The following is a 115,343-nucleotide window of genomic DNA, read 5'->3' on the forward strand; positions in this document are numbered from 1 at the left end:
TCCGGCGGACTGGCTGTCGGCGAGCGCCATCTCGGCGAAGGGCGATCGAGGGCTGGTGGTGTGCGGCAGCCACTTCATCCACTCCATGTCGCGCGTCCAGCCCGGATCGACGATGGCCGCCGTGACGACCTCGTTCGGGGCGTGGAGTCCGAACAGCTGCACCCCCAGCCCGCGGACCACGTCGGCCGCCAGCTCGCGCGGGCCCGCGATGCCGATGGCGCCCGCCGAGGGCAGCAGCTCGATGACGGGCACCCCTTCGACGTCCGCGAAGCGGTCCCGCACGCGGGCGACCTCTTTGGCGTACTGGGCGATCCCACGCTGATCGGTCGGCTCCTGGACGGTGTTGCGACTGCGGCCGACTCCCACACCCAGCCGCAGACCGAGGAAGTTCCAGTGCTCGGGCCGCCGCGTCCACAGCAGCGAGCCCAGTGATGTGGCGTTCTGGTAGACGGTGGCCGTCGCCGGGGCCTCGGCGCGCCGGCGATCCCGTTCGACCGTCTCTTCGTGGGCGAGGGTGTCCTCGAGCTCTTCGAGCTGCGTCTCGAACGTCTCGATCTCGAGCTGCAGCTTCTTGCCCTGCTGGGTGCGCTGGCCGATGAAGTTGCCGAGCATCATCAGCGGCGCCATGGCCACGATCAGCAGCGACGTGGGTCGCTGGGTGAGGGCGAACATGCCGAGCCCGAGCAGGACCGGCGCCATGATCATCGGCCACGGGAAGATGCGGGGGTCGGCTTCGGTGGGGATGATCGGATGCCGGAACTCGCGGCCCGTGTAGCGGTCCTCCACGCGGGGAGACCGGTTGAACATCAGAGCGCCGCCGCGCTCGAGCACGCGGCCGTCGGCGCCGCCCACGCGCGGCACGAGCTCGAACGACACGTCGGTGGCCCCGAGTGTGATCGTCTTGCCGGGGATGACGCGCACGCGCTGGACGAGTCCGCCGTCCACCACGAGGCCGTTCGCGGAGTTGAGGTCGATGAGCTCGATGCCCTCGTCCACTTCGACGCGGGCGTGGCGCTTGGACACCAGCGGGTCGTCGAGGATCACCTGGGCGGGCGCGACACGCCCGATGACGCTGGCGCCCGCCGGAAGCGGGACGGTGCGGCCGGCGTCCGGACCGCTGTGGATGCGCATGATCGCGGCCGTCGGGCCACCCGCACCGGCGGCGGGGACGGCGGGGACGATGGAGGCGTCGAACCCCGAGCCGATCGGCGCCTCGCCGACCAGCGACGTCGGGTCGAGCTGGACGGGGCGACCCGCGGGCGAGGCGACGAGGAGCGTGGGCACCTCGCTGGCGTTCACGCCACCGCCCGCCGCGAGCGCGTCGCCGTCCGACAGCGCGTGCGCGACGTCCTGCACGGTGGCGGTGGCGTCGGCGGTGATGAGCACGTCGACCGTGGTCCCCACGCCCCGCCGCAGTCCCAGCTTGAGCTTCACGAATCAGCACCTCTCGCAATCACCGCGAACGAGCGTCCGCCCACCTGCACGGTCCACCCCGGGAGGACCCGCACCGCCTCGTCGGACGGCACATCCGCCACCTCGCCCTCCGGAGAGCGCAGCTGTGTGCCGTTGCGCGAGGCCCGGTCGCGGACCCACACGCCGTCGAGGTCTTGCCCGAAGGCCGCGTGCGTCTTCGACATGAGACGCTCGGGATCCTCGAGGCGGATCAGCGCGTCGACGGCTTCACCCTGCGCCGGCTCGGGATCGCGGCCCACCAGCCCGAACGCGGGGACCCGGACGAGGGACCCGTCGTCGAAGCGGACGATCTGCTGCGCCCGACGGGGCACCCCGGCCGGGCCGGCGCCGGCGACGGCGACGACATCGGGCGCGGGGGCCGGTTCGGCGGGCAGGGCGGCGGCGGTGGCAGAGGCCGCAGCGGCGGCGGGGTCGACGGTGGCGACCGGAGCGTGGAATGCGGCGGTCGGAATCGTGGGTGCGGGCTCGGGCAGTGCCGTGGGCTCGGCCCCGGGGACGCCGTCGATGAGCTCCGGCGGCGGCGCCGACAGCGCCAGCTCCCACCGCGCTCCCGTTCCCCCGGGCCCGACGACGCCGGCGCGCGAGCGGTCGTCGGGGATCCGCAGCGCGTCCTCCACGCCGACTTCGACGCCGGTGGCCATGGGGGGCAGATGCTCGTTCAGGCCGTCCGTGCGGGGGCGGAGCGCCCGGCGCGCGTGCCGCAGCGCCTTGGCGTCGAAGGGGTCCAGGCCCGCGCGCGCATCGATGAGCCACAGCCTGCCGACGCGATCCAGGATGCTGCGCCCGCGCCGCTGCGGATCCCACAGGCTCGAGGCGAACAGAACCGCGGGACCGACGACGGGCACGATGCCGCTCAGCCACAGCACGAGGGCCCGCAGCACGACGCGACCGAAACCCGGTCGGCCGTAGTCGGTCGCACGGACCGAGCGCAGACGCAGCGCGGCCTTGCCCACGGTGACCCCACGACGGCCGTGCACGATCAACTGGATCAGTCCGAACAGTGCGGACGCCGCCGCACCGACGATGAGAAGGACGATCGACAGCACGACATCGGCCCGCGGGCCGTTCACCGTGAGCAGCACCGCACCCGCGACGGCCGGCGCCACCAGCATCCCCCACAGAGCCAGGTCGATCGAGAAGGCCAGGGCGCGGACTCCCGGTGTGGCCGGGACGATTCCCAGCGCCGCCGCGACGGCGGGGTCGGCGTCGTCGGCGTGTTCGTCGCCGAAGGTCGCGGATGAAGGCGCGGTGGCGGTATCGGTCATGGTCATTCCTCGAGGGCGCGTCACATCTGCAGCAGGGCGAGCACGGCGAGCGCGGCGAGCAGGACCCCCGCGCCCACGAGCACTCCGACGACCATATGACGTCGCACGCGAACGCGCCGGGCGCGCCGCGCCTCGTCGTGGTCGATCACCGGTCCCCCGGACGGGGCCTGCTGCGGTTCGGGGCGAGCGATGCGCACCGGGTCGGCGTGCCGCGGAGCGTACCGCTTCCGCAGTGCGCCCGCGTCGGGGAGCTCGGCCCGGCGCAGGCCTTCGGTGCGCTCTTCGGCGGCGGCAGGCGGCTTCCGACGCATCGGTGCCGGGACGGTGCTCGCGGACGCGCCGCGGCGGGCCGAGATCACGGTGTCGTCCGCGACGCCCCGGCGCACCGAGACCACCGTGTCGTCGGGCGCCGTGTCATCGGGCAGGGCGGCCGGCACCGCGGCCCGGCGGTGAGAGATCACGGTCTCGTCGTCCGGAGCGGCCCGGCGGCGAGAGACCACGGTCTCGTCGTCCGGAGCGGCCCGGCGGCGAGAGACCACGGTCTCGTCGTCCGGGGTCTCGTCCGCGGATGCGCCGGCACGCGACCGCGCCGAGCGGATCGTGTCGTCGTCGGGTTCGCTCATCGAGCCTGGTCGTCCGGGACCAGGCGCACCTCGGCGTCACCGACGAGGAGTCGCGCGGGCGCGGGGTGCGAAGTGCCGGGAGCGATCTCGGTCTCGGCACCGTCGCTGCTCATGAGCACCGTGCCGTTCGTGGAGTGCAGGTCCACGACGCGCCAGCCTTCACCGTCCTTCTCGAGGCGCAGGTGGGTCTTCGAGACGGTGCCGTCATCGATCTCGACCAACTGCGCCCCGGGGAAGGCCGAGGAGCGCGAGGGCCTGCGTCCCACCAGGACGACCTCCTCGGTGAGCGATACCGGCGTGCCCGTCGGCAGCACCAGCACCCAGGAGACGCGCCGGCGATGGGCGATCACGGTGTGGTCGATGTCTTCGGGGATCTCGGGCCGGCTGTGCTGTGCCGAGACGGCCGACAGCGCGGAGCGCGGGTTCCCCGAGGTGGGCGCCCCGGCCACGGCCGAGACCTCCCCCGACGCTTCGGGGAACCCGTCGGGTTCGGGCATCGGCGACCGGGACGGCGCCCACGGCTCCTCGGCGGGGCGGGGAGGCGCCGGGATACGGGTGACGGCGGGCGGGGCTGCGAAGACATCCTCCGCGGGCGCCGGTCGGGACGCGGACGCGCGGCCGGCGCCGGCTCCTCGTCGTGAGGGCGACCCGGGACGGCGGCGATCGGGCCCGGTGCGCCGCTGATCGCGCCGGTGACCTCGTCGTCGTCTTCGGGCACCCGCGTCGACCGGGGCATGGGGGCGATCGGAGGCGGAGCCAGCCGTTCGACGGGGACGCGGGCGTCCCGGGCGCGACGGGGGCAGGAGCTGCAGGAGACGCGGGCGCGGGCGGCGCGGGCCGGGCTGCCGACGCGGGCGTGGAAAACGAGGCGGTCGCAGGTGCGGGCGGGACGCCGGTGCGGGCCGACCTGCGGTTGCGGGCGACGACTCGTGAGGATCCGGATCGACGGGCGGCGTGCCGAACAGCGGTCCCGGCGTGCGCGGCGGCGCCGCGAGGGGCGGCTCCGCCGCGGTCGAGCGCGCACGCAGCGGACCGGACTCCGCTCCGAGCCAGCGTGCGGGGCCGAACCCGACGATCGTCGCCCAGACCGGCAGCACCAGGGCGGCGAGGACCGTCATGCCGACGCCGAGGCCGAACGCCGAGTTGATGCGATGGCACGCGACCACGAGGGCGATCCACAGCGCGAGTGCGCCGAGGAAGGGGATGAAGACCAGGAGCACCAGCCACCCCGACATGCCGCCGAGCTGCAGCAGCGTGTACACGTTGAGGAACGGCACCCACGCCTTGAACGACTCTTCGCCGCTCTTGCGGAAGACGGCGGCCAGGGCGAGCGCGACCCAGACGTAGACGACGACCGACAGCAGCGTCGAGGTGAGCGCGAGGGTGGTGACCATGGTGGTGTCTGCGGTGGTCATGGCGATGTGCGCGCGAGGCCGATGGCCCGGCGCTTCCCCCTCTCGGCAAGGCGCTTCGCGGTGCCCGAAGGCGCCAGCTGACGGATGAACGATCTCAACGATACGGTCATGGCGATCCGGCGCCAGAACCCCCGGCTGCGGGCGAGGGCGCGCCGCTCCCCTTCGACGACGCGCCAGAAGGCGGCCGCGTCCTCCGCCGCGAGGACGGACCCCGAGAAGACCGCACGGTCGGCCTCGACGGCCAGCAGCCCGCCGTGGGCGGTGCCGAAGGACGCGGCGAGCTCGTGCCGGGTGAGCCTGCGCGGCGCCTCGCGACCGGCATCCACCGCCGCGTCGACGTACTCGTCCCAGCCGCCGGCCACCCGGGCTGCGGGCGTCGGCGCGCGTCGTCGGCTGCGGCGGCGGGAGGCCTTGGCCGCGAGCACCACCGCGAACGGGCCGATCAGGACCAGAAGCGCCAGCGACAGGATGCCCGCGATGCGCAGGACGGGCCACAGCCACGCCAGGTCGGGCCCCGTCGCCGCGGTTTCGTCGTCGCGCCGCACGGTGTCCTCTTGCAGCGGCTCGGGCGGCACGACCTCTTCGACGGCATCCGGGCGCACATCGGTGACGTTCTCGGGATCCCGCTGCTCGGTGACATCGAGCGCGGGAGAGACCTCGTGCTGCGGCGTCACGTCGATCGGCGCCCACGCGCCGTCCGCGGACTGGACCTCGGTCCACGCCGCGACATCCTCGCCACTGCAGACGGCGTCCTCGCACACGGTGAGGCCGGGGTCATCGCTGTGCAGCCGCACCCCGACGACCACGCGCGCGGGGAATCCGAGCTCGCGCGCGATGAGGGCGACCGCGGTGGCGAACTGCTCGTCGTCGCCGACGGCGGCGACGTAGCTCCCGGTCGCCGCCGCACGCGGATCGGTCTCGCGCTCGAGGAGCCGGGTGAACATGGTCTGGATGCGGGCCAGCGAATGGCCGGCCGCGCTCGGCTGGAACGCGTAATCCCCGAGCGACCGCGTCCAGACGGCCGGCTCCTCTCCGGCGGTCAGGGCGTGGCTGAGGTAGCCGCGCTCGCGGAGGAGATCGACGAGGTCGGCGAGCGCGGCGCCGTCCGTGCCCTTCGCGTGCCGGTCCGTCCACGTGCGCAGCGCCTCGGGCGCGGGCACCGCCGAGGCCGGCGCTTCCGGAGCGACCAGCGTCTGCAGTGCAGGGTCGGCGATCACGGACGCCTCGATGCGCACGACGTCGCCGGGCGCGAGGCCGCCGCCCGCGGTCTGCACACCGGCGGCCGCATCGCGGTTGTAGTAGAAGCCGTCGGCGAGGGCGGAGGCCCGCGGACCGTCGAAGCCCACCGAGGTCGCGCCGGCGACGGTCGGCATCCAGATCTCGGACCACTCCGCGATCCGGATCTCGACATCGGCCGCCCCTGCGCCCCGGGCATCCAGCATCGCCGGCACTCTCACGAACCGGGCGTCGGCGGCGGCGCCCTCGGTGCCGCTGCGGAAGACGCTGCCGTCGTATTCGTCGAGGGTCGCCAGCCGCACCCGCTCCGGTGCAGGGCCCTGGAACGAGACGGTGAACAGCTCTGCGCGGGCGCGGTCGTCGGCGAACAGCGAGCGGTAGTCCACGAGAGGGCTGACGGCGCGCGACATCGCCAGCTCGGGACCGGCGGCCTCGCGCAGCACATCGCGCTCGGCCCCGCGAGCCGCGAACGGCACGACCGCGACGGCCGCCGCCAGAGCGGTGATGATCATCCCCGCCCCCAGCGCCGTCCGTCTGCGATCGACGCCGGAGGACCGGCGGTACGGGCGCACCCCGCTTCCGGCGACAGCGCGGGCGAGCGCTCGCTCCCGCTCGTCATGACCGCGCCACGCGAGCCACAGCAGGCAGGTGAGGAGCGTTCCCGCCCCTATGGCGGTCTCGACGGGCGCGTACAGGACGACAGAGCCCACTCTCAGCGGGTCGCTCACGGTGGCGGCGCCGAACAGCAGACCGAACGAGACCATGCCGATCGCGACGGGCACCGCGGCGTAGGCGGCGTGGTCGGCACGCCACGCCAGCCGCAGCAGGACGACGATGCCGACGAGGAAGACGAGGAACGCCGGGACGAGGAGGTTGCGGTACACGCCGACGGGGAGGTCGACGGTCACGAGATCCTTGGGTCCGGTGACGACCCCCGACGCGAGTTCCGCGAGCCCGCGGGCGAAGGATGCCGGATCCCCTGTCCGGGTGGGGACGGCCAGCGGCACTCCGAGGAGAAGGAAGGCGCCGGCGACGACGGCGGCGGTGGGCCAGCCGGTCCAGCCGCGGCGGGCGCTGACGGCCGCGATCAGGATCGCTGCGAGGACCGCGCCACCAGCGGTGACGGCGAGCCAGGGTGTTCGGTACACCGGCCAGGCCGCGGCGAGCGCGAGTGCCGCGACGGCCGCCCCGAACACCAGTCCCGCGGCGACGCGCGCGAAGGCGCCGCCCCGCGCCGGCGTGCGGGGTGCGGCATCCGTTCGCCGGCTCACGACGCGGCCCCGCGCAGAAGCAGCCCGGAGAGGTCGTCGAGGGTGCCGACGGTGAGGACGTTCATGCCCGACACCGCGCGCATGCGGGGGTGGGCGCGCTCATCGCAGACGACGCCGACGACGACCGTGTCGGAGCCGAAAGCCAGCGCCGCCTGCTGCAGTCGGGTGAGACCCACCGTGGAGCCGACCACGACGAAGGCGATCGACAGGTTCCGCGCCGACTCCGCCGCCAGGCGGCACACATCCGCCACGGACATCGTGCTCTCGAGCAGATCGACACCGCTGAAACCGTCGAGGAGCGCGCGGGGGGAAGCCGAGGGGAGGTGGCGGATCGCGCGTACCCGCCCGCGCACCACGCGCGGGATGCGGGAGCCGGTGACGACGGCGACCTCGCGCGCGTCGCGCACGGCCCGCAGCCCGAGCGAGGCCGCGCACGAGACGGCGAGCTCGTACTCCTCGCCGTCGAGGTACTCCGACTGGGCGGCGGCGAGCACCACGGCCATGCGGGAGCGACGGGACTCCTCGTACTGGCGGACCATCAGGCGCCCGGTCTTGGCGGTGGACCTCCAGTGGATCTGACGGCGCGAGTCTCCCGGTGCGTACTCGCGGATGGCGTGGAACGACATGTCGGCGTCGACGAGCCGACGTGTGGGGCTGCCCTCGAGGTCGCGGATCAGCCCGGCGCTGGTGGTGGGGATCTCGACCGTGCGGGGGTGGACGTACAGCTCGTGCACGTCCTCGAACGATCGCTCCCGGCGCAGCAGCCCGACGGGGTCGCCGCGCACCGTCGTGGCGGGCCCGATCCGCACCACCCCTCGGCGCAGCGCGGGGATCTCGAGGGGCTCGACGACCCGATGACCGGGCCGCAGCAGCGGCACCCCGAACTCCACCAGCCCCGCCCCCACCGGGATGTCGATGCGGCCGGGAAGCGCAGCCCGGGGGCCGTGGTTGCGCACGACGATCTCGCCGACGACGTCGTCACCCGCGGTGACGCGCTCGTGCTGCAGGGTCAGGTCGACGTCGTACGCGCGTGCGCCGAAGAGGAAGGGGACCGCGGCGACCAGCAGGAGCAGCGCCGCCGCCCCCGCGGTCATCCATTCCACCCAGCCGAACGAGATCCCCAGCACCAGGCCCACGGTCGCGACGAGCGCGATCAGCGCACCGGCGGGACGGACGGTGCTCAGGGCGGCGCGCGCGGCGGCGTGGAGGGCGATGTCGACGGCCGCCGACGCCCGCGTCCACTGCACGACCGCGCGCAGGGCCGCGCGTGCCACGGGGCCCTCGCGGCGCGCGGCCGCGGTGGCCGTGAGCTCGGTGCCCCCGGCGCTGCCGGTGACCGCGGACGTGCGGGTGAGACGGGATTCGGTGAGGCTCATACGGCCTCTCGGCGGCTGGGCGGGTCGACGTCGAGCAGCACCTGGCCGATGACGGCCTCCTGCGTCACCCCGTCGAACTCGGCCTCGGGGTGGAGAATGAGGCGGTGCGAGAGCACCGCCACGGCGAGCGCCTTGACATCGTCGGGGGTCGCGTAGGTCCGCCCCTGCGCTGCTGCGCGGGTGCGGACGGCGCGGGTCAGCGCCAGGGCGCCGCGGATGCTGACGCCGAGCCGCACCTCGTCGGCCGAGCGCGTCGCGTCGACGAGGCGGGCGATGTAGTCCAGGACGAGGGCATCGACGTAGACCTGCCCGGCGACGTCCGCCATGCCGATGAGTGTCTGCGGAGTGATGATGGCCGGCAGATCGGCGGTTGCGACGGCGGCCCCGTCGAGGATCCGCACCGTGGCGGCGTGGTCGGGGTACCCGAGCGAGGTGCGCATCATGAAGCGGTCCAGCTGCGCCTCGGGCAGCCGGTACGTTCCCGCCTGTTCGACGGGGTTCTGGGTGGCAAGCACCAGGAACGGCACGCCCACCTTGCGGGTGACCCCGTCGATCGTCACCCGCCCCTCCTCCATGACCTCCAGCAGCGCCGCCTGCGTCTTCGGGCTGGCGCGGTTGATCTCGTCCGCGAGCACGATGTTGGCGAAGATCGGGCCGGCGTGGAACTCGAAGACGCCCTCTTTCTGGTCGTACACGCTGACGCCCGTGATGTCACCGGGAAGGAGGTCGGGGGTGAACTGGATGCGGGTGTTGGTCCCCTGCACCGACTGGCCCATCGCGCGGGCCAGTGAGGTCTTGCCCGTGCCGGGCACGTCTTCGAGGAGGACGTGCCCCTCGCTGAGCATCGCCGTGAGGACGAGCTCGACCACGTGGCGCTTGCCGAGCACCGCCCGCTCGACGTTGTCGGCGAGCTGCCCGAAGGTACGGGCGAACCAGGCGGCCTGCTCTGCGGTGACGGTCATGTGTTCCTCGTGTCGTGAGTCGGCCGGATGCCCGGCGGAGATGTCGGTGGGATGTCAGGGCTGGGGGTCGGCCGGCGGACCGGGCTCGTCGAGCGGCAGATTCGGCGTGCAGGAGGCCGAGAACGACGTCGCGACCGGGGCGAGGCCCCAGCCCTGCGCGCTCCAGTTCGCCGTCACGGCGATGCCCTCCACGCTCGCGGCGCCCACGGGCACGGTCCAGGTGTCGGGTGTGTGCGGCAGCAGCGCACCGGAGGCGTCGTAGTACCTCAGCGCGGCGTTGCCGAACGTCACGGACGCTTTCGCCCCCGTGGGGTCGTTCGACGAGTCGGCCCGCGGAAGCAGCTGGCCTCCGCCCACGCAGGACTCCACCCACCACCGGGCCTGCACCTGATAAGGCGCGCTCCCCGCAGCCGGCACGACGGTCGCCCACGGCGTCGCCCGACTCCAGAATCGGTGGACGTAGCGGACCCGGATCCCGGGGTCGGTGCCGAAGACGGTGGTGGGCGGGCCGCCGGAGATCTCGACCTCGTTGTTGTTGGGGATGCGCTCGGTGGTCGTGGGCTGGGCGCGGATGACCCACTCGGCGCGATCGGGCGCCACGTTCGGCACGGAGTCGACCACGAACGTCCATCCCCGCGGGGCACGGCCGGACTGCTGCGCCTGCACGGTGGCGGTCGTGGTGGCGCGGCCGAAGGACGTGCCGTCGGCGTGGGACTCCACGCACATCGCGTAGCGGTACTCCTCGCCGTCGGGCAGACTCGCGAACGTCGCGGTCTCACCGTCCGGCGAGGTGAGGCAGGGCAGCCCGTCGCGGACGATCCCGTACCGCAGCGACGACCCGTCCCCGTTCAGGGTCGCCGTACCGCGCGCGGTCACCGTGGAGGTGCCGTCGCCGTTGGAGACGGAGCTCAGCGTCAGCTGGGGGTTCAGGGGGCGTCCGATGCCGTTGGTCTGGACCTCGGCACCGGCACCGGCCACCGTCCCTGCGAGTCCGGGCGGGACGGTGAAGCGCGAGACCGGCGTCACGGTGACCGTCGTCCGGGAGTTCGTGCCCACGCGGTACGCGGGCACGTCGAGCCGTGAATCTCCGCGGCCGACCGGCACCGACACCGTCTCTCCGGTGGCACTGGTGATCTCGACGCTTCCCGTCTGCGCGGTATCGATCCCCTCGATCCGCAGCGCGACGATCCCGCCGTCTCCCGAGGACGTCACGACGGCCCGCGCGGTGACCGCTGTCGGCGAGGCCGGCGGGTCGTAGGCCCAGCCGGTCGTCCGGACGACGGATCGGGAATCGCCCACCGCGTTCACGGCGACGGCGGTGTACTCCCGTTCCTCGCCGTTCGGGGCGCTCACCGTCGGGCAGGAGCCGTCCGACGCGCACCGCGCGACCACGTCGCCGCGCGATCGCACGACGAAGCCGGTGAGTGCGGGGTAGGCCTCGCGGGCGGGACCCGGGTCCACCCGCAGGGTGAGGGTGCCGTCGCCGTATCCGGTCTGTGCGATGCTCGCCGGAGCCTTGGGGAATCCGAGCAGGTCGAGCGTGACCCGGCCGTCACGCTCGCCGTTGGTGCGGCGCTGCTGCGCGTCGCGGACCGAGAACGCGGCGGTGCACGATGCACCCGGGGCGTCGGCCTCCCACGACGCGGCGACGGCGGTCGGTGAGGCGACCCTGAAGCTCACCCCGACGCACGAGCCCGTCGCGCGCACGTCGGCGAGCTCGAGCGGGGTCCCCGGCAGCGGGTTGACCTCTCCGGCGGCGCCGACCACCTCGATGACGCACGAGGATCCGGCCGCCTGCGAGCACTGCCGCTCCACGGTGCCTCCGCGCGGGAGCACCGAGGGCGCGGCCCCGACCCGCAGGATGAGGCGCGCGGACGCGGCGTCCGGGTGGCTGGTCACCGAGACCGTCGCCAGCTCTTCGGCTCCCGGCAGCGCACGGTCCGCGCCCGTGACGGTGACGGCGGACCCGCGCTGGGTGACCTCGAAGGCCGTGCCCTCGTACGAGACGGCGTAGGACACGGCATCCCAGTCGGAACGCAGCTGCCAGCGCGTCATGTCGCGCAGATCGTAGGTGGCGGTCTCGCCGGGCCCGACCGTCAGCGACGCCGCCCGCAGTTCGGGCTGGGGGTCGAGGGCCCGGATCAGGATCGGCACCGACAGGTAGGTCCAGTCCTCCTGGCCCGCCAGGCGCACCGGGACCCGGCAGGAGTCGGTCCACGGCGCACCCGCGCCCGCGTCGTACCGGACGGTCGTGGCCGTCACCACCGCGCACGTGCCTTCGGCACGGGCACCGGAGGCCACCGGGTCCGGCCCCACCTCGATCGTGCTGCCCCGTGGGGCGGCGACCAGAGCGGCCATGTCGATGTCCACAGACTCCAGCTCGGTCACCTCGGGCATCTCCGCGTCGGAGCGCAGGGCCAACGCGAGGTCCTCGTCGCCGGGGATGCGGAGGAAGGCGTAGGTCGTCACCTCTCCCGAGGACGCCTCGCCGGTCACGGCGAACGGCACGATCCGCGTGGTCTCGGGAAGCGGTCCGCTGAGCTCCACGCCGTCCACGGCGACGTCGTCGGGCTCTCCCCACAGCGAGACGCGCAGATCCGCCGGATCACCGCCCGACCAGGACACATGGCCGTCGAGCACGTCCACCCCCGACGGGAACTGCTCACGGGTCTCCGCGGTGAGAACCGTGTCTGTCACCACCGGATGATCGGGCACGCTCTCGCGCACGACTCTCACCACGATGAGACCGCGACCGGTGTTCCCCGACGACGATTCCACGTCGTACAGGAACGACATCGTGCCCGGCTGCTCGCCGGCCGCGATCACCGCCATCGTGTCGTCGACGCTGCGGATGCGGGCGGCCAATCGGGTGTGCTCGGGATTCGGGGAGCCGTCCTCGAGGGCGGCGGGCAGGTCGGGCCGGACGTCGGTGAGGACCAGCTCGCCCATGGTGGGATCGACGTCGTTGGCCAGCGGGCTGACCCGGATGACGCTCTCGGCGCCCGCCTGCACCTGGACGTAGTCGGTGTAGGTGACCGGACTCGGGTTGGACTGCGCGTCGAGCACGCCGATGCGGACCGTGCCCTCGCCCGTGGCGCCGAGCGCATCGACGACGCGATAGCGGAACGAGACCTGTCCGCTGGCTCCGGGCACCCCCGTGTAGAGGATGGAACCGCCGTCGGCGGAGATCGTGGCCGCTCCCTGATCGGGTTGCGAGACGATGCGGTCGAGCGCCACCACGTCGCCGTCGGGGTCGGCGCCGTAGCCGTCGAACTCGATGAGGGTGGACTGCCCGCTGAGAACCCGTCCCTCGAGGGTGTCGGGCAGGGGGGCGCGATTGGCCTCGTCGTCGAGCACGGTGATCCGCACCGTCGCGGTGTCGACCAGACTCGGGGACCCGACCGTCGAGATGGCGTACTCGACGGTGTAGTCCCCCGGCTCGCTGGGGGCCAGGTAGCGCAGCATGCCGCCGGAGCCGAAGGCGAGGGCGTCCGACGAGGAGGACGCCACCGAGGCGGGGTCCAGGAGCGGGGTGCCCCCGGCGGGCGCGATGTCGTTGTCGAGGACGGGGATGTCGATCTGCGCCCCCGCGCGCACGAGCGCCCGGTCGTCCACCGCGATCGGCGCGAGCTCGGGGGCGGGCGGGAGCAGGTACACGGTCGCCTCGCCCTCGACCCGGGCTCCGGCGTCCTCCGTGCCGTCGCCCACTGCATAGGTGACGGTGCCCAGCCGTCCGGCGGCCCCCGACGCGGTGGATCCGGACACGCGCAGGTGGTTCTGGGCGACCGCGTCGACGGACAGCGTCGCTCCGGCATCCGGATGCGCCACCACGTCGCTCAGGAGCAGGACCCGCCGGGTCGGGTTGGACACCGCGGCGAAGACGTCGAGGGTGGCGTCCTGCTGCGGGTGCACGAAGGCGACGACCGGAGACGTGGCCAGCTGTGCCGGCGCGTCGGCGTCGAGGATCGTGATCCGGACCGTGCCGGAGGCATCCGCCGTGCCGTCCGTCACGGTGAAGCCGACCCGATAGCTGCCGGGCTCGCGGGCCACGACGTCGAAGGCGGTGGAACCGCCGACGACCGTCGCCGTGACCGCGGCGTCGTCGAGCACCCGGACCGACTCCAGCGACAGCGTGCCCGCCGTGCCGGTGACGTGCGCGGCGACATCGACCGTGAGCCCGGAATCGACCGTGTCGACGACGGCGAACGACTGCACCGCCAGGGCCGGTTCGGGCGAGACACGGATCACGAGGGGCTTCACCGCGGTCGCCCCGGCGGTGTCGGCCACCGTCACCGCGAGCTCGACGAGCTGCTCGCCGCCGCCGCCGTCGTCGCTGTGCTGATAGACGACGTCGCCCGCCGGCGAGGCGGCGACGCTGCCGATCCCGGAAGGGTTGTCGACCGCGAGGAGCAGAAGGGGGTCGCCGTCCGGATCGACCCACCCCGGCAGCACCGGCACGGTCACGGTGCCGCCGCGCGCGACCTCGGGCTCGGGCCACTGCACCAGGCATCGCTCCACCCCGCACCACTCGGGAGCCGCGTTCGCTTCGCCGCCCGACACCGCGAGGGTCACCCTCGCCGGTTCCGAGCGCAGACCCTCCGCCGAGGTGCCGTCGGTCACGGCGTACGAGAAGCTCGCCGATCCGCTCGCGCCGGGCAGCACCCGCACCGCCAGCCGCTGGCCGTCGTCGGTGATCGTGACGACACCGAAACCGGGGTCCAGGCCGGTGACGGACTCCGGGTCGATCGCGAGCACGTCCTCGTTGGGATCGTGGTCGTTCATCAGCACCGGGAGCGAGGCGAGAGCGCCCGCGCGCACCCCGAACGCGTCCGGCTCGGCGATCGGCTGCTTGGGGTCGATCACGACGCTCAGCTGCTCGTCGCTCGGCACCGCCTCGGGGTCGGTCCGGTCATCGAGCGACCAGTCCTGGCTCGAGGGGACGAGCGCACCGTCGGGCACCGTCCACACCCAGCCGGTGCGGGTCTCGTTGAGGATGACTGCAGACCCGCTCTCGACGAACACCGGCCGTCGGTCGTCGGGCAGCTCCTCGTCCCCGTAGTCCAGCGCCGACGGCCCGGTGCGCGAGGACCACAGCACGCCGCCCAGGGCTCCCTGCGCGACCCACGCGGCGAACACCTCTCCGTCGTGCACGATCGGGCGGGCGGGGGTGCCGAGCACCGTGGTCCCGGTGCCGGTCACGATCTCGGCACCGGACCCGTCGGTCGCCACGCGCACGAGCGAGGTCTCGTCGGCCAGGTACACCGCGTCGCCCCCGGTGGCCGGTTCGCTGACCACGACCGTGCCGGTCGACGGGACCGCGACCGCGGCATCCGAGCCCGCCGTCCACACGTCGCCGTCGTCGGTGTCGACGAGCACCCACGCCGCGCCCGCGCCGGTGACCGCCGGCGCCGTGAGTCCCGAGGCTGCGACCGCATCGCGCTCGATGAGGGCGCCGCCGGGGATGTCGTAGCGGATCACCGAGCCGTCCGCGCTCGAGTACGCCAGCAGAACGCCGCGCTCGTCCACCGCGATGGCATCGGCGACGTACGCCGGCGCGTCCTCGTCCGACTCGGGGAACGGCTCGACCTGCACCGCGCCGCCGTCGGCGAGGCGTCCGGCGAAGACCGTCCCGGCGTCGGTGCGGTACGCCACGAAGTCTCCGGCGACGACGACGTCGGTCGTCCCAGCGGGTGTGGATGCGGCATCCCGCAGCGCCTCGTCGTCGAGGTCGACGGGAAGGGCCGGGTCGATCTCGACGAGCTTGCTGAAGCTGTCGCTGAAGAGGAACGCGCCGTCGGCGCCGTGGACCACCTGGCTCGGATTGCTGATGCTGCGGACGGTGTCGAGCTCGCCGATCGCGGTGTTCACCCGCGCGTATCGCCGGCCGTCGCCGGTCTGCAGCGCCCACACCGCCGTGTCGACGTCGGGGGTCTCGCGGGCGTCGAGCCCCGGCCACACCACACCGGCGACGATGACCACGGCGAGGGCGGCGGTGCCGGCGACGACGCCGGCGAGCGTGCGCCGCCGCATCACCAGGCGCCCGTCAGGAGGAGCGTTCCGACCACGCCCGCCCCGGCGATGCCCACGACCGCGGCAGCGACCCCCCACGGCAGAAGCCGGCGACGGGGGCGGTCGGGTGCCGAGATCTCGGTGTCCTCATCGCGCGCGTACGACGTGACGTCGACGCCCGGCCGCAGCTTCCGCCGCACGTCGCGCTCGATGCGGCTGCGGGCGGGGCCGCGCAGGTCGCTGTCGTCGAAGTCGACACCGCGGGCCGCCGGGGCCCAGCCGTCGGTCGGCACCTCCACCGGCGTGCGCGCCAGACCGAGCTCGGCCTGCACATCGCGCAGCGCGTCGGCGAACGCCAGCGCCGAGGCGTGCCGACGGGCGGGGTCGCGGCTCATCGCGGTGGCGAGCACGGTCTGCAGCGATGGCGGCACGTCGGACCGAGCGATCTCGGTGTAGGTCGCGCGGGCGATGCGGCGGCGCAGCTGGTCGCGGGAGTTCTGTCCGCGCTCACGCCGTTCGAACGGGCTGTGCCCGGCCAGAAGGGAGTACACCGTGGCCCCCAGGCTCCACACCTCGCTGGCGACCGTGCCCGACGTCTGCTCGGCGATCACCTCGGGCGCGCTCCACGGGATCGACATCGCCAGCACCTCGCCCGATCCCGCGCGGGCCAGCGACGACGAGATGCCGAAATCCGCGAGCACCGGGGCGCCGAACGTGGTGATCAGGATGTTGCTCGGCTTGACGTCGCGGTGGATGAGACCGGCCCGGTGCGCCGACTCCAGGGCGCTCGCCATGCGCACGCCGATCGCGAGCACCTCTTCCACCGGCATCCGCTCGATGCGGTAGCGCTGGGCGAGCGAGCCCGGGCAGAACTCCATCGAGATGTACGGCCGACCGTCGGCCGATATCCCCGCCTGGTACACCGTGACGATCGCGGGGTGCGCCGACAGGTGCGCCAGGACGTCGGCCTCGGCGTTGAACATGCGGCGAAGCTCGGGATCGCCGATGTCGCTCGGGAGCACCTTCACCGCGACGTCGCGACGGGGCATGTCCTGCTCGTAGAGGAAGACGTCGGCGAATCCGCCGGAGCCGAGGGGGCGGATGTAGGCCAGGCCGGGCAGGATCGGCGGAGAAGACGGCAGTCGAGTCGCCACCCATCCTCCCCCCGGGAACGCCGCCGAGAGTCGACGGGCGCGGGCGCGTGCGCGCCCGCGAGCCCGCCCATGCTAACAAAGCGCGGAGCCCCGGCAGGGTCTGTCCACAGCGGTTCGGCCGACCGCCCTCAGATCTCGGGTGGTTCGTTCGGGTCGAAGGGCGCATCGAGGGAGCGCGTCAGCTCGGCGAGCATCGCCTCGATCTGCGGTTCGACGTACGTCGCGACCGCGGCCTGGATGCGCAGGCGATGGTGCAGCAGCACCGCGCACACCTCGCGGCCCACCATGTTGGCGTAGTCGTCGGCGAGGCCGACCTCCTGCCGCAGCGCCGCCTTCGCCTCGTCGCTGAGCGGCGGCAGGTCGGGAAGCCGGCCGTCGACCTCTTCGGCCAGGCCCGAGATGGTGAACAGGAACGGAGCTCCGGGGACCGGGTCGGGATCCAGCGGCAGACCCTCGAACTCCGGCTCGAGGCCCTCCCCCGGAAGATAGCTGCGTGACCGGTTGCGGGCGGCCTGCTGGTCGAGTTCGGCTTGCAGCCTCGGAAGGTTCCGCGCCGTGTAGTCGGCCACCGCATGATCGACGATCGTCTTCACCCTGGTCGACAGTCCGTGCTGCACGCCGTGCGGCACGTCGGCTCCGAGGCCGGCCGCCGAAAGCACGGGCGAGCCGAAGCAGCGGCGACACGGAGCGACGCGACCGCGGTGGGTGGCGGGCTGCCAGCGGGGAAGCCAGCGCAGCCAGGCGTCCACGGCCTGGCTCACCTGCGTCTCGAGCGAGCGCTCCACACCCCCACGGTAGCGCCGATGCTCCTCCGTCGCCGGGATTCGCGGTGATCGTTCTCCCGCGGATGCCGCGACGGACGCCTCACTCGTCGGCGTCGTCCTCCCACGGCCACCGAGGACGCCGCGCCCGCGTGCGCACGAGCGCGATCCCGCCCCATCCGCACACCAGCCCGACCACCGCGACGACGACGCCGAACCACGACGTCGCGACGCCGCCCGCGGCGCCGACGGCGGTCGCGAGTCCCGCACCGCCGAGGAGGGCGCCGAACCACACCCCGGCGAGGTAGCCGAGGAAGCTCGCCACGGCGCACCACCCCGCCGCCCCGCACGAGGGCCGCGTCATCCGCACCCCGGCCCACAGCCCCGCCGCGAATGCGAGGGTCGCCAGAGTCGTGGCGGCGACGCCGGGGGCCAGGCCAAGCCCGCGCGTGGCGATGACGTCCTCGTCCATGCCGAGGCTCAGCATCCCGAGACCGAAGATGAGGAGCGCGACGAACGACACGGTCGCCAATGCCAGAGCGACCCCGGGTCGCACGGACCCGGGGTCGCCGTCGGCGCGTTGCGACGTCACGGACGGACCAGCTGGGGCCCCGCCTCGAGCGTGCGCTCGTACTCCCGCTGCGCGGCGATGTTCAATTCGGTCACGCGCTTGCCGCGCGAGGCGACCCACGCGCCGAACCAGATCGTGAGCTCACGGGCGAAGACGAAGGCCGCGATCGCCAGCGGCGCCAGCAGCTGACCCTCCAGCAGGTCCGAGGCCTCGGACGCGGTCAGCATCCAGAAGGGGGCCTGGAAGAGCTGTCCCAGCAGGTGTCCGCCGTACGCGGCGAGTCCGACGAGGAGGCCGAGGATCACCCACAGACCCCAGCGGCCGCGGTTGATCGCTGCGCCGAGCAGCCAGAAGGCGAGGAAGAAGACCACGACCGGCACCCAGAGCGAGAAGGTGCCGAGCGCCGCGAGCGCCGTGGCGCCGACGTTCGCGGCATCGACGTCGCCTTCGAGCGCGCCGATCCCGAGCCAGGCACCGAGGTAGAGGAGGCCGAACACCAGGGCAGCGAGCAGGCCGATCCCGGCCGCCGCCGCACGGTTGCCGCGCGGACGCGGCGCCTCGGGCGCCTGCACGAAGATGGGCTGGCCGCCGTACGACGCGGTCGCGGCGCCGGCGGTCGCGGCGCCGGCAGCGGTTCCGCCGGCGAGGGCGGCGTCATCGGCCGGTGCCGGCGCGGGGTGCGCGTCGCGCCGGTCGTACGCGTCGTGCTCGTGGTGCTCGCCCGAGGGCTCGCTCGCGGTGACGGCGGGCGCGTCCCATGAGCGATCGGAGCCGGACGCGTCGTGGGCCGAGGCGGCGGGCGCGTCGTAGGCGGAGGTGTGGACCGAGGATGCCGGCTCGTCGGCCTGCGGGGCATACGCGTCTGGGGTGGAGGCGCTGTACGCGTCGTCCGGGTGGGTGGATGCCGCACCGGCGGTGTCGGGCGTGTGGTGGGTCTCGTCGGCGGGTGCGGAATCGACGGCGGCCTGGTCGGTCGCGGCGTCGCGGCGGGCGGCTTCGGCGTCCGCCAGGCCCTGGTTGGCCCGACCGACGACGTCCTCGTCCGCAGGCGTGGGCTCTTCGACCGGCTCGCCGTACGACGACTTCGGGTCACTCATCGGATGCACTCCTCACGCAGGGGCCCTCCCCGCAGTGCGAGGGTAGCCGCCGGAAGGGCTCGGACCGCGCAGGCGTGCCGCAGGATTCCCAGGCGGGGCGCGTGATTCGCCGCGCCGAGGTGACTATCGTGTGCACCATGACGTCGCTGTCGACTCCGATCACGGCGCGCGCCGCGGTGATCGCGGCGGCGGCCGTGCTCGCCGGCATCCTGCTCGCGGGATGTGCCCCCGAGGAGTCCGGCGGGAGCGCGGCGACGGCGTCGCCCCCCGCGCCCGAGCCGACTCCGATCGCCACGGTGGCCGCGGACCCGTCGGCGTCGCCCGAGGCGGCCGTGCGCATCCCCACCGACTGCCGCGCGATCCTGAGCGCCGAGGTGCTGGCGCAGCTGGAGGACGTCCCGCTGAACGACCCGGCGTTCGGCCCCTCGGGCCCCCAGCCGGACGGAAGCCTCGTGTGCGTCTGGGCCGACCCCGCCGCCGACACGACCCATCTCACGACCACGATCAGCCGGATGTCGCGCGGGCCCGCGCTGGACCTGCTCAACGCTCTGGCCGACGACGAGGACTTCACCTGCTACACGCCCGACGGCGGCACGAGGTGCGAGAAGTCCTGGGAGAACGAGACCTATCCCGTCGTCGACGGACGGACGCTGTTCTGGCGCGACGATCTCCTCATCGACACGAGCTACTCCAACCTCGCCCCGGCCGGGTACACCGACGCCGTCGTGGCGAGCCTGTTCGCGTCCTGACCGCCGGGCCGCGGGTTCTCACCCGAAGATGTGCGCGTCCAGTCGCGCACCGTAGTCCTCCGGCATCCACCGTGTCTCGACGCTCGACAGCCACAGCCCGTCGATGAGCGTGTGCTCTTCGCGCACGCGGCCCTGCTCGCGCGTGCAGGTGAGTGCCACGGAGGACGACTCGCACGCGAAACCCTGCGAACCCAGCGCCGCCTCGGCGATCGGCGTCACGGCGGGATCGACCGAGGCCAGGGTCGTCACGATCGAGCCCGGCTGCTCGCGGGTCCACCGGCAGGTCACCCGCACCTGCGGCGCCAGCGCCTCGGCGACCGAGCCGGCCGCGGTCTCGGGCACCCCGCGGTCCTGGCGGAGGATCACCCCCGACGTCCAGGTGAGCTCGGACCAGAGCGCGTCCGGATACAGCCCGCGGCAGTCGACGGCATCCAGGTCGAGGATCTGCGAGGCCGGTGGCTCCGGCGCCTGCGCGGCCCGTTCGCTGGCGCCGCGCAGGCTGTCGCCCACCCACGCCGCCGCCACGGGGAACATCGGCATCGCGAGCCACCCGAGCACGCCCACGACCGCGAAGCACGCCAGGATCGCGGGCACCGCGATCCACGTGCTGCGTCCGCCCGTGCGAGCCATCCCCACCTCCCCTTCCACGGTAAGCGGGACCGCATCGGATGCCGCGACACGGCGCGCAGGACGACGCAGGGCCCCGGTCGTGAAACCGGGGCCCTGCGTCTATGGACTTCTGGGGGGCGGACTCAGTTGTAGTTGCCCGAGAAGTCGTCGGTGGTGAAGCTGTCGAAGTCGACGTAGCTCAGGTCGGCGTCCGAGTAGGCGCCGTCCGAGGCGAAGATGCGGTTGGGGTACCGCTCGCTCTTGGCCTCCTCCGTAGCCTCGACCGTGACGTTGCGGTACTTCGCAAGTCCGGTTCCGGCGGGGATGAGCTTTCCGATGATGACGTTCTCCTTGAGGCCGACCAGCGGGTCGCTCTTGCCCTCCATGGCCGCCTGGGTGAGCACGCGGGTCGTCTCCTGGAACGAGGCGGCCGACAGCCACGACTCGGTCGCCAGCGACGCCTTGGTGATGCCCATCAGCTCCGGACGACCCGACGCGGGGCGCTTGCCCTCGGCCACGGCCGCACGGTTGATCGCCTGGTAGCGCTTGAGATCGACCATCTCACCCGGGAGCAGCGTCGTGTCGGCGTGGTCGACCACGGTGACCTTCCGCAGCATCTGGCGCACGATGACCTCGATGTGCTTGTCGTGGATCGGCACACCCTGCGACCGGTACACGCCCTGCACGCCGCCGACGAGGTACTTCTGAACCTCGCGGGCGCCCATGACACGCATGACCTCCTTGGGGTCGAGCGTGCCGACGAGGATCGGCTGGCCGACCGTGACGTGCTGGCCGTCCTCGACCAGCAGCGTCGCGCGCTTGAGCACGGGGTAGACGTGCGGCTCGTCGCCGTTGTCGGGCGTGAGGATGACCTTCTTGCTCTTGTCGGTCTCGTCGATCGTGATGCGACCGTCCGCCTCGGCGATCGGGGAGGCACCCTTCGGGGTGCGCGCCTCGAACAGCTCCTGCACGCGGGGCAGACCCTGCGTGATGTCGTCGGCCGAAGCCGAACCACCGGTGTGGAAGGTACGCATCGTGAGCTGCGTTCCCGGCTCACCGATCGACTGGGCGGCGATGATGCCGACGGCCTCGCCGATGTCCACCAGCGAACCGGTGGCCAGCGAGCGGCCGTAGCAGAGCGCGCAGACACCGACGGCCGAGTCGCAGGTGAGGACGGACCGCACCTTGATGGTCTCGACGCCCGACTCGATGAGCTGGTTGATCTCCGGGTCGCCGACGTCGGAGCCGGCGGCCAGAAGGACCTCGCCCTTCTCGTCGACGACGTCGACTGCCAGGGTGCGGGCGAACACCGAGTTCTCGGCGTTCGGGTCCCGCACGAGCACGCCGTCCGAGCCGACCGCGGCGATCGGCATCTCGAGACCCTTGGACGTGCCGCAGTCCTCTTCGCGGATGATGACGTCCTGCGAGACGTCCACCAGACGACGGGTCAGGTAACCCGAGTCGGCGGTGCGCAGCGCGGTGTCGGCCAGACCCTTTCGGGCACCGTGCGTGGCGATGAAGTACTCGGCCACCGACAGGCCCTCGCGGTACGAGGAGATGATCGGACGCGGGATGATCTCACCCTTGGGGTTGTTCACCAGGCCTCGCATACCGGCGATGTTCCGGATCTGCAGCCAGTTACCACGGGCGCCGGACGAGACCATGCGGTTGATGGTGTTGTCCTCGGGGAAGTTCTCCCGCATCGCCACCTGGACCTCGTCGGTCGCCTCGGTCCAGATCTTGATGAGCTCCTGACGACGCTCGGCGTCGGTGGTGAGGCCCTTCTCGAACTGCGCCTGGGCCTTCGCCGCGGCCTTCTCGTGCTTGGCGACGATCTCCTTCTTGCTCGGCGGCGTGAGGATGTCGCTCAGCGCCACCGTGACACCCGAGCGCGTGGCCCAGTAGAAGCCGGCGTCCTTGATGCGGTCCAGCGTCGCGGCGACCTCGACCTTGGGGTACTCCTCGGCCAGCTTGTTGACGATCTGCGACAGCTTGCCCTTGTCCGCCTGCTCGCGCACGAACGGGTAGCCCTTGGGGAGCGCGTCGTTGAAGATCGCCTGGCCGAGCGAGGCGTCCACGAGACCGTGTCGCTCGTAGCCGTCGGGAGCGTCGCCCTCGAGGAAGGCCAGACCCGGGATGCGGATGCGGACCTTGGCCTGCAGGTCGAGGGTGCCCTCGTCCTTGGCCAGGATCGCCTCGGACACCGAGCCGAACACACGGCCCTCGCCGGCTGCGCCCTCCTTGACCGTGGTCAGGTGGTGCAGACCGATGATCATGTCCTGCGAAGGCAGGGTCACCGGGCGGCCGTCGGACGGCTTCAGGATGTTGTTCGAGGCGAGCATCAGGATGCGGGCCTCGGCCTGCGCCTCGACCGACAGCGGCAGGTGCACGGCCATCTGGTCACCGTCGAAGTCCGCGTTGAACGCGGCGCACACGAGCGGGTGCAGCTGGATGGCCTTGCCCTCGACGAGCTGCGGCTCGAAGGCCTGGATGCCCAGGCGGTGGAGCGTGGGCGCGCGGTTGAGCAGCACGGGGCGCTCGCGGATGATCTCCTCGAGCACGTCCCAGACCTCGGGACGGTAGCGCTCGACGGCGCGCTTGGCGGCCTTGATGTTCTGCGAGTGGCCGAGGTCGATGAGGCGCTTGATCACGAACGGCTTGAACAGCTCCAGGGCCATCTGCTTGGGCAGACCGCACTGGTGCAGCTTCAGCTGCGGACCCACGACGATGACCGAACGGCCCGAGTAGTCCACGCGCTTTCCGAGCAGGTTCTGGCGGAACCGACCCTGCTTTCCCTTGAGCATGTCGCTCAGGGACTTCAGCGCACGGTTGCCGGTACCCGTGACCGGGCGGCCGCGGCGGCCGTTGTCGAACAGCGCGTCGACGGCCTCCTGCAGCATCCGCTTCTCGTTGTTGACGATGATCTCGGGGGCACCGAGGTCGATCAGGCGACGGAGGCGGTTGTTGCGGTTGATCACGCGGCGGTACAGGTCGTTGAGGTCGGAGGTCGCGAAGCGGCCACCGTCCAGCTGCACCATCGGACGAAGCTCCGGCGGGATGACCGGGACGACGTCGAGCACCATCGCGGCCGGGCTCATGCCGGTCTGCAGGAACGAGTTGACGACCTTGAGCCGCTTGATCGCACGGATCTTGCGCTGCCCCTTGCCCTCGGCGATCTGCAGGTGCAGGTTGTCGGCCTCGGTCGCGAGGTCGAACGCCTCGAGTCGCAGCTTGATGGCCTCGGCGCCCATGTGGGCCTCGAAGTACTGGCCGAAGCGGTCCTGCAGCTCGTGGAAGATCTCGTCCTCGCCCTTGAGCGAGCCGACCTCGAGGGTGCGGAAGTCCTCCCACACCCTCTCGAGCTTGGCGATGGAGTCATCCGCCTGCTTGCGGATCTGCGCCATCTCCTTCTCGGCGGCGTCCTTGACCTTCTTCTTCTGGTCGGCCTTGGCGCCTTCCTCCTCGAGGGTGGCGAGCTCCTCCTCCAGCTTGGCCAGACGCGAGGCGATGCGCGCGTCGCGGCGGTCGCCGAGCGTCTTGAGCTCGAGGCGGATGTTGTTCTCCTGCGTCGCGAGGTCGCGGTGGCGTGCGTCCTCGTCGACCGAGATCACCATGTAGGCGGCGAAGTAGATGACCTTCTCGAGGTCCTTCGGCGCCATGTCGAGCAGGTAGCCCAGACGCGACGGGACGCCCTTGAAGTACCAGATGTGGGTGACGGGCGCGGCGAGCTCGATGTGGCCCATGCGCTCACGGCGGACCGAGGACTTGGTGACCTCGACGCCGCAGCGCTCGCAGACGATGCCCTTGAAGCGGACGCGCTTGTACTTGCCGCAGGCGCACTCCCAGTCGCGGCTGGGTCCGAAGATCTGCTCGCCGAAGAGGCCGTCCTTCTCGGGCTTGAGCGTGCGGTAGTTGATGGTCTCGGGCTTCTTGACCTCGCCGAACGACCAACGACGGATGTCGTCGGCGGTGGCGAGACCGATGCGAAGCTGATCGAAAGTTGTTGACTCGAGCACTGGTTCTCCTGTGTCGGAAATTCTTTAGAAAGATCGGTGAGAGGGCCGCCCGCGGAACGGGCGTGCCGACATCAGATCTCGTCGATCGACGAGGACTCGAAACGGCTGGAGAGGTTGATGCCGAGTTCCTCCGCCGCACGGAAGGCGTCGTCGTCGGTGTCGCGCAGGTTGACCGCCGTGCCGTCGGCCGAGAGGACCTCGACGTTCAGGCAGAGCGACTGCATCTCCTTCATCAGGACCTTGAAGGACTCGGGGATGCCGGGCTCCTGGATGTTCTCGCCCTTGACGATCGCCTCGTAGACCTTCACGCGGCCGAGGATGTCGTCGGACTTGATCGTCAGGAGCTCCTGCAGCGCGTACGCCGCACCGTAGGCCTCGAGTGCCCACACCTCCATCTCACCGAAGCGCTGGCCGCCGAACTGCGCCTTACCACCCAGCGGCTGCTGCGTGATCATCGAGTACGGGCCGGTCGAGCGCGCGTGGATCTTGTCGTCCACGAGGTGGTGGAGCTTCAGGATGTACATGTAGCCCACCGAGATCGGCGCCGGGAACGGCTCGCCGGAGCGACCGTCGAACAGACGCGTCTTTCCGGTGGAGTCGATCAGGCGGTCTCCGTCACGCGTGGGGAGCGTCGAGTCGAGCAGACCCGCGATCTCCTCCTCGAACGCGCCGTCGAACACCGGAGTCGCCACCTTCGTGCCGGGGGCGGCCTCACGTGCCTCCTCGGGCAGGCGCACGGCCCATTCGGGGGTGCCCTCGACCTTCCAGCCCTGCTTCGCGATCCACCCGAGGTGGGTCTCGAGCACCTGGCCGAAGTTCATGCGACCGGGGATTCCGAGCGGGTTGAGGATGACATCCACCGGCGTGCCGTCGGCGAGGAAGGGCATGTCCTCGACGGGGAGGATCTTGGCGATGACGCCCTTGTTGCCGTGACGGCCGGCGAGCTTGTCGCCCTCGGTGATCTTGCGCTTCTGGGCGATGTAGACCACGACGCGGCGGTTGACACCGGAGCCGAGCTCGTCGTCGCCGTCCTCGGCGTTGAATTCCTTGACCGCGATGATCGTGCCCTGCTCACCGTGGGGCACCTTCAGCGACGTGTCGCGGACCTCGCGGCTCTTCTCGTTGAAGATCGCGCGGAGCAGGCGCTCCTCGGCGCTGAGCTCGGTCTCGCCCTTGGGCGTGACCTTGCCGACCAGGATGTCGCCGGGGCGGACCTCGGCGCCGATGCGGATGATGCCGCGCTCGTCGAGGTCCTTCAGCAGGTCCGGGCTGACGTTGGGGAGATCACGGGTGATCTCCTCCTTGCCGAGCTTCGTGTCGCGGGCGTCGACCTCGTACTCCTCGATGTGGATCGAGGAGAGCGTGTCGTCCTTCACGAGGTCCTGGCTGAGGATGATCGCGTCCTCGAAGTTGTGACCCTCCCACGTCATGAACGCCACGAGGAGGTTCTTGCCGAGGGCGAGCTCGCCGTTCTCGGTCGCGGGACCGTCGGCGATGACCTCGCCGGCCTCGATGCGGTCGCCCGCCGAGACGATGACGCGCTGGTTGTAGGACGTGCCCTGGTTCGAGCGGTCGAACTTGCGCAGGAAGTAGTCCTGCGTGCCGCCCTCGTCCAGCTGCACGGTCACGACGTCGGCCGAGACCTCGAGCACCACGCCGGCCTTGTCGGCGGTGAGCACGTCACCGGCGTCGATCGCGGCGTAGCCCTCCATGCCCGTGCCGACCACCGGCGACTCGCTGCGCAGAAGCGGGACGGCCTGACGCTGCATGTTCGCACCCATGAGGGCGCGGTTGGCGTCGTCGTGCTCGAGGAAGGGGATGAGCGAGGTCGCCACCGACACCATCTGGCGCGGCGAGACGTCCATGTAGCCGATCTCCTCGGCGGGGATGAGGTCGACCTCGCCGCCCTTGGAGCGGGCCAGGACGCGGTCCTCGGCGAAGTGCCCGTCCGCCTTCAGCGGCGCGTTGGCCTGGGCGACGATGAAGTCGTCCTCCTGGCTGGCGGTGAGGTACTCGATCTCGTCGGTCACCCGACCGCCGACGACCTTGCGGTACGGGGTCTCGATGAAGCCGAACGAGTTGATGCGCGCGAACGACGCGAGCGAGCCGATGAGGCCGATGTTCGGGCCTTCCGGGGTCTCGATCGGGCACATGCGGCCGTAGTGCGAGGGGTGGACGTCACGGACCTCGACGCCGGCGCGCTCACGCGACAGACCGCCGGGGCCGAGCGCCGACAGACGCCGCTTGTGGGTCAGACCCGCCAGCGGGTTGTTCTGGTCCATGAACTGCGACAGCTGGGAGGTTCCGAAGAACTCCTTGATCGCCGCGACGACCGGACGCACGTTGATGAGCGTCTGGGGCGTGATCGCCTCGATGTCCTGCGTGGTCATGCGCTCGCGGACGACGCGCTCCATGCGCGACAGACCGGTGCGGACCTGGTTCTGGATGAGCTCGCCGACGGCGCGGATGCGACGGTTGCCGAAGTTGTCGATGTCGTCGATGTCCATGCGGATCTCGGCGGTCTTGCCGCCCCGCGTGCCCTCGAACGTGGCGTCGCCGCGGTGCAGGCGCACCAGGTACTTGATCGTGGCGACGATGTCGTCGACCGTCAGCACCGAGTCCGACAGCGGGGCGTCGAGACCGAGCTTCTGGTTGATCTTGTAGCGACCCACCTTGGCCAGGTCGTAGCGCTTCGGGTTGAAGTAGAAGTTGTCCAGCAGCGCGCGGGCGGCCTCGGCGGCGACCTGCTCGCCCGGACGGAGCTTGCGGTAGATGTCGCGGAGCGCGTCCTCCTTGGTGAGGATCGTGTCCTTCGACAGGGTTTCTTCGATCGAGTCGAAGCCGGCGAACTCGTTGAGGATGTCCTCGCTCGTGAGACCGAGGGCCTTCAGGAAGACCGTGACCGACTGCTTGCGCTTGCGGTCGATGCGCACGCCGACCTGGTCGCGCTTGTCGATCTCGAACTCGAGCCACGCACCGCGGCTCGGGATGACGCGCGCCGACACGATGTCCTTATCGGAGGTCTTGTCGGGGGTCTTGTCGAAGTAGACGCCCGGCGAGCGGACGAGCTGCGAGACGACGACACGCTCGGTGCCGTTGATGATGAACGTGCCCTTGTCGGTCTGGAGCGGGAAGTCGCCCATGAAGACCGTCTGCGTCTTGATCTCACCGGTCTGGTGGTTCATGAACTCGGCCTCGACGTACAGCGGGGCGGCGTAGGTCTTGCCGCGCTCCTTGCACTCCTCGATGGAGTACTTCTCGGGCTCGAGGTAGGGGTTCGTGAACGACAGCTGCATCGTCTCGCTGAGGTCCTCGATGGGCGAGATCTCCTCGAAGATCTCCTCGAGTCCGCTCTTGAGGGCGATGTCGGTGCGCCCGGCGGCCTGCGCCTCGGCGAGGCGCTGCTTCCAGGCGTCGTTGCCGACGAGCCAGTCGAAGGATTCCGTCTGCAGCGCCAGAAGGTCGGGGACCTCCAGCGTGTCGGAGATCTTGGCGAACGAGAGACGGGAAGCTCCGCGTCCGTTCTTGAGGGTGGTGGTGGTGGATGCGTTGCGCGCAGCAGCCAAGGGGATTACCTCCGTGGGCCCGGGTGGGGCTCGTTTCCTTGTCGTCAGGTGGAGTGCTCGATCGTCCCCGAAGCCCGCACGTCACGCACCGCTTTTCAACGGGGACATACGGACACAGCCGACCACCATATGAGGGCAGGGGGAATCCAAGAGCGCAACTACCAACTATACGTCTCCGGACGCGCCGTGTCCACTCGATTCTTGAAAAGATCCGGATGCTGCGGTATAACCGCGACGGCCGCCCCCCGCTTCGCGCGGGAGACGGCCGCTCGGTGCGGGTGCGATCTACTCCTCGAAGACGGCGTTGCCGCGGCAGGCCATGCCCGGGTGGAGCCCCATCTCGATGAGGTCGCCGCTCGCGCCGAACTGCACGAAAGCGCCCCAGTTCTGGACGCCGTGATAGCGCTCCTCGCCGCCGGGCGCCTGATTCCCCCGCATGCCGACGGCGTCGTCGTCGAGCCCGGGAGGGTTGCCCTCGCCGGCGTCCGCGACGTCGAGGCCGGAGTAGTGACAGGCCGACCGCGCCTGCCCGTTGTTCTCGTTGTCGGTGCCGTTGCCGCGGGTCTCGCCCGCCATCGCGGCGCCGCCGCTGCCGAGGACCAGCCCCAGCGCCACGACGCACACGATCGATGCACGCTTCATCATCGTTCTCCACCTTTCGCCGAGGGCGGCCCCAGTGTCGCCTCGACCCAGCGGCTCCCGTGCCGCCAGCCCGCACAGTACTCCCGAGCACGGCCCGGCGTAAGGGGGGTCGGCGATCCGGGAGGACTGGTGCTGGAACCGCTTCCGGTCCTCCGCCACAATGATGCTCATGACCGGGGATCATCCGCCTGTGATCCGCACGCCCGACCAGCGGATCCGGGTCTTCGTCAGCTCGACCCTGCGCGAGCTCGAGGAGGACAGGCGCGCGGCGCGCACGGCGATCGAGCGGCTGCGCCTGGCGCCGGTCATGTTCGAGCTCGGCGCGAGGCCGCATCCGCCGCGGGCGCTGTACCGGTCCTACCTCGAGCAGAGCGACGTGTTCGTCGGCATCTACGCGCACAACTACGGGTGGGTCGCGCCGGGCGAGACGATCTCGGGGCTCGAGGACGAGTACGTGCTGGCCCCCGGCCGGATGCCCAAGCTCATCTACGTGAAGGCGATCGACGGCCCGCGCGAAGCGCGCCTCGACGACCTCATCCACCGCATCCAGTCCGACGACACGGCGTCGTACAAGAGCTTCGAGACGACGACCGAGCTCGCGGAGCTGATCGAGGCCGACCTGGCGACGCTGCTCGCCGAGCGCTTCGACGCCTCCCGCGCCCCGGCTGCGGCTCCGGCCGTCGCGGCGCGCATCCCCTCCGCCTACACCCGGCTGATCGGTCGCGAGGACGAGGTCGCCGCGGTGACAGCGCTGCTGGCCGACACGTCCAATCGCCTCGTCACCCTGCTCGGTCCCGGCGGCGTCGGCAAGAGCCGACTGGCCATCGAGATCGCCTCGGCCACGACCGGGACGTTCCCGGACGGCGCGGCGTTCATCGCCCTCGAGAACGTGACCGAGCCGGCGCTCCTGCTGCCGAGCATCGCGTACGGACTCGGCATCCGCGACACCGGGGAGCAGTCCCTCGAGGACCGGCTCGCCGTGGCGCTGGACGGTCGGCGGATGCTGATCGTCCTCGACAACTTCGAACAGCTCGTCGACGCCGCCCCGACACTGGTGGGCCTGTACTCCCTCGCCCCGACGATCACGTTCCTCGTCACGAGCCGCACCATCCTCCGCCTGCGCGGCGAGCGCGTCGTCGAGGTGCCGCCGCTGCTCACCTCCGATCCGGCCGACCCCGATTCCATGACGCGAGCCGCCGGGTCCGCCGCCGTCCGGCTGTTCGTCGAGCGCGCTCGCGCCGTGCGGCCGGACTTCGCGCTCAGCGGGACCAACCTGCCCGCCGTGGTCGGCATCTGCCGCGAGCTCGAGGGCTTGCCGCTCGCGATCGAACTCGCCGCCGCGTGCGTCCGCGTCCTCACCCCGGCGAGCATCCTGCAGCGCCTGGGCGGGTCGCTCATGTCGCTGCTGGAAGCGCCGCGCGACCTGCCCGCCCGGCAGCGCACCCTGCGCTCGACGATCGAGTGGTCGACGCAGCTGCTCGACGCCCCCGTGCGCGACCTCCTGTTCGACCTGGCCGTGTTCTCGGCGGGCTTCACGCTCGAAGCGGTCGAGGCGGTCGGACGCGGTCGATCGTGGGACGGCTTCGCGATCGAGCGCCTGGGCGAGCTGATCGACAGCTCGCTCGTACGCCAGGAGGACGCCGACGGCCGGCCCGTGTTCTCCCTGTTGGCGACGGTGCGCGAATACGGCCTCGAGCAGCTCGCCGAGCACGGGCGGCTCGACCAGGTCCGCGACGCGCACGCGGGCTACTACGCCGACCTGATCCGACGCCTGGCGCCCGAGCTGACGGGGCCCGGTCAGGGCGAAGCGACACGGCGGCTCACCCTCGAGCGCGCCAACCTGCGCGCCTCGATGCGTCACCTCGTGGCGAAGCGGGATGCCGAGGAGGCCACCGAGCTGGCCTTCCCGATGTTCCTCTACTGGTGGCTGCGGGGATACTTCGCCGAACTCAGCCTGTGGATGACGGAGCTGCTGGAGCGCGCGCCGGAGGCGTCGACGCACGCGGTCGCCGTGGCGAGGTTCTACATCGCGTGGGCCGAGATGTGGAACACGGCGGGCGCGGACCCCGTCGCGCGCTTCGAATCCGTCGCGGACCTGTTCGCGCAGACCGGCGATCGACTGGGCGTCGCCATCACGCTGGGTGGTTCCGGGCTCTCGCGTGCGGCTCGCCCGGATGCCGATGTCGCGCGCGCCGTCGAGGAGCTGACCCAGAGCGTCGCGGCCTTCAGGGAGGGAGGCCACCGGTGGGGAGAGGCGCTCTCGCTCGTGGCCCTCGGGCGCCTGTCCCTCGCCATGGGCGACGTGGACGCGGCGACCGCCCGTTTCAGCGAGGCCCTGTCCGCGGCGACGGCAGGAGGCGACAGCCTCACCGAGTCGATCGCGATGCACCACATCGGTCGCATGCAGCTGTTCTCGGGAGACACCGAGGGCGCGGCAGCCACGTTCACCGCGTCGCTGGGGCTTTCGCTCGGCCTCGCCCACGACGAGGGCGTGGCGTATGCGATCGAGGGACTGGGCGCCATCGCGGCCGTGGCAGGCGACCTCGACCGGGCCGGCGTCCTCGCCGGTGCCGCCGAGACGATCCGGCAGCGGGTGACGATGTTCGACCTGCCGGCCTTCGTCTACCACACCGGCTATCTCGAACGGGCGGCGCACGGCGAGGAGGACCGACGCCGACTCGCGGCGGCGCTCGCGCGAGGGCGCGAGTACTCCCTGCACGAGGTCGCGGACTACGCGGTCGGCGCGCGGAAGGCCGCCGGGAGCGCAGCCGGCGCGTCGGGTGGCCTGACGCAGGCGGTAGCGGCGCGCGATGCTTAGGGCCAGGATGTCTTCATGACTGGGGCTCATCCGCCCGTGATCCGCACTCCCGACCAGCGGATCCGGGTGTTCGTCAGCTCGACCCTGCGCGAGCTGCAGGACGAGAGACGCGCAGCGCGCGCGGCGATCGAGCGGCTGCGCCTGGCCCCGGTCATGTTCGAGCTCGGCGCGAGGCCCCATCCGCCCCGCGAGCTGTACCGGTCCTATCTCGCCCAGAGCGACGTGTTCGTCGGCATCTACGCCGCCAGCTACGGCTGGGTCGCGCCCGACGAAGCGGTGTCGGGCCTCGAAGACGAGTACAACCTCGCTCCCCGCGACATGCCCAAGCTCATCTACATCAAGGCCGTCGACGCGCGCGACGAACGGCTCGAGGAGCTCATCGCGCGCATCCGCACCGACGACACCGCCGCCTACCTGCCGTTCCACGACGCCGACCATCTCGAAGAGCAGGTGGCGGGGGATCTCGCCACCCTCCTGGCCGAGCGCTTCGACGAATCCAAGGTGACGCAGGATGCCGCAGCCGACCCCGCCGAGGCTGCGGCGCTGGCGACCCGACTGCCGACGCCGTACACGACCACCATCGGACGCGAGGGCGACATCGCCGCCCTCCGCGACCTGCTCGCCGCCGGAACCCACCGTGTGATCAGCCTCATCGGGCCGGGCGGGATCGGCAAGAGCCGCCTCGCGATCGAGACCGCACTGGCGACGACGGACATCTTCCCCGACGGCACGTCGTTCGTGCCGCTGGAGGGCGTTCTCGAGGCGGGGCTCCTGCTTCCGACCATCGCGTACGGTCTCGGCATCCGCGACAACGGCGAAGCCGCGCTCGAGGAGCGCATATCGCGCGCCCTCGAAGGACGCCGGGTGCTGGTCGTGCTCGACAACTTCGAGCAGATCGTCGACGCCGCCCCGGTGCTGGTGCGCCTGTACGACGCCGCACCGACGGCCACCTTCCTCGTGACCAGCCGCATCGTGCTGCGCATCCGCGGGGAGCAGGTGTACGAGGTGCGCGGTCTCACCACGCCCGTCGACAACCTGCCGGCGAGCGTCGACCCGGCGACGCGGTCGTCGGCGGTGGCCCTTTTCGTCGACCGTGCCCGCGCGGTCAAGCCCGGTTTCGAGGTGACGACCGACAACGCCGGCGACGTGGCCGACATCTGCCGGCGACTGGAAGGGCTGCCCCTGGCGATCGAGCTCGCCGCGGCCAAGATGCGGGTGCTGACACCGCACGGCATCGCCGAGCGTCTGCAGCGGAGCCTTCCGCTGCTGACGGCGGCCGTCCGCGACCTGCCCGAGCGGCACCGGACGATGCGGGCCACGATCGAGTGGAGCGTGGGCCTGCTGCCCGAGGTGCAGCGGTGCATGCTGCAGGACCTCGGGGTCTTCGCCACCCGGTTCACCCTCGAAGCGGTCGAGGCCATCGGCGCCGGCCGGCCGTGGGGCGGCGACGCCGTCGACACCCTCGCCGCCCTGGTGGACGGGTCGCTCGTGGCGCAGACCGACATCGAGGGGCGCGAGATCTACTCGCTGCTGGCGATCGTGCGCGAATACGCGATCGGCGCGCTCGAAGACAGCGGCGAGGCCGACCAGGTGCGCGCCGCGCACGCGGACTACTACGTCGGGCTCGTCGACGCCGTCGCCCCGGGGCTGCAGGGGCTCGGACAGGCCGAGGCGGTCGGCCGGCTCGGCCTGGAGCTGTCCAACCTGCGGGCCGCGGTGCGTCACCTCATCTACACCAACCGGCTGGACGACGCCGGCGCGTTCGCGTGGAGCCTGCTCATCTACTGGTGGATCTCGGGCTTCTTCGCCGAGGTGCGGCTGTGGATGCTGGAGCTGCTCGAGAAGCAGCAGCCGATCTCGCAGCACACCCGCGCCATCGCCTGGTTCTTCGTGCTGTGGGGCGAGATGTGGCAGCGACCGAGCGAGCAGGTGGTGGCCGGCCTCGGCGAGTGCATCCGGCTGTTCACCGAAGCAGGAGACGAGAACGCCGCCGCCATGGCGCTCGCGGCCCGCGCGACCGCGCGCGTGCAGCTGGCGGACATCGACGCCGGCAAGGCCGATGAGGAGCTGCGCGAGGCCGTCGAGAAGCTGCACGCCGCCGGCAACTCGTGGGCCGAGGCCATCACCGTGGTCTCGCTCGGCCGGCTCGCGTGGGTACGAGGCGACACCGCCGCCGCGCTCGAGCACTTCGACCGGGCGACCGCGGTGGCCTCGGCCAGCGGCGACCTGTTCACGACATCGGTGGCCGGGAACATCCGCGCCCGGCTGAACTTCGTCCGCGGCGAGATCGACGCCGCGGAGCGGGAGTTCATCGAAACGCTGCTGCTGTCGATCCGCCTGCACTACGACGAGGGGGTCGCCTACGGGCTCGAAGGGGTGTGCGCGGTCGCTGCCGCCCGCGCGGACGCGTGGCGCGCAGCCGCGCTCGCCGTGGCGGCGGGCATGATCCGGCACCGCATCGGCGTCTTCGACGTCGAGGCGTTCACCGTCCACGTGCCCCACCTCGAGATCCTGCGCGCCCGGGATCCGCAGGCCGTGGCCGACGGCGAGCGGGCCGGAGCGCAGCTCAGCATGGCCGAGGCCGTCGAGCTGGCGCTGCCCGCGGACGCGTGGGCCGAGGTGGCCACTCGCATGCACCGCTGGTAGACGGCCTGGCGCAGCTCACACCGCCGGTCGCGCGTGGCGGAAGCGCACGCGCGTGCCCGGTCGCGCCTGCGCGAGCACGTCGAGCGAGGCCTCGATCGCCACGGCGATGACCGGGTACCCGCCCGTGACCGGTCCGTCGGCCATCAGCACCGTCGGTCGGCCGGTCGGCGGCACCTGCAGCGCACCGGGCACCATGCCTTCGCTGGGCAGCTCTCCCGTGCGCACGCGCGCAAGTTCGGGGCCGTCCAGCCGGATGCCGACACGATCGGCTTTGCTCGACACGGTCCACACCGCCTCGAACAGCTGCTCGAGAGCGGATGCCGCGAACCAGTCGGCGCGCGGGCCGGGTGCCACCTCGAGCTCGACCTCGTCATCGGCGGGAGCGCTCCACGGCGCGATGTCGCCGGGAGGGATCGGACCCGTCGCCGCATCGCCCGAGAGGACGACATCGCCGGGACGCAACGGCGCCGGGCCGAGCCCGGCGAGGAGGTCGGTGGCTCGCGAGCCCAGCGCGGTCGTGCCGCCGAGGCCGCCGCGCACGGCGATGTAGGCGCGGGCGCCGTGCTCGAACCATCCGAGGTCCAGCTCTTCGCCGGCCGGCCACGGGTGCGCGACGTAGGGGTCGATCTCGACTCCGGCGAGCCGCACCGGTCCCCATGCGCCCGTCACGGCGAACCAGATGTCCGGCGCCGCTCCGACGGCCGGAGCGGCGACCGCGCGGAAGCCTCCCATCGTCACCTCCACCGCCGTCGCGTCCTCGGCGTTGCCCACGAGGCGGTTGGCGGTGCGAAGCGCGCGGCGGTCGAGGCCTCCTGATCTGGCGACACCGAGGGACGCCGCGCCCGGGCGGCCGAGATCCTGCAGCGTCGCCAGCAGCCCGGGCTCCACCACCCGGAGCGCCGGAGCGCCGCTCGACGGGTGCGGGCCCGGCGCTGCCGTGACCGCGGTCGACGCGCGGTCGACGGGTCGGAATCGCACGCGCGATCCGGGCTCGAGAAGCGCCGGCGAGGCGGCATCCGCATCGAACAGCCGGGCGGCGGTGGTGCCGATGAGACGCCACCCGCCGGGCGTCTCGCGGGGATAGGCGCCGCTGAAGCCCGCCGCGAGGCCCACCGCTCCCGCGGGAACCCTCGTTCTCGGGGTGTCCAGGCGCGGGACGTCGAAAGGCCAGTCGGCGCTCACGAGGTACCCGAATCCCGGCGCGAAGCCGGTGAAGGCGACGGTCCAGGCGGCGCTCGCGTGGCGGCGCACCAGCTCGTCGGGGCTGACACCGAGGAGCCGGGCGGTGTCGCCGAGGTCGTCGCCGTCGTACGCCACGTCGAGCTCGAAGGCGCGCGGGGCGGACGGGATCGCGCCCGTCTCGCCGGCCGCGCTCGCGCGGATCCACGAACGCGCGGCCGACAACGGCAGCCGGGCAGGGTCGAGGGTGACCAGCACGGTGCGGGCTGCCGGCACGAGGTCCTCGACGCCGTCGGGACGGGTCGCCGACAGAGCGGCGTGCAGGCCGAGCACCTCCTCCAGCGTGTCGACCTCGGCGAGGACCGCGCGCTCCCCCATCGGCAGCAGCCGCGGCTCTACCACGGTGCCCGCACCTCCACCCCGGCCTCGGTGAGTGCGCGACGCACCGCCCGCGCCATCGCGACCGCCGCAGGGGTGTCGCCGTGGACGCACAGCGAGGCCGCGTCCGCGGTGAGGATCGCACCGTTCACCGCGACGACCTCTCGCTCACGGGCCAGCCGCACGGCGCGGGCGGCGACCACGTCCGGGTGGTGGAGGAGGTCCCCCGGCTGGCCGCGCGGGACCAGCGTTCCGTCAGGCAGGTAGCCGCGATCGAGGAACGCCTCGTGGACGAACGGCAGCCCGCGGTCGGCGGCCGCGGCGGCGATCGCACCGCCGAGGCCCAGGACGGGCACGGCGCGTCCGACGGCATCCGCGAGCGCGGCGACGGCATCGGCGACGACGAGCGCCTGCTCGCGGTCGGCGACGATCCGGTTGTACAGCGCGCCGTGGGGCTTGACGTACCGGATGTCGGCTCCCGCCGTCCGCAGCCGCTCGAGCTGCTCATCCAGCGTCGCCCGCAGCGCGTCGGCCGGAAGCGACATCGCGGTGCGGCCGAAGCCTACGGGATCCGGATACGACGGATGCGCGCCGATCGACACTCCGAATCGGGAGGCCCGGCCGATCGCCGCGGCGACGGAGGCGGCATCCCCCGCGTGCCCGCCGCAGGCGATGCTGGCGCTCGAGATGACCGCGAACATGGCCTCGTCGTCGGCGGTGGGCAGCCCGTCGACGGTCTCGCCGAGGTCGGCGTTCAGATCGATGACGGCCACGCCTCCACGGTAGCCCCGCTCGCCGAGGTGTCACGAGGGCCACCGGTCTATCGTGGGTGCGTGGCGCGCACGAGGAGAGACGACGAAGCGCCCTCGGCGCGACTCTCGGACGGCACCATCGCCCGCGTCATCCCGTCCGCGTACGCGGGCGGGTGGGAGCTGGACGTCGACGGCACGCCGCAGTCCCACGTCGACCTCGACGACCCGACCCACCTGCACTTCGAGTACATCGCCCGCATGGGGGCGGTCATCGACCAGCTGCGGATGCCGGGGCAGCCGCTGACCGCGGTGCACCTGGGCGCGGGGGCGCTCACCCTGCCGCGCTACGTCGAGGCGACCCGGCCGGGTTCGCGCCAGCAGGTGGTCGAGATCGAGCCGGCCCTCATCGAGCTCGTCCGCGCGCACCTCCCGCTGCCTCGCGGAGCGTCCATCCGCACGCGGATCGGCGACGCGCGCGAGACGCTCGGCCGCTTTCCTGCCGGTCTCGTCGGCCATGTCGACCTTCTGGTGTCGGACGTCTACTCCGGCGCGCAGACACCCGCACACCTCACGACCGTGGAGTTCTACCGCGCCGCCGCCGCACTCCTCGCGCCGGACGGGGTGCTGCTGGTGAACGTGGCCGACGGCGCGGGCCTGGCCTTCGCCCGACGGCAGGTCGCGACGGTGCGCGCCGTCCTCGAGCACGTGATCGTCCTCGCCGAGGTGCAGACGCTGAAGGGGCGGCGATTCGGCAATCTGGTGATCGTCGGGTCGGCGGCCGCGTTGCCGACCGCGTGGCTCCCCCGCCTCATGGCCGCGGGACCGCATCCGGCCAAGGTGGCCCAGGGAGCTGAGCTGGACGACTTCGTGCGGGGTGCGCGCCTGGTGACCGACGCCGACGCGACGGCGTCGCCGAAGCCGTCGGCGTCGGTCTTCGACCGCTGACGATCCCGACCGGCGAGCCGCGCCGGATCGGGCGCGGGGCCGTTGCACACTGGAACGCGAGGCGGCCGCGCGCGGCGAAGGGAGACATGGTGAGCTACATCCTCGGGTACGACCCCGACACGCTGCGCGAGAAGGTCGATCCGCGACGCTGCCAGGAGCGGCTCGACGAGATCGGACCGCAGCGGAGCCTTCCCGCCCTGCTCGAGCGCGTATGGCTGCTGAAGGTCCTCGACCGTCTCGACGAGTCCCTCGTCCTGTCGGAGCAGTCCGTCCGCGTCGCGCGTATGGCGGGCACCCGCAAGGACCTCCTCCGCGCCCGCATCCTGCACGCATCGGTCATGCACTGGCGCGGCGCGTACGCCGCCGCCGAGCAGGAGCTCGCGACGTGCGCCGCCGAGGCGGAGGGCCAGGGCTGGTCGGCGATCGCCGCGTTCGCGTACCAGCATCGCGGCAAGTGCTTCTACTCCGCCGGCGACTACGACCTCGCCCGCGCGGACTTCAAGCGCGCCCTGTTCCTGCGGCAGGATGCCGGAGCGTCGGACGCCGAGCTGCAGGCGACCCTCATGGCCGTCGACGCCGCGGACCGGCGCCGGGTCGACGCCTCCGTCGCCAGCTGAGTGTCGTAGGTACGTTCTACTCTTCCGGACATGTCGGAACTGCGTGACGTCCGCCGCTGGGCGGAAGCTCTCCTCACCCTCCACCTCGACGCGTCGTGGACCTTCGGGTTCGACAACGCCAAGCGCCGTGCCGGACTGTGCGACTACCAGCGCAAGCGGATAAGCGTCTCGCGCTACCTCGCGGCCCGCTACGACGACGACACGAATCACCAGACGCTCCTGCACGAAGTGGCGCACGCCCTCGCCGGCGCCGCCGCCGGCCATGGTCCGCAGTGGAAGGCCCAGGCCCGCGAGCTCGGGTACGTCGGCGGCACCACCCACAACGGCGAGACCGCGACCGAACTCGCGCCCTGGATCGGGGTGTGCCCGTCCGGACACGTGGCCTACCGCCACCGCAAGGTGTCGCGGGCGACGTCGTGCGCGAAGTGCGCGCCGCGCTTCGACGAGCGGTTCCTGTTCGCATGGACCCGTCGCGAGATCACCCCCGCCACACGTCTGGCGGCGCTGACACCCCGCTGAGTCGCGGGTGCGCGCCGGTTCCGCGTCGCGGCGCCGCCCTCCAGGACTGCGCGACCCGCAGCGCAATCCCGCGGGGCGCTGAGGTGCAGCATCCTCCCCGCGGGGCGCTGAGATGCAGCATCCGGCCCTCGAGGCGCGGAGATGCAGCATCCTCCCCCCGGGGCGCTGACGTGCAGAGGCGCAGAGGCGCAGCATCCTCCCCTCGTCGCGACGACGACAGGCGGATGCCGCGAGCGGAGGTCCCTCGCGCGAGTTCCGGTCCTCCCTGGGCGACATCACCTCCGCCGACCGCGACGAGCGGAGGGCGAGCGGCGGGTGGGCGGCGGGCGGGGGGGGGGGCGCCATCGGACACCACGCTCCCCCGGGCCACCTGCACGCGTGGGGTCAGCGGGCGGTGAAGACACCGTCCTCGAGGACGGGAACGACACCGACGGCGTCGACCTCTGCGGCCGCGAGGACCTCGTCGCGGCGTCCGGCGGCGATGAGCTCCTGGCCGGAACCGCTCGCGGTGACCAGGTGCCGCACCGCCCTGCCGAGCCCGCGGTACGACTCGCACGCGGCCGCGGCCTCGGGTGAGGTGTGGTCGATGCCGAGGTCGGTGAGCGCGGCGACGATCGCGCCGGCGCCCAGCAGATCCTCCACCGCGAAGCGCAGGTCGGCGTCGGGGTCGCGCGAGACCCGTTCGCCCGCGGCGATGACCGCGACGCTGGTGCGCTCGCCCCGCCGTCGCTGTTCGGCGAGCACCTCCGCAGCGACCGCGGCCGCGTTCCGCAGGCACCCGAGCAGCACCCGCGCCCCGGCCGCAGCGGCCGCCTCGGCGACGGCGGCGCCGTTGATCGAAACAGCGTGCGCGGCGGCGTCCAGAGCGACCCGGTCGCCCCGCGCGACGGCGTCGGTGACGGACGTCGAGAAGCGCAGCACGTCGACCACGACGACGAGGTCGCTCGGAGCCAGACGCGCGAGTCCCGACGCGCCCCACTCGAGGCGAACCTGGTAGCGGTGCTGATCGAACGGCGTCAGTTCCGTAGGGGTGGCGGACAGCATCCGTCAAGCCTAGAACCGCGCTTCGCGCTCGGTGCGACACTGTGAGCATGCGCATCATGCTGAAGTTCGTGATCGACTGCGACGCCGACGCGGCGTGGCGTGCCCTGCACTCCCCCCGCGCGGTCGCGGAGCTCTACGGGCCGCTGCTACAGATGGACCCGCTGGCGGCGGAGGGCCTGCCGACGTCACTGGAGTCCGGCGCGGACGTCCCCGTCCAGCTCTCCATCGCCGGGGCCCTGCCGGTCGGCCGCCAGCTCATCCACGTGAGCGAGCGGCGGGTCGAGGAGGCGGACGGCGACGTGCGGATCCTCCGCGACTCCGGCATCCCTCTCACCGGCCCGCTCGCGGCCCTCGACGTGTGGGATCACCAGATGGCCGTCTCGCCGGCCCCCGGCGACCCCACCCGCACGCTCTGGCGCGACCGCCTCGTGATCGGCGGCGCCGCCGCCCCCCCTGTGGCCCGGGCTGTGGGCGACCTGGCAGTGGCGGGGCGCCCGCATCCGCGCCCTGGCGCCGTCCTGGGCGCACGACCCCGCCCCGCCCCCGAACCCGACCCGAATCCGCGAAAGTACATCTGACGGACGAGGCGTAGGGCCGCACCCGCCCTCTCGGCGCGCAGATGTACTCTCGCGGACTCGACCGGGCCCGGAAGGACCGGACCCGGGCGGGGGTCAGTCGATCGCGAGGGCCTCGACGGGTGACACGCGCGTGGCCAGACGGGTGGGGACGACGGCCGCGACGAGGGTGAGCACCGCGGTGGCGACGACGATCGCGACCACCGGTCCCGGCGGCACGGCCGGCCACACGAGCGAGAACGTCGACCCGGTCCCGTCCGGATCCACCTGCACCGAGCCGAGCACCGACTGCGCTCCGGCCCAGCCGTAGACGACGCCCAGCACGAGGCCGGCCAGCGTCGCGGACATGGTGATGTGCAGCGCCTCCAGCAGCACCATGCGTCGCACCTGGGTGTTCGACAGCCCGACCGCCCGCAGCAGGCCGAGCTCGCGCCGCCGCTGCACGACGCCGATCGTCAGCAGGTTCACCAGGCCGACGGCCGCGATGACCGCCGACACGGCGACCAGGCCCATCATGATCGCCGCGAAGGTGTCGATGATGGTGGTCATCTCCTCGGGGAGCTCGCCTCCGGCCGAGACCGCCAGCACCCGCTCGACGGTCTCGAGCGCGACGGCGAACATCGTCACGAGGGTGACGCCCATCACCACCCCGATCGCCATGCGGCTCGATCGCTCCGGCTGGCGCAGCGCATTCTCGGCGGCCAGTCGCGCCGTCGCCCCGGACCCGAAAGCCCGGCCGACCAGGCGCAGCACGGGAGGCATGACCAGAACCGACCCGATCGACAGGCCGGTGAAAGACAGGATGCCGCCGACGAAGGCCACGATGACACCCAACGGCGTGACCAGACCCATGACGACGCCCAGCGCGAGCAGAGCGGCCCCGGCCACCATGAGGGCGACGGCGGCGACGTGGCGGCCGCGACGACCGGACACCTCGGCATAGCCCCGCTCCTGCGAGCCCCCGAGCGCCTGCAGCGGAGTGACATCCAGCACGCGGCGCGAGCCCGCCCAGGCCGCCGCCCAGGTGGTGAGCACCACGATCGCCGCCGGCAGCAGCAGCTCACCGCGCACGAGATCGAAGTCGATGCCCTCCAGGCCGAGCGCGGCCTCGGCGACGCCGACTCCCGCCGCCGCGACGGCTGTGCCGCCCACCAGTCCCATCACGGCGCCGAGCACGCCGACCACCAGACCCTGCCGGGCGAGTTCGGCGCGCTGGGCCCGCGCGGACGACCCGATCAGGCGCAGCAGCGCGATCCGACGGGTGCGGCCGGCGACGACGGTGGCGAAGGTGTTCGCCGTCACGATCGCCGCGACGTACACCGCCACGCCGAGCAGCAGCGCGCCGAGGATCGCCAGCACGACCGAGAGGGTCCCGCTGTCGCCGATGTAGGGGTCGGCACGCAGCAGCGCGGACAGATAGGCGGTGGCCGCGAGGAGGATCACGCCGAACGCCGACGAGATCGCCGCCACCAGCACGCTCGCCCCCATGCCGCGCTCACGGAGCCACGCCAGACGTGCCGGGCCGGGTGTCTCGCGGGCGACCACGCGCGGCGGGTGCGATCCCGCTCGCGCCGCCCCCGGCATCCGGCTCTCGGTGCCGCTCACGGCGGCGCTCACGGTGCCGCTCATGCCGCTGCCCCGGTCTGTGCGGCGCCGAGTTCTGCGGCGAGCATGTACGCCGAGATCTCTTCCGCGCTCTGCCGCGGCTTGTCGGCGACGATGCGACCGTCGCCGAGGAACAGCACGCGATCGGCGTGCGATGCGGCCAGCGGGTCGTGGGTGACCATCGCGATCGACTGTCCGTGCTCGCGACTCGCGGTGGCCAGCAGCGACAGCACCTCCCGGCCGGAGCGCGAGTCCAGGTTGCCCGTGGGCTCGTCGGCGAAGACGAGGTCGGGCCCCGTGGCGAGGGCGCGCGCGATCGCGACCCGCTGCTGCTGACCGCCCGACAGCTCATGGGGCCGGTGCCCGAGGCGCGGTGCGAGTCCGAGCGTGTCGACGAGGCCGTCGATGCGGGCACGCTCCAGCGCCGAGGGGCGACGACCATCGAGGTCGAAGGGCAGCAGGATGTTGCCCAGGGCGGTCAGGGTGGGCACGAGGTTGAACGACTGGAAGACGAACCCGACGCGCCGTCGGCGCAGGATCGTCAACTCGAGGTCGGACAGCCCCGTGATGTCGGTGTCGCCGATCCAGGCGCGTCCGGACGTCGGAGCGTCCAGCCCCGCCATGACGTGCATGAGCGTGGACTTGCCCGAGCCCGACGGCCCCATGATCGCGGTGAACTCGGAGCGTCGGATGCCGACGCTCACCCCCGCGAGAGCGTGAACGGCACTGTCTCCGGAGCCGTAGGTCTTGGTGAGCTGCTGCACCCGGGCAGCCAGGCCCAGGTCTGTGGTGGTGATCTCCATGCCTTCGACGCTATGGATCACCTGCGCCGCCCCGCGTCGGCCGCAGGTCGCATCCGCGTACATCGCGAGGATGATCCCGGGTCGGCCGCTCAGGCTGGGCGTCGGCGGCTCCCGCAGCCGGTGCGCCCGGCTCAGGCCAGTCCGTGGTCGAACGCGTAGACGACGAGCTGCACGCGGTCGCGCAGCGCGAGCTTGGTGAGGATGCGGCTGATGTGGGTCTTGACCGTCGCCTCGGAGAGGAACTCGCGGGCGGCGATCTCGGCGTTGGACAGCCCCCTCGCGGCGAGCGCGAAGATCTCCCGCTCGCGCTCGGTCAGCTCGTCGAACGCCGCCGGCACCGGCGGCCGCGCGACCGGCGCCGAAGCGGCGAACAGCTCGCGCGTGGCGGAGGCGGCGATCACCGCAGAACCGGAGTGGACGGTGCGGATGGCGGCGAGCAGGAACTCCGGGTCTGCGTCCTTCAGCAGGAATCCGCTTGCTCCCTCGCGGATCGCGCGGGCGGCCGCCTCGTCGAGGTCGAAGGTCGTGAGCATCACGATGCGCGGCGGGTCGGGGTCCTTCAGCAGCTCGGCCGTCGCCGCCAGGCCGTCCATCACCGGCATCCGGATGTCCATGAGCACCACGTCCGGTCGCGCGGCGCGCACCGCCTCGACCCCGGCTCGACCGTCCGCGGCCTCGGCCACGACCTCAAGATCGGGCTGGGACTGGACGAGCATGCGGATGCCGGCGCGGAAGAGCGCCTGGTCGTCGACGAGCGCCACGCGGATCACGCCGGGGCTCCGATCGGCAGCGTCGCATCGACGACGAAGACACCCTCGCGCCGCTCCGCGCGAAGGATGCCGCCCACCAGGCTCGCCCGCTCCGCCATGCCGATGAGGCCGTGCCCGCGCGGGCCGGGCGCACCCGCTCCGGCGGCGCCGCTTCCGGCGGCGCCGGATCCCGTCACGCCGTGGGTGCCCGCCGTGGCGGGCAGGGGGTTGCGCACCTCGAGGTCGACGCGGTCCGGGTGCCAGCAGAGCCGGACCGACACCGACTCGCCGTCGCCGTGGCGCAGCGCGTTCGTCAGCGCCTCCTGCAGGATGCGATAGACCGCCAGCTGCACCGCCGCCGACGGCTCGGCGACCGGTGCGGGATCCACCTCGACGCGCACCGCCACCCCTGCCGCGCGCACCTGCGCGTACAGCTGCTCGAGGTCGGCGAGAGCGGGCTGTGGCCCGTGGGTCTGGCTGTGGCGCAGCTGCGTGAGGAGCACCCGGACGTCGGCGAGGGCGGCGCGTGCGGTCGACGAGATCGTCTCGAGCGCCACGGTGGCCGCCGCGGGGTCGGATGCCGCGGCGTACCGCGCGCCGTCGGCCTGCGCGACCACGACCGTCAGCGAGTGGGCGACGACGTCGTGCATGTCGCGAGCGATGCGCACCCGCTCCTGCTCGGCGACGGCCTCGGACTCCGCGCGCTCCTGCGCCAGGCGGGTCGCTCGTGCCCGACGCGCCGTGCGCACCAGCGCGCCGATCGTCCACGACAGCGCAAGTGCGAACGCCGCCGCCGCGAGCATAACCAGTGCCAGGGGCAGCGTCTGCCAGGTCAAGGCGCCGCCCCCGCCGTAGAACTGGTCGAACGTCAGGTAGGCGGTGATGACGACAGCGCCGACGAGAGCAGACACGAGGCCCAGCCGCAGCACCAGGGTCGAGCCGTACGCGGCCGTGGCGTAGAGCACGCCGAAGATGGCGACGTCCGACACCGAGGGGGGTCGCCCCAGTCCCATCTGCACGACTGCGCCGAGCCACGCCGTCGCCAGAGCAGGACCCGGAGCGAGTCGGCGCAGAGCGAGCGCCGCCGTGAAGACCACCGCCACCAGCACCCCGGCCGCGTCCGACGCGGCACCCGTGCTCCCGACGCCGCCCATGATGCTGAGCTCGGCCGGCGCGGCCACGACGAGGAAGAGGCCGGCGACGAGGAGGTCGACCACGACCTGGTGGGTGGTGAGGGGGCGGAGCACCGTCTCACGGTACGGCAGAGCGCACGCGCCGGCATCCGTCTGGCGATGTATCCCGGGGTGCCCCTTGTCGCGCCCGCCCGCAGGCTTTACTGTCCGGACACAGGCCGAAACCGACGGGAAACGTCGAGGCAGAAGGATCGGGTCAGCCGGCAGCACCCGCCGAACCCGAGCGACACGGACGGAGACACGATGACGACGGTACGCGCGGCGATCTCGCAGACGACCTGGACCGGCGACAAGGAGTCCATGCTCGACAAGCACGAGGGCTTCGTGCGCGACGCGGCGGCGCAGGGCGCTCAGGTGATGTGCTTCCAGGAGCTGTTCTACGGGCCGTACTTCGGCATCACGCAGGACAAGAAGTACTACCGCTACGCCGAACCGGTCGACGGCCCGATCGTCACCCGCTTCGCCGCCGTCGCCAAGGAGCTCGGCGTCGTGATGGTGCTGCCGATCTACGAAGAGGCCGAGACCGGCGTCTACTACAACACCGCCGTGCTCGTCGACGCCGACGGCACGGTGCTCGGCACGTACCGCAAGCACCACCTGCCGCACCTCGACCGCTTCTGGGAGAAGTTCTACTTCCGGCCGGGCAACCTCGGCTACCCGGTGTTCGACACCGCGGTCGGCCGCATCGGCATGTACATCTGCTACGACCGCCACTTCCCGGAGGGGTGGCGGGAGCTCGGCTTGGCCGACGCGCACATGGTCTTCAACCCGAATGCGACCAAGCCCGGCCTGTCCAACCGACTGTGGGAGGTCGAGGGTCCTGCGGCTGCCGTCGCCAACGGGTACTTCGTGCTGCAGCCCAACCGCGTCGGTCGGGAAGACAACGAGTACGGCGAGCTGGCGGTGGACTTCTACGGCACGAGCCAGGTCATCGACCCGCGGGGGAACTTCGTCGGCGAGCGCGGCTCCAGCGAGCACGAAGAGCTGCTGGTGCGCGACCTCGACCTCGACATGGTGCGGCAGATGCGCGACGACTGGCAGTTCTACCGGGACCGCCGGCCCGATTCGTACACCCGGATCGCGAAGCCGTGAGGGGGAGACGGATGCCGCAGCCGACGCCGACGCCGAGACAGGGGATTTACGCCGAGCCCGGGGACGAGGCCACGGGTCTCGGCGCAGATCCCCTGGTTCGCGGGTCGAGGAAGACCGAGAACGGAGAAATCGGATCATGACCACCACACTCATCACCGGCGGAACCGTCGTGTCGGCCACGGGCCGCGGCCGAGCGGACGTCCTCATCGACGGCGAGACGATCGCCGCCGTCCTCTCACCGGGCTCGCAGCTGCTCGGAACCGACCTCGCGGCATCCGTCGACACCGTCGTCGACGCGACCGGAAAGTACGTCATCCCCGGCGGCATCGACGCCCACACCCACATGGAGCTGCCCTTCGGCGGCACGAACGCATCGGACACGTTCGAGACCGGGACGCGGGCCGCGGCCTGGGGCGGCACGACGTCGATCATCGACTTCGCGGTGCAGCGGTACGGGGAGCGTGTGCAGGACGGACTCGCCGCCTGGCACGAGAAGGCCGCAGGCAACTGCGCCATCGACTACGGCTTCCACCAGATCGTCGGCGGTGTCGACGAGGACTCCCTCGCCGCGATGCGCGGGCTCGTCGACGAGGGCGTCTCGAGCTTCAAGCTCTTCATGGCCTACCCGGGCGTGTTCTACTCCGACGACGCGCAGATCCTCCGCGCCATGCAGGTGTCGGCCGAGACCGGGATGCTCACGATGATGCACGCCGAGAACGGCCCCGCGATCGATGTGCTCGCCGCCCAGCTCGCCGACGCCGGCAAGAAGGCTCCGTACTATCACGGCATCGCCCGGGCCTGGCAGATGGAGGAGGAGGCCACGCATCGCGCGATGATGCTCGCGAACCTCACCGGCGCACCGCTGTACGTCGTGCACGTGTCGGCCAAGCAGGCGGTGGAGCAGCTCGCGTGGGGTCGGGACCAGGGCTGGAACGTCTTCGGCGAGACCTGCCCGCAGTACCTGTACCTGTCGCTGGAGGAGCAGCTCGGCGCGTTCAGCGACGAATGGGGCCAGTTCGAGGGGGCGAAGTGGGTGTGCTCGACTCCGCTGCGCAGCCGGAGCGAGGGTCACCAGCACCACATGTGGCAGGCGCTGCGCACCAACGACATCCAGATGGTCTCGACCGACCACTGCCCGTTCTGCATGAAGGGGCAGAAGGAGCTCGGCGCCGACGACTTCCGTGCGATCCCGAACGGCATCGGCTCGGTGGAGCACCGCATGGACCTCATGTACCAGGGCGTCGTCACCGGCAAGATCACCCTCGAGCGCTGGGTGGAGCTGACCAGCACGACACCGGCCCGCATGTTCGGCCTGTACGGGCGCAAGGGTGTGATCCAGCCCGGCGCGGACGGCGACGTCGTCGTCTACGACCCGAACGGCCACACCACGATCTCGGCGGCGTCGCACCACATGAACATGGACCACTCGGCATGGGAGGGCTACGAGATCGACGGGCACGTCGACACCGTCATCTCACGCGGCAAGGTCGTCGTCGGCGACGGGCGGTACCTCGGCTCCAAGGGCGACGGACGCTTCCTCAAGCGCGGCCTGTCGCAGTATCTGATCTAAGGGGTCCCAGATGGATTTCGGAGTCGTCCTCCAGACCAACCCGCCCGCGGCGCGCACCGTGCAGCTGGCCAAGCTCGCCGAGGCCCACGGCTTCAGCCACGTGTGGACCTTCGACTCGCACCTGCTGTGGCAGGAGCCGTACGTCATCCACTCGGCGATCCTCGCCGAGACCACGCGCATCACGGTGGGCCCGTTCGTCACCAACCCGGCGACGCGGGACTGGACGGTCACGGCCTCGGTCTTCGCCACCCTCAACGAGATGTACGGGAACCGCACGATCTGCGGGATCGGTCGCGGCGACTCGGCGGTGCGGGTCACGAACGGCAAGCCGACCACGATGGCCGAGCTGCGGGAGTCGATCCATGTCATCCGCGAGCTGGCGAACTCGCGCCCCGCCGAATACCGCGGCGCGACCCTGCAGTTCCCGTGGAGCCGCGGGTCGACGCTCGACGTCTGGGTGGCCGCGTACGGGCCGATGGCGCTCAAGCTCACCGGCGAAGTGGGCGACGGCTTCATCCTGCAGCTGGCCGACCTCGACATCGCGGCGTGGATGATCAAGACGGTGAAGGATGCCGCGGCCGCGGCCGGGCGCGATCCCGACGCGCTGGCCTTCTGCGTCGCCGCCCCGATGTACATCGGCGACGACGTCGCCCACATGCGCGACCAGTGCCGCTGGTTCGGGGGGATGGTGGGCAACCACGTCGCCGACATCGTGGCGAAGTACGGCCACCGGGGCGATGCCGTCCCGCAGGCGCTCACGGATTACATCGCCGGGCGCACCGGATACGACTACAACACCCACGGCAAGGCCGACAACGACCACGTCGACTTCGTGCCCGACGAGATCGTCGACCGGTTCTGCATCCTCGGCACCGCGAAGGAGCACATCGCCAAGCTCGAGGCGCTCCGCGAGATCGGCGTCACGCAGTTCGCCGGCTACCTGCAGCACGACAACAAGGAGGAGACGATGCGGGTGTACGGCGAGACCGTCATCCCCGCGCTCTCGCACCACGTCACGGCCAAGGCATGAGCGCACGAGCCGACGCCGACGCCCGCCGGTGGCGCGCCGTCGGCTGGGGCGCGCTGGGGGTCGTGTCGGTGCTGCTCCTGTGGGAGCTGTACAAGTTCCTGGGCCCCGCCGAGGGAGTCGTCATCGGCGCGACGGCCGGGCAGGCCGGCTCAGGGGTCATGATCCTCCCCCGCACTCACGATCGAGCCATGCCGCACGTGTGGGACATGGTCGCGCGCCTGTTCGCCCCGACCAGCGGCGGGCAGACCCCGCCGCTGTGGGTCTCGGTGGCCTCGGCCGCCGCCGTCACGCTCGGCATCGCCGCGGTGGGCTGGCTCATCGGCGTGGTCGTCGGCGCCGCCCTCGGCCTGGCGATGCAGCGGTGGCGTCTGGTGGAGTGGGGCCTGCTCCCCTGGATCGTCGTGAGTCAGATCGTTCCGCTCATCGCGTTCGCCCCCGTCGTCAACGCGATCGGGAATCAGATCGACCGCGGCGGCACGCCGTGGCCGCAGTGGCTGTCGGTGGCGGTCATCGCCTCCTACCTGGCCTTCTTCCCCGTCGCCGTCGGGGTGCTGCGCGGACTCGCCGCCCCCGATCGCATCCACCTCGACCTCATGCGCAGCTACGCGGCCGGCTACGGCACGACGCTGCTGCGCCTGCGGCTGCCCGCGGCGGTGCCCTATCTGCTGCCGGCGCTGCGCCTGGCCGCGGCGAACGCGGTGCTCGGGGCCGTGGTCGCCGAGGTGTCCATCGGCATGCGCGGCGGCATCGGCCGCATGCTCATCCAGCTGGCCGGGCAGGCCTCGTCCGACCCGGCCGCGCCGTGGGGGCCGACACTCGGATCCATCGTGCTCGGCCTCATCGCCGCCGGCTCGGTCGCCCTGATCGGGCTCGGCCTCAAGAACTACCGCAGAGGAGAAGCGACCGCATGAGCACCGCCACGGCCGTCCGCGCGAGCGCCGTCGACAAGGTCTTCGGCACCGCCAAGGGCGAGGAGGTCACCGCCCTCACCGGTGTCGACCTCGACGTCCGGGCCGGCGAGTTCGTCTCGCTCATCGGGCCCTCGGGGTGCGGCAAGTCGACGCTGCTGCGTCTGATCGCCGATCTCGACACCCCGACATCGGGCACGCTCGAGATCTTCGGCAAGCCCGCGGCGAAGGCCCGTGTGGACCAGGACTACGGCATCGCGTTCCAGCAGGCCGGGCTCCTGCCGTGGCGCACGGTCGCCGCCAACATCGCCCTGCCCCTCGAGGTGCACGGGGTCTCGCGCGGGGAGCGGAGCGCACGCGTGGCCGAGCTCGCCGAGCTGGTCGGGCTCTCGGACTTCATCGACCGCTACCCCGATCAGCTGTCGGGCGGCATGCAGCAGCGCGTCGCGATCGCCCGCGCGCTCGCCGCCCGGCCCCGGCTGCTCCTGATGGACGAGCCGTTCGGCGCGCTCGACGAGATGACGCGCGAGTACCTGCAGACCGAGCTGGCCCGCATCGCCGCCGAGACCGGGGCGGCGGTGGTGTTCGTCACCCACTCGATCCCCGAGGCGGTCTTCCTCTCGGATCGCGTGGTCGTCATGAGCCCCCGCCCCGGCCGCATCACCGACGTCATCGTGACCGATCTCGGCCCCGCACGCGAAGAGGGCCTCCGGGAGTCCCCGGCCTACTTCGACCGCGTCACGGCCGTCCGCGAGGCACTGCACGGAACACGCGTCGAACGGGCGGCCGAGCGATGAGCGCGACCGAGTCCCTCACCCGCGTCCGCCCGACCCGGCGGGGGCCGTCCGAACGACCGCTGCCCGGCTGGCTGCGCTTCATCGCGCCGGTGGTGGTCGGGGCGCTCGGGCTCGCGGTGTGGGTGCTCTACGTCGACGTCCTCGGCGCCGCTCCCCGCATGCTGCCGAGCCCGATCACGATCGGGGCGGAGCTCGTCACCCGGTGGGGCATCATCTCGGAAGACATGGCGATCACGGCCACCAACGCACTGATCGGCCTGACGTTCGGAGCGCTCATCGCGGTCGTGCTCGCCGGGCTCGCCGCCGCCGCGGGGCCGATCGACGGGATGCTGGCTCCCCTGGTCGCCGCGCTGGCGGTCATCCCGATCGTGGCCATCACCCCGATCCTGAACACGATGTTCGGCGCCTCCAGCCAGTTCGGCCGGCAGGCCGTCGCGATGATCGCGGCGTTCATCCCGGTCTTCGTCAACGTCCTGCGCGGACTCCGCCAGACCCGGCCGGTGCACCGCGATGTGCTGCGCGCCGCGGCGGCATCGCCTCTCCAGACCTTTCGCCACCTCACGCTGCCCGCTGCCCTGCCGTATCTGATGACGGGCCTGCGGATCGCCGCCTCGCTCGCGGTCATCGCCGCCCTCGTCGCGGAGTACTTCGGCGGCCCGGCCGACGGGATCGGCACCGCCATCGCGACGTACGCCAAGTCCGGCCGCGCGGCCCTGGCGTGGGCCTACGTGGCCGGCGGCATCGGCATCGGACTCGCGTTCTTCCTCGGCACCTCGCTCCTGGAGCGCCTGGTGACGAGGCGCCCGCCGGCGTGACACCGGCACCTCGCACCACCAACCCGAAAGGAACAGCATGAGACACAGCATCCGACGCGGCCTCCTCGCCGCGTCCACCGTCACGGCGACGGCCCTCGTCCTGGCGGCCTGTTCGTCGTCGGGGTCGTCCACCGACGGCGACGCCGACGCCGACAGCGGCGATTTCGAGCCGCTCACCGAGGTCTCGCTGCAGCTGCAGTGGCTGCCGCAGGCGCAGTTCGCGGGGTACTACGTCGCACTCGACCAGGGGTACTTCGAGGAGGAGGGGTTCGACTCGGTCGACATCCTCCCCTCGGGCGGCGACATCGTCCCCCAAGACGCCCTCGTCGCGGGAGACGTCGACTTCGCCATCGCCTGGGTCCCGAAGGTGCTGGGCACCCTGGAGGCCACCGGTGTGGAGTTGACCGACATCGCCCAGGTGTTCCAGCGCTCGGGCACCATGCAGGTGTCCTGGGCGGAGGACGGCATCGAATCCGTCGCGGACTTCGAAGGCAAGCGCATCGGATCGTGGGGCTTCGGCAACGAGTGGGAGATCTTCGCGGCCATGGCCGCCGAGGGCCTCGACTCCACCACCGTCTCGATCACGACGCAGGACTTCAGCATGAACGCGCTGCTGGACCGCGACGTGGACGCCGCCCAGGCGATGACGTACAACGAGTGGGCGCAGATCCTCGAGGTGGTCGACCCCGAGACCGGCGAGCTCTACCAGCCCGAGGACTTCAACGTCGTCAGCTACGAAGACACCGAAGGGGCCATGCTCCAGGACGCGATCTGGGCCGACACGCAGCGCCTCGCGGACGACCCGGCCTACGCCGACGCGGCTGTGCGGTTCCTCAAGGCGGTCACGAAGGGCTGGATCTTCGCGCGTGACAACCCCGAAGAGGCGGCGGCGATCACCTACGACGCCGCGATCAACGCCGAGGCGGCGTTCCCGGTCGGCCCCACGCACCAGTTGTGGCAGATGAACGAGGTCAACAAGCTCATCTGGGCCGGCGGTGACTTCGGGCTCATCGACTCGACGGCGTGGGACCAGACCGTCGCGGGCGCCCTGTCGGCGGTCAACCAGGACGGCCTCGAGCTCATCACCGCCGAGCCGATGGATTCGGCGTACTCCAACGAGTACATCGAGCAGGCTCTGGCAGAGCTCGAAGAGGAGGGGGTCGAGGTCGGCGGCGAGTACACGCCGATCGACGTCACCCTCACCGAGGGCGGCCAGTAGCGGCATCCGGACACTCCGTCCGCTTTCCGTCGCTCGACGACCGGGATCGTCCCTTGACCCCCGGTCGTCGAGCGACGAACGTTGCCTCAGACGACCCGTCCGACCCCCGCGGAGGCCCCCATGACCGACGACCTCGACGCCCGCGCGCGCGAGCTGGACCGCACGCACGTCTTCCACTCCTGGCTCGCCCAGGCGAACCTCGACCTGCCCGTCGTCGCCGGCGGATCCGGCAGCGTCGTGTGGGATCACGCCGGCCACCGGATGCTGGATTTCTCCAGCCAGCTGGTCAACGTCAACATCGGGCATCAGCACCCGGCCGTCGTCGCCGCCATTCAGGAGCAAGCGGGACGGCTGGCCACCATCGGACCGGCGACCGCGCACCTCGCCCGCGGCGAGGCCGCCGCCCGCATCCTCGGCAAGGCCCCCGAAGGCTTCGCGAAGGTGTTCTTCACCAACGGCGGCGCCGACGCCATCGAGAACGCCATCCGCATGGCGCGCCTGCACACCGCACGCGACACGGTGCTCTCGACCTACCGCTCGTACCACGGCAACACCGGCGCGGCCATCGTCGCCACCGGCGACTGGCGACGGATGCCGAACCAGTACGCCCGCGGACACGTGCACTTCTTCGGCCCCTACCTCTATCGCAGCGAGTTCTGGGCGACCACGCCCGAGGAAGAGGGCGCGCGCGCCCTCCGGCACCTGGAGCGCATGATCCAGTCCGAGGGCCCCGAGACCATCGCCGCCGTCCTGCTGGAGTCGGTTCCCGGCACCGCCGGCATCCTCATCCCTCCGCCCGGCTACCTCGCCGGCGTCCGCGCCCTGTGCGACCGCTACGGGATCGTGCTCATCCTCGACGAGGTCATGGCCGGATTCGGGCGCACCGGCCGCTGGTTCGCCTTCGAGGGCCACGACGTCGTGCCCGACCTCATCACCTTCGCCAAGGGGGTGAACTCCGGCTACGTGCCGGTGGGCGGCGTGATCATCTCGGCGGCGATCGCGGCGACGTTCGACGAACGGGTCTTCCCGGGGGGACTGACCTACTCCGGGCACCCCCTGGCCGCGGCATCCATCGTCGCCGCCATCGACGCGATGGAATCCGAGGGCATCGTCGACCACGCCGCGGCCATCGGCGAGAGCGACATCGGCCCGGGCCTCCGCGCACTCGCCGAGCGACATGACGTCATCGGCGAGGTGCGCGGCGAGGGCGTGTTCTGGGCGCTGGAGTTCGTCACCGACCGGCAGACCCGCGAGCCCGTCCCCGCGGCGTTCATCGGGCGACTCAAGGGCGAGCTCGTCGCGCGGGGCCTGCTGCCGTTCGTCGCCGAGAACCGGGTGCACGTCGTGCCCCCGTGCGTCGTCACCGCCGACGAGGTCGGTCAGGCGATGGAGATCTACGAAGACGCGCTCACGGCGGTCGCGGCCGGATGAGCCCGCCGCCCCGCTTGCGCCCGCCGCGCGCGGGCGCACACTGGTATGAGGCCCTCACGAGGGGCCTCCGATGGAGAGGACGAAGATGACCGACACCACGACTCTGGAGCAGACCCCGCGGTCCGCCACCGCGATCGTCGACCACTGGGTGGGAGGTGCCGCCTGGGCGGGTGAATCCGACCGCACCGGCGAGGTGTTCAACCCGGCGCTCGGCTCGGTGCAGCGGGAAGTGCGCATGGCGACCGCCGGCGACGTCGAGCAGGCCGTCGCCGTCGCGGTGGACGCCGCCGCCGTGTGGGCGGACACGTCGATCGCGAAGCGCCAGCAGGTGATGTTCGCGTTCCGCGAGATCGTCAATCAGCGCAAGGACGAGCTCGCCCGGATCCTCACCAACGAGCACGGCAAAGTGCTCTCGGACGCGCACGGCGAGATCGCACGAGGTCTCGAAGTCGTCGAGTTCGCGTGCGGACTCGGCCACCTCACCAAGGGCGCGTACAGCGAGAACGTCTCGAGCGGCATCGACGTGTACACGCTGCGCCAGCCGCTCGGGGTCGTCGGCATCATCAGCCCGTTCAACTTCCCGGCCATGGTGCCGATGTGGTTCTTCTCCATCGCACTCGCCGCCGGCAACGCCGTGATCCTCAAGCCCAGCGAGAAGGACCCGTCGGCGGCGAACTGGATGGCCGCCGCGCTCACCGAAGCCGGGCTCCCCGACGGCGTCTTCAACGTCGTCCACGGCGACAAGGTGGCGGTGGACGGCCTTCTCGAGCACCCCGACGTCCGGGCGATCTCGTTCGTGGGCTCGACCCCGATCGCCCGCTACGTCTACGAGACCGGCACGCGCGCCGGAAAGCGGGTCCAGGCTCTGGGCGGCGCGAAGAACCACATGCTGGTCCTCCCCGACGCCGACCTCGATCTGGCAGCGGATGCCGCCGTCAACGCGGGCTTCGGATCGGCCGGTGAGCGCTGCATGGCCATCTCGGTCGTGCTCGCCGTCGACACGGTAGCCGACGCGCTGGTGGAGAAGATCGCCGATCGGATGTCGCGGCTGCGGACGGGCGACGGCACGCGGGGCTGCGACATGGGCCCGCTCATCACCGGTGTCCACCGCGACAAGGTGGCCTCGTACGTCGATGTCGCCGCCGGCGACGGCGCCACGGTCGTGGTCGACGGTCGCGGCATCGAGGTCGACGGCGACCCCAACGGGTTCTGGGTCGGCCCCACCCTCATCGACCGGGTGCCGACCTCGTCTGCGGCCTACACGGACGAGATCTTCGGACCGGTGCTGTCGGTCGTGCGCGTCGAGGGGTACCAGGAGGGTCTGGACCTCATCAACTCCGGCGCGTTCGGCAACGGCACGGCCATCTTCACCAACGACGGCGGCGCCGCCCGCCGGTTCCAGCGCGAGGTGCAGGTCGGCATGATCGGCATCAACGTGCCGATCCCGGTGCCGGTGGCCTACCACTCGTTCGGCGGCTGGAAGGCGTCGCTGTTCGGCGACGCCAAGGCGTACGGGCCCCACGGGTTCGACTTCTACACCGCCGAGAAGGCCGTCACCTCGCGATGGCTCGACCCGTCGCACGGCGGCATCAACCTGGGGTTCCCCCAGCACACCTGATCCGGGGGCACCGGGCGCAGCGGCACCGCCTGAAGCGCCCGGTGCCCCAGAAAGCCCGGCGGCACCGGAGAGCGTGGTGCGCCGGGGGCGCTAGATCCAGCCCTGCTCCCACGCCCTGTCGGCGGCCTCGCGCCGTGACGGCGCGTCCAGCTTGATCATCGCCGAGGACAGATAGTTCCGGACCGTTCCCGGTGCCAGGTGCAGCTGCGCCGCGATCTGCTGCACGCTGAGGGTCGAGCGGCTGTGGCGGAGGACATCCAGCTCGCGGTCGGTGAGCGGACTGCGTTCGGCGGTGAGGGCGACCGCGGCGATCTCGGGATCGATGTAGCGTCGCCCGGCGGCGACCGTGCGGATGACGTCGGCAAGATGCTCCGCCGGCGTGGACTTCGGCACGAAACCGGACACTCTGGCCGCCAGGGCCCGCCTCAGCACCCCGGGGCGCGCATGCCTCGTGACGATGATGACCCGCGAGGGCACCGAGGCGAGGATCCGCCCGGCCGCTTCCAGCCCATCGGCCTCGGGCATCTCGAGGTCGAGCAGGCACACGTCGGGGCGATGACGCCTCGCCTCCTCGACGGCTCGCACGCCGTTGTCCGCCGTGGCGACGACCTCGATGTCGGGCTCGAGCTGCAGCAGAGCGACCAGAGCACCGCGGATGAGGTGCTCGTCATCGGCGACGAGCAGACGGATGCCGCCTTCCCCGCTGCCGGCCGGCGTCGGCTTCGCCGTGTTCACGACACGCCTTCCCCGGCGGAGACCGCCGCGCGCGCCTCTGGCGAGGCGGACTCCGGCACGACGGCCTGCAGCACGAATCTCCCACCCTCGATCCCCGCCTCGAGCGTCCCGCCCATCGCCACGATGCGCTCCCCCAGCCCGGCGAGTCCCGTGCCCGCCGTCCTCGCCGACGGCGCGAGCGGCACCGAGGCGGGGTCGGTCACCCCGTCGTTGACGATGCGAAGCAGCCAGCCGCCCGTCTGGCGGTCGCGTCCGGTGGCGATGACGACCTCGGCGGCGTCGCTGTGACGCAGGATGTTCGTCGTCGCCTCGCGGACGGTGAGGGCCAGGACGCTGCGGATGGCCTCGTCGGCGGGAAGGCCGTCGGATCGCAGCACGCACCGCGCTCCCGTCGCACCGAGGACCTCGCGGGCGTTGTGGAGTTCGTCATCGAGCGAGACCCGGCGGTAGCCGGCCACCAGGGAGCGGGTTTCGGCGAGCGCCCGATGCGCGATGGTGCGCACGTCGTGCAGGTTCTCGCGTGCCGCCTCGACGTCGACCGGGAGCAGTCGTTCGGCGAGCTCCGCCTTCAACGAGATCACCTGGAGATGATGCCCCTGTATGTCGTGCAGGTCGGAGGCGAATCGCAGTCGCTCACGCGCGACGGCGAGGGCGGCGGCGGCGCGCCGATGCTCGTCGAGCTCGACCACCACCTCCCAGAACCAGACGCTCGTCAGCAGCATGAAGGGCAGCATCGCGGCGTAGATCGCCGTCGGCCACGCACCGGACGAGGCGATGAAGGCGTGCGGGGGCGTCGTGATCGCTGCGGCGAGCGCGGCGTGTGCGACCAGGGCGACGGCAGCCACGGCCAGCAACGGCCATCTCCACCTGCGGTCGATCAGGCAGGCGACCAGGCACGACGCCGCCCACAGGGAAGCCGCCCCGAGGAAACCGGCGCCCGGCGTCGCGAGGGAGAGGATCCAGACCGCGGCGGCGAGCGCGACGAGCGCCACGGTCCATCCCGGCGCGGGCAGCCCCGCACCCCGGCCGCCGCGCAGATACCAGCAGAAGCGGATCTGCACCGCTCCCGCGGCCAGCTGAAGGACGATGATGGTCGCCATCAGAGCCTCGCTCTCCTGGCGGAACTCCTCGAGCATCATGAGCGCGACGAACACCGTGAAGAAGCCCATGAAGGCGACGATCGATCCGAGCGTGTAGAGCCATGTGGTGCGCACGCTGCGAGTGTCATCGGGGACCATCCCCCCGAGGGTAGACCAGTGACATCTGTCACGGTCCGCGGTGCGATTCCACCCGCTCTCCGGTGACGCGACGACACTGCCGCCGCCGCCGCCATGCGGCGCAGGATGGTCGTCGACCGTACCCGGACCCCGAGAGGAAACCATGATCGCCGCCCTGCAGGACTTCGCCGCCTCCTTCCCCGACTACGTGCAATGGCTCGGGGTGCTGCTGGTGTCGGCCATCCCCTTCGTGGAGTCCTACTTCGGCTCCGTCATCGGGGTGCTCATCGGCCTGCCGACCCCGGTCGCGATCGGCGCGGCCGTCGTGGGCAACGTCGTCTCGATGCTCGCCTTCGTCCTGTCGGCGCACCGGGTGCGCTCGCGGGTGCTCGCCGGGCGCGGCGGCCCCGATGCCGACCCGGCGGAGTCGCCTCGTCGCCAGAAGCTGCGCCTCGCCTTCGACCGATACGGCGTGGCGGGAGTCAGCCTGCTGGGGCAGACGATCCTGCCGAGTCAGATCACGTCGGCCGCGATGGTGTCGTTCGGGGCCAGCAGGAACGCCGTGATCCTCTGGCAGATCGTCTCGATCGCACTGTGGGGCGTCGCGTTCGGCATCCTCGCCACCCTGGGCGTCGAGCTCACCCGTTGACGGGCTCGGGGGCGAAGACGGTCACGGCGTGCGGGATCGCCGTGCAGCGCAGCGCGAAGTCGCCGTTCTGGGGCTCCAGCTCCCCGTCGTGCACATAGAGCGACGGATGGCCGGGACCGGGCCGAACCGTCATCTGGAATGTCGACACCACCAGGCGCTCCACGTCCGACCGCGGCGGCATGAGCCGCAGCACGCGCAGCACCGCGGCGGTCCGGCGCCCGAACGCGAGCGCGGCGATCGCGCGCAACCGTGATCCGCGGGCGTGATGGATGCGCACGTCGAGGGTGGCCTCCTCGAGGCTCTCGCGCTGCATCGACGCGACCCGTCGCGGATCGTTGCGTCCGACACCCACGAAGACCGACCACACCCGGGCCCTCCGGCCGTCGCGCACGATCTCGATCGGCTCGGCGGTGCGCATCGACCGCCACGCGGCCACGATGCCGCCGAGCCACTTGCCGAGATGTGCGCGCCGGCGGTCGCGCTCGTCGATGAGCTCGGGGTAGACGCCCACAGAGACCGCGTTGAGCGCCAGCCGCGGCGCATCGTCGCCCGCGGCGACCTCGACGGCGCTGACGTGTCGTGTCGTTCCGGCCTCGAACGCGTCGAGGGCGGCGCCGACATCCTCCATACCCGCCGTGCGGGCGAAGTGGTTGAAGGTCCCCCCGGGGAGCACGAGGAGAGGCAGCCCGTGCGCGCGTGCGAGGTCCGCCATCCGCGCGACCGAGCCGTCACCGCCGTAGACGCCGAGCACCGTCGGAGCGGGATCGGTCCGCATCGCGGCATCCACCGCGTCGGCCATGTCCTCGGACGGACCGAGCTCGTGGACGCGGGCGCCGGGGAGCCGGTCCCCGAGGTCTTCCCCCCCGAAGCGGATGACGTCGGCCCCGGACCGCGCGTTGCGGACGACGAGCAGCCCGCGCCCGCGCTCGGGATCGGCGGGGCGCGCGCGGTCGTCGGCGGGCGTGGGCATCGACTGAGGCTAGCCCACCGCTGCCGGCAACAGGGGGCGGTTCTCGTAGAAGGTCTGCAGGACGACCGTCGTGCGGGTGCTGACGGCGGCCGACTGGCGGATGTCGCGGATGAGCGTCTCGAGATCGCGCGGCGTCGCCACGCGGACGAAGAGGATGTAGCTGGCGTTGCCGGCGATCGAGTGACAGGCCTCGATCTCGGTGAGGTGCGCCAGCTGCTCGGGGGCGGTGTCCGGTTGCGCGGGGTCGAGCGGGGTGATCTCGATGAAGGCCGCGAGCGGCTTGCCGACCGCTTCGGGGTCCACGACCGCGCGGTAGCCGGTGATGACGCCGCGGGTCTCCAGGCGCTTCAGTCGCGCCTGCACCGCAGACACCGACAGTCCCACCACCGTCGACAGGTCACCCAGCGTGGTGCGGGCGTTCTGCGACATCTCTCGCACGATGACGGCGTCGACGGGATCGTCGACGCGGGACGGGTCGGCAGCAGCGGTCATGACATCCAGGGTAAGCCCGAACCGTAAATTTTCCTGCGCGAGAGCGCCGCACCGGGATGATCTTTAGAATCGCAGGCGACCACCCGTTCCGTGATGGAGAGCACATGACGATCACCACCCCCACGTCGCCCGCGTCGGCCCCGTCGCCGGCGGTCGCCGCCGAGGAGACCCCCTCGTGGCGCGCCCTGAAGTCCGCGACGACGGCGCTGCAGGCCTTCCAGGTGAAGGACGGTTCGATCCCGGATGCCGCGCACCACGCCGCGGCCCGCACCCACGTCGAGGTGATCACGACGGCGATCGACGACCTGCGGCCGCTCTTCCCGCATGACGGGGACTACCTCGCCGCGGCGATCCGCGATCTCGGACGGTGGGCCGGTGCCGGATTCGGTGTCCCCGACTTCCTCGACTCCCTGGTGGCGTTCCAGCCGCAGCAGCATCGCGTCGACGGCCTGCGCCACCTGGTGGTCTTCCCCATGTACACGCAGAACGGCTCCACCGACCGCCGCCTCGAGGCCGTCCTCGTCGAGGTGATCTGGCCGGAGTTCATCGCACGGCTCGAATCCGAGTACACCAACGCGCTGTTCGTGTCGCTGCGCCTGGTGGATTTCACCCCCGGCTACGACACCAACTCCGCCGTGCTCTTCCCCGAGACCGTCGCCATGCGCGAGGTCCCGACCTTCACGTGGGGTGCGATCTTCCAGGACCGCGAGGCGGCCCGGTACCGCCGGGTCGTACGGGCCGCCGCCGAGATCACCAAGCTCGATCTGCCGGCGGACGCGGCACGCATGCTCGATGACCAGGAGCTCACCGAGAAGACGTTCGTGATGTGGGACATCATCCACGACCGCACGCACATGCGCGGCGACCTGCCGTTCGATCCGTTCATGATCAAGCAGCGCATGCCGTTCTTCCTGTACTCGCTCGAGGAGCTCCGCTGCGACCTGACGGCGTTCCGCGAGTGCGTGGCGATCCAGCGCCGGCTGCAGGGCCGCCTCGACGACGGTGCAGACCTCGACGACGCCGAGCGCCAGATGCGGGAGCACGCCGGCCTGGTGCAGTACGCCGTGCTCTTCGACCGCATCTTCCGGTTCGCCATCACCGGCACGCGCGTGCGCAACTACGACGGTGTGGGAGGACAGCTGCTGTTCGCGTGGCTGCACCAGCGCGGGGTGCTGCACTGGACCGACACGGCGCTGACGGTCGACTGGGACGGCGTCCCGGACGCGGTCATGGCCCTCGGCGACGCCATCGACGAGCTGTACTGGCGCTCGATCGACCGACCCAAGACCGCTCACTGGCTCGCCGCCTACGAGCTCGTCCGCGCAGTGCTCACTCCGCACCCCGCTTCCGCGTGGGCGCGAGGACTGCCCGACGACGTGCTCGCCGGGGCGCCGAAGGGCTTCACCGACGCGGTGCTGGACGACGAGTTCCCCCTGTCGATGTTCTACGAGGCGCTCGAGAAGAAGATGCGAGCCGTCATCGACTCCACCGCCGGCATCACGGGCCGCGACCGGTGACGGTCGCCGGACGCACGGTGCTCCTGGCGGGCGCGACCAGCGCGGTCGGGCTCGCCACCGCGCGCGCACTCGCCCGGGCGGACGCGCGGGTCGTCGCCGTCGGCCGTGACCGGGGCAAGCTCGATGTGCTGGCCGAGGCCGTGCCCGACATCGTCACCGTGGCGTGCGATCTCACGGATGAGGCCGATGTCGACCGACTCGCCACCCGTGTGCATGAGGGGCAGGACACCGTCGACGGGCTCGTGCATCTGGTGGGCGGCTGGCGGGGCGGGGGGGCTCGCGGGCCAGACGGAAGCGGACTACCGGTTCCTCGAGAGGTCGCTGACCGCCCTCCGGCATGTCTCCCGCGCCTTCGACGACGACCTGCGCCGGTCGGATGCGGGGCGATCGGCGATCGTCTCGTCGCCGGCGGTGTCGCGTCCCCTCGCGGGAGGCGCCAACTACGCGGCGGTCAAGGCCGCGAGCGAGGCCTGGGCCCGGGCCGTGGCGCAGGGGTTCGCGAAGGATGCGCGAGATCGCGCTGCGACGCCGAGCGCGGCGTCCGTCATCTTCCGTGTGAACTCCCTCGACCCGCTCGTGGAGGAACTCGCCGATGCGGTCGTCGGGCTCTGGAGCACCGACGCCGCCGCGCTCAACGACACCGTGATCGAGCTGACCTGACCCGCGTGCGTCACGCCCGATAACGCAGACCCTGCGGTCGGGATCGCTGCGTCGCCTGCCAGCGGTCCGCATAGGCGTGGTCGGTGCGTGCGAGATACTCCCGCACCCCGTCGAACGCGACCGGATGCCGCCGCTCGAGCATCGACAGAAGGTGCGGTGTGCCGAGGCCGTACGGGTCATCGCGCAGCACCGAGAGCTTCACCGCCGGCAGCCGCGGACGTGCGCCGAGCGCGCGATCGGCCAGGGCCGCCGAGACGTTCCACTCGGGCTGCCGCGCGCGCTGCACCGTGCGCCGTACCCACCCCGCCACTCGCCGCCACCTGCGGTCGCGGACGTGCGCGGCGACCTCGGCGCCGTGGGCCCGCGCGGCGCCGATCAGGCGGTCGCGGAGACCAGGTCGATAGAACGCCCCGATGGACAGGCCGCCGTCACGCATCGCGGTGCCGAGTCCGACCTCGGACGACGCGATGACCCGGTCGCGGTCCGCGTCGACCTCGACCGTGCGCCAGAACGCGGAGAAGGCGGGGGATGCCAGCGCCCGCGGGCCGAACACCAGGAAGTAGGACTGCAGGTGGGGCGCGAAACCGTAGCCCGGGGTGAGTCCCCACACGTCCGCGTCGCGGCGCCCGAGGATCTCGTCGAAGGGGACCAGAGGCAGGACGGCGCTGTCGTTGACGACGATCAGCTCGCCCAGCGTCGAGAGGTCGAGCAGGTCGATCCCGGCGCGGTAGCCGGCGAAGTCATGGCCGGTGTTGGCGCGTTCGAGGACTTCGACGCCCACGGGCAGGCGGCCGCGCGTCTCGGCGTCGATGCCGGACGTCGAGACCACGACCACGCGCGCCGCGACGACGGCCAGGGCATCGATGAGACGCACGACGTGGGGCGCGACGGCGCCGTCGGCGTCGAAGTGCGCGAGCACCGCAGCCCGGCGGTCGCGGCCGACGGGGCGCCGGTGAGCGGCGGTCATCCTCCGACGCGGTCCGGGGTGTCGGGTGCGCCCGCCGCCACCGCCCTCGCCGTCGTGCCGGCTGCGGGCTCGGTGCCCGCAGCCTCGTCAGGGCGCACGGACCCCGTCGTGCCCTGGAAGCTCTCGGACAGCAGGCGGTAGGACCGCGTCGTGAAGGCCAGGAGGGCGAGGGCCACCATGATGAGGCCGGCGAAGAAGAACACCAGCGCGATCCCGCGGGCCTCGCCGTCGCCCAGGAGCCATCCCCACGTCCGCTCCCCCTCATCCGTGCGCATGAACGGGATGATCATGAACTCGGCGATGGGAGCGATCAGGAAGGCCGTGACGGGCGCCGCGGCGGACTCGACCGCAGCGGCGAAACCGAAGACGCGACCCTGGCGCCGGAACGGCACCACCTTCTGGATCACCGTCTGCTCGGCCGACTCGACCACCGGGATGATCACCATGTACAGCCAGATCCCCACGGCGTACAGCCACCACCACTCGCGGATCGTGAAGAACGCACCGAGCAGGCCCATCACGATCACGATCCGCAGCATCGTGCGGATCGGGTTGCGCCCGAGCCCGAACTTGGCCACCAGCAGTCCGCCGATGATGAACCCGGTCGCGGTGACGCCGAGCACGATCCCCCAGATCTGCACCGGGAACAACGTGAGCCCGTAGGGATCCATGAGCGCCATGTAGACGCCGCCGATGAGGTTGTTGAACGTGGAGAAGATGATGAGCGCGAACAATCCCTGCACGGCGCGGACGGCGGCGATGCTGCCCTTGAGGTCGATCGCCGACCTGCTGCCGTCGGCGATCGGCTGCTCCTCGGGGATCCGCAGCAGCAGCAGATGCCCGAGAGCGGCGGCGGTCAGCACGATCGAGATCAGCAGGGTCCAGCCCATCCCGAGGAAGCCGATCGCCAGGCCGGAGAAGACGCTCGTGACGATGAACGCCACACCCTGCACGGTCCCGACGAGTCCGTTCGCGTTGGCATGGCGCTCGACCGGGACGAGGAGGGTCACGGTGGTCGACAAGGCGATGTTGCGCATGTGCTCGACGACCGAGCCGAACAGGATGATGCCCGCGAACGCCCAGAACCACGGCCCGCCCAGGTCGACGAGCGCGGACTCGGGCTGCAGCAGGTACACGACCCCCGCGACGAGGAACGACGCGAGACTGACGACGCTCGAGAGCACCATGACGGCGTGCTTGCGATGCCGGTCGACGATGGTGCCGAAGAGCATCGCGAAGAAGGCGATCAGCAGCATGTAGGCGCCGCCGATGATGCCGGTGGCCAGCACCGAGCGCGTCTCGAGGTACACCCAGAAGGTCAGCGCGAACCACAGGAAGCTCGTGGTGATGTTCGCGGCGGCGGTGTTGACCAGCACGTGCGCGAACGTGCGCATCCCACCCGGCGGCGGCTGCACGGCGCTCTGCGTCTCGGCGGTCGGCGCATCGGCGCCGTCGGGCGCGGCGTTCTGCGGCGGTGGCGGCGACGCGTCGTCCGCAGCCGGAGGAGTTTCGGTCACGATCGCGAGGGTACTCCCGCCCGGCGACATCCGCCTCGGTGCCCTCGGCCCGCGGGGGCCTTAGGCTGGGACGTCGTGACCACGATCCACGACCCGAACGTCCGCGGCTTCGCCTCGGACAACTACTCCGGAATCCACCCCGAGGTGCTCTCCGCCATCGCAGCGGCCAATGACGGCCACCAGGTGGCGTACGGGGAAGACGACTACACCGCGCGGCTCCAGCAGGTGATGACCGGGCACTTCGGCGACGGCGTGACCGCCTTCCCCGTCTTCAACGGCACCGGGGCGAACGTGGTCGGTCTGCAGTCCATGCTGCCGCGATGGGGCGCGGTGATCGCCGCGGCATCCGCCCACATCAACGTGGACGAGGGCGGAGCCCCGGAGCGCGTGGCGGGCATCAAGCTGCTCACGGTGCCGACGACGGACGGCAAGCTCACCCCCGACCTCATCGACCGCGAGGCCTGGGGCTGGGGTGACGAGCACCGCGCGCAGCCTCTCGTGGTGTCCATCACCCAGTCCACCGAGCTCGGCACGCTGTACACCGCCGACGAGATCCGCACGATCGCCGATCACGTCCACGCCCGCGGTATGCGACTGCACATGGACGGCGCCCGCATCTCCAACGCCGCCGCCGCGCTCGACCTGCCGCTGCGCGCCTTCACGCGCGACGCCGGCGTGGACGTGCTGAGCTTTGGCGGCACCAAGAACGGGGCGATGCTCGGCGAGGCGATCGTGGTGCTCGACCCCGCGGCGGCCGACGGCCTGGTGTTCCTGCGCAAGCTCAACATGCAGCTGTCGTCGAAGATGCGCTTCGTGTCGGCGCAGCTGGTGGCGCTGCTGGAGGGCGACCTGTGGCTGCGCAACGCGCGGCACGCCAACGCCATGGCCCAGCGCCTGCGCCAGGGCGTCGAGTCCGGCCTTCAGGACGGGTCGATCCGGGGCGTCTCGTTCAGCCAGCCGACGCAGGCCAACGGCGTGTTCGCCGTCCTGCCCGCCGGCGTCGCCGACCGGCTGCGGGAGTCGTTCCGCTTCTACGATTGGGACGCGGCGCGCAACGAGGTGCGGTGGATGTGCTCGTTCGACACGACCGAGGCCGACATCGACGCGTTCGTCGCGGCGATCGCCCGCGAGACCTCCGCGGCCTGACCGCGGCGGGTCACTCCCCCGCGAGCCAGGCGCGGTACGCCTCGAACGACGTCGGACGGCCGAGGAACGACTCCACGAGGTCGCGGGCGTCGCGGCTGCCGCCGGGCTCGAGGATCTCGGCGCGGTACCGGGCCGCGGTGTCGGGGTTCATGAGGTCTCCCTCGAACGCCGACAGCAGGTCCCGGGCGATGACGAGGCTCCACTGGTACGTGTAGTAGCACGCGCCGTAGCCCGTGAGGTGTCCGAATCCGGCGTAGGAGTGCCGGCCGGCGAGCGGCTGGACCGGACTGGTCTCGGCGTAGATGCGCTCGGTCGCCGCCTGCAGGTCCGCGGGTCGCTGCACGTGCAGGCGGTACGAGACGCTCGCATGGCCGAGCTGCCGCCGCACCTCGAGCGCGCGACCGAAGGCGTCGGCGGTGCGCATGCGGGCGACGAGGTCGGCCGGGATCGGCTCCCCCGCTTCGTTCGAGGTGAAGCGCGCGAGGACGGCCGGATCCCACGCCCACTCCTCGAGCAGCTGGCTGGGCGCCTCGACGAAGTCCCACTCGGTCGCGACGCCGCTGAAGCGGGCCCACCGCTGGTCGCCGCCGAGGATCCCGTGCACGAGGTGGCCGAACTCGTGGAAGAAGGTCACGACCTCGTCGTGCGTCATGAGGCCCCGGGCGAAGTTGCACAGCAGCACCGACTCGGGAAGCTGCCGGCCGCGAACCCCGGGAACCAGCCCGAAGCACGCCGCGTGGCTGAACTTGCCCTCGCGCGGATGCATGTCGAGGTGGATGCGGCCCAATCGCACGCCGTCGCGCAGCACGTCGTACGAGTGGACGTCCTCGTGCCACGCGCCGGCGTCGACCGGCACGTACTCGACGTCCAGCAGCGCCGACGTCGTCTCGAGCACACCCGGGAGCACCCGCTCGAAGCGGAAGTACGATCGCACCTCCTGCGCATCCACGCCGTGGCGCTCGTTCTTCAGCGCACCCAGCACGTACCAGAAGTCAGCGATCGTGACCGCCTGCGCAGTGGGGTCGTCCTGCCGCAGACGCGCGAGCAGCTCGGGATACTCCGCATCGGCCGCGGCGGCGGACGCGGCATCCAGCCGATCCAGGAACCTCGGGATCTCCGCACCGGCGCCGATCATGCGCGGCTCGGTCTCGTAATCGGCCCAGTCGGTGTAGCCGAGGAGGGCGGCGCGCTCGGCCCTCACGTCGAGGAGCTCGGTCAGGACGGGGTCGTTGTCCGGCCACGCGAGGTCGTTGTAGGCGCCGACGAGCGCGGCGCGCGTGGCTCGGTCGCTGGCATATTCCCGCACCGGCATGAGGTCGGGGTAATCCGTGGTGAGGGCGACGAGACCGTCGTCGCCGACCGGGTGGGACTCGACGAAGTCCCGGGGCAGCCCGGCCAGGGCCTCGGGTGAGACGCGGATCTCTCGCCGCCCCTCGCGGATGTTGCGCGAGAACGTGAGGCTCAGCGCGGTATCGCGCTCGGTGAGCTCGCGCACGCGCTCGCGGGAGGCGTCGTCGAGATCGACGCCGCCCCGGCGGAAGTCCCGCCGGATGAAGGCGAGCAGCCGCCGCGCATCCTCAGGCAGGCCGTCATCCGCGGCGTGTGCGAACGCCGCCCACAGCCGTCGGTCCACCAGGCGGCCGTTCGATACGGCTTCGGTCAGCTCCACCTGCGCCTCGGCGGTCGCGCGCACCGACGCGTCGGGGTGCGATTCGCTGATGAGATACGACTCGTGCAGCGCCTCGGCGAGCGCGAGCTCGGCGTCGTTCCACAGCTCGAGGAGGTCGAGCACGCCGCGATCGGCCGGCTCGCGCAGCGTCGCGTCGATCGTCTCGACGAGCGCGCGTCGCTCGGCGGGCCGATCGGCGGCGAAGGCGAGCCAGCCGTCGAGGTCGGCGGGGAAGGTCAGCGGTTCGAGGCCGGTCATCCTCCGAGCCTATGCGGGCCGCGGTGTCAGCGCAGCGCGCCGACGCTGGCCAGCGCGAGCCGCACGAGCGTTCCGCGACCGCCCTCCATCTCGGAGGCAAGCGCGTCCGAGGACGCCTCCTCGGGCGACAGCCAGGTGACCTCGAGCGCGTCCTGTCGCGGTTCGCACGTGCCGGTGACCGGCACGACGAACGCCAGCGAGACCGCGTGCTGCCGGTCGTCGTGGAACGCGCTGACACCGGGGATGGGGAAGTACTCGGCGACGGTGAACGGCACCGGCTGCGGCGGCAGCATCGGGAACGCCATGGGACCGAGGTCGTTCTCGAGGTGGCGGAAGAGGGCGTCGCGCACCGTCTCGCCGTAGCGGATGCGACCCGACACGATGGTCCGGGTGATCTCGCCGACGGGGGTGGCCCGCAGCAGGATCCCGACCTGCGTCACCTGCCCCATGCCGTCGGTTCGCACCGGGATGCCTTCGACGTAGAGCATCGGCATCCGTCGGCGGGCCTCGGCGAGTTCGATGTCGCTCAGCCATGCCGGGTTGGACACGTTGCCCGGCGGCGGGCCGAAGGGCTCGTCGCCGGCGGGCTCGGGATCAGGGGTGCGCACCGACATGCCTCTTGTATACCCCCTCGGGGTCGGGATGCCGCGTCGTACCCCGGTGGCAGGATGGCAGGCATGTCGGAACCGCTCTCCCTCGACACGGCAGCCGTGCTGTGGTCGCACGAACCCGCCGACCGTCCCGGGCGCCACCTCCTGGTGCTCCTCCACGGCTACGGGGCGGACGAACACGACCTGTTCGGCCTCCGTCCCCACCTTCCCGACGATGTCGTCGTCGCCGCCCCGGCGGCCCCGCTCGCTCCGCCGTGGCCGTCTCCCGGACGGTCCTGGTATCCGATCGAGGGGCTCGACGGCCGCGACCCGGCACGCGTCACGGCGGCGGCCCACGCTCTGGTGGACTGGATCGACGCACAGGCGGCGGATGCGGCATCCGTCGGTCTGCTGGGATTCTCGCAGGGCGCCGCGGTGGCCCTGCAGGCTCTGCGACTCGCGCCCGCCCGCTTCGCCTATGCGGTGAACCTCAGCGGGTACGTCGCGCCCGGGCCGTTGCCGGGCGACGCCGAGCTCGCCGAGCGACGGCCGGCGGTGTTCTGGGGTCGGGGATCGCGCGACGACGTCATCCCCGCGGCCATGATCGCCCACTCGGTGGAGTGGCTTCCGGCCCACGCCGACCTGTCAGGACGCGTGTACGAGGGCCTCACGCACAGCGTGTCGGAGCAGGAGCTCGCCGACGTGCGGACCTTCCTCGACAAGCAGCTCGCCGCGGTGAGCGCCTCGACATCCCCGCCCGACCCGCGCTAGAGTGTCTCGTCCTGTCCCCGACGTGAGGAAAGAACGTGACAGAGATCGTCGCGACCGCGCTGTGACCACGCGCTGATCCGTCGATCCTTCGACGTGCCGGCGCCCCGTTCCTGCGCTGACCGTCGATCCGGCCGCTCTTTTCGAGCCCCCTCCACGTCCTCCGGGTTCTCCGGCACGCGTGCATGCGGGAACCTCGTGCAGGCCGCCCCCGACACGTCAGCGCCCGCTGACCCCGGAGGCACTCATGCCCGCACCCCTCGCTTCATCCCCCACGGTCGTCCTCGACCGGCTCTCGTACCGCTGGCCCGACGGCTCCCCCGCTCTCGACGACGTGTCGGGCGCCATCGGATCGGGCCGCACCGGCCTCGTCGGCCGGAACGGCTCGGGAAAGTCCACCCTGCTGCGCCTCATCGCCGGCGACCTCACCCCGACCTCGGGGCACGTCGCACACACCGGCGAGGTCGCCTGGCTGCCGCAGCAGGTGACGCTGGACGTCGATCGCACCGTCGCCGATCTGCTCGGCGTCGGTACGGCCCTGCGCGCGCTCCGGCGCATCGAAGCCGGCGACCCCGACCCGCACAACTTCGACGAGGTCGGCACCGACTGGGACGTCCAGGCACGCGCCGAGGCAGCATTGGCCGACGCCGGCCTCGCCCCCGACATGCTCGACCGCCGCGCGGGAGAGCTCTCGGGCGGCGAGGTCGTCCTCGCCGCGATCACCGGGATCCGCTTGCGCGGGGCGCCCATCACCCTGCTGGACGAACCGACCAACAACCTCGATCGAGACGCGCGGACCCGGCTGTACGACCTCGTCACCCGCTGGCGCGGGGCCCTCGTCGTCGTCAGCCACGACGTCGCGCTGCTCGACCTGATGGACGAGACCGCCGAGCTCTACGGCGGCGGGCTGTCGGTGTTCGGCGGTCCGTACTCGCCGTGGCGCGCCTGGCTCGAAACCGAGCAGGATGCCGCACGGCAGGCCGAGCGCGCGGCGGCGCAGGTGGTGCGTCGCGAGAAGCGCGAACGCATCGAGGCCGAGACCAAGCTCGCCCGCCGGGCCGCGTACGGCCGGAAGGCGCAGCTCGACAAGCGCGTCCCGCCGATCGTCGCCGGCGGTCTCAAGCGCGCGGCCGAGGTGTCGGCGGGCAGGATGCGCACCGAGAAGAGTCAGCGCGAGGCGTCGGCGCGGTCTGTCCTGGATGCCGCGGAGCGCCGTGTCCGTGAGGACGACGCCGTGCGGATCGACCTGCCCGACCCCGGCGTCCCCGCCGCGCGGCGGCTGGCGACGCTGACGGACGGCGAGCGCACACACCTCGTGCAGGGCCCGGAGCGGGTCGCCCTGGTGGGCCCGAACGGGGTCGGCAAGACGACACTGCTCGAGCACCTCGTCGGAGCGGGGCGGGCCGGCGAGACGGCATCCGTTGCGCACCGCGCCACGGCCCACACCGACCGCATCGGCTATCTTCCGCAGCGGATCGACGGGCTGGATGACGAGTCGTCCGTCCTCGAGATCGTGCGAGCCGCCGCACCGGGCGTCGGCGATGTGGCGCTGCGCAACCGCCTCGCCCGCTTCCTCATCCGCGGCGCGGCGGTGGAGCGGCCGGTGGCCACGTTGTCCGGGGGTGAGCGGTTCCGTGTGGCGCTGGCCCGGCTGCTGCTCTCCGACCCTCCGCCGCAGCTGCTGGTGCTCGACGAGCCGACCAACAATCTGGACCTCGACACGGTGGATCAGCTGGTCGCAGCACTGTCGGCCTATCGGGGTGCCGTGGTGGTGGTCAGCCATGACGATGTGTTCCTCTCGCGGATCGGCGTCGACCGGATGCTGCACCTGCAGCCCGACGGAACGCTGACCGCGGCCATCCTGACCACCTGAGGCGCGTCCACCTGAGGCGGGTGGCCTCAGGACGGGGGCGCGCCTCGGGTGCGCGCCCCCGTGATCCGGCCGGCGGCTCCGCTGTCAATCCCGCCCCGCTGTCGGAGGCGGGGACCAAGATGGAGGGATGAGTGCGCCTCAGACGAGCGGCGGCGGGCCGGATGCGACCCACGCCGTGCTCGAGCGCTTCGGACCGGCGACCCGGGACTGGTTCCGCGGCGCGTTCCCGCGTCCCACCGACGCGCAGGTCGGCGCCTGGGAGGCGATCTCGGCGGGCCGGAATGCGCTCGTGGTCGCCCCGACCGGATCGGGCAAGACCCTGTCGGCCTTCCTGTGGGCGATCGACCGCGTCTTCCGCGAGCCGTACGACACCGGCGGGTCTCGCGCCCGCCGCGGCGGCGACAGCGGCACGACCCCTCGCGCGGGCCGCACGCGGGTGCTCTACATCTCGCCGCTCAAGGCGCTGGGCGTCGACGTCGAGCGGAACCTGCGCTCCCCCCTCGTGGGCATCGGCCAGGCCGCGCGGCGGCTGGGGATCGACGTTCCCGACGTCACGGTCGGGGTGCGCTCGGGCGACACCACGTCGAGCGACCGCCGGAAGCTCGTGCAGACGCCGCCCGACATCCTCATCACCACGCCCGAATCGCTCTACCTCATGCTCACCAGCCAGGCGGGTGAGACGCTGCGCGACGTCCATACCGTCATCGTCGACGAAGTCCATGCCGTGGCGGCCACCAAACGGGGCGCGCACCTCGCTGTGAGCCTCGAGCGCCTCGACGCCCTGCGTCGCGCCCATGATCCCGCCGCGCCCGCCGCGCAGCGCATCGGGCTCTCGGCCACGGTGCGCCCGATCGACGAGGTGGCGCGCTTCCTGGGCGGCGCGGCGCCGGTCGAGATCGTGGCCCCGCGCGCGACCAAGGCCTTCGACATGCGGGTGATCGTGCCGATCGAAGACATGCTCAACCCTCCGCCGCCGCCCGGCAGCGCCCCGGCGCCGGGGCCTCGCGACGGTGCCGATCGCGACGGTGCCGATCGGGATGCCGCCGACACGGCGCCGGCCATCGACGAGGACTGGTTCGCCGACCGCGACGGCACCGGCCGCACCGCAGGGCCCGACGGCGCCGGCTACGACGGCGGGGCCGAGGCGACGGGGTCGGTGTGGCCGCACGTGGAGGAGGCGATCGTCGACCGCATCCTCGCTCACCGGTCGACCATCGTCTTCTGCAACTCGCGCCGCCTGGCCGAGCGCCTGACCGGACGCCTCAACGAGATCTACGAAGAGCGACTGGGCATCCCCGCTCCCGCCGACGCCGCGCCGCCCGCGGCGATGATGGCGCAGGCCGGATCCAGCGCGGGCGCGGCTCCGGTGCTGGCCAAGGCCCACCACGGATCGGTGTCGAAGGAGCAGCGCGCGCAGGTCGAGGAGGAGCTGAAGTCCGGCATCCTGCGCTGCGTCGTCGCCACGAGCAGCCTCGAACTGGGCATCGACATGGGAGCGGTCGACCTCGTGATCCAGGTCGAAGCCCCGCCCAGCGCCGCATCGGGCCTGCAGCGCATCGGCCGCGCCGGACACCAGGTCGGAGAAGTCAGCCGCGCGGCGCTGTTCCCCAAGCACCGCAGCGACGTCCTGCACACCGCGATCGTGACGGAGCGGATGCTGGCCGGTCGTATCGAGGCGATCGCGATCCCGCAGAACCCCCTCGACATCCTGGCGCAGCAGACGGTGGCCGCCTGCGCGCTCGGGCCCATCGACGTCGAAGGATGGTACGAGACGCTCAAGCGGAGCGCCCCGTTCCGCTCGCTCCCGCGGTCGGCGTACGAGGCCACACTCGACCTCATCGCCGGACGCTTCCCGTCCGACGAGTTCGCCGAGCTGCGCCCGCGGGTCGTCTGGGACCGCGACGCGGGCACCCTCACCGGTCGCCCGGGATCGCAGCGGATCGCGGTCACCAGCGGCGGGACGATCCCCGACCGCGGGCTGTTCGGCGTCTTCGTCGCGGGCGAGTCGCAGAACGCCCGCGTCGGGGAGCTCGACGAAGAGATGGTGTACGAATCGCGGGTGAACGACGTGTTCACCCTCGGCACGACCAGCTGGCGGATCGTCGAGATCACGCACGACCGCGTCAACGTGGTGCCCGCGTTCGGCCAGCCCGGCAAGCTGCCGTTCTGGCACGGCGACGGCATCGGCCGCCCCGCAGAGCTCGGCGAGGCGCTCGGCCGCTTCTCACGGGAGGTCTCGGCCGCCGACCCGGCGAAGGCCCATGAGCGGCTCGAAGAGGCGGGCCTGGACGAACGCGCCATCGGCAACCTCATGTCCTACCTCGCCGAACAGCGCGAAGCAACCGGAACGCTGCCCACCGACCGCTCCCTCACCGTCGAGCGCAGCCGCGACGAGGTCGGCGACTGGCGCGTCATCCTGCACTCGCCCTTCGGCATGCAGGTCCACGCCCCCTGGGCGCTCGCCGTCAACGCCCGCATCCGCGAGCGGCTGGGCGTCGAGGGCTCCGCCGTCGCCAGCGACGACGGCATCATCGCGCGCATCCCCGACGCGACCGCCGAACCGCCCGGAGCCGAGCTGTTCGTCTTCGACCCCGACGAGCTCGAGCAGATCGTCACCGAAGAGGTCGGCGGTTCGGCGCTGTTCGCGTCGCGGTTCCGGGAGTGCGCGGCCCGCGCCCTGCTGCTGCCGCGACGCAACCCCGGCCGCCGCAGTCCGCTGTGGCAGCAGCGACAGCGCTCGGCCCAGCTGCTCGAAGTCGCCCGGCGCCATCCGACGTTCCCGATCATCCTCGAGACCCTCCGCGAGGTCCTGCAGGACGTGTACGACGTGCCGGCGCTGCTGGGCATCGTGCGCGGCATCGGCGAGCGCCGCATCCGCCTGGTCGAGACCACCACGACGCAGCCCTCGCCGTTCGCCCGCGACCTGCTGTTCGGCTACGTCGGCGCGTTCATGTACGAGGGCGACTCGCCGCTGGCCGAACGCCGGGCGGCCGCGCTGTCGGTGGATCCCGCGCTGCTGAGCGAGCTGCTCGGCAAGATCGAGATGCGCGAGCTCCTCGACCCCGACGTGATCGCGCAGTTCGAGCGCGAGGCGCAGCGACTCGACCCCGACCGGCGAGTGCGGGGCGCCGAGGGAGTGGCGGACCTGCTGCGCCTGCTCGGCCCCCTCGACGCCGCCGAGGTGGCGCTGCGGCTGCGACCCGCCGCCGACGTCGACGACGAAGCCGACGCGCCGATGCCGGCCACCGAGGCCGAGGCGGCCGCACTCCTGGACGCCCTCATCACCGCCCGCCGGGCCATCCCCGTCACCCTCGCCGGGCACGCGCGGGTGGCCGCCATCGAAGACGCCGGCCGCCTGCGCGACGCCCTCGGCGCCGCCCTTCCCGTCGGCATCCCGAACGCCTTCCTCGAACCCCTGGCCGACCCGCTCGGCGATCTGGTCGCCCGGCACGCGCGCACCCACGGTCCGTTCCGGACGGATGCCGTCGCCGAACGCCTCGGCATCGGCATCGCCGTGGCGCGCCTGACCCTGCAGCGCCTCGAGGCCCAGGGGCGGCTGGCCAGCGGCTACTTCCTCCCCGCGGCCGGCGCGGGCGCGGACGACCAGACGGAGTGGTGCGACGCCGAGGTGCTCCGCCGACTGCGGATGCGCTCGCTGGCGGCGATCAGGGGAAGCGTCGAACCGGTCCCGCAGGATGCGTTCGCGCGGTTCTTGCCCACGTGGCAGCACGTGACGCGTCCGCTCGAGGGGGTCGACGGGGTGGCGGCCGTCATCGAGCAGCTCGCGGGGGTGCCGCTTCCGGCCAGCGCCTGGGAGTCGCTGATCCTGCCCTCCCGCGTCGCCGACTACACGGCGGGCATGCTGGACGAGCTCACGTCGACCGGCGAGGTCGTCTGGACCGGGCACGGCGCTCTTCCCGGACGCGACGGCTGGGTGGCCCTGCACCCGGCCGACGGCCTCACCCTCACCCTCCCCGAGCCGGAGGACGACGTCGCCTCCGACTCCCTCGACGCCCGCGTGCTCGCCGCGCTCGACGGTGGCGGGGCCTACTTCGCCGGGCAGCTGAAGAGCCTCGCCGATGCGGAGAACGAGCAGTCCGTGGTCGAGGCGCTGTGGCGGCTGACCTGGGCGGGCCGGGTGACCAACGACACGTTCGCGCCGGTGCGGACCCTGCTCGCGGGTGGCAAGACCGCGCACCGCACCGCTCGCCGAGCTCCTCGCGCCCGCATGTACCGTGGCGCCGCCGTCCGCACGGTCGCAGCCGCGACGCCGGCGCGGCCGTCGGCCGTCGGCGGCCGCTGGTCGCTGCTGCCCGCCCCCGAGGCCGACCCGGTCCTGCGGGCGACGGCCACGGCGAGCCTGCTCCTGGACCGCTACGGCGTGGTCACGCGCGGGTCGGTGCAGGCGGAGGCGGTGCCCGGGGGCTTCGCGCAGACCTACCGCATCCTCGCGGGCTTCGAGGATGCCGGGCACTGCCGTCGCGGGTACGTCATCGAGAAGCTGGGAGCTGCCCAGTTCGCCGCGTCCGCCACGATCGACCGCATCCGCGAGTTCGCCTCGGCGGGCGACCCGCCTCCGAAGCGCGCCGTCACCCTCGCCGCGACCGATCCCGCCAATCCGTACGGCGCCGCGCTGGTATGGCCCGCCCTGGAAGGGGTCGGCCACCGCCCCGGGCGCAAGGCCGGCGGGCTGGTGGTGCTCGTCGACGGCTTCCTGACGCTGTACCTCGAGCGCGGCGGGAAGTCGGCGCTCGTCTTCACCGACGACGACGCCGCCCTGGCGGCTGCCGCGCGCGACCTGGTCGCCACCGCCCGCACCCGACGGCTGGACACCCTCACGATCGAGCAGGTGAACGGCGAGTTCGTCTACGGGACGGGCATCGGCCGAGCGCTGCGGGATGCCGGGTTCGTCGAGTCGCCGCGTGGCCTGACCCTCCGCCGGCTCACCGCCGGCGACGCCGCGCGAGAGGCCGCCCGTGCCTGAGGGCGACACCGTCTACCGCGCCGCTCATCGGCTCGACGCGGCGCTCGCGGGCGGCGTCGTCACGCGCTTCGAGTTGCGGGTGCCGCAGGCGGCGACGGTCGACCTCACCGGCGAGATCGTGCACGGGGTCGTGCCGCGGGGCAAGCACCTGCTCCACCGCATCGGCGACGTCACCCTCCACTCGCACCTGAAGATGGAGGGCCGCTGGGACGTGTACCGCCCGGGCGACCGCTGGCGCCGACCCGCCTACACCGCGCGCGCGGTCGTGACCGCGCGCGTCCCCGACGGCACGGAGTGGGAGACCGTGGGATTCGACCTCGCCGACATCTCGGTCGTCCCCACGCGCGAAGAGGATCGACTCGTCGGGCACCTCGGTCCCGACCCGCTCGCCGACGACTGGGATCCGGGCGAAGCGGCACGCCGCCTGGGGTCCGACCACCGGGCCGTCCACGTCGCCCTCCTCGATCAGCGCAACGTGGCGGGTTTCGGGAACGAGTACGCCAACGAGATCCTCTTCGTGCGCGGCATCCTGCCCGATGTCCCGGCCGACGAGACCGACACGGCGGCGATCATCGATCTCGGCGCGCGCATGATCCGAGCGAACCGCGACCGCAGCGGACGCACCTTCACCGGCGACGCCCGTCCGGGCCGTTCCACGTGGGTCTACGGCCGCGAGAATCGCGCCTGCCGCCGCTGCGGCACACGGATCCGCAGCGGCTCGCTGGGGGCCGACCCCACGCGCGAGCGCAACGTCTTCTGGTGCCCGACGTGCCAGAAGGCGCCCGCGACCTGACGCGGCGGACGATCTGTCGCATGCGCCCTTCCCCGCACGGGATCGTGCCCGGATGCCGGTGAGGAAACGCCACGTTTTCCATACCGTTACACAACTCCGGACGATCTGTCGGGCGGCGACCGGCCCGTCCGCGGATCGTCCGGTTCGCGCGCGCGACCATTGCACCGCCGGGGACCGCGTGTATTGAATGACGACAACATTCCACCGCCGGGCGGCGAGGCCCGACGCGATCAGGAGGGCCTCACGAGGTGACGACGGCGACCGAGACGGACACGGTGACGGGATCCGTCACGACCGAGGGCCGCGGGTCGGTCCACCTCGAGGGGATCACCAAACGCTACGGCGACGCGGTGGCCGTCGACGACCTGTCGCTGTCGATCCAGCCCGGCGAGTTCATCTCCTTCCTCGGCCCCTCCGGCTGCGGCAAGACCACGACGCTGCGCATGATCGCCGGCTTCGAGCACCCCGATGCCGGCGACATCCGCATCTCTGGAGCGTCGGTGCTGAACGTTCCGCCGTACCGCCGCGACGTCAACACCGTCTTCCAGGCGTACGCCCTCTTCCCGCATCTTTCGGTCGCCGAGAACGTCGCCTACGGCCTCCAGCAGCGGCGCACGCTCAAGTCCGAGGTTCGCGATCGCGTGTCCGAAGCGCTGGACCTCGTGCAGATGCGCAGCTTCGGCGATCGCAAGGCGACGCAGCTGTCGGGCGGCCAGCAGCAGCGGGTCGCCCTGGCGCGCGCGCTCGTCAACCGTCCTGCCGTGCTTCTGCTCGACGAGCCGCTGGGCGCACTCGACCGTCAGCTGCGCGAAGAGATGCAGCTCGAGCTGAAGCTCCTGCAGGCGCGACTGGGAATCACCTTCGTCTTCGTCACACACGATCAGGGCGAGGCGCTCTCGATGAGCGACCGCATCGCCATCATGCGCGCCGGTCGCATCGAACAGCTGGCCGACGCCGACACCGTCTACGCCCGGCCCGCGTCCGCGTACGTCGCCGCGTTCGTGGGGCAGCAGAACTTCTTCCGCGGCGACGTCGTCGAATCCGGCGCGGCGGTGGCGTCACCCCACGCTCTCGTGCGCGGGAGGGCGACCACTCTCCGCGGCTCGCGCGGCGAGGCCGCCGTCCGCCCGGAGTTCATCCGCATCGAGAGGGATGCCGCAGCCACCGCCGGCGAGGCCAACGTCGCCCGCGGCGAACTCATCGGCGTCTCGCACCTCGGCGACACCATGCAGTACCTGGTGCAGCTCGGCGGCGATCAGAGTCTGATCGTCCGCCGCCCGACCCCCGACGCACCGAGCCTGCGCGTGGGCGACGCCGTCGCCTGCACGTGGTCGGCGCAGAACGTCCTTCTGTTCCCCCTCGACGACGCCGCCGAAGAGGGCGGCTACATCGCCCCGCCCACCCGCTGACCGCCTCGCCGCCAGGCTCCGACCCGACCCAGGAGACCACGATGACCGACTCCCGTAACCCCCTGCGCATCCTCGCCCCCGAAGGCGCCGCACAGGTGATCGCACGCGAGGTCTCGCGCCGGCGCTTCCTGAGCATCGCGGCCATGACCGGCGGGGCCGCCTTCCTCGCCGCGTGCAGCAGCGGCGGCGGCACCACGCCGCAGCCGCAGGCCACCGGCGGCTCCCTCGAGAACAGCCTCTCGGTGTACACGTGGGGCGACTACGACTCGCCCGAGGTGGTCGAGTCGTTCACCTCGGAGCTGGGTCCGCGCGTGACGCTGGACTCCTACTCGTCGAACGAGGAGCTGATCGCGAAGCTGATCGCCGCCAAGGGCACCTCGGGCTACGACATCGTCGTGCCCACCGGTGTCTTCATCCCGCAGATGATCGAGAACGGCCTGCTCCTCCCGTTCACCAAAGACCTGCTGCCGAACATGTCGAACATGGATCCGGCCTACCTCGGTCGCGCGTGGGACCCCGAGAACGAGTACTCCGTCTGCAAGGCGTGGGGCACGACCGGCTTCGTCTACGACAAGAACGTGATCACCCGCGAGCTGACCACGTGGGCGGACTTCTTCGACGCCGCGCAGAACGAAGCGAGCGGCAAGACGTCGATGTCCGACGACCCCGCCGGCATCCTCGGCGCCTACTTCTGGGCGAACGACATGGACTGGAACACCGAGGACCCCGCCGAGCTCGACGCGTGCGCCGACTTCCTGGTCAACACGATCGCCCCGCACATCTCGGCGTTCGACTCCTACGCCGGCAGCAACGCCATCCCCCAGGGGACCCACGCGCTCATGCAGTCGTGGAACGGCGACGCGCGTCTCGGACTCATGGAGTCCAGCGAGCCGGAACGCTGGCAGTGGGTGCTGCCCGGTCCCATCACGGAGCTGTGGATGGACAACTGGGCCATCGCCGAAGGCGCGCCGCACCCGGAGGCGGCCCACGCGTTCATCGACTGGTCGATGACCCCCGACAACCTGCTGCTCAACCTCGACTACATCGGCTACAACGTCGGCGGCAAGGACATGGAGCAGGCAGCCGAAGACGCGGGTCTGGAGATGCTCGACCTGATGTTCTTCACGCCCGAGCAGCTGTCGTCCATGAAGGAGCAGGTCCTCAACGACTCCCAGTCCCGCCGCGTCGAGATCTGGAACGAGATGAAGGCCGCCGCTGGTGCGTAGACGCCCCACCGGCGCCGCGCTCGCGATCCCGGCGTGGGTGTGGCTCCTGCTCTTCTTCGTCGCGCCCGTGCTGATGGTGGTGTGGTTCAGCTTCGGCTACAAGCCCGGCATCTTCGGCACGCACGCGAACGACATCCTGTCGTTCGACCGCTACGTCGAGGCGATGTCGCCGACCTTCTTCTCGACCTTCCAGAACACCCTGTGGGTCGGGGTGATCGGCACCATCCTCTGCTTCCTCATCGGCGCACCGGTGGCCTACTGGATGGCCTTCAAAGTGAAGCCCGAGCGGCGCGGCATCCTCATCGCCCTCGTCCTCGTGCCGTTCTGGACGAACTTCCTGGTGCGAACGATCGGGTGGCAGGTGATCCTGTCGCCCGAGGGCGCCGTGTCGGAGTTCCTCCAGGCCATCGGCCTGATCGGCGGCCCCCTCGACATCCTCTACTCCCGCACCGCGGTGCTGATCGGCGTGGTGTACAACTACCTGCCGCTCATGATCCTCCCGCTCTTCGTCGCCTTCGACCGCGTGGGCCCGGCCCTGCGCGAGGCTTCGAAGGATCTGGGTGCGGGGACGGTCGCCACCTTCTTCCGGGTGACCCTGCCGCTGTCGCAGCCCGGCATCATCGCCGGCGTGCTGCTGGTGTTCATCCCGCTGATGGGCGACTACATCACCGCGACCGTGTTGGGCGGCGCGAAGGGCAACATGGTGGGCCAACTTGTGGCGAGCCAGTTCCAGACGGCGCAGAACTGGGCCCTCGGCTCGGCGATGGCGGTCGTGCTGATGCTCGTCATCACCCTCACGATCGCCGTCGCGGGCCTCATCGTGTGGCTCGTGTCGCTTCCCTTCCGCAGGCGCAACCGACTCGTCCTCGGCCCCGCCGCCGCGCCCGCAGGCGCCGTCCCCGCCCCTGCCGTGAAGACCCCCGCCGAGGTGAACTCGTGAGCGAGACCAAGACCGAGACCATCCTCCGCCGCGAGGGGGCCACCGGCCCCAACCGCCGCAGTCGACTGGTGCGCAGGCCCTGGACGGACGTCGCCCTGAATGTCTGGGGCGTTATGGTGATGCTCTTCCTGTTCGCGCCGATCATCGTCATCGTCATCTACTCGTTCAACACCGGACGCCTCCTGGTCGCGTGGGACGGCTTCGGCATCGACGCGTTCCTGACCATCCTCGAAAAGCCCGCCATCCAGAGCGCGGTGCGAGTGTCGCTGATCACCGCCTTCATCGCCGCGATCATCGCGACCGCCCTCGGAACCCTCGCGGGCATCGCAATGGCCCGCTACCCGGGGAAGTGGACGTGGTGGTTCCTCGGCCTGCTGCTGTTCGTCTCGGTCACCCCCGAGATCGTCGACGCCGTCGCGCTGCTCCCGTGGATGGTCTTCCTCGGGCAGGACGTCGGGCTGTCGATGTTCAATGACGGCATCGTGCGTCTGTCGGTGGGCTCGTCGCTGTTCGCGACCGCGGTCGTCTCGTACATCGTCCGCGCGCGTCTGGTCGGCCAGGACGCCAATCTCGAAGAGGCCTCGAACGACCTCTACGCCCCTCCCCTGGCCACATTCCGGCGCATCACGCTGCCGCTGGCGATGCCCGCGGTCCTGGCGGGGTTCCTGCTGGCGTTCACCCTCAGCCTCGACAACACGATCATCGCCGCGTTCGTGCAGGTGTCGGGAACGACGCCCTGGCCGGTGTACGTCCTCAGCGCGCTGCGTTCGGGACTCCGGCCCGAGATCGCGGCGGTGTCGACCATCATGCTGCTGCTGACCCTCGTCGCCCTGGCCCTCGTCGCGCTGGTGCTCAAGCGCGCCGGCGACAACGCCACGCAGATCGCCCGGACGATGACCGGGGGCTGAGCGATGTCGTACGCCGATCTCGTGTTCACCGGAGGCCCGGTCTTCACGGCCGACACCGTTCGCTCGCGGGCGACCACGGTCGCGGTGACGGGCGGCCGGATCGTCGCCGTCGGCGGCGACGACGTGCGGGACCTCGTCGGCCCGTCCACCGAGGTGGTGGACCTCGCGGGGCGCATGCTCATCCCCGGCTTCCAGGACGCGCACGTCCACCCGGTGTGGGGCGGACTCGACATGCTGCGCTGCGACCTGGCCGGGTTCCACACGGCGCCCGAGTACATCGACGCGATCGGCCGGTATGCGGCATCCCATGCACAGGACCCGTGGATCCTGGGCGGCGGCTGGCAGATGTCGGCCTTCCCGGGCGGCACACCGACGGCGGCGCTGCTCGACACGGTCCTGGCCGATCGTCCGGCGTTCTTCCCCAACCGCGACGGCCACGGCGCGTGGGTGAACTCCGCGGCGCTCCGCCTGGCGGGGATCGACCGCGACACCCCCGACCCCGCGGACGGGCGCATCGAGCGCGACGCCGACGGCAACCCGTCGGGCACGCTGCATGAGGGGGCGATGGCGCTGGTGAACCGCCTCCTCCCCGAGGAGCCGCTCGAACGCCTGACCGAGGCGCTGCTGGTCGGGCAGCGCCACCTGCACTCCTTCGGGATCACGGCGTGGCAGGACGCCATCGTCGGCAGCTACGGGGATGCCGGCGATCCCGGCCCCGCGTACCTGAAGGCCGCCTCGGAGGGCACCCTGACCGCGCGCGTCGTCGGCGCGATCTGGTGGGATCGCGCCCGCGGCATCGAGCAGATCCCGTCGCTGCGGGAGCGTCGCGAGCGATACCGCGGCGGACGCTTCGCCGCCACCAGCGTGAAGGTGATGCAGGACGGCGTGGCCGAGAACTTCACCGCCGCGATGCTCGAGCCCTATCACGACGGGCACCACCACCCGACCGACAACTCCGGCATCTCGTTCGTCGATCCGGCGGTCCTGAACGAGGCCGTCCCGCTGCTGGACGCCGAGGGCTTCCAGGTCCACTTCCACGCCATCGGCGACCGCGCCGTGCGCGAGTGCCTCGACGCCGTCGAGGCCGCCATCGCCCGCAACGGCCGCCGCGACAACCGGCACCACATCGCGCACATCCAGGTGGTGCACCCCGACGACATCCCGCGGTTCCGCGCGCTGGGCGTGGCGGCGAACATGCAGTCGCTGTGGGCCACGCTCGAGCCGCAGATGGTCGACCTCACCCTGCCGTTCCTGGGGCCCCGCCGCAGCGCCTGGCAGTACCCGTTCGGCGATCTGCTGCGCTCCGGCGCCGTGCTCGCGGCCGGGAGCGACTGGTCGGTGTCGTCACCCGACCCGCTCGCGGCCATCCACGTCGCGGTCAACCGCACGGCGGCGCCGGGCGAAGAGGGCGGCGACGAGCCGTTCCTCCCCGAACAGGCGATCGACCTCGCCACATCGCTCACCGCGTACACGGCCGGGTCGGCATGGGTGAACCACCTGGACGAGGTCACCGGCACGATCCGCGCGGGCGCGTACGCGGACCTCGCCGTCCTCGACCGCGACCCGTTCGCCGCCCCGGCGGACGAGATCGGCGCGACCCGCGTGCTGCAGACCTTCGTCGAAGGCGAGCGGGTGCACGCGGCCGCCGAAGCCTAGCCCCGAGCCGCACCCCCCGACGCCTTCGCCACCCCACGACCGACCACACACACCAGGGAAGTGATAGCCGTGGGCACCACGGTCTTCGAACGCCACCCCGCCTCCTCCGCCGCCGTCGCGCACAGCCTGCAGGACTCTCGTCAAAGCGTCTTCTGGCTGGCCGACCTCGTGCCGACGAGGCCGGCGCTGGTCGGCGAGCACACCGCTGACCTCGTCGTCGTGGGCGCCGGGTACACCGGCCTGTGGACGGCGCTGCATGCTCTGCGACGCGACCCCGCCGCGAACGTCGTGATCGTCGAGGCGCGCACCGTCGGGTGGGCGGCGTCGGGCCGCAACGGCGGCTTCTGCGAGGCGAGCCTCACCCACGGTCACGAGAACGGAGTGCGCCGGTGGCCGGAGGAGATCGCACAGCTCGAGCGCCTCGGCCAGGACAACCTCGACGCCTTCGAGGCGGACCTGGCCGCGTGGGGCGTGGACGCGCAGTTCGAGCGCGTCGGCGCACTGGACGTGGCCACCGAACCGCACCAGCTCGCCTGGCTGCACGAAGAGCGCGACGCCCACCGCGCCGACACGGTGTTCCTCGACGAGGCGGCGGTCCGGGCATCCGTCGCTTCGCCGACGTACCTGGGCGCGGTGTGGCACACCCGCAGCAACGCCCTGGTGCACCCGGCCCGGCTCGCGGCGGGGCTGGCGCGCGCGGCGGAGGAGCGCGGCACCGTGATCTTCGAGGAAGCGCCGGTGCGGGCCCTCGAGAACGCGGGGGCCGGCGTGCGCGTCGTCACCGCCGACGGCGCCGTCACCGCGCCCCGCGCGGTGCTCGCCACGAACGTGTTCCCGTCGCTTCTCCGGCGCAACGTCCTCATGACGGTCCCCGTCTACGACTACGTGCTGATGACCGAGCCGCTGAGCGCGCAGCAGTGGGATGCCGTGGGCTGGCGCGACCGCCAGGGCATCGGAGACATGGCCAACCAGTTCCACTACTACCGCCCGACGAGCGACGGGCGGATCCTCTTCGGCGGCTACGACGCGATCTACCACTACGGCCGCCGCGTGCGCGCCGAGTACGAAGACCGTCCGGAGTCGTTCCGCCGGCTGGCGAGTCACTTCTTCACCACCTTCCCGCAACTGGAGGGCCTGCGCTTCACCCACCGGTGGGCGGGCGCGATCGACACGTCCACGCAGTTCTGCGCCTTCTTCGGCACCGCACGCGCCGGCCGGGTCGCCTACGCCGCGGGCTTCACGGGTCTCGGCGTCGGCGCCGCGCGCTTCGCCGGCGACGTCATGCTCGACCTCCTCGACGGAGCTCCGACCGAGCGCACCGAGCTCGAGATGGTGCGCCGCCGCCCGCTTCCCTTCCCGCCCGAGCCCGCGGCCGCCCTCGGCATCAACGCGACGCGGTGGTCCCTCGATCGTGCCGACCACCACGCGGGCCGGCGGAACCTCCTGCTGAGAGGCCTGGACGCCGTCGGGCTCGGGTTCGATTCGTAGCCGGTCCGGGTCAGCGGCCGGCGCTGCGTCGGACGAGCAGTGCGAGGTGCAGCGCCGTCTGCGTCTCGCCGTCGTCGAGGTCGACGCCGAGAAGCTGCTCGATGAGGGCGATGCGCTGGTAGAACACCGAGCGCGATAGATGAGACGCCGATGCCGCCGCCGTGCGGTTGCCCGGGTGGGCGAGCATGGCTTCGAGGACGTCGAGCAGATCGCCGCCGCGGGCGAGGTCGTGGACGATGAGGGGCGACAGCATCCGCTCGCCGTGGTCGAGGACCCGGTGGTCGTCGCGGAGCGCCGTGACCAGCTGCACCAGCGGACGGTTCTCGGCGCGACGCAGCTGCGGGCCGCGGCCGGTGCGGCGACGGCGCCCACGGGCGAGGTCGACGGCCTCGTGCAGCGAGATCAGCGCGGTGTCGATGTCTTCTGCGGCACGGCCGACCGACACCACGACGCGCTCGGCGTCGGCCGCGGGGTCGATGGCCGCGCGAGCGAACGCAAGGGCCGCCGCATCGTCGAAGACGGCGTCGGCGGGCACCGACAGCAGCAGCGCGGACGCCGGAGTGACGACGGCGTCGGGCGCCGATCCGGTCAGCACCCGCGCGCGCAGTGCGCGGCCGGCAGCCTCGGCACCCTCCGCGCTGACGGGTGCGCCGGCGACGACGACCCCGTAGAGCCTCGCCCCGCGCACCGGCAGGCCCGCGGCCTCCAGCCGTGCGGCGGCGCCGCCCGCACCCGCGAAGCGTCCGGCCAACAGGCCGTCCACGAGGCGGCGTCGGCCGATGCGACCCCACTCATCGAGATCACCGTCGGCGAGGCGCCCGACGGCGAGCGCGATGGCGCCCTGCTCGAGCACCGCCGTGCGACCGGCGGCATGCTCGGGCCCGGGCAGGGCCAGAAGGTGCCCCCAGCGGATGCCGCGCGCCTCGACGGCGATGACCAGCCAGTCCTCGTCTCCGGCCGGCAGCGCACGTTCGCGCCGGTGCTCGGCGCGCCGGTGCGCGGAGCGCGAGCGCAGCTCCCAGTCGGTGAACAGCTCGTCCTCGAGGGAGAGGGGCACCTCGGCGGCGACCACCTCGTGCGCGAGGTTCTCCAGAACGACCGGCGCGCCCAGCGTCTGCGCGAGCTGATGCACGATGAAGTCGGCGGGCGAGCCGCGCAGGGCGAGGGCGGTGAAGCGCTCGCGAACCTCGTCGCGAGCGCGCAGGGCATCGGTCTGGCCGGTGATGATACGTCGGTGGACGGCCTCGGTGATGTTCACGAACTTCAGCTCGCGATGCAGGATGACCAGCGCGAGATCCCGCTCGCGGGCCGCCTCGATCACCACCGCCGGTGTGTACTGGTAGTGGGTGCCGAGTTCGAGGATGACCCCCGACAGCCCCGCGTCCGCGAGCTCGTACATGAAGGCGCGCAGCTCGTCGGTGTCGACCGGCCATGATTTTCCGGTGGACAGCAGCAGCTCGCCACCGTAGAGGAGCTTGCCGACACCGGCGTTGTCGGAGACGTGCAGCCACCGCACGCGGGCGTCCAGCGCGGCCCCGCCCACGACCACCTCCGGCACACCCTGCGCCACGGCGTCCAGAGCGATGACCTCGCGCACCGTCGGCAGCGTTTCGGTGGCCGTCCTCGGGCTCGGACGTTCCGTCTGACTTGCCCGATCCTGTCGATGTTCGAACACGGCGGGCACCTCTTCCGGCTTGCGAGTTCGGGTCGTCGCCAGCCTATCCGACGGTCCGGTCGAAGTGTCCGGACAACCACCGTGCCGAACCGATCCAATCCGTCCATACCTCGTCGACGAAGAAGTGGCAAGACCGTGCATCCAAACGGGTGGATGCGGGGGAATGAATCTGTACAACGCCGAGTTCTACCTTTACTCGGCACCACCCGGCGCCGGAGGAGGAGATCGTGGGCAAGAACTACGTCGACATCGAGAACGACCGGGGCGAAACGCTGCGATACCGCAAGCACGCGAACGGCCGCGGATTGATCGCGCACGGGGCCAAGGTGCACGCCAGCGCCGTGGTCGAAGCCGGCGCGTACATCGAGCCGGGCGTGCAGGTCGCCGCGGGCGCCCGCGTGGGTCGCGGTGCGTGGATCGAGTCGGATGCCGTGATCGGGCCGGAGGCGGACATCGCGCCGCACGCCCACATCGGACCCAAGGCCGCGATCGGCGCCGGCGCGAAGATCGGCGTCCGCACGCAGATCGGCTCCGGAGCCCGTGTGGCCGGCGGCGCGCTCATCGGCGACGACGAGACGATCGGCGACGGCGAGCGCGTCGCGACCGACCGTCGCGGGCTTCGACTGGCCGCCTGAAGGCGTCAGCCGCACCGACGTCCGACGATCCGGCTAGCGTTCCGGATGTGAAACGACCCCTGGCACCGACGATCACCCTCGTGATCGCCGCGATGCTGGGGGTCGCTGTCTTGGTGGGCGCTGTCGTGGTGGGCGCTGTCTTGGTGGGCGCTGTCGCGATGGGCGCGCTGGCAGGGGGAATCGAGCGCACCGACCCGGCCTCACCGTCTCCTGATCGACCACCCGCTACGGCCGGGATCCCCCCGCCGCCTGCGGGCGCGATCCGGCTGTCCGTCGAGGATGTCGTCGACGGCGACACGCTGCGGGCGCGCGCGCTGGACCCCGGCATCCTGGAGGTGGGAGCCTCGACGCGTGTGCGCCTGATCGGGATCGACACGCCTGAGGTGCATCCCGAGCTGCAGTGCGGGGGACGAGAGGCGGCCGAACGACTGGCCGCGCTGCTTCCCGAGGGCTCGACCGTGTGGGCGGCACCTGACGCCGAACTGCGCGACCGCTACGACCGCGCGCTGCTGTACGTGTGGGCAGAGGACGGCGGGTTCGTCAATCACGCACTCGTCGCCGACGGCCTGGCCACCACGATGGTGATCGCCCCGAACGACGCCCACGCGCCGCTCCTCGCCCGCGCCGAGCAGGACGCACGAGAGGCGGGCGTGGGATCATGGGCCTCCTGCGGCTGGTGACCGTCGGGTCGCGGACCCCGACTGCGGGGCTACGCGAAGAGCATCAGGACGAATCCGACCAGCGGCAGCGTGCCCTGCAGGAGCGCCGCGCGAAGATAGGCGCGTCCCGTCGTGGTCAGGACGAGCGCCGCGGCGGCCATCGATCCGAGTGAGAACAGCACGAGGGTCCGGCCGGCGACCTCGGCCGCCGTGCCGGACGCGCCCGCCCAGAACAGCACGATCCCGATGACCGCGCCGATCGCGAGGAAGAGGTTGTAGAAGCCCTGGTTGTATGCCATCGGGCGCACGGTGTCGGCAGCAGCCTGGTCTTTGACGCCGAAGCGCCGCCAGATCGCGGGCCGGCTCCACTGCACGCTCTCCATGACGAAGATGTAGACGTGAAGCAGCGCGGCCAGCGCGGCGACGACCGTGGCGATGATCGCGATCATGAGGCGAACGATACGCCCGGGCTACGCTGAACGACATGGCGAAACGCGGCGGTGCCCCCCGCAGACCCCCACGACCGGGGCGTCCGGGCGGCGCGGGGCGCACGGCCGGTCGCGGCTCGACCCCGAAGACCGGGGCCTCGAAGCCCTCCCGTCCTCGCTCGCGCACGGCACCCGATGCGCCAGCGCCGTCATCGCCCCTTCCCCCGGCCCTTCCGCCTGGGCGCCATCCCCGGCGCCACCCCCGGCAAGTGGATCGACGTGTGGCAGGAGCGGATGCCGGGCGTCGATCTGGTCCTCGAACCTCTCGCGGTGGCGGAACAGCTGCACGCGCTCGCGGAACGGACGGTCGACGCGGCCCTGGTGCGCCTGCCCCTGGAGGCGGATGACGTCCACGTCATCCGCCTCTACGACGAGATGCCGGTCGTGGTCGCCGCCGCCGAGTCTCACCTCACCGCGGCGGACGAGCTCTCCCTCGCCGACCTGGCGGGCGAGATCGTGCTGACCCCGCGCGACGACGTCCTCGGCGTGATCGTCCCCGGCGCCGTCCCACCCGCCTTCGGCGTCCCGGCCGACACCGCCGAGGCCATCGCGACCGTCGCCGCCGGCGTCGGGGTCGTCATCGTGCCGATGTCGCTCGCACGCCTGCACCGCCGCAAGGACGTCGAATACCGTCCCCTGGCGGACGGCCCGGTCTCGACGGTGGCCTTGGCCTGGCCTGTCCATGACCCGTCGCCCTTCGTCGAGACATTCATCGGCATCGTGCGGGGACGCACGGCCAACTCCTCGCGCGACTGACCGCAACCCGCCCGCACGAAGAAGAGGGATGTCGCCGACCTGGGTCTCTGCGACATCCCCCGGAACGACCCGCGACGACCGCGCGTTCTTCGCACCCCCAGCGGTCGTCGGTGCCCCCAGTGCCCGGGGACCCCACCTCCGAGCTGCGTGGGTCGTTCCGAAGTGAAGGAGCCCCGTACCGGCGCCCTGATACATCGACCGCGGAGAAGTTCTTCCGGTTCGTCAGAACCCCGCCCCGTGGGACTGGAAGGGCGCGATGATGCCGGTTCGAGCGGATGCCGCGGCGAGCGCTTCGGCGGGCGCGAGACCCGCGGCGAGCTCCGCGTGCATCGCCCCCAGCAGCTCGCACGCAGCGTCGTCGGCGACGACGACCGGGGCGGCCACCACGCAGCGGGTGCCCGCGTGGAGCCAGACGCGCGTCATGCCGATCGCCTCCTCGCCCCATCTCACCGACGAACGGCCGACTTCGCACGCCGACAGCACGACCGTGTCCGGCACGGTCGGGATGCGGTCGATGTCGTAGCCGAAGAGGGCGCCGTCGGCCAGCTCGAGGCCCGAGAACAGCGGGTTGTCCACCGCGTGCCGGCCGTGGGCCGCGATGTGCAGGACGTCCACCTCGCCGGCGAGGCGGGTCACCGCGTCGACCCGGGCGTCGGCGTCGTCGAGCACCGTCGCCGCCGGCCACGACCGCGCGGCCCGCTCGATCTCCTCCCGCCCGCGTGATACCCGCGGTCCGACGGCGAACCCCGCGCGGGCGGCGGCGGCGGTGCCCGCCCGCAGCGCCACCCACCTCGTCGCCGAGACGGCGAGGGTGAACACGCGGCCGCGCAGGGCCGGCAGCATCCCCCACGGCATGCCGTTGAGCACCCCGGGAGCGGTGATGACGAGCCGGCGCGCGTCGGTTCCCGCGAGCGCCGGCTCGACCAGGGCGCGAGAGAGGGTCTGCAGCCGGGCGTCGAGGGAGTCCTGCACGACACGGGCGAGGGGACCGGTGCGCACGGCGGCGCTGACGTCCAGGTCCGCCCGCAGCCCCGCCGAGGCGGAGCGCACGAGCGGCCAGTGGGGGATGTCGTGCACCTGCGCGCCCCGCGCGGTGACGACGACGCATGCGACGCGCTCGGCGCTCCAGACGTAGCTGAGCACCGCGGTGTCGTCGTCGAGGGCGGCCGCGACGGCATCCATCGAGGCATGCTCCTCGACGCCTCCTCCCCCGGTGTCGCTCCACTGCCGGCGTCGCAGGCGGTCGTGCAGCTCGACCGCCCGGGGGCTCGCGAGCCAGTCCGCGTCGCCGGCGTCGGCGCGCAGGGCACGCAGCTCCGCCAGGTCGGCCGCGGCGGCCGAGTCCGGCGAGGGACGCACGGGCACCACCCGCTGACTGAAGTGACGGGCCCGCTCGGACCATTCGAAGAGCACCTCGGGGCGCCCGGCGCGCAGCGCCGAGGACAGCCCCGCCATCATGAGCGGCCGCCCGTGCATGACCACGGCGCTCTGCAGGTCGAGGCTGGCTGCGCTGACCTGCCACCGGGCCAGCTCGTCGAGCCCCTCGGCTGCGCGGCGCCGCGCCGGGGCCTCGCGTCCGGTCGCGAGGGCATCCCGCACCCGCACGCGATGGGCGAGGAGCCGTACGTCGATCGGCGCGTCGCGGGGAAGCCGGGGCGCGCGGGCGGGCAGCACACCGCGCAGGCGCCCTGCCAGCTCCACGGCGATCGCATCGGCGGCGAAGCCGCGCGCGCGCAGGGACGCCGCCACCTGGACGATCTCGTCGGCGGGCGGCAGTCGCCGTGCCGTGGGCGCCGGGAGTCCGTCGCGGTCGACGACGCCGTCGGCGAGCTGCGCGCGCACCCGGACGCCGTCCGCGCGCGCGGCCCACGCCTCGCTGTCGACCGTGCGGAACCGGCGTGCGGCGGCGGCCGCGGTCCGCGCCGCGGCCGCGGGGTCGTGGGCGAGGAGGGAGCGGGCCAGGTGCAGCTCGGCCTCGCCGCGCGCCTGCTGCATGCGGTGGGCGCCGAAAACGCGCGCCACGCGCTCCAGAGCGCGCTCGGCCTCGGTGGTGAGCCCGGCATCGCGCAGCACCTCGGCGCGGTCGAGATCGCAGATGGCGACGTTGACGGCCGAGGCGTGCTCCATGACACCGCGCGCCTCGGCCATCGCCTCGAGAGCACGCACGAGGTCGCCCTCGAGCAGCGACACGTAGCCGGCGTTGTGGACCGCCATCGCCCGCTCGACCTCGTCGCCCGCGGCGGCGTAATCGGCGGCTGCGCGCTCGAGATCGGCGCGGGCGGCGGCGAAGTGGCCGGCCTGCATGTGCGCGACGCTGCGGTTGATGAGCATGGGCGTGCGGTGCTCGCGGTCGTCGCCGATGCGCGCGATCCCCCGGTCGAACCGGGCGACGGCGGCGGCGAGGTCGCCGCGCTCGAGGGCGAGCAGCCCGAGCTGTCCTTCGAGCATCGCCGATGTGGCCGGCGACAGCCCCCGGTGCCGGAGGGCCTGCAGACACATCTGCTCCGCTGTCGCGGGGTCCCCCTGCCGGATGACGAGCGCGGCGAGCGATCCGGTGATGCGCGCGCTCAGGTCCGCGTCGGACGACCGGTCGGCCGCGAGCTGCAGGAGCCGGCGCGCGGCCGCGTTCCGGCCGGCGTTCAGATGGCCCCGTCCGCGCTTGTACAGCTCCGTCGCCGAAAGCGTCATCCCCTCAGCATGGCCCGCCGCTCACTCCTGACGCGAGTGGTCCGCCTGCGCGAGGTCCTCTCGCACGCGCGACACCGCCTCGTCCCACACGAGGCCTTCGCCGCGCATCCGCGCGATCCTCCCCGCGACCACGGGCGCCGCGAACGACGTGCCGCTCCACACCGCGAAGCCCCCGCCGAAATCGTCGGCGTCCAGAGTCTCGCGACGACGGTGGAACCGGTCGTCCCGCATCCCGGCCTGCACGCTCCCCTCGAACGACACCGGCACGGTCGAGACGAGCGATACGCCCGGCGCGTAGACATCCACCCAGTCGCCGACGTTCGAGAACATCGCCACCGATGTGCCCGAGGGGTTGAGCGCCCCCACCGCCAGGTGTCCCGGATCATCGGGAGCCAGCGAAGCCGGCGCCGCCGGACGATCGGTGGCCTCGTTGCCCGCCGAGCAGACGACGACGCACTCCGTCCCCCGGATCCTCTCGAGCAGCCGCCCGATCTCCGACAGCGTCTGCGCCTCGCCGGGGGTCTCGTGGAAGAAGCCGAACGACAGGTTGAGCACCGCGACCGGAGTCTTCGCCATGAACTGCAGGAGGCGCCCGAGGGCGGCGATCACTTCGCTTTCGAGGATGATGCCCTCGCCGTCTGCGATGCGGATCGGGAGGATGCGCGCGTCGGGGCACTCCTGCCGGATGAGACCGGCGATGAACGTGCCGTGGCCGGCCGCATCGTCGAGGAGTCCGTCCAGCGGCTGACCGAGCGTGGGATGCCGCTCGGGGTCGGTGGCGGGGTCATCCAGCCCGATCGGCTCGCCCCCGTCGAGGTACGGAGGCACCAGGACGTCGCCGCGGAACCACGGATGGGTGCCGCACCCGGTGTCGAGGATCGCCACCACCGGACGATCCTTCGCCGACGACCTGCGGGGCTCGGGTCCCACGTAGGTCACCGGCTGCCTCCCGCCGAACCCGAGGGCGGCATAGCTGTCGATGCCCACTCCGGCGGCGTTGGCCTTGAAGGGGTTCGCCTTGAACGGGTTCGCCTTGAACGGGTTCGCTTTGAACGGATTCGCCTTGAACGGGTTCGCTTTGAACGGATTCGCCTTGAACGGGTTGAGGCCCATCGAGTCCGTGCTGATCACGTGGTTCAGGCTCACACCGTCGCCGTTGAGCCGCGCCTGGCGCAGGATCTGCCACGCGTCCGGCGTCGTGGCCGGCCGCGTGCGGTCGGGGGCGGTGGTGATCCTCACCCGCACCGACTGCGCCGCCCCCGTCGTCCGCTCGCTCCACTCCGGCAGAGGGTCCGAGAGCCCCGGGAACTCCAGCTGCCAGCCGGCCGCCCTCGCGAGCTCTTCGATGTCGCCGAGGTCGTTCACGGTGCGTCGCTCGGTGTCCACGAGAAGCTCGTCGGCGACGTAAAGGGTGGGGAAGACCGTCCCCTTCGGCTCCCCCGCCGGATCGAGCTCCGCGATCCGCAGTGTCTCGCTGTCCTGCCAGCCCATGCGATTCCCCTCTTCTGGCGATCCGTCTCGCCGGTCACACCTCGAACTGCGGCGTCTGGAAGTCCTTCAGCTCGCCGCCGGCGTCGCGGACGACGATCCGCAGCCGCGAGACGCCGGGCGGAACATCCTCGAAGGCGAACCGGCCGTGCTCACTCGGATCGGCCGACCATTCGCGTTCTCCCTGCACGACCCGCACGGCGAGGGCCTCGGCGTCGGACCAGCCGTCGATACGGCGTCCCCCGCCCTCGGTCGCCGTCACGTGCAGCAGCACGGTGGTCTGCCCGTCGCTGAACTGCAGCGTGGCCGTATCGGTCTCACCGCGGACGGCGGCGAGCGCCGACCCTTCGACGAGGGTGAGCAGCGCGTACTCGCGCGACAGATCCTCCACGGCGACAGCAGCGACCATCCGGTCGACCAGATCGGCCGGTACCGGATCGACCCGCTCCCACACCGCGCGCAGCCGTGCGAACAGGGCCGCGTCGGCGGCGGAGTCTTCATCCACCATGGTCGTCCTCCCTCCACCCGGCACCGGCCAGAGCGGTGCGGAGCTTTCCCAGACAGCGCTGCCTCGTCGGGCCGATGGAGCCCACCGGCATCGACAGGTCCGCGGCGATGCGGGCGTAATCGGGGCGTTCCTCGAACGCGACGATGCGCAGCAGCCGCCGGCAGCGGTCGTCGAGCGTCCCCACCGCATCCCACAGCCGACGGGTCTCGTCGTCGTGGGCGGCGGTCTGCTCGGCGGATTCGTGGACGGGAAGGTGCGGTTCGAGGGTCGCCGTCTCGGCGGGGTCGGCGCGGCGCTGCAGCTTGCCGACGCGCCATGCCTCGCGCCTCGCGCACATGGTCAGCCACCCCGACACCGCCTGGGCGTCCACGATCGACGCGTGGCGACGAACGAGCGTCAGCCACGTCGTCTGCACGACGTCTTGGGCGAGGGCGTGGTCGAGGCCGTAGGAGCGCACGACGTGCCACAGCGGCGGAGTCATCAGCCGCACCAGGTCATCCATGGCGCGCGCGTCGCCCTCGCGCCAGCGCACGAACAGCGCGGCCGCTCGCTCCCAGCGCGGCGGCTCGGCTCCTTCGACGGGCGCGTCGGGTTGCGCATGCGTCATGACGCCCATTGTGTCCACACCGATACAGAGTGCGATAGGGGGCCCGTGATACATCGCGCGGCCGCCGTTCGCGGCATCCGATGACGAACGACGTCGGCCGCCGCCGGCACGTCGCCGGGCGCGGCCTAGAATCTTCGGCATGACGACCGCTCCGCTGCTCTACGTCTGCGCGCGGCCGCAGCAGGACGCCGCGCACGCCGAGTACGAGTCCTTCCGTCAGGCGATGGGGCTGGCGACGTCGCAGCTGGACCGCCTCGACCTGGTGCGCGAGCCGCTCCCCGGGGACGTTCTCGATCGCCACAGCGGCATCGTCGTGGGCGGGAGCCCCTTCAACGTCACGGATCCGGAATCGACCAAGACCGACGCTCAGCGCGGAGTCGAAGCGGGGCTCGAGCGGATCGCCGCCGGCATCGCCTCGGGAGACGGACCCGCGGCGATGTTCACGTGCTTCGGAATCGGCGTGGTGACCCGGATGCTGGGGGGCGAAGTCAGCCGCGCCTTCCCCGAAGACACCGGTCCGGTGACCGTGGCCCTCACGTCCGCGGGAACCCGCGACCCCCTCTTCGGCGAGCTCGCGCCGCGCTTCAAGGCGCTCACCGCGCACAAGGAGGGGACGGGAGTCCTGCCTCCGGGCGCGGTGCAGCTGGCCTCCGGCAGCGGGTGCCCGGTCCAGGCGTACCGGATCGGCGACCGCCTGTACACCACGCAGTTCCACCCCGAGCCGACGCCCGAGGCGTTCGTGGCGCGCATGACGGTGTACCGCAACGACGGCTACTTCGACGCCTCGGCGTTCGACGAGGTCGCGGACCGCGTGCGCGCGGCACCCGTCAACGAGCCGCAGGAGCTCCTACGGCGGTTCGCGCGCCGATTCGGCCCTTCCCCGAGCGACCTTCCCGCGTAGACCGCAGCCAGAAGACCACGCCGGCGACGAGGATCACCAGGGCCACCACGATGGCGGTGGCTCCGATCACGGCGCTCGGCGGCTCGTCGGCCAATCGGCCGACGGCCAGCCACGACAGGCCCCACGTCAGCGCCAGCGTGGGCGCCAGCCGTCCCGACACTGCAGCGATGGAGACTCCGATCACCGCGACGACGGCGAGCACCGCGACGCCCCACAGGTCGGCGGCGTCCGCCCACGACGGATCGCCGATCTGCGTCAGCCACGCAGTGGTGTTCGCCACCGTGGCCAGCGTCACCCACCCGAGGTGCAGACCGGTCACGCCGTCGATGAGGATGCGTCCCACCCAGCCGCGCGGGGGCGCCACGACGACCGCCCGGCGGAAGGTCAGGGCGAGCGCGATCAGCAGCACGACGATCATCAGCACGGTCAGCGGCAGCGTCAGGAACTGCGCCGTCACCAGCCACAGGCCGTTGAGCACCATGGTCGCCGCGATCCACGGGCCGAGCGCCCGCTGACGCTCATCCGTGCGCTGCCCGGGCAGCGCCTGCCACACGGTATAGGCGATCAGTCCGAGGTAGATGACCGACCAGATCGAGAACGCCTGCGTCGCCGGAGCGAGGTACGACCCGTCGGCGTCGAGGGCTCCGTCCTGCAGATCCTGCACGGGAGTGCCCCCGAACAGGCCCGTTCCGACCATTGCGGCGATGAGCATGAAGCACGCCGCCGCGATGACACCGATCTGGCGGACGACGTCACGCGGTTCACCGTTCATGATGACGAACCTACGACCGTCGCGGTGCACCTGCACCCGCTTGACACGGCGTCATCGAACTGGCAACGGATTCAGGATGCCCCGGGCGACGGATTCAGGACGCGCCGGGCGGCGGATTCCGCAGCAGCTCGATGCGCTCGGCGAGGTACCCGTCGAGGGGACGATAGCCTCCCGCGGCACTCCAGCGGACCGACGGCACACCGCCCACCGAGGCGAGCGGCCCCGACGCGCCACCGTCGGCGAGGACCTCGGGATCCAGCATCCGCCACCCGACGTGCACGACCGCGCCTTCGTCGAACCCGCCCCGGTGCGCCGCCGCGGCCCGTTCCGCGCGGTCGCGCTGGGACTGCGCGGCGTATCCGCGCCGCGCCTCTCGCCGGGCACGCACGATCTCGCCGGTGGCGAGCACCGCGTCGTCGGTGAGAAGCAGCACACCGAGATGCCAAGCGGTCCCGGCCGGGACGATGCGGGACGCCCTGGCGATGCCGAGGACGCGCCGCGGCGTGACGACGCGGCCGAGGGCCTCACGCGGGGCGCCGGCCAGCTCTGCACGTGCGGCGTCGAAGAGGGCCGCGGTCGTCGTCACACGCCCTCCACCGCGGGCGCGGGCGCGGGCGCTGTCGCGGGTGCGGTCGGGTTCACCCGCTCAGGCTAGCGCCGGTCTCCGTGGCGGGAGGTCGCGGGCAGGTCGAACGCGAGCCGTCATGTGTGTCGGATGCCGCACCCCGAACCCGACAGAACTGACGGCTCACAGACCGCCGCACCGCCCGCAGGGCCGGGCGGGCGCGAACTCGAGCGCGAGCCGTCACGCGTGTCGGATGCCGCGCCCCGAACCCGACAGAACTGACGGCTCACGGAACCACGAGCTGCGGAGCCCGCGCCCCGACCCGCGCCCCGCCCCGCCACGCGAGCCGTCAGAGTTCGACGACCTGGCCGTTCCCACGCGGAGCGGGGCCGCGGATCGCGCGGTGCAGCCGCAGCATCCGCTCGTCGAGTTCGGCCGCGGTGTCGGCGGCGTCTTTCAGGCTGGCCAGCAGCTCGGGCGGAACCCTCGTGTCGAACTTGTAGTAGATCTTGTGCTCGAGGCTCGCCCAGAAGTCCATCGCGATCGTCCGGAACTGCACCTCGACGGGCACGGCGATCCGGCCGGTCGACAGGAACACCGGGACCTCGAGGATGGCGTGCAGGCTCTTGTACCCGTTGGCCTTGGGCTCGGCGATGTAGTCCTTCACCTCGAGCACGCGGACGTCGTCCTGCTCGGTGAGGAGGTCGAAGAGGCGGTACACGTCCGTGGTGAAGCTGCAGGTGAGGCGCACCCCGGCGATGTCGGTGATGTGCCGGCGGATCGACGCGAAGTCGGGCTCGACCCCTTTGCGCTGCACCTTGTCGATCAGGCTGTCGGTGGACTTCAGCCTGCTCGTGACGTGCTCGATCGGGTTGTAGTCGTGGGTGAGGAGGAACTCGTCGCGCAGGATCGCGATCTTCGTCTCGATCTCCTGCATGCCGAAGCGGTACTCGAGCAGGAACCGCTGCATGTCGTCCCGCATCGTCCGCAGCTGCGAGGCCGAGAGGGTGATCGAATCGTCGCTGCTCGCCGCGTGCGCCAGGGGCGCGGAGGTCGCCATGCCCGGCACGTTACGGAACGCGGCTACGAGAGCCCTGAGAACCGGTCACTCCTCGGGGACGTTGCGCTGTGCCGCGTCGGCCTGACGACGGGCCTCTCCTGCACGGGATGCCGCGGCCGACGCCCGCCGGTCGAGATCGGCCAGCTTCTGCCGGGCGGACTCGGCGTCCGCCTCGACGCGGTCCAGGTCGCGCCGCAGCTCGGCCGCGCGTTCGTCGAGGTGATCGACGCGCTCCTGGGCGCTCGCGCGGGCGGCGCCGGCACGAGCGGCTTCGCGCTCGGCCTCACTCGCCGCACGGTCGGCCTCGCGTGCGGCCTTCTCCGCCGCCCGGCGCGCGCGACGCTGCGCGAGGTCGTCCCGCGGCGGCGGCGCCACGATCCCCGGAACCGAGCCGCCCACGGCCGCGTCGAGGTCGGCGGGCTCGAACGCCCCCGCCTCGAGTGGGGCCACCAACCGCCCGGTCATCACCGCGGCCGCCGCGCCGGCATCCATGACCGCGGCGTTGATGGTCTTGGCTATCGCATCCTTCGTCGCGGCGCTCACGGCGACCCCCTGCGACGCGGCCAGGTCGGCTGCGCGCGCGGCGAGGGCGCCCACGAGAGCGCGCCGTTGGCCGCCAAGACGCGACAGCTCGGCGGCATCGAGGTCGTCCTGCGCTTCGCGGAGCGCGGCCGACAGCTCCAACGCCTCGCCGAGCTGACCGTCGCGGGCGAGCAGGTTGACCGCGAATGCCGCCGCCACGGGTTTGCGGAGTGCGGCGATCCGCTTCGACAGAGGCGGGCGGGATGCCGCGGCGCGCGCATTCCGTGCCCCGGTGAACTCCGCGGGCGGCAGCCCGTAGAGGTCGTCGGCGACGGCGTCGAGGTCGGCGCCGTCGGGGTCGGCTTCGGCGGCGGCAGCTCCATCACCGTCGGTCGGTTGCGGCATCCGCCCATTCTGCCGCCCCGACCCGGCCGAGCGGCAGACCCGCACCGCCGGCGCCCCTCGTCGCCGCCGCTGCGGGACGTGAGGCGCCGGCGCCGTCGTCACGGTCAGTGCAGGCGGTAGAAGCGCCACAGCCCGAACTCGGGGACCACGACCTCGACATCGGTCCAGCCGGCTTCGCGCGCGTACGAGCGCAGCGTGCTCGGGCGCATGACCGTGCCGGTGCCGACGCTGGGCGGGTGGCTCAGTCCGTCGGGCAGGCACACGAACAGGCTGAACCCGTAGAGCAGACGTTCCAGCTCGTCGGCGTCAGGGCTGAACTGCTCCGCCGTCGCTTCGTCCATGACGATGACCGGACCGCCCGGGATCACCGCGGCGCGGGCCGCGGCGAGGACCGTGACCGGGTGCGGCATGTCGTGGAGGCACTCGAACGCGAACACGGCGTCGAAGGGCCCGTGGTCGGCCAGACGCGCGGCGTCCTCGAGGTGGAAGGTCACCCGGTCGGCGACACCGGCGGCGCGGGCGTTCTCACGGGCGAGGCGCACGGACGGCTCGTCGATGTCGAACCCCTCCACGCGGAGCTGCGGGTGGGCGTGGGCGAGCTCGATCGACGACCAGCCGGCGCCCGCGCCGACGTCGGCGATGCGGGCACCGGGTCGTGAGAGCACGTCGTGGACACCGGGCACATCGGCCAGGACGCCCGGCATCCGCTCGAACCAGGGCCGGTTCATCTCGGCCTGCGCTTCTCGGGCGTGCACGCCGAGCCGCTCCCAGCTCACGCCGCCGCCGGTGCGGTAGGCGTCGATGATCTCGGGCATGCGTTCGCCCGAGGCGGCGAGCATACGCGCGAGGGGCTCGAGGAACGACAGGCTCGCGCCGTCGGCCAGCACCTCCGCCGTGGCGCGATCGAGACGGAAGCGCCGGCCGGACCCGATCTCGTCGGCATGGTCCTCGGCACCGCTGTCGCCGGTACTGCTCTCACCGGCACCGCTCTCGTCGCTGCCGTCGGATGCGACGCCGAGCAGACCGCTCGCCGCCTGCTGCTCGAGCCACTCCCGCGCATAGCGGGGACTGGATGCCGTGACGGCGGCGAGCTCGTCGGCGGTGAGCCCCTGCGCGCCGGACGCGGCGAGCGCCCGGTACCAGCCGAGCTGCGAGCCGACGTGGATGGACATGAGGTCGATCCATCCCAGCGCGGCCGACATGATCCGCTCGGCGACCGCATCGACGGATGGCGTCTCGTCGAGTGGCGCAGGGTCGAGTGGAGTCGCGTCGGCGGCCTGGGCGTCGGTGGTGATGGTGAGGGTTGACATGGGTTCTCCTTGGGTCGAAGCGACGGTGTCGCCGTCTTCGACGTTAGGAATCGCCGCCCCTCGACCGCGTCCGACGAATCGTGCATCTTGCGGCGGTTTCTGCATGATTCGGTGCAGGAACGACGAGACGACCGTCAGCGGATGCCGCCCCCGGCGGCCTGCTCGTGCCACCACGCCGCCGCGGCCGTGCGCGAAGAGACGCCCAGCTTGAGGTACACGTTGGCGAGGTGCCGCCCGACCGTCTTCTCGCTGATGAACAGCCGGTCCGCCATGGCCCGGTTCGACAGGCCCTGCGCGACGAGCGCGAGGATCTCGTTCTCGCGCGCCGTGAGAGGGCCGGCGGGTTCAGCGGCAGGGGGCAGCACGACCTCGATCGGGTGGGCGCCGAGACCGCCGAGGATGGCGGCCGCCTCGGCCCGCACCTGAGCGGCCGAGTGGGGCTCGCCGAGGGCATCGTGCGCGGCGGCGATCCAGGCCAGCACGTGCGCCTGCTCCCACCGCTGGCCCAGCCTGCGGAAGCGGTCGAGAGCGGAGTGCAGCGCCGCCGACGCCGCCTCTGGGTCGGCGCGGTGGAGTGCGCACATGCCGCGCGCGTGGTCGGTCCACGCCCGGAATCCGTCGGTGCCGTAGACGCGAGCCGCGTCATCGAGCTCGGTGAGGAACGACGAAGCCGCGGCGGAGTCCGCCCGCGCCAGCGCGATGCGGACGCCGGCGCGCAGCATCCGGACCCTGCCGAGCCGATCGCGGGCGGCCAGCGCCGCGGTGAGCACCGCCCATGCGCGGTCGGGGCGGCCGGAATCGAGTTCGAGCAGCGCCTCGCCCGGTGCCGGGTCGACGCCCGACGCGCGGGACAGCGCGAAGGCCTCGCGCGCGCCGTCCGCGTCGCCGCGGAGGCGTCGCAGCTCGCCGAGCTGATACCAGCCGGCGCCCGCGACCCACGCGTCGCTCGCCTCGAGCTGCGCCGACGTGCGGGCCAGCTCCTTCTCCGCACCCGGCCAGTCACCGGCCGCCGAGCGCAGCTCCAGCCGGTGCACCCGGCAGACCCCGGCATAGACGGCATCCGACCCGTACTGGGTCGACCACGCCTCCGTCGCGCGGGTCCAGTCGGCCATGCGCCGGTAGTCGGCCAGCTCGTGACAGGCGTGGATGGTCGTGCACAGCACATCGCCCGCCCAGGCCGGCTCGACCTCGCCCGAGACGACGCACAGCATGGCCTCGTCCAACTGCGCGAAACCTTCCGCGGTGTCGCCCGCACGTACCGCGTGCATGCCCGAGACCACGGCCGACAGCGCGCCCACGGCGGGATCGTCGAGTTCTCGGGCCAGTTCGGCCATGCGGGCCACGCCCCGCGCGGACCACTGGTCGCCGGTCTCGTCGAAGCCCATGCTCGTCTCGAGATAGGCGAGGTAGGCGTGCGGTGACCTGTCGGGGAGGGCTTCCAGAAGTCGGCGGGCGCGGCCGAGCCAGGCCCGGCCCACGGTGAGGTCGGCCCGTGTGATGCGCAGGAGCGCGATCAGCAGCGCGGTGCGCGCGGCATCCTCGTCGGCACCCTCGACACGGAAGCGCCGGAAGGCCTCATCGAGGCGCTCGAGGCACTCGCCGGCTTCGCCGAGCCACCAATGGCAGGCGGCGAGGTCGCGGAGGTCGCGCCCGTCCAACGGGGCCGACACCGCGGCGCGATCGAACGCGTCGCGCGCGCGCTGCCACTCGTGCGACCGATAGGCCGCACGCGCCTGCCCCAGAACGGCGCTGTCGTCCGTCATGCGGGCATGCTACCGCGGGGGTCGGGTGGTGCGGGGGTCGGTCGCGGAGGCTCCGGCGGGGGCGGTCAGTCGTCCGCGACGGCCGCGGCCTGGCGGGCGGCGCCGAGTGCCACGTACTCGCCCGGCTCCGGCACCTCGACCTCCAGTCCCAGCACCTGCGGCGCGATCGCGCGCACCGCCTCGGACTGCGCGCCGCCGCCGATGAGCAGAGCCCGCTCGAGCGGCACGCCCAGACCGCGGAGGGCGGCCAGGCCCGCGCCGAGACCCGACAGCATCCCCTCGACCGCGGCACGCGCGAGGTTCTCGCGCGTGGTCGAGGCCAGGGTCATCCCGGTGAGCGAGGCCGTGGCATCCGGCAGGTTCGGGGTGCGCTCGCCCTCGAAGTAGGGCACGAGCGCGAGCCCGCCGGCGCCCGGCTCGGCGGCCAGGGCCAGCCGGCTGAGCTCGGCGTGGTCGACGCCCAGCAGGCGCGCCACGGCGTCCAGCACGCGGGCGGCGTTGAGCGTGGCCACCAGCGGGAGGAAGCGGCCGGTGCAATCAGCGAACCCCGCGACGGTCCCGGTCGGGTCGATCGTGCGCTGCTCGCTGACGGCGAAGACGGTGCCGCTCGTTCCGATCGACACCACGACGTCGCCGGGTCCGGCGCCGAGGCCCAGGGCGGCTCCGGCGTTGTCGCCCGCGCCGCCGCCCACGCGGCGTCCGTCGGCGTCGGTCACCGACTCCGCGGGGCCCAGCACGCGCGGCAGCACCGCGTCGTGCCCGAGGGCCGCGGCGAGGAGCTCGCGGTCATAGCCACCGGACTCGGGATTCCAGTAGCCGGTGCCCGAAGCATCCGATCGATCGGTGATGAGCTCATCGAGCACCGGACCGCGCGGGGATTCGCCCGCCGGACCGAAGCCCCGCAGCCGCCAGGTGAGCCAGTCGTGGGGCAGCGCGACGGCCGCGACCCGCGCGGCGCTGTCGGGCTCGTGGTCGCGCAGCCAGCGGAGCTTGGTGATCGTGAAGGACGCCACCGGCACCAGACCGGTGCGATCGGCGAGCGTGCCGGCGCCGAACTCCGAGATCAGATCGGATGCCGCACCCGCCGACCGCGTGTCGTTCCACAGCAGCGCGGGACGGATGACCCGGCCGTCGGCGTCGAGGACGACCATGCCGTGCTGCTGACCCCCGATCGCCCACGCTCGCACGTCGTCGAGGCCACCGGCATCCTGGATCGCGGCTTCGAGCGCCGTCCACCACGCCGCCGGATCGACCTCGGTGCCCGCGGGGTGCGTCGCGCGTCCCTGCCGCACGATGGCCCCCGTCGCTGTGTCCACGACGACGACCTTGCACGACTGCGTCGACGAGTCGACTCCCATCACCAGCGTCATCGCCACTCCTGTGTCGTCGGTTCTCGGTTCCTTGCCGCGGTTCCTGGCCGCGAGAGTACATCCGCGCGACGAGAGGGTGGGGGTGCCCCGTCCTCTCGTCCGCCAGATGTACTCTCGCGGTCCGGGTCGGTCAGCCGCGGGCGCCCATGAGGTGCTCGGTGGCCAGCTGCTGCAGGCGCACGAAGCCGAAGCCCTTGCCGCCCAGGTAGACCGACGGGTCGAAGTCCTCGTAGGCGCTGCGGTCGGCGAGCAGGTCGTCGTAGGACTCCCCTTCGCCGAGCGTCGGCTGCGACAGCTCGAACACCTTGGCCGCCTCGAGCGCCTCCTGCACCTCGGGGTCGGCGCGGAAGGCCGCCGCGCGCTCCTTCAGCAGCAGGTAGGTGCGCATGTTGGCCGCGGCGGAGTCCCACACGCCCGTCTCGTCCTCGGTGCGCGAGGGCTTGTAGTCGAAGTGACGGGGACCGTCATAGGCCGGGCCGCCGTTCGGGCCGCCGTTCTCGAGCAGGTCGACCAGGGCGAAGGCGTTGTGCAGGTCGCCGTGACCGAACACGAGGTCCTGGTCGTACTTGATGCCGCGCTGGCCGTTGAGGTCGATGTGGAAGAGCTTGCCGTGGTACAGCGCCTGCGCGATGCCCGCGGCGAAGTTCAGTCCCGCCATCTGCTCGTGGCCGACCTCGGGGTTCAGGCCCACCAGTTCGGGGCGCTCGAGCGAGTCGATGAAGGCGAGGGCGTGACCGACCGTGGGCAGCAGGATGTCGCCGCGCGGCTCGTTCGGCTTCGGCTCGATCGCGAAGCGCATGTCGTAGCCCTTGTCGGTCACGTAATCGCCCAGCAGGTTGACCGCCTCGCGGTAGCGCTCGAGCGCCTGGCGGACGTCCTTGGCGGCGTCGTACTCCGCGCCCTCGCGCCCGCCCCACATGACGAAGGTCGTCGCGCCGAGCTCAGCGGCCAGGTCGATGTTGCGCAGAACCTTGCGCAGCGCGAAGCGTCGCACGTCGCGGTCGTTCGAGGTGAACCCGCCGTCCTTGAACACGGGGGCCGAGAACAGGTTCGTCGTGACCATCGGCGCCTTGAGGCCGGTCGACTCGAGCGCGCCCTTCAGGCGGTCGATCTGGGTCTGCCGCTCGGCGTCGGTCGAGCCGAACGCGAACAGGTCGTCGTCGTGGAAGGTCAGGCCGTACGCGCCGAGCTCCGCGAGCTTCTCGACCGCGTGCACGACGTCGAGCGGGTGACGCGTCGGGCCGCCGAACGGGTCGGTTCCGTTGTAGCCGATGGTCCAGAGGCCGAACGTGAACTTGTCGGCGGGAGTGGGGGTCGGGGTGGGCATGGCGCTCCTTCGCGGGTTTTGTTGCTGGAAACAACCTATAGCATTCCGGATGCTGCGTCCACCGGCATCCGGCGATTCAGACCGCAACCACATCGACCTCGGCGGTGAGGTGGCGGCGGTGGTCCACGATGCGGGTGGGACCGACGAGGCGGACCGTCTGCGCCGAGACGAGATCGCCGCTGGAGCGGCCTGCCGACAGCACCAGCTCGCCCGCCTCGACCACACGGTCGCCCGAGGCTGCGGTGTAGACGGCGAGGTCGGCGTGGACCGCGAACTCGACGTCCGCCGACGCACCCGCCGCCAGCGGCACACGGGCGTACGCGATGAGCTTCTGCACCGGGCGCGCGACCGACGCGACGGGGTCGTGCAGATAGAGCTGCACCACCTCGACGCCGGCGCGAGACCCGGAGTTGGCCACCCGCAGCCGAGCGCGTACGATGCCGTCGGTGTCGATCTCGTCACGGTCGACGCGCAGGTCCGACCACGTGAAGCTCGTGTAGCTCAGCCCGTGGCCGAACGGGAACGCCGGCGTGGGGTCGATGCTCGAGACGTCCGATCGCTGCGCGAGACGGGCCGCGAGGTAGGTCGAGGGCTGGGTGCCCGGCGTCGCCGGGACGCTCACCGGCAGTCGCCCGCTCGGGTTGACGCGTCCGCTCAGGACACCGGCGATCGCACCCGCGCCCTCTTCGCCGGCGAAGAACGCCTCGACGATCCCCGCGGCCTCGTCGCTCGCGCGGCCGAGAGCGTACGGGCGTCCGGCCAGCATCACCGCGACGGCCGGTGTTCCGGCATCGAGCACGGCGTCGATCAGCTGCTGCTGGGCTCCGGGCAGCGCCAGGGTCTCGATGTCGCAGCCCTCGCCGCTGGTGCCGCGTCCGAACAGTCCCGCGCGGTCGCCCAGCGCCAGGATCACCACGTCTGCGGCCGCTGCGATGCGGACGGCCTCCTCGATCCCCGAGGTCTCTCCGCCGTCGACGGTCGTCCCGGCGCTGTGCGCGATGCGCGCGTCCGGAAACTCCGCGCGGACGGCCTCGAGGAGCGTCGGGATCCGGATGCCCATCTCGACCCCAGGATGCTGCGTGACCACGTGCGTGGGGAACGAGTAGCAGCCGAGCATCGCGTAGGGGTCATCGGCGTTCGGGCCGATGACGGCGATCGACGCCGGCCGGTCGAGCGGCAGTGTGCCGTCGTTGCGGAGGAGCACGACGGCGGCCTCGGCGAGCTCGGCCGCGAGGGCGCGGTTGCCCGGGGGGTCGAGGTCGATCGTCCCGCGCAGCGCCTCGGGATCGGCGAGGTCGGCGCCCGCGAGCGCCGGCGGCACCGGCGACCAGTCCGGATCTAGCAGACCGAGCTCGGCCTTCTGCCGCAGCACGCGGCGCAGCGCCGTGTCGATGAGGTCGAGCGGGAGGATCCCCTCCTCGACCGCGCGCCGCAGGGGCTCGCCGAAGGTCTTCACCGTGGGCAGCTCCACGTCGATGCCCGCTCGCAGCGCCGCGCCGGCGGCTTCGGCCCAGGTCCCGGCCACCCCGTGCAGCAGCTTCAGGAAGGCGACCGAGAAGTAATCGGCGACGACGGTGCCCTCGAACCCCCACTGCTCCCGCAGGAGCCCGGTCAGCAGGGCGCGGTCGGCGGCGACCGGCACGCCGTCGACATCGCTGTACGAGTTCATGACGCTGCGGACGCCGGCCTCTCGGACGGCCATCTCGAACGGCGGCAGCAGCACGTCCTGCAGCTCTCGCCGCCCCACCGACACGGGAGCGAGGTTGCGGCCGCCCTTGGACGCCGAGTAGCCGACGAAGTGCTTGAGGGTGGCCACGACGCCGGCCGACTCCACCCCGCGCACGTACGCCGTGGCGATGGTCGCCACGAGGTGCGGATCCTCGCCGATCGTCTCTTCGACGCGTCCCCAGCGCGCGTCGCGCACCACGTCCAGGACCGGGGCGAGTCCCTGGTGCACGCCCACCGAGCGCATGTCGTCGCCGATGCGGCGGGCCATGCGCTCCACGAGCCCGGGGTCGAACGTGGCGCCCCACGACAGCGGCACCGGGTAGGCCGTCGCACCCCACGCGGCGAAGCCGGCAAGGCACTCCTCGTGCGCGAGTGCGGGTATCCCCCAGCGCGAGGTGGCGCGGATGCGCTCCTGGGTGCGCATGAGCGACACCGCCCCCAGCGCGGCGTCCACCGGCCGGGTCCCGAAGGGGCGGGTCAGCTGCCCCAGTCCGAGCGGCAGCAGCTGATCGAGATCGACGACCTCTTCGACGTCGTGCTGGTGCGGGGCGACATCGCCGCCCTCGTCCGACGCGCCGACCCACACCCCGTAGAGCTGCGCCAGCTTCTCCTCGAGGGTGAGCACCGACACCAGTCGCTCGACCGGGTCATCGCCGTCGGAGAGGGCGGGGTCTGCGCTCCATTGCGCGGTCGAAACTTTCATTGATCACCTTTGATGGTTCGACGGTCCAAGGGCGCTGATCCGCGGCAAACGATTGATTCACCGCCGGAAAACGCCTACGTTAACGTTTACATTACAGGCGACAGTTTCGAAAGCAAGGGTGCGGATGCCGGTGACGACGACGTCAGATCGCGGCGGTGCGCGCGCCCGTCGAGCCGCGGTGAACGAGCGTCGGCACGATGAGGCGGCGCACCTCGGCGTGGGCGTCGGCGCGGTCGACGCGGGCCAGGAGAAGGTCCACCGCCGAGCCGCCCATGTCGCGCAGGTCGACGCCCACGCTCGTCAGACCGGGGGTCGAGAGCTCGGCGACGTAGGTGTTGTCGAAGCCGATCACGCTGATGTCGCCCGGCACCCCGACCCCGAGTTCCGCCCACCCGGCCAGCAGCCCGAGGGCGACGACGTCGTTGTAGGCGATGACGCCGGTCGCGCCGTCCTCGCGCACCGCCGCAGCGGCGCGGCGACCGCCCGCCGACGTCGGCTCGGTGCCGTTGAGCTCCACGAGCACAGTGTCCTCCGCCTCGGCGACCGCCTCCCGGATGCCCGCGAGGCGGCGCCCCTGCGACCACGACCGGTCGGGTCCGCCGACGTACAGCAGACGGCGGTGCCCGAGCCCGCGAAGATGGTCCACGGCCGCGCGCACGCCGGCTTGCTCGTCGATGGTGACCGAAGGGGTGAGCGGGGCCCGCTCGCCCAGGTCCCGGTTGATCAGCACGGAGGGCACGGCCTGCACAACGGCGAGCAGCGCGTCGTCCTCAAGGCGCGACGATGCCAGGATCACACCGTCGACCTGCGAGCGGAGGGCGGTGAGCTCCTCGGCCTCGACGTCCGCCTGCTCGGCGGTGTCGACGACCACCAGTCCGTACCCCTGGGCGCGCGCGGCGGCCTGCGCGCCCTTCGTGAGCGCCGCGAAGTAGGGGTTCTCGATGTCGGGGACCACGAGGGCGACGACACCCGTCCGCCCGCGACGAAGACTCCGTGCGGCGCGGTTGGGGCGGTAGCCGAGGGCGTCGATGGCCGCCTGCACCCGCTCGCGTGTCTCGGCCGACACCACCTGCGGTTCCCGCAGCGTCCGCGAGACCGTGGCGATCGACACGCCCGACAGCCGGGCGACGTCGTGGACGGTCACCATGCGCGACCACCTCGCTCGAGCGGAATCGGCCCGTCCACCGCGCGAAGCGGGACGACGCCGTCAGGACCCTCTGATCCTAACGTCCCCCTCGTGAGGAGACCGCGATGACCGCCACCATCCGCAGCGCCGAGGTGCTCGTCTCGAGTCCGTCGCGCAACTTCGTGACCCTGCGCCTGACCACCGAGGACGGCGTGGTCGGGCTGGGAGACGCCACCCTGAACGGCCGTGAACTCGCCGTGGCCTCCTACCTGCGAGACCATGTGGCGCCCCTGCTCATCGGGCGGGACGCGCACCGCATCGAGGACACCTGGCAGCTCCTCTACCGCTCGGCGTACTGGCGGCGCGGTCCCGTGACGATGACGGCGATCGCCGCCGTCGACATGGCGCTGTGGGACATCAAGGGCCGCCTGACCGGACTGCCCGTCTACCAGCTGCTCGGCGGCGCCTCGCGCACCGGCGCCCTCGTCTACGCGCACGCCTCGGGCGCGGACCTCGAGGACCTCGGCGACTCCGTCCGGGCGCGGCTGGCGGAGGGATACCGTGCGATCCGGCTCCAGGTGGCGGTGCCCGGCATGGGCTCGGGTTACGGCATCTCGTCGGGCCGCAGCACCGGCGGTCGGTACGCGTACGAGCCCGCGAAGCGGGCCGGACTCGCCGTCGAGGAGGGGTGGGACTCCGCGCGGTATCTGCGCTACATGCCCCGCATGTTCGAGTGGGCGCGCGCGGAGTTCGGCCCCGACATCGCACTGCTGCACGACGCCCATCACCGCCTCACCCCCATGCAGGCCGCGCGCTTGGCACGCGATCTCGAGCCGTTCGACCTGTTCTGGCTCGAGGACTGCACGCCGGCCGAGAATCCCGAGGCGCTGCGCCTCGTACGACAGCACTCGGTGACACCGCTCGCGATCGGCGAGGTCATGAACTCGATCTGGGACTTCGCGCCCCTTATCCAAGAGCAGCTGATCGACTTCGTCCGGGCCAGCGTGACCCACACCGGGGGCATCACCCACCTGCGGCGCGTGTTCGACCTCGCGGCGCTCCATCAGATCCGCTCCGGCAGCCACGGACCGACCGACATCTCGCCCGTGGGCATGTCGGCGGCCCTCCACCTGGATCTGGCGATCCACAACTTCGGCATCCAGGAGTACATGGCGCACCAGCCCCTCGCGCACGAGGTGTTCCGGACGTCGTGGACGTACCAGGACGGAATGATGCACCCCGGCGACGAGCCGGGACTCGGCGTCGACTACGACGACGACGCTGCCGCGCGATTCCCCTACGAGGCCGCCTACCTTCCGGCGGCGCGCTTGATCGACGGGACGGTGCACGATTGGTGATCGGAGAACATGACATGACGAATGAGCACGCGATGTGGCTGCCCGACGAGGTCTCTCGGGCCGTGCGGGGAAGGAGCATCGCCGTCATCGGCGACGGGATGCTGCTGGACACGGTGCGGGCCGAGGCGGAACGGGCGGGGATGACGACCGCGCGGCCCGGCGACCGGGCGGACCTGACGATCGTCCCCGCCGCGCAGGCCGGGACGGCCTGGGAGGAGCCTCTCGACCTCGACGGTCTCGGGCCCGAGGGCTTCGTCCACACTCAGCGCGACGGCCGCGCGGTCGTCGTCTACGGCGGAGCGTCCGGGGCGCTGTACGGATGGTTCGACCACCTTCGCCGTTCGCTGCACGAGTCCGGCGACGGCACCGATCGCTGCGAGCCGCGGCATCCGCTTCGCATGCTCGACCACTGGGACAACGTCTCGATCCATCCCGTGATGGGCCAGGTCGAACGCGGCTACGCCGGCGGGTCGATCTTCTACGAGGACGGGCGCGTCCGCGCCGACCTGTCACGCGTGGCGCGCTACGCGCGGCTGCTCGCGTCGGTCGGAATCAACCGCGTGGCGATCAACAACGTCAACGTCGGGCGTCGCGAGGCGCTGCTGCTCACCGAGGATCTGGGCGAGGTCGTCCGCATCGCCGACCTGTTCCGGCCGTGGGGCATCCGCACGCACCTCGCGGTGAGCTTCGCCGCACCGCTCACGATCGGGGGCCTCGACACCGCCGATCCCCTCGACGAGGACGTGGCGTCCTGGTGGGAGGATGCCGCGACCGCCGTGTACGCCCGGATCCCCGACTTCGGGGGCTTCCTCGTCAAGGCGGACTCCGAAGGGCAGCCGGGCCCCTACGCCTACGGCCGCGACCACGCCGACGGGGCGAACATGCTCGCGCGTGCCCTGGCCCCGCACGGCGGTCTGGTCCACTGGCGCGCGTTCGTCTACAACCACCGCCAGGACTGGCGCGACCGTTCCACCGACCGCGCGCGCGCCGCGTTCGACACCTTCGCCCCGCTCGACGGCCGGTTCGACGACAACGTCGTGCTGCAGGTGAAGTTCGGGCCGGTGGACTTCCAGACCCGCGAGCCCGTCTCCCCCGTGATCCCCGCGATGGCGCACACGAAGGTCGCGCTCGAGCTGCAGGTGACCCAGGAGTACACCGGCCAGCAGCGCCACGCGGTGTACCTGGCGCCGCAGTGGCGCGAGGTCCTCGACTTCGCCCCGTTCGGTCCGGACGCAGCTCCCCTCTCTGACATCGTGCAGGGCGGCATGGCGGCCGTGTCGAACGTCGGCGACGACGCGTTCTGGACGGGGCATCCGCTCGCGCAGGCCAACCTGTACGCGTACGGGCGGCTGACGTGGGATCCCGCGCTCGATCCCAGGGCGATCCTCGACGAGTGGATCGCGCTGACGTTCGGCGATGACGAGGCCGCGCGCCGCGGCATCCGCTCGATCCTCGATGATTCGTGGCGGACGTACGAGTCCTACACCGCACCGCTCGGGGTCGGATTCATGGTCAGCCCGCTGCGCGGGCACTACGGTCCCGACGTCGACGGCTACGAGTACTCGCCGTGGGGCACCTACCACTTCGCCGACCGCGACGGGGTGGGCGTCGACCGCACCGTGGCGACGGGGACCGGGTACGCCGGCCAGTACCCCGAGCCGTGGGCGCGCACGTACGAGTCGCTCGAGACGGTTCCGGACGAGCTCGTGCTGTTCTTCCACCACGTGCCGTACGGGCATCGGCTGCACAGCGGCGCGACCGTCATCCAGCACATCTACGACACCCATTTCGCGGGCGTGGAGCGCGTGGACGAGATGGCCGCGACGTGGGACGACCTGCGGGGACACGTCCCCGATGACGTCCACGACCGCGTCCGGGAGCGCTTCGTCGAACAGCGACGGTCGGCGCGCGAGTGGCGCGACCAGATCAACACGTACTTCTTCCGCAAGTCGGGGGTCACCGACGAGCGCGGGCGCGAGATCTACTGATCGGATGCCGCGACGAAGCGCGCGGTGACGTCGGCGATCATCGGCCGCGCGCTCACGAGGGCGAAGGCGGCGAAGAGCACCGCGAGTGCGGCGAGGACGACATCGGAGGTGAACGCCACGACCGCGGTCGCGAGCACGAGGAACGACAGCGCCGCGAGCGTGACGAGGGGCTTCGCGGCGAGATAGTAGAGCGCGAGCCGCGCGGTGTCGCGGGCGCGGAAGCGGAACAGCGACGCGATGATCAGCGCGTTCCAGCTCCACAGCGCACCGACCACGAGGAACACCACCGCGGCTCCGCGGAAGAATCCGTCGACGCCGGCGGACGGACCGAACGCCAGGGTCAGACCGAGGATCGTCGCCCCCGCGAGCGCCGGCACCCACACCTGCAGCACATCGACGAGGTTGCGCGCCCACGCGCGCCAGAACCGCGGCCACGGCGACAGGTCGTCGGCGCGATGGCGGACCTCGATGGTCGACAAGGCGGCGGAGTAGGCGGGGCCCAGCGGGACCAGGCACAGCGCGTACAGCGGAATGTTCCCCGGCGAGCGGTCGAGGAGCAGGATGCCGATCAGGCCCGGCGACGCGGCCACCAGGAAGGCGCCCTCGACGACGAGGAACCAGTAGAACGCCGCCGTGACCCGGCCGAGCGGTCCGCGTCGGGGGTCGGCTGCGCCGGGGGGACCGCTCATGCCCTCCATCCTGCCCGGTCCGCCGGCCTCGCTCGGTCCGGTGCGCCGGCGCCCGGCGTCGGAGCCCGGTTCAGCCGCCTCGCTCATCGCGTCGCGATCACCACCACGCCGGCGGGCGCGATCTCGACCTGCTCCCCTTCCGCGACGTACCGTCCGGAGAGGATGTCGGTCCCCTCCCACGGCGCGGCGACCGTCGCGGTCTCGGCGGCGTGGTTGAGGAGGAACTCGTAGCGGCGCCCGTCGATCGCGCGGGTGGTGTGCTCGAGGTCGCGGACGTCGGCGAACGGACCCACGAGGCCCTGCTCGGCCAGCGCCTGCCGGATCACCCAGTCCACGCCGTCCTGGTCGAGGCACGTCGCCACGTACCACGCGCTGCCCTCGCCGAAACCGTGCCGCGTGACGGCGGGGGTGCCGGCGTAGAAGTCCTCGGTGTAGACCCCGATCGTCTCGGCGCCCTGCGGCTGCACGACGTCGAAGACATGACGCGCGGCCGAACGCACCTCCTCGGAGCCGTCGCGGGTCAGCACCACGGTGTTGGCGGTCTCGGGCGGAAGCGAGTCCGTCTCGTCGACGCGGACGCCGGTCAGCGCCCCCAGGGGTCCGGGGACGTCCATGAGGAAGGCGTTGTCGTCCTCGTCGACGCGGCCGGACATGACGGTGGTGACGACCGTGCCGCCGCGGCGGGCGACGTCTTCGAGCCGCGTGGCGATGTCGCCCTTGAGCATGTGCAGGAACGGGGCGACCACGACGTCGTAACCGCTGAGGTCGGCGGTCACCGGAACCACGTCGAGCACGGCACCGGCCTGCCAGAGCGCCTCGTGGTAGGCCACCAGCTGCTTCTCGTAGCCCACCGCGCGGCTGTGCCCGTCGGTGATCTCGAGCGCCCACCAGCTGTCCCAGTCGAACAGCACCGCCACGCGCGCGGGCGTGCGCGCACCCAGGAGCACGTCGCCGACCCGTTCCAGTTCGGCGCCGAGCTCGGCGATCTCGGCGAACGCGCGCGTGTCGGTGCGGCCCGCATGGTTGAGGATCGCGCCGTGGTACTTCTCCGACGCGCCCTTGCTGTGGCGCATCTGGAAGAACAGCACCGAATCCGATCCGTGCGCGATCGCCTGCCACGACCACAGGCGCATGATGCCGGGACGCTTCACCGGGTTGTAGTCGCGGGTGGCGGTCATCGTGGGGGTCTGCTCCATGAGCCAGAACGGCTGACCGCCCTTGAGGCCGCGCATGAGGGCGTGGCTGAGCGCCATGCGCGAGACCGGCGAGCCGTCGGTCGGATAGTTGTCCCACGACGCGAAGTCGAGGTGCTCGGCCCAGCGGTGGTAGTCGAGGTGGCGGTAGATCGCCATCATGTTCGTCGTCACCGGCAGGTCGGACGACTCCCGGATGGCGTCCTTCTCCTCGCGGAACGTGCGCAGGATGTTGTCGGTGTTGAACCGGGCGTAGTCCAGGGTGATGCCCTGGAACGCGGTGTGGTTGGGACCGCGCCAGTGCTCCGACAGCATGTTGGGCGGCACGATCTGCGCCCACTCGGTGAAGCGGTGCGACCAGAATGTCGTGTTCCACGCCTCGTTGAGACGGTCGAGGGAGCCGTAGCGCTCCTGAAGCCAGGTGCGGAATTCCTCCGCGCACAGGTCGCAGTAGCAGACCCCGCCGTACTCGTTGTTGATGTGCCACGCGATCACCGACGGGTGGTCGCCGTACCGCCCCGCGATGCGCCGGGCCATCTCGGTCGCGAGCCGTCGGTAGGCGGGTGAGCTCGCGCACGCGTTGTGCCGCACGCCGAACAGGTGGCGGCGCCCCTCGAAGTCCGTGCGGCAGACATCCGGATGCCGGTGGGCGAGCCACGGGGGGACCGCCGCCGTTCCCGTGGCCAGACACACCTTCCGGCCCTCGCGCTCGGCTCGATCGAGGATGCGGTCGAGCACCGTGAAGTCGTACGTGTCCTCATCGGGCTGCGTGAGCGACCAGGTGAACACCCCCACGGTGAGCAGGTCGATGTGCGCCAGATCGAAGGCGCGGTAGTCCTCGTCCCACACCGCCTCGTCCCACTGCTCGGGGTTGTAGTCGCCGCCGTAGGGGATGCGGTCGGTCACGGGGAGGGTCATGGGGGCGGTGCTCCGATCTCGTGCGGGTCTTCAGGATGCCGCAGCGGCCGCTCCGGCATCCTGTCGGGGAACAGCAGGATGCGGTCCGCCCCCGAGGGAGCGGACCGCATCGCGGATCAGCCGTTCTCTTCTGCGTACCGCTGCTGCGCCTGGTTGACGATGTCGAGGTACTGCGGCAGGTTCATGCCCTCGAGCTCGGCCACGTAGGCGTCCCATTCGTCCAGCGACCGCTGGCCGAGGATGAACGCGGCGGTGTTCTGGTAGACGTGGTCCTTCAGCGCGGACTGGTAGAGCGACACCTGCTCGCGGTCGATCTCGCTCAGCGGCGCCGGCGGCGGCGGGTCGAGGACGGTCTTGCTCTCCATCGCGTCGAGGAACTCCAGCGTCTCCTCGCGGAGCATCGACCGGTCCAGGATCAGCGACGAGCCGTGCGCGAGAGTCCACACTCCGTTGGAGAAGCCGTAATCGGCCTGGAGGTTCTCGGGCGCGTCGGGGTTCAGTCCCATCGCGGTGATGTTCTCGTTCAGCGTGTAGGAATCGCCGTCCTTGGTGTAGGTCTCGCCCTCGACGCCCCACTTGGCGAACTCCAGGCCCTCGTCGGAGTAGTACAGCCAGTCGAGGAACTGCAGCAGTGCGAGGAAGTTCTCGGACTCGGTGACCTCGGACGACAGCATGAAGCCGCTGATGAGGCGCTGGCCGGACTGGAAGTTGTCACCGGCCGGACCCGCCGGAACCCGGATCATCGCCATCTCGGCGTCGGTGCCGAGCTCTTCCACCGTGGTGCGGTAGCGGACGATCTCCTGGTCATTGGTGCCGATCGACATCGCCGAGCCCGATGCGAACTTCTGCACGGCCTGATCGTCGTCCTGTGTCAGCGACTCGGGGTCGAGCAGCCCCTCCTCCACGAGCGAGGCGTAGAACTCGACCAGGTCACGGTACTCGTCGGTGGCGCCGGTGTAGACGAACTCGCTGCCGTCCCACGTCAGTCCCTCGCCGAAGCCCCAGCCGGCAGACGTGCCGAAGTTGGGAGAGACGAAGGCGAGCGTCCCCTCGATCGGTCCGTTGGCCGACCAGCGGTCGGTCATCGGGTAGGCGTCGGGGTAGGCCTCCTTGACGGTGCGCAGCTGATCGCGCAGCTCGTCGAACGTGGCGGGCTCGAGCGAGAGCCCCAGCTCCTCCCAGATGTCGCTGCGCACGGCGAAGGAGTATTCCGGACGCGGCTGCTCGCGGAAGCCGGGGAAGACGTAGTACTTCCCGTCCTCCTGTCGCAGCTGGTCGAGGTCCTCTTCGAGGTCCCACTTCTCGACCTTGTCCATGTAGTTGGGCATGTACTGGACGAAGTCGCTCGCCGGCAGGATCGCGCCGCCCGAGACGAACGAGACCTCCTGCCCGGGGTAGGTCACCGAGATGATGTCGGGTGCGTCACCCGCGCCGATCACGAGCGACTTGCGCTGGTCCCATTCGGCCAGCGGGGCGCTGACGAAGTCGAACGAGACGTTCTGGTTCTCGGCGAGCTGCTCGAGGATGAGCCAGTCCTCGTCGAGCGGATAGTTGGGGTGATCGCGGTAGAAGAGGCCGAACTCGACCGGCTCCGTCGCCTGGAAGGTGTCGCCGACGCCGTAGTCCGACATCGCCGCGACATCCTTGCCGGTGAAGTCGAACTCGCCGCCCTCTGCGACGTCGTCTCCGCCGGATGCGCTGCATCCCGACAGGATGAGCGCGCCGAGGGCGACCGCCGTGGTGGCCAGGATCGCGCCCCGCCGAGCGCGCCGTCGCGCGGGCGAGTGTCCTTGCTGTGACATGGTGTTTCCTTTCGTGGGGTTGACGACGTCGTCGCTCACCGGTTGGCAGCGCTCACTGCTTGACCGAGCCGAGCATGACGCCCGAGACGAAGTACTTCTGGATGAACGGGTAGAGGCAGACGATCGGCAGCACCGTGAGGAGCATGGTGACGGCCTTCACGTTCGACGCCACCTGAGAGGCCTCGCCGGATCCGCCCGCCCCGAGTGCCTCGGTGCCCATGGTGGCCGCCAGCAGATTCCGCAGGTATACGGTCACCGGGTACATATCGGCATCGTCGAGGTAGAGGAATGCCGTGAACCAGGAGTTCCAGAACGAGACCGCGTAGAAGAGCACCATGGTCGCGATCACCGCCTTGCTCAGCGGCAGCACGATCCGCCAGAGGATGCCGTAGGTGTTCAGTCCGTCGATCGCGGCGGCCTCCTCGAGGTCTTCGGGGAAGTTCTCGAAGAACGCCTTCATGACGAGGAGGTTGAACACGCTGATGGCGTTGGGGATGACGATGGCCCAGATGGTGTTCTTGAAGCCGAGGGTGTTGATCAGGATGTAGTTCGGGATCAGACCGCCGTTGAAGAACATCGTGAAGACGGCGACGCCGATGAAGAACGCCCGCCCCTTCAGATGCTTCTTCGACAGGGCGTACGCGAAGGTCGTCGTCAGGACCATCGCGATGGCGGTGGCCACGACGGTGTAGATCACCGTGTTGCCGTAGTTGCGCCAGAACATCGCGTCGCCCATGACGTATCCGAACGTCGTGACGTTGAACCCCTTCGGGATCAGGTTCACCTGGCCGGAGTTGATGTACGCCTCG

Annotated in this window: 87 protein-coding genes (2 of these 87 only partly in view); 36 read left to right on the forward strand and 51 right to left on the reverse strand. The window is 71.8% G+C overall.

The features are described 5' to 3' along the window. The 12 genes from NFR93_RS07990 to NFR93_RS08045 form a co-directional block, all read right to left on the reverse strand. On the reverse strand, positions 1-1,434 hold the beginning of the coding sequence (locus tag NFR93_RS07990) for a type VII secretion EssC family protein (protein ID WP_251451726.1). The gene continues 3,057 nt to the left of window position 1, outside the view; 1,434 of the gene's 4,491 nt are visible here — the first part of the coding sequence; it begins with the start codon at positions 1,432-1,434; its stop codon lies off the left edge, out of view. Continuing rightward, on the reverse strand, positions 1,431-2,738 hold the full coding sequence (locus NFR93_RS07995; protein ID WP_251451729.1) for an RDD family protein: 1,308 nt from the start codon (positions 2,736-2,738) through the stop codon (positions 1,431-1,433). Before NFR93_RS07995 ends, NFR93_RS07990 begins: the two co-directional genes overlap by 4 nt. Positions 2,739-2,758: 20 nt before the next feature. Then, positions 2,759-3,361 carry a hypothetical protein gene (locus NFR93_RS08000; protein WP_251451732.1) on the reverse strand — a complete coding sequence of 201 codons (603 nt, stop codon included), beginning with the start codon at positions 3,359-3,361 and terminating at the stop codon, positions 2,759-2,761. After that, positions 3,358-4,776 carry a DUF5684 domain-containing protein gene (locus NFR93_RS08005; protein ID WP_251451734.1) on the reverse strand — a complete coding sequence of 473 codons (1,419 nt, stop codon included), beginning with the start codon at positions 4,774-4,776 and terminating at the stop codon, positions 3,358-3,360. Before NFR93_RS08005 ends, NFR93_RS08000 begins: the two co-directional genes overlap by 4 nt. Then, a complete protein-coding gene (locus NFR93_RS08010) occupies positions 4,773-7,283 on the reverse strand; it encodes a transglutaminase domain-containing protein (protein WP_251451735.1) in 2,511 nt (836 codons plus the stop codon). Before NFR93_RS08010 ends, NFR93_RS08005 begins: the two co-directional genes overlap by 4 nt. Next, positions 7,280-8,659 carry a DUF58 domain-containing protein gene (locus tag NFR93_RS08015; RefSeq protein ID WP_251451737.1) on the reverse strand — a complete coding sequence of 460 codons (1,380 nt, stop codon included), beginning with the start codon at positions 8,657-8,659 and terminating at the stop codon, positions 7,280-7,282. Before NFR93_RS08015 ends, NFR93_RS08010 begins: the two co-directional genes overlap by 4 nt. After that, positions 8,656-9,621 carry an AAA family ATPase gene (locus NFR93_RS08020; protein ID WP_251451739.1) on the reverse strand — a complete coding sequence of 322 codons (966 nt, stop codon included), beginning with the start codon at positions 9,619-9,621 and terminating at the stop codon, positions 8,656-8,658. Before NFR93_RS08020 ends, NFR93_RS08015 begins: the two co-directional genes overlap by 4 nt. Positions 9,622-9,675: 54 nt before the next feature. Next, positions 9,676-15,651 (reverse strand): Ig-like domain-containing protein, encoded by a 5,976-nt coding sequence (locus tag NFR93_RS08025; RefSeq protein ID WP_251452964.1) that lies wholly within the window; start codon positions 15,649-15,651, stop codon positions 9,676-9,678. After that, positions 15,651-16,784: a serine/threonine-protein kinase gene (locus NFR93_RS08030; RefSeq protein ID WP_251451741.1), complete on the reverse strand. Its 1,134-nt coding sequence runs from the start codon at positions 16,782-16,784 to the stop codon at positions 15,651-15,653. The genes NFR93_RS08025 and NFR93_RS08030 overlap by 1 nt, the downstream gene beginning before the upstream one ends. A gap of 128 nt (positions 16,785-16,912) precedes the next feature. After that, positions 16,913-17,569, reverse strand: a complete 657-nt coding sequence (locus NFR93_RS08035; protein WP_251451743.1) for a spermidine/putrescine ABC transporter substrate-binding protein — start codon at positions 17,567-17,569, stop codon at positions 16,913-16,915. Positions 17,570-17,648: 79 nt separating this feature from the next. Beyond that, positions 17,649-18,137, reverse strand: coding sequence for a DUF6121 family protein (locus NFR93_RS08040; protein ID WP_251451745.1), 489 nt, complete (start codon positions 18,135-18,137; stop codon positions 17,649-17,651). Further along, positions 18,134-19,213 carry an ABC transporter gene (locus NFR93_RS08045; protein ID WP_251451748.1) on the reverse strand — a complete coding sequence of 360 codons (1,080 nt, stop codon included), beginning with the start codon at positions 19,211-19,213 and terminating at the stop codon, positions 18,134-18,136. Before NFR93_RS08045 ends, NFR93_RS08040 begins: the two co-directional genes overlap by 4 nt. A 137-nt stretch (positions 19,214-19,350) precedes the next feature. Between NFR93_RS08045 and NFR93_RS08050 the strand changes: the two genes are divergently transcribed. Further along, entirely contained in the window at positions 19,351-19,962 is a 612-nt protein-coding gene (locus tag NFR93_RS08050) for a hypothetical protein (protein ID WP_251451751.1), read from the forward strand. 18 nt (positions 19,963-19,980) lie between these two features. Here NFR93_RS08050 and NFR93_RS08055 read toward each other — a convergent pair whose 3' ends face one another. From NFR93_RS08055 to NFR93_RS08070, 4 genes are all read right to left on the reverse strand, one after another. Beyond that, complete coding sequence (locus tag NFR93_RS08055) at positions 19,981-20,592, reverse strand: hypothetical protein (RefSeq protein WP_251451753.1); 612 nt, start codon at positions 20,590-20,592, stop codon at positions 19,981-19,983. Positions 20,593-20,714: 122 nt separating this feature from the next. Then, on the reverse strand, positions 20,715-24,587 hold the full coding sequence (gene rpoC / locus NFR93_RS08060; RefSeq protein WP_251451756.1) for a DNA-directed RNA polymerase subunit beta': 3,873 nt from the start codon (positions 24,585-24,587) through the stop codon (positions 20,715-20,717). A gap of 71 nt (positions 24,588-24,658) precedes the next feature. After that, complete coding sequence (gene rpoB, locus NFR93_RS08065) at positions 24,659-28,153, reverse strand: DNA-directed RNA polymerase subunit beta (RefSeq protein WP_251451759.1); 3,495 nt, start codon at positions 28,151-28,153, stop codon at positions 24,659-24,661. Between the two features lie 285 nt (positions 28,154-28,438). Next, positions 28,439-28,798: a hypothetical protein gene (locus NFR93_RS08070; protein ID WP_251451762.1), complete on the reverse strand. Its 360-nt coding sequence runs from the start codon at positions 28,796-28,798 to the stop codon at positions 28,439-28,441. 166 nt (positions 28,799-28,964) lie between these two features. Here NFR93_RS08070 and NFR93_RS08075 point away from each other — a divergent pair, with 166 nt between their 5' ends. After that, a complete protein-coding gene (locus tag NFR93_RS08075) occupies positions 28,965-31,613 on the forward strand; it encodes an ATP-binding protein (protein WP_251451764.1) in 2,649 nt (882 codons plus the stop codon). A 15-nt stretch (positions 31,614-31,628) separates the two neighbouring features. Then, entirely contained in the window at positions 31,629-34,259 is a 2,631-nt protein-coding gene (locus tag NFR93_RS08080; RefSeq protein ID WP_251451766.1) for a DUF4062 domain-containing protein, read from the forward strand. Positions 34,260-34,274: 15 nt separating this feature from the next. Here the strand turns inward: NFR93_RS08080 and NFR93_RS08085 are convergent, their stop codons facing one another. Both NFR93_RS08085 and NFR93_RS08090 read right to left on the reverse strand, forming a co-directional pair. Further along, positions 34,275-35,840, reverse strand: coding sequence for a 5-oxoprolinase subunit B/C family protein (locus NFR93_RS08085; protein ID WP_251451769.1), 1,566 nt, complete (start codon positions 35,838-35,840; stop codon positions 34,275-34,277). Continuing rightward, a complete protein-coding gene (locus tag NFR93_RS08090) occupies positions 35,834-36,589 on the reverse strand; it encodes a 5-oxoprolinase subunit PxpA (protein WP_251451772.1) in 756 nt (251 codons plus the stop codon). The genes NFR93_RS08085 and NFR93_RS08090 overlap by 7 nt, the downstream gene beginning before the upstream one ends. 60 nt (positions 36,590-36,649) lie before the next feature. On the opposite strand from NFR93_RS08090, the gene NFR93_RS08095 reads away from it, so the two are divergent. The 3 genes from NFR93_RS08095 to NFR93_RS08105 all read left to right on the forward strand — a co-directional run bounded on the left by NFR93_RS08095 (position 36,650) and on the right by NFR93_RS08105 (position 38,649). Further along, positions 36,650-37,513 carry a spermidine synthase gene (locus NFR93_RS08095; protein WP_251451775.1) on the forward strand — a complete coding sequence of 288 codons (864 nt, stop codon included), beginning with the start codon at positions 36,650-36,652 and terminating at the stop codon, positions 37,511-37,513. An 89-nt stretch (positions 37,514-37,602) separates the two neighbouring features. Further along, positions 37,603-38,130: a tetratricopeptide repeat protein gene (locus NFR93_RS08100; RefSeq protein ID WP_251452967.1), complete on the forward strand. Its 528-nt coding sequence runs from the start codon at positions 37,603-37,605 to the stop codon at positions 38,128-38,130. Between the two features lie 30 nt (positions 38,131-38,160). Further along, the gene (locus NFR93_RS08105; protein ID WP_251451778.1) at positions 38,161-38,649 is read left to right on the forward strand and encodes a SprT-like domain-containing protein; all 489 of its coding nucleotides are present in this window, start codon (positions 38,161-38,163) and stop codon (positions 38,647-38,649) included. 384 nt (positions 38,650-39,033) lie between these two features. On the opposite strand, the gene NFR93_RS08110 is transcribed toward NFR93_RS08105, so the two are convergent. After that, positions 39,034-39,693 carry a 2-phosphosulfolactate phosphatase gene (locus tag NFR93_RS08110; protein ID WP_251451781.1) on the reverse strand — a complete coding sequence of 220 codons (660 nt, stop codon included), beginning with the start codon at positions 39,691-39,693 and terminating at the stop codon, positions 39,034-39,036. Between the two features lie 47 nt (positions 39,694-39,740). Here NFR93_RS08110 and NFR93_RS08115 point away from each other — a divergent pair, with 47 nt between their 5' ends. Then, positions 39,741-40,271, forward strand: a complete 531-nt coding sequence (locus NFR93_RS08115) for a hypothetical protein (protein WP_251451784.1) — start codon at positions 39,741-39,743, stop codon at positions 40,269-40,271. 93 nt (positions 40,272-40,364) lie between these two features. On the opposite strand, the gene NFR93_RS08120 is transcribed toward NFR93_RS08115, so the two are convergent. The 4 genes from NFR93_RS08120 to NFR93_RS08135 form a co-directional block, all read right to left on the reverse strand. After that, positions 40,365-41,756, reverse strand: a complete 1,392-nt coding sequence (locus NFR93_RS08120; RefSeq protein ID WP_251452970.1) for an ABC transporter permease — start codon at positions 41,754-41,756, stop codon at positions 40,365-40,367. Between the two features lie 137 nt (positions 41,757-41,893). Beyond that, the gene (locus NFR93_RS08125; protein ID WP_251451786.1) at positions 41,894-42,676 is read right to left on the reverse strand and encodes an ABC transporter ATP-binding protein; all 783 of its coding nucleotides are present in this window, start codon (positions 42,674-42,676) and stop codon (positions 41,894-41,896) included. Between the two features lie 131 nt (positions 42,677-42,807). Further along, positions 42,808-43,446: a response regulator gene (locus tag NFR93_RS08130; protein ID WP_285814559.1), complete on the reverse strand. Its 639-nt coding sequence runs from the start codon at positions 43,444-43,446 to the stop codon at positions 42,808-42,810. After that, entirely contained in the window at positions 43,443-44,672 is a 1,230-nt protein-coding gene (locus tag NFR93_RS08135) for a sensor histidine kinase (protein WP_251451789.1), read from the reverse strand. Before NFR93_RS08135 ends, NFR93_RS08130 begins: the two co-directional genes overlap by 4 nt. Before the next feature lie 189 nt (positions 44,673-44,861). On the opposite strand from NFR93_RS08135, the gene NFR93_RS08140 reads away from it, so the two are divergent. The 9 genes from NFR93_RS08140 (at position 44,862) to NFR93_RS08180 (ending at position 55,098) form a co-directional block, all read left to right on the forward strand. Further along, positions 44,862-45,710, forward strand: coding sequence for a nitrilase-related carbon-nitrogen hydrolase (locus NFR93_RS08140; protein ID WP_251451792.1), 849 nt, complete (start codon positions 44,862-44,864; stop codon positions 45,708-45,710). Between the two features lie 136 nt (positions 45,711-45,846). Continuing rightward, positions 45,847-47,280, forward strand: a complete 1,434-nt coding sequence (gene hydA, locus NFR93_RS08145) for a dihydropyrimidinase (protein ID WP_251451795.1) — start codon at positions 45,847-45,849, stop codon at positions 47,278-47,280. 10 nt (positions 47,281-47,290) lie between these two features. After that, positions 47,291-48,310, forward strand: coding sequence for a TIGR03842 family LLM class F420-dependent oxidoreductase (locus tag NFR93_RS08150; protein WP_251451798.1), 1,020 nt, complete (start codon positions 47,291-47,293; stop codon positions 48,308-48,310). Then, on the forward strand, positions 48,307-49,221 hold the full coding sequence (locus NFR93_RS08155) for an ABC transporter permease (protein ID WP_251451801.1): 915 nt from the start codon (positions 48,307-48,309) through the stop codon (positions 49,219-49,221). Before NFR93_RS08150 ends, NFR93_RS08155 begins: the two co-directional genes overlap by 4 nt. Then, positions 49,218-50,015: an ABC transporter ATP-binding protein gene (locus NFR93_RS08160; RefSeq protein WP_251451804.1), complete on the forward strand. Its 798-nt coding sequence runs from the start codon at positions 49,218-49,220 to the stop codon at positions 50,013-50,015. Before NFR93_RS08155 ends, NFR93_RS08160 begins: the two co-directional genes overlap by 4 nt. Then, positions 50,012-50,830 (forward strand): ABC transporter permease, encoded by an 819-nt coding sequence (locus tag NFR93_RS08165; protein ID WP_251451807.1) that lies wholly within the window; start codon positions 50,012-50,014, stop codon positions 50,828-50,830. The genes NFR93_RS08160 and NFR93_RS08165 overlap by 4 nt, the downstream gene beginning before the upstream one ends. 37 nt (positions 50,831-50,867) lie before the next feature. Further along, entirely contained in the window at positions 50,868-52,049 is a 1,182-nt protein-coding gene (locus NFR93_RS08170) for an ABC transporter substrate-binding protein (protein WP_251451809.1), read from the forward strand. A gap of 120 nt (positions 52,050-52,169) precedes the next feature. Continuing rightward, complete coding sequence (locus NFR93_RS08175; RefSeq protein ID WP_251451823.1) at positions 52,170-53,480, forward strand: aspartate aminotransferase family protein; 1,311 nt, start codon at positions 52,170-52,172, stop codon at positions 53,478-53,480. An 85-nt stretch (positions 53,481-53,565) separates the two neighbouring features. Continuing rightward, complete coding sequence (locus tag NFR93_RS08180; RefSeq protein WP_251451826.1) at positions 53,566-55,098, forward strand: CoA-acylating methylmalonate-semialdehyde dehydrogenase; 1,533 nt, start codon at positions 53,566-53,568, stop codon at positions 55,096-55,098. A 90-nt stretch (positions 55,099-55,188) separates the two neighbouring features. Here NFR93_RS08180 and NFR93_RS08185 read toward each other — a convergent pair whose 3' ends face one another. Both NFR93_RS08185 and NFR93_RS08190 read right to left on the reverse strand, forming a co-directional pair. After that, positions 55,189-55,833: a response regulator transcription factor gene (locus tag NFR93_RS08185; RefSeq protein ID WP_251451829.1), complete on the reverse strand. Its 645-nt coding sequence runs from the start codon at positions 55,831-55,833 to the stop codon at positions 55,189-55,191. Continuing rightward, positions 55,830-57,047, reverse strand: coding sequence for a sensor histidine kinase (locus tag NFR93_RS08190; RefSeq protein WP_251451832.1), 1,218 nt, complete (start codon positions 57,045-57,047; stop codon positions 55,830-55,832). The genes NFR93_RS08185 and NFR93_RS08190 overlap by 4 nt, the downstream gene beginning before the upstream one ends. A gap of 166 nt (positions 57,048-57,213) precedes the next feature. Between NFR93_RS08190 and NFR93_RS08195 the strand changes: the two genes are divergently transcribed. Continuing rightward, positions 57,214-57,699 carry a hypothetical protein gene (locus NFR93_RS08195; protein WP_251451835.1) on the forward strand — a complete coding sequence of 162 codons (486 nt, stop codon included), beginning with the start codon at positions 57,214-57,216 and terminating at the stop codon, positions 57,697-57,699. Here the strand turns inward: NFR93_RS08195 and NFR93_RS08200 are convergent. Next, entirely contained in the window at positions 57,689-58,669 is a 981-nt protein-coding gene (locus NFR93_RS08200) for a diacylglycerol/lipid kinase family protein (protein ID WP_251451837.1), read from the reverse strand. The two genes, NFR93_RS08195 and NFR93_RS08200, sit on opposite strands and share 11 nt — an antisense overlap. 9 nt (positions 58,670-58,678) lie before the next feature. Continuing rightward, the gene (locus NFR93_RS08205) at positions 58,679-59,161 is read right to left on the reverse strand and encodes an Lrp/AsnC family transcriptional regulator (protein WP_251451840.1); all 483 of its coding nucleotides are present in this window, start codon (positions 59,159-59,161) and stop codon (positions 58,679-58,681) included. A gap of 104 nt (positions 59,162-59,265) precedes the next feature. Between NFR93_RS08205 and NFR93_RS08210 the strand changes: the two genes are divergently transcribed. Both NFR93_RS08210 and NFR93_RS08215 read left to right on the forward strand, forming a co-directional pair. Beyond that, on the forward strand, positions 59,266-60,678 hold the full coding sequence (locus NFR93_RS08210; protein WP_251451843.1) for a DUF6421 family protein: 1,413 nt from the start codon (positions 59,266-59,268) through the stop codon (positions 60,676-60,678). 17 nt (positions 60,679-60,695) lie between these two features. Beyond that, positions 60,696-61,361, forward strand: coding sequence for an SDR family NAD(P)-dependent oxidoreductase (locus NFR93_RS08215; protein WP_353049911.1), 666 nt, complete (start codon positions 60,696-60,698; stop codon positions 61,359-61,361). On the opposite strand, the gene NFR93_RS08220 is transcribed toward NFR93_RS08215, so the two are convergent. Next, entirely contained in the window at positions 61,349-62,305 is a 957-nt protein-coding gene (locus tag NFR93_RS08220; RefSeq protein WP_251451846.1) for a rhamnan synthesis F family protein, read from the reverse strand. The two genes, NFR93_RS08215 and NFR93_RS08220, sit on opposite strands and share 13 nt — an antisense overlap. Beyond that, complete coding sequence (locus NFR93_RS08225) at positions 62,302-63,699, reverse strand: MFS transporter (protein ID WP_251452983.1); 1,398 nt, start codon at positions 63,697-63,699, stop codon at positions 62,302-62,304. The genes NFR93_RS08220 and NFR93_RS08225 overlap by 4 nt, the downstream gene beginning before the upstream one ends. A gap of 198 nt (positions 63,700-63,897) precedes the next feature. On the opposite strand from NFR93_RS08225, the gene NFR93_RS08230 reads away from it, so the two are divergent. Next, complete coding sequence (locus NFR93_RS08230) at positions 63,898-64,968, forward strand: threonine aldolase family protein (protein WP_251451849.1); 1,071 nt, start codon at positions 63,898-63,900, stop codon at positions 64,966-64,968. 10 nt (positions 64,969-64,978) lie between these two features. Here NFR93_RS08230 and NFR93_RS08235 read toward each other — a convergent pair whose 3' ends face one another. Together NFR93_RS08235 and NFR93_RS08240 are read right to left on the reverse strand one after the other, a co-directional pair. Continuing rightward, a complete protein-coding gene (locus NFR93_RS08235) occupies positions 64,979-66,895 on the reverse strand; it encodes a M3 family metallopeptidase (protein ID WP_251451851.1) in 1,917 nt (638 codons plus the stop codon). A 26-nt stretch (positions 66,896-66,921) separates the two neighbouring features. Beyond that, a complete protein-coding gene (locus tag NFR93_RS08240) occupies positions 66,922-67,509 on the reverse strand; it encodes an NUDIX hydrolase family protein (protein ID WP_251451854.1) in 588 nt (195 codons plus the stop codon). A 63-nt stretch (positions 67,510-67,572) separates the two neighbouring features. Here NFR93_RS08240 and NFR93_RS08245 point away from each other — a divergent pair, with 63 nt between their 5' ends. From NFR93_RS08245 to NFR93_RS08290, 10 genes are all read left to right on the forward strand, one after another. Continuing rightward, positions 67,573-68,256, forward strand: a complete 684-nt coding sequence (locus tag NFR93_RS08245; protein WP_251451856.1) for an alpha/beta hydrolase — start codon at positions 67,573-67,575, stop codon at positions 68,254-68,256. A 244-nt stretch (positions 68,257-68,500) separates the two neighbouring features. Further along, positions 68,501-70,126, forward strand: coding sequence for an ABC-F family ATP-binding cassette domain-containing protein (locus NFR93_RS08250; protein ID WP_251451859.1), 1,626 nt, complete (start codon positions 68,501-68,503; stop codon positions 70,124-70,126). Positions 70,127-70,253: 127 nt separating this feature from the next. Beyond that, positions 70,254-75,110 (forward strand): Lhr family ATP-dependent helicase, encoded by a 4,857-nt coding sequence (locus NFR93_RS08255; RefSeq protein ID WP_251451862.1) that lies wholly within the window; start codon positions 70,254-70,256, stop codon positions 75,108-75,110. Next, positions 75,103-75,903: a DNA-formamidopyrimidine glycosylase family protein gene (locus NFR93_RS08260; RefSeq protein ID WP_251451865.1), complete on the forward strand. Its 801-nt coding sequence runs from the start codon at positions 75,103-75,105 to the stop codon at positions 75,901-75,903. The genes NFR93_RS08255 and NFR93_RS08260 overlap by 8 nt, the downstream gene beginning before the upstream one ends. A 248-nt stretch (positions 75,904-76,151) precedes the next feature. Further along, the gene (locus NFR93_RS08265) at positions 76,152-77,312 is read left to right on the forward strand and encodes an ABC transporter ATP-binding protein (RefSeq protein ID WP_251451869.1); all 1,161 of its coding nucleotides are present in this window, start codon (positions 76,152-76,154) and stop codon (positions 77,310-77,312) included. Between the two features lie 41 nt (positions 77,313-77,353). After that, positions 77,354-78,538 (forward strand): extracellular solute-binding protein, encoded by a 1,185-nt coding sequence (locus NFR93_RS08270; RefSeq protein WP_251451872.1) that lies wholly within the window; start codon positions 77,354-77,356, stop codon positions 78,536-78,538. Continuing rightward, positions 78,531-79,478: an ABC transporter permease gene (locus NFR93_RS08275; protein ID WP_251451875.1), complete on the forward strand. Its 948-nt coding sequence runs from the start codon at positions 78,531-78,533 to the stop codon at positions 79,476-79,478. Before NFR93_RS08270 ends, NFR93_RS08275 begins: the two co-directional genes overlap by 8 nt. Beyond that, a complete protein-coding gene (locus NFR93_RS08280) occupies positions 79,475-80,386 on the forward strand; it encodes an ABC transporter permease (protein WP_353049905.1) in 912 nt (303 codons plus the stop codon). The genes NFR93_RS08275 and NFR93_RS08280 overlap by 4 nt, the downstream gene beginning before the upstream one ends. A 3-nt stretch (positions 80,387-80,389) precedes the next feature. Next, a complete protein-coding gene (locus tag NFR93_RS08285; RefSeq protein ID WP_251451878.1) occupies positions 80,390-82,042 on the forward strand; it encodes an amidohydrolase in 1,653 nt (550 codons plus the stop codon). A 69-nt stretch (positions 82,043-82,111) separates the two neighbouring features. Then, the gene (locus NFR93_RS08290; protein WP_251451881.1) at positions 82,112-83,530 is read left to right on the forward strand and encodes an NAD(P)/FAD-dependent oxidoreductase; all 1,419 of its coding nucleotides are present in this window, start codon (positions 82,112-82,114) and stop codon (positions 83,528-83,530) included. Between the two features lie 10 nt (positions 83,531-83,540). Here the strand turns inward: NFR93_RS08290 and NFR93_RS08295 are convergent, their stop codons facing one another. Further along, positions 83,541-85,127: a PucR family transcriptional regulator gene (locus NFR93_RS08295; protein ID WP_251451883.1), complete on the reverse strand. Its 1,587-nt coding sequence runs from the start codon at positions 85,125-85,127 to the stop codon at positions 83,541-83,543. A 305-nt stretch (positions 85,128-85,432) separates the two neighbouring features. Between NFR93_RS08295 and NFR93_RS08300 the strand changes: the two genes are divergently transcribed. Together NFR93_RS08300 and NFR93_RS08305 are read left to right on the forward strand one after the other, a co-directional pair. After that, the gene (locus NFR93_RS08300; protein WP_251451886.1) at positions 85,433-85,840 is read left to right on the forward strand and encodes an LbetaH domain-containing protein; all 408 of its coding nucleotides are present in this window, start codon (positions 85,433-85,435) and stop codon (positions 85,838-85,840) included. A 47-nt stretch (positions 85,841-85,887) separates the two neighbouring features. Then, a complete protein-coding gene (locus tag NFR93_RS08305) occupies positions 85,888-86,520 on the forward strand; it encodes a thermonuclease family protein (RefSeq protein ID WP_251451889.1) in 633 nt (210 codons plus the stop codon). A gap of 29 nt (positions 86,521-86,549) precedes the next feature. Here the strand turns inward: NFR93_RS08305 and NFR93_RS08310 are convergent, their stop codons facing one another. Continuing rightward, the gene (locus NFR93_RS08310; protein WP_251452990.1) at positions 86,550-86,945 is read right to left on the reverse strand and encodes a DUF1304 domain-containing protein; all 396 of its coding nucleotides are present in this window, start codon (positions 86,943-86,945) and stop codon (positions 86,550-86,552) included. Positions 86,946-87,122: 177 nt separating this feature from the next. On the opposite strand from NFR93_RS08310, the gene NFR93_RS08315 reads away from it, so the two are divergent. Further along, positions 87,123-87,743, forward strand: coding sequence for a LysR substrate-binding domain-containing protein (locus tag NFR93_RS08315; RefSeq protein ID WP_251451891.1), 621 nt, complete (start codon positions 87,123-87,125; stop codon positions 87,741-87,743). 222 nt (positions 87,744-87,965) lie between these two features. Here the strand turns inward: NFR93_RS08315 and NFR93_RS08320 are convergent, their stop codons facing one another. Genes NFR93_RS08320 through NFR93_RS08335 form a run of 4 tightly spaced genes read right to left on the reverse strand, consistent with a single transcriptional unit; the run spans position 87,966 to position 93,034 of the window. After that, positions 87,966-90,431, reverse strand: a complete 2,466-nt coding sequence (locus NFR93_RS08320) for a CHAT domain-containing protein (RefSeq protein WP_251451894.1) — start codon at positions 90,429-90,431, stop codon at positions 87,966-87,968. Positions 90,432-90,452: 21 nt separating this feature from the next. Further along, positions 90,453-91,922, reverse strand: coding sequence for a S8 family peptidase (locus NFR93_RS08325; protein ID WP_251451896.1), 1,470 nt, complete (start codon positions 91,920-91,922; stop codon positions 90,453-90,455). A 34-nt stretch (positions 91,923-91,956) separates the two neighbouring features. Continuing rightward, positions 91,957-92,427 (reverse strand): hypothetical protein, encoded by a 471-nt coding sequence (locus NFR93_RS08330; protein WP_251451899.1) that lies wholly within the window; start codon positions 92,425-92,427, stop codon positions 91,957-91,959. Next, positions 92,417-93,034: an RNA polymerase sigma factor gene (locus NFR93_RS08335; protein WP_251451902.1), complete on the reverse strand. Its 618-nt coding sequence runs from the start codon at positions 93,032-93,034 to the stop codon at positions 92,417-92,419. Before NFR93_RS08335 ends, NFR93_RS08330 begins: the two co-directional genes overlap by 11 nt. 139 nt (positions 93,035-93,173) lie before the next feature. On the opposite strand from NFR93_RS08335, the gene NFR93_RS08340 reads away from it, so the two are divergent. After that, positions 93,174-93,935 (forward strand): type 1 glutamine amidotransferase family protein, encoded by a 762-nt coding sequence (locus tag NFR93_RS08340; RefSeq protein ID WP_251451905.1) that lies wholly within the window; start codon positions 93,174-93,176, stop codon positions 93,933-93,935. On the opposite strand, the gene NFR93_RS08345 is transcribed toward NFR93_RS08340, so the two are convergent. The 10 genes from NFR93_RS08345 to NFR93_RS08390 all read right to left on the reverse strand — a co-directional run bounded on the left by NFR93_RS08345 (position 93,862) and on the right by NFR93_RS08390 (position 106,607). Then, positions 93,862-94,707, reverse strand: coding sequence for a TspO/MBR family protein (locus tag NFR93_RS08345; RefSeq protein ID WP_251451908.1), 846 nt, complete (start codon positions 94,705-94,707; stop codon positions 93,862-93,864). The genes NFR93_RS08340 and NFR93_RS08345 overlap by 74 nt on opposite strands. Positions 94,708-94,801: 94 nt before the next feature. Then, on the reverse strand, positions 94,802-95,293 hold the full coding sequence (locus NFR93_RS08350; protein WP_251451911.1) for a glutaminase: 492 nt from the start codon (positions 95,291-95,293) through the stop codon (positions 94,802-94,804). Between the two features lie 328 nt (positions 95,294-95,621). Continuing rightward, entirely contained in the window at positions 95,622-96,332 is a 711-nt protein-coding gene (locus tag NFR93_RS08355; protein WP_251451913.1) for a GTP pyrophosphokinase, read from the reverse strand. 45 nt (positions 96,333-96,377) lie between these two features. Continuing rightward, complete coding sequence (locus tag NFR93_RS08360) at positions 96,378-97,259, reverse strand: transposase (protein ID WP_251451915.1); 882 nt, start codon at positions 97,257-97,259, stop codon at positions 96,378-96,380. A gap of 104 nt (positions 97,260-97,363) precedes the next feature. Continuing rightward, positions 97,364-98,569 (reverse strand): class I SAM-dependent methyltransferase, encoded by a 1,206-nt coding sequence (locus NFR93_RS08365; RefSeq protein ID WP_251451918.1) that lies wholly within the window; start codon positions 98,567-98,569, stop codon positions 97,364-97,366. Positions 98,570-98,703: 134 nt separating this feature from the next. Beyond that, positions 98,704-100,332, reverse strand: a complete 1,629-nt coding sequence (locus NFR93_RS08370; protein ID WP_251451921.1) for a helix-turn-helix domain-containing protein — start codon at positions 100,330-100,332, stop codon at positions 98,704-98,706. A 65-nt stretch (positions 100,333-100,397) separates the two neighbouring features. Next, on the reverse strand, positions 100,398-101,702 hold the full coding sequence (gene xylB / locus NFR93_RS08375) for a xylulokinase (protein ID WP_251451924.1): 1,305 nt from the start codon (positions 101,700-101,702) through the stop codon (positions 100,398-100,400). A 130-nt stretch (positions 101,703-101,832) separates the two neighbouring features. After that, positions 101,833-103,029, reverse strand: coding sequence for a xylose isomerase (gene xylA / locus NFR93_RS08380; protein WP_251451926.1), 1,197 nt, complete (start codon positions 103,027-103,029; stop codon positions 101,833-101,835). A gap of 76 nt (positions 103,030-103,105) precedes the next feature. Next, positions 103,106-105,460 carry a beta-xylosidase/alpha-l-arabinosidase gene (locus tag NFR93_RS08385; protein WP_251451929.1) on the reverse strand — a complete coding sequence of 785 codons (2,355 nt, stop codon included), beginning with the start codon at positions 105,458-105,460 and terminating at the stop codon, positions 103,106-103,108. A 142-nt stretch (positions 105,461-105,602) separates the two neighbouring features. After that, complete coding sequence (locus NFR93_RS08390; RefSeq protein ID WP_251451932.1) at positions 105,603-106,607, reverse strand: LacI family DNA-binding transcriptional regulator; 1,005 nt, start codon at positions 106,605-106,607, stop codon at positions 105,603-105,605. 104 nt (positions 106,608-106,711) lie between these two features. Between NFR93_RS08390 and manD the strand changes: the two genes are divergently transcribed. Together manD and NFR93_RS08400 are read left to right on the forward strand one after the other, a co-directional pair. Further along, positions 106,712-107,944 carry a D-mannonate dehydratase ManD gene (manD, locus tag NFR93_RS08395; protein WP_251451935.1) on the forward strand — a complete coding sequence of 411 codons (1,233 nt, stop codon included), beginning with the start codon at positions 106,712-106,714 and terminating at the stop codon, positions 107,942-107,944. A 14-nt stretch (positions 107,945-107,958) separates the two neighbouring features. Continuing rightward, positions 107,959-109,932, forward strand: a complete 1,974-nt coding sequence (locus NFR93_RS08400) for an alpha-glucuronidase (protein ID WP_251451938.1) — start codon at positions 107,959-107,961, stop codon at positions 109,930-109,932. On the opposite strand, the gene NFR93_RS08405 is transcribed toward NFR93_RS08400, so the two are convergent. The 4 genes from NFR93_RS08405 to NFR93_RS08420 form a co-directional block, all read right to left on the reverse strand. Further along, entirely contained in the window at positions 109,926-110,621 is a 696-nt protein-coding gene (locus NFR93_RS08405) for a DUF624 domain-containing protein (RefSeq protein WP_251451941.1), read from the reverse strand. The two genes, NFR93_RS08400 and NFR93_RS08405, sit on opposite strands and share 7 nt — an antisense overlap. An 83-nt stretch (positions 110,622-110,704) precedes the next feature. Further along, positions 110,705-112,732, reverse strand: coding sequence for a beta-galactosidase (locus NFR93_RS08410; RefSeq protein WP_251451944.1), 2,028 nt, complete (start codon positions 112,730-112,732; stop codon positions 110,705-110,707). Positions 112,733-112,848: 116 nt separating this feature from the next. Beyond that, positions 112,849-114,534, reverse strand: a complete 1,686-nt coding sequence (locus NFR93_RS08415; RefSeq protein ID WP_251451947.1) for an ABC transporter substrate-binding protein — start codon at positions 114,532-114,534, stop codon at positions 112,849-112,851. A 52-nt stretch (positions 114,535-114,586) separates the two neighbouring features. Then, positions 114,587-115,343 carry the 3' portion of a carbohydrate ABC transporter permease gene (locus NFR93_RS08420; protein WP_251452993.1) on the reverse strand. Its footprint extends 155 nt past the window's final position, so the window shows 757 of its 912 coding nt (coding positions 156-912); its start codon lies off the right edge, out of view; the stop codon is at positions 114,587-114,589.

The organism is Microbacterium sp. Marseille-Q6648 (assembly GCF_943181415.1).
Taxonomy (GTDB): domain Bacteria; phylum Actinomycetota; class Actinomycetes; order Actinomycetales; family Microbacteriaceae; genus Microbacterium.

What these genes read in the sequence shown, in the direction of transcription:
- NFR93_RS07995 (WP_251451729.1), bottom strand. Translation starts at nt 2,738, where the DNA reads ATGACCGATACCGCCACCGCGCCTTCATCCGCGACCTTCGGCGACGAA.
- NFR93_RS08000 (WP_251451732.1), bottom strand. Translation starts at nt 3,361, where the DNA reads ATGAGCGAACCCGACGACGACACGATCCGCTCGGCGCGGTCGCGTGCC.
- NFR93_RS08005 (WP_251451734.1), bottom strand. Translation starts at nt 4,776, where the DNA reads ATGACCACCGCAGACACCACCATGGTCACCACCCTCGCGCTCACCTCG.
- NFR93_RS08015 (WP_251451737.1), bottom strand. Translation starts at nt 8,659, where the DNA reads ATGAGCCTCACCGAATCCCGTCTCACCCGCACGTCCGCGGTCACCGGC.
- NFR93_RS08020 (WP_251451739.1), bottom strand. Translation starts at nt 9,621, where the DNA reads ATGACCGTCACCGCAGAGCAGGCCGCCTGGTTCGCCCGTACCTTCGGG.
- NFR93_RS08025 (WP_251452964.1), bottom strand. Translation starts at nt 15,651, where the DNA reads ATGCGGCGGCGCACGCTCGCCGGCGTCGTCGCCGGCACCGCCGCCCTC.
- NFR93_RS08045 (WP_251451748.1), bottom strand. Translation starts at nt 19,213, where the DNA reads ATGAGTGACCCGAAGTCGTCGTACGGCGAGCCGGTCGAAGAGCCCACG.
- NFR93_RS08050 (WP_251451751.1), top strand. Translation starts at nt 19,351, where the DNA reads ATGACGTCGCTGTCGACTCCGATCACGGCGCGCGCCGCGGTGATCGCG.
- NFR93_RS08055 (WP_251451753.1), bottom strand. Translation starts at nt 20,592, where the DNA reads ATGGCTCGCACGGGCGGACGCAGCACGTGGATCGCGGTGCCCGCGATC.
- NFR93_RS08070 (WP_251451762.1), bottom strand. Translation starts at nt 28,798, where the DNA reads ATGATGAAGCGTGCATCGATCGTGTGCGTCGTGGCGCTGGGGCTGGTC.
- NFR93_RS08075 (WP_251451764.1), top strand. Translation starts at nt 28,965, where the DNA reads ATGACCGGGGATCATCCGCCTGTGATCCGCACGCCCGACCAGCGGATC.
- NFR93_RS08080 (WP_251451766.1), top strand. Translation starts at nt 31,629, where the DNA reads ATGACTGGGGCTCATCCGCCCGTGATCCGCACTCCCGACCAGCGGATC.
- NFR93_RS08105 (WP_251451778.1), top strand. Translation starts at nt 38,161, where the DNA reads ATGTCGGAACTGCGTGACGTCCGCCGCTGGGCGGAAGCTCTCCTCACC.
- NFR93_RS08110 (WP_251451781.1), bottom strand. Translation starts at nt 39,693, where the DNA reads ATGCTGTCCGCCACCCCTACGGAACTGACGCCGTTCGATCAGCACCGC.
- NFR93_RS08115 (WP_251451784.1), top strand. Translation starts at nt 39,741, where the DNA reads ATGCGCATCATGCTGAAGTTCGTGATCGACTGCGACGCCGACGCGGCG.
- NFR93_RS08120 (WP_251452970.1), bottom strand. Translation starts at nt 41,756, where the DNA reads ATGGGGGCGAGCGTGCTGGTGGCGGCGATCTCGTCGGCGTTCGGCGTG.
- NFR93_RS08125 (WP_251451786.1), bottom strand. Translation starts at nt 42,676, where the DNA reads ATGGAGATCACCACCACAGACCTGGGCCTGGCTGCCCGGGTGCAGCAG.
- NFR93_RS08140 (WP_251451792.1), top strand. Translation starts at nt 44,862, where the DNA reads ATGACGACGGTACGCGCGGCGATCTCGCAGACGACCTGGACCGGCGAC.
- hydA (WP_251451795.1), top strand. Translation starts at nt 45,847, where the DNA reads ATGACCACCACACTCATCACCGGCGGAACCGTCGTGTCGGCCACGGGC.
- NFR93_RS08150 (WP_251451798.1), top strand. Translation starts at nt 47,291, where the DNA reads ATGGATTTCGGAGTCGTCCTCCAGACCAACCCGCCCGCGGCGCGCACC.
- NFR93_RS08155 (WP_251451801.1), top strand. Translation starts at nt 48,307, where the DNA reads ATGAGCGCACGAGCCGACGCCGACGCCCGCCGGTGGCGCGCCGTCGGC.
- NFR93_RS08160 (WP_251451804.1), top strand. Translation starts at nt 49,218, where the DNA reads ATGAGCACCGCCACGGCCGTCCGCGCGAGCGCCGTCGACAAGGTCTTC.
- NFR93_RS08165 (WP_251451807.1), top strand. Translation starts at nt 50,012, where the DNA reads ATGAGCGCGACCGAGTCCCTCACCCGCGTCCGCCCGACCCGGCGGGGG.
- NFR93_RS08170 (WP_251451809.1), top strand. Translation starts at nt 50,868, where the DNA reads ATGAGACACAGCATCCGACGCGGCCTCCTCGCCGCGTCCACCGTCACG.
- NFR93_RS08175 (WP_251451823.1), top strand. Translation starts at nt 52,170, where the DNA reads ATGACCGACGACCTCGACGCCCGCGCGCGCGAGCTGGACCGCACGCAC.
- NFR93_RS08180 (WP_251451826.1), top strand. Translation starts at nt 53,566, where the DNA reads ATGACCGACACCACGACTCTGGAGCAGACCCCGCGGTCCGCCACCGCG.
- NFR93_RS08195 (WP_251451835.1), top strand. Translation starts at nt 57,214, where the DNA reads ATGATCGCCGCCCTGCAGGACTTCGCCGCCTCCTTCCCCGACTACGTG.
- NFR93_RS08200 (WP_251451837.1), bottom strand. Translation starts at nt 58,669, where the DNA reads ATGCCCACGCCCGCCGACGACCGCGCGCGCCCCGCCGATCCCGAGCGC.
- NFR93_RS08205 (WP_251451840.1), bottom strand. Translation starts at nt 59,161, where the DNA reads ATGACCGCTGCTGCCGACCCGTCCCGCGTCGACGATCCCGTCGACGCC.
- NFR93_RS08210 (WP_251451843.1), top strand. Translation starts at nt 59,266, where the DNA reads ATGACGATCACCACCCCCACGTCGCCCGCGTCGGCCCCGTCGCCGGCG.
- NFR93_RS08220 (WP_251451846.1), bottom strand. Translation starts at nt 62,305, where the DNA reads ATGACCGCCGCTCACCGGCGCCCCGTCGGCCGCGACCGCCGGGCTGCG.
- NFR93_RS08225 (WP_251452983.1), bottom strand. Translation starts at nt 63,699, where the DNA reads ATGCGCACGTTCGCGCACGTGCTGGTCAACACCGCCGCCGCGAACATC.
- NFR93_RS08235 (WP_251451851.1), bottom strand. Translation starts at nt 66,895, where the DNA reads ATGACCGGCCTCGAACCGCTGACCTTCCCCGCCGACCTCGACGGCTGG.
- NFR93_RS08240 (WP_251451854.1), bottom strand. Translation starts at nt 67,509, where the DNA reads ATGTCGGTGCGCACCCCTGATCCCGAGCCCGCCGGCGACGAGCCCTTC.
- NFR93_RS08245 (WP_251451856.1), top strand. Translation starts at nt 67,573, where the DNA reads ATGTCGGAACCGCTCTCCCTCGACACGGCAGCCGTGCTGTGGTCGCAC.
- NFR93_RS08250 (WP_251451859.1), top strand. Translation starts at nt 68,501, where the DNA reads ATGCCCGCACCCCTCGCTTCATCCCCCACGGTCGTCCTCGACCGGCTC.
- NFR93_RS08255 (WP_251451862.1), top strand. Translation starts at nt 70,254, where the DNA reads ATGAGTGCGCCTCAGACGAGCGGCGGCGGGCCGGATGCGACCCACGCC.
- NFR93_RS08270 (WP_251451872.1), top strand. Translation starts at nt 77,354, where the DNA reads ATGACCGACTCCCGTAACCCCCTGCGCATCCTCGCCCCCGAAGGCGCC.
- NFR93_RS08285 (WP_251451878.1), top strand. Translation starts at nt 80,390, where the DNA reads ATGTCGTACGCCGATCTCGTGTTCACCGGAGGCCCGGTCTTCACGGCC.
- NFR93_RS08315 (WP_251451891.1), top strand. Translation starts at nt 87,123, where the DNA reads ATGCGCCAGCGCCGTCATCGCCCCTTCCCCCGGCCCTTCCGCCTGGGC.
- NFR93_RS08320 (WP_251451894.1), bottom strand. Translation starts at nt 90,431, where the DNA reads ATGACGCTTTCGGCGACGGAGCTGTACAAGCGCGGACGGGGCCATCTG.
- NFR93_RS08325 (WP_251451896.1), bottom strand. Translation starts at nt 91,922, where the DNA reads ATGGGCTGGCAGGACAGCGAGACACTGCGGATCGCGGAGCTCGATCCG.
- NFR93_RS08330 (WP_251451899.1), bottom strand. Translation starts at nt 92,427, where the DNA reads ATGGTGGATGAAGACTCCGCCGCCGACGCGGCCCTGTTCGCACGGCTG.
- NFR93_RS08335 (WP_251451902.1), bottom strand. Translation starts at nt 93,034, where the DNA reads ATGACGCATGCGCAACCCGACGCGCCCGTCGAAGGAGCCGAGCCGCCG.
- NFR93_RS08340 (WP_251451905.1), top strand. Translation starts at nt 93,174, where the DNA reads ATGACGACCGCTCCGCTGCTCTACGTCTGCGCGCGGCCGCAGCAGGAC.
- NFR93_RS08345 (WP_251451908.1), bottom strand. Translation starts at nt 94,707, where the DNA reads ATGAACGGTGAACCGCGTGACGTCGTCCGCCAGATCGGTGTCATCGCG.
- NFR93_RS08355 (WP_251451913.1), bottom strand. Translation starts at nt 96,332, where the DNA reads ATGGCGACCTCCGCGCCCCTGGCGCACGCGGCGAGCAGCGACGATTCG.
- NFR93_RS08360 (WP_251451915.1), bottom strand. Translation starts at nt 97,259, where the DNA reads ATGCCGCAACCGACCGACGGTGATGGAGCTGCCGCCGCCGAAGCCGAC.
- NFR93_RS08365 (WP_251451918.1), bottom strand. Translation starts at nt 98,569, where the DNA reads ATGTCAACCCTCACCATCACCACCGACGCCCAGGCCGCCGACGCGACT.
- NFR93_RS08370 (WP_251451921.1), bottom strand. Translation starts at nt 100,332, where the DNA reads ATGACGGACGACAGCGCCGTTCTGGGGCAGGCGCGTGCGGCCTATCGG.
- xylB (WP_251451924.1), bottom strand. Translation starts at nt 101,702, where the DNA reads ATGACGCTGGTGATGGGAGTCGACTCGTCGACGCAGTCGTGCAAGGTC.
- xylA (WP_251451926.1), bottom strand. Translation starts at nt 103,029, where the DNA reads ATGCCCACCCCGACCCCCACTCCCGCCGACAAGTTCACGTTCGGCCTC.
- NFR93_RS08385 (WP_251451929.1), bottom strand. Translation starts at nt 105,460, where the DNA reads ATGAAAGTTTCGACCGCGCAATGGAGCGCAGACCCCGCCCTCTCCGAC.
- NFR93_RS08390 (WP_251451932.1), bottom strand. Translation starts at nt 106,607, where the DNA reads ATGGTGACCGTCCACGACGTCGCCCGGCTGTCGGGCGTGTCGATCGCC.
- manD (WP_251451935.1), top strand. Translation starts at nt 106,712, where the DNA reads ATGACCGCCACCATCCGCAGCGCCGAGGTGCTCGTCTCGAGTCCGTCG.
- NFR93_RS08400 (WP_251451938.1), top strand. Translation starts at nt 107,959, where the DNA reads ATGACGAATGAGCACGCGATGTGGCTGCCCGACGAGGTCTCTCGGGCC.
- NFR93_RS08405 (WP_251451941.1), bottom strand. Translation starts at nt 110,621, where the DNA reads ATGAGCGGTCCCCCCGGCGCAGCCGACCCCCGACGCGGACCGCTCGGC.
- NFR93_RS08410 (WP_251451944.1), bottom strand. Translation starts at nt 112,732, where the DNA reads ATGACCCTCCCCGTGACCGACCGCATCCCCTACGGCGGCGACTACAAC.
- NFR93_RS08415 (WP_251451947.1), bottom strand. Translation starts at nt 114,534, where the DNA reads ATGTCACAGCAAGGACACTCGCCCGCGCGACGGCGCGCTCGGCGGGGC.